We start from the raw sequence: 114,357 nt of genomic DNA, 5'->3' as shown, positions 1-114,357 counted from the left end.
AAGCCGCAGCTATTTCCTCCAACCTGGCCCTTCCCGAGCGGCTCCTGAACCAGCCGCTCAAGACGCTCTCGGGTGGCCAGCGCCGCCGCGTCGAGCTCGCCCGGATTCTCTACTCCGACGCCGAAACCCTGCTCCTGGACGAACCCACCAACCACCTCGATGCCGACTCCATCACGTGGCTCCGCGACTTCCTCAAGGGACACCAGGGCGGGCTGATAGTGATCAGCCACGACGTGGAGCTCCTTGAAGCCACGGTCAACAAGGTCTACCACCTGGACGCCAACCGGGCTCAGATCGACTTCTACAACATGGGTTGGAAGCGCTACCTGCAACAGCGCGAAACGGACGAACGTGCCCGCAAGCGTGAGCGCGCGAATGCCGAGAAGAAGGCCCAGGTCCTCATGGACCAGGCCAACAAAATGCGGGCCAAGGCCACGAAGGCTGTGGCAGCGCAGAACATGGCAAAGCGTGCCGAGCGGCTGCTTGGCGGCCTCGAAGCAGTCCGCGAGCATGACCGCGTGGCAGCACTGCGATTCCCGGATCCCGCACCTTGTGGCAAGACTCCGCTTACAGCGGAAGGCTTGAGCAAGTCGTACGGCTCCCTGGAGATCTTCACGGATGTGGACCTGGCAATCGACCGCGGTTCCAAGGTGGTGATCCTGGGCCTTAACGGTGCAGGCAAGACCACCCTCTTGCGCATGCTTGCTGGAGTGGACAAGCCGGACACCGGCGAAATTGTCCCTGGCCATGGCCTCAAGGTGGGCTACTACGCCCAGGAGCACGAAACCCTTGACCACGATCGCACTGTCTTGGAGAACATGCGTTCATCCGCCCCTGACATGAAGGACGCTGAAGTCCGCGGAATCCTCGGCTCGTTCCTGTTCTCGGGAGATGACGTCGACAAGCCAGCGGGTGTCCTTTCCGGTGGTGAGAAGACGCGACTGGCCCTCGCCACGATCGTGGCCTCGAGCGCGAACGTACTGCTCCTGGACGAGCCCACCAACAACCTTGACCCCGCCAGCCGCGCCGAAATCCTGGGCGCGTTGCGAAACTATTCGGGCGCCGTCGTGCTCGTCAGCCACGATGAAGGCGCCGTGGAGGCGCTCAATCCGGAACGCGTGGTGCTGCTCCCGGACGGCGTCGAGGACCACTGGAACGAAGATTACCTGGACCTCATCACCCTCGCTTAGAGGGCAGCCTTAGGGCATTTCCCACGGCACAGAGGCAAGGGGCCGGCCCAGTTCGATGTAGCTTTTCAGGTTGGAGAGGACGGCCGACCAGCCTCGGCTTGCAATGGCTAGCTGCTCCTCGTCGGCGATGTTCCTGTGGTGGACGGTGAGCCTGGCAATGCCGTCGTGTGACTCGATGGTGAAGGTGACCACGTCGGGCTTCACCACCTCTGGAACGGTAGGATCCTCCCAGGTGTTGACGAGGCGCATCGGCGGCGTTGCTTCCAGGATGGTTCCCACAACGTCGGCCGTCCCGGAGCCATCCGTGCGCTGGTGCTCCCAGCGTGAACCTGCTTTCCAGTCGGAGACATTGGCGTGGCCCCAGTACTCGGCGGTCTGAGCGGCATCCGTCAGCGCCGTCCAAATCCGGTCCGGGGTTCCTTCGATGTACGTGACGTAGGTGTATTCAGCCATGCTCACCAGCCTAGCGCCGGGCGGCGTCGGAACAACCGCTCAGTGGACCCATAGCTCAGGACCTCCGCTCAGTGGACCTGGGGCTCAGCGGACCTGCAAGGGCTGCGCGGCCGTAATCCGTTGCAGTTCGCTGTAGCTGATGGAGAACATCGAGTGATGGTCGCCCGCGCCTGCCCAAAGAAGCGGATGCTCCTGGAGGGATATGTCGAGGATGGTGCGTATGGGCTGTGGGTGGCCAACGGGAGCCACGCCACCCACGGCCTGGCCCGTGTGTTCCAGGACGAAGTCCGGGGTGGCCCGGCGGATCCTGGCGGCGCCCAAAGTCGCTGCCACCAGGGCCGTGTCCACCTTCGCGGCTCCGCTCGCGAGAATCAGCAGGGGTGCGCCGTCGAGCTCGAAGACCAGGCTGTTGGCTATCGCTGCGACGTCGCAGCCCAAGAGGGAAGCTGCGGCGATCGCCGTCGGGACGTCATCGTCAAAAGTGAGCACCGTGTCCAGGGCGCCTGCCGCCGTCAGCGCCGACTTCACGTTCAGGACGGGGGCCGGGACCACCTCAGTAGCCTTGCGCATCCAGGATTGCGTCTTCCTCTTCTTCGGCCGTCGGCCGCTTTGACTTCCGCGGCGCGGGAGCCTTGCGACGAGGCGTCGCACTGATTTCTTCGTCCTCGTCCTCGGCATCAATCCGGGCATTGCGGGCCTGCTGCCTCGCCGCATAGCCGAACCCGACGAACATCAGCACGCCGAAGGCAAACCACTGCAAGGAATAGGACAGGTGGGTGCCTTCGTCCGTGGCGGGCTTGGGGAACGGTGCGGGCATCGGCTGGACAGCAGGCGATTCCGTGGCCAGCTGCCCATAGGCCCCGGTCATGATGGGGTAGCCGAGTTCTACGGCGTAGGAGGGCAGATCGATGGACGCGAGTTGGCCGTCGACGGCGCCGCGGTCCAGTTTCTGTTCCGAGGCCTTCAATCGCGCGACGACGGTGACCTCGCCGGCCGGCGGGGCCGGGATGCTGTCAGGGTGACCGGGAGTCTTGTTTCCGATTGGGAGCCATCCGCGGTCAACCACCACGGCTTCGCCGCTCGTCAAGCGGAAGGGGACCACTACCTCGTATCCGGGCTGGCCGTTGAGGGGGCGGTTACGGACGACGCGTTGGCCGGCCACGTCATAGCTTCCGCGCAGTTCCACCTGTGTCCATTCCCGCTCCGGATCCAACGCCTGGAACTCCGCCTTGGCGGCGGAGAACGGAAGGGGAGTGGCCGAATAGTTACTGACAACACGGTTGATTTCCGCCAGCGTTTCGGCCCGGCGGTCCATTTGCCAGCGGCCCAGGAAAACGCAGCCCGCAGCGAAGATTACGGCCAAGACGAAGTAGCCCAGCCACTTGCTGGAAAAAAGAAAGCGGTACATTCAGCGGACCTCGCCTGGGTCTGTGGTCTTTTCGAAAGGTATTGTCTCTTTCCACAGGCCGCGGGTCTGCAGGTAATCCTCCAGCCATTCCCGGTGCTCCTGGCAGGAAAGCCACACCTTGCGCCGATCGGGGGTATGGATGCGCGGGTTGTTCCACAAGAGCTGCCACGTGGCCTCTGCGCGGCAGGCCTTGCGTGAGCACACTGCTCCGGGTGACTCGCGATGACCGGCTTGCTGCTCATTCTCGAACCCAAGGCCGCTCATTGTGAAGATGTTCATGAAGCTGCCTGTTCTTCCCCGCCATGCGGATATTTGAGCTTGCCGCCGCCGGTGATGTCTTTAGTTTCCGGGCCCGAATCGTCTTGGCGGGCGGCGTCGTCGTCGATGAGTTCGCCCTCCAGGACCGTGACGGGCGCCGCGGGCTCCGAGTCTTCTTCAACCGAAGCTTCCAGCTCGACAGCCGGCACGTAGTCCAACAAGGCATCGCTGTGGACTTCGGCTTTGTCGCTGCCGTTGGCGATCACCACGGCAATCCAGGGCAGGAACACGGCTCCGGCGATGGCGATGATCTTGAACCAACCATCAACCACAAAAATGAGGATGATGCACACCATGCGGATACCCATGGCTACGGCGTACTTGATCATTCTTTCGCGCATGTCGTCCGAATGGGCGGCAGCGGCATCGGTAATGCTGTGCACTACGGGGTCACCTGAAACGGCGTCCGGGTCCCCGGGCGCCTGCTGCAGGGGACTGCTATCTCTTGTCACGGCTGATTCATCACGCTCCAACGGCTTCTCTCAATTCTCTCACCATGGAACGGGCCACCCAAACCGCGCCGGGGACAGCTACCCGCGGCTACAGGCTCCCGGCGGCTAAGATCGATGCAGGAAATCACCAACTTTCAAACGGCACAGTGCTGCCGCGGAACTCTGGAGAGCAGCATGTCTGAAGCAGTATCAACCCCCCGCAGTGTCCTCATCACGGGCGGAAACCGCGGGATCGGCCTGGCTATCGCAGAGTCATTCCTGGCCAACGGCGACAAGGTTGCTGTGACGTACCGCAGTGAAACGCCTCTTCCCGAAGGGATCCTTGGCGTCAAAGCCGATGTGACGGACGAGGCTTCGCTTGACGCGGCATTCAAGGAAGTTGAGGCTGCTCACGGTCCAGTCGAAGTGTTGGTGGCCAACGCTGGGATCACCAAGGACACGCTTCTCTTGCGCATGAGCGAAGACGACTTCACCTCGGTCATCGACACCAACCTGACTGGTGCCTTCCGAGTCATCAAGCGGGCCTCGAAGGGCATGATCCGCTTGCGCAAGGGACGCGTTGTGTTGATCTCCTCCGTCTCGGGTCTCTACGGTGCCCCGGGCCAGATCAACTACTCGGCCTCGAAGGCGGGCATGGTGGGCATCGCCCGTTCCCTGACTCGCGAACTTGGCAGTCGCGGCATCACGGCAAATGTGGTTGCCCCGGGCTTCATCAACACTGACATGACCGCCGAGCTTCCCGAGGATACCCAGAAGGCGTACTTGGCGAGTGTGCCGGCGGGCCGCTTCGCCGAGGCTTCCGAGGTGGCCAACGTGGTCCGGTGGCTTGCTAGTGACGAGGCTGCTTACATTTCCGGTGCTGTCATCCCGGTCGATGGCGGCCTGGGGATGGGCCACTAGGCGCTTCCCTTCGCGGAGCGACGCGCGTGGGCGAAACCGAAAAAATCGCCAATCCGTTCTTTGTGGGGAATCCACAGATGGAACGATGAAGGCCGCTGGCATGATTGACTCAGGACTATGAGAACTTGGATGTTTTGAACAAATTGGACGCTTTGAATAAAGGAGCACGAATGGGACTGCTGGACAACAAGACGGCAATCGTCACCGGTTCTTCACGCGGCATCGGCGCTGAAGTAGCCAAGATCCTGGCCGGCGAGGGCGCTGCCGTCGTCGTCAACTATCGCCAGAAGGCCCCGCGGGCTAACAAGGTAGTGGGCGATATCCAAGCGGCCGGTGGCCGTGCTGTCGCCGTCGGGGCGGACCTGACCACCCAGGAAGGCGTCCAGTCGCTGGCCAGCGCCGCCATGGAGGAATTCGGTTCGCTGAACGTCCTGGTGCTCAACGCCTCCGGTGGCATGGAATCCGGCATGGAAGAGGACTACGCCCTCAAGTTGAACCGCGATGCCCAGGTCAACATGCTCAACGCCGCAATTCCGCTGATGCCGGAAGGTTCCCGCGTGGTCTTCGTCACGAGCCACCAGGCACATTTCGTCGAGACCGTGCCCACTATGCCCGAGTACGAGCCGGTCGCCCGTAGCAAGCGCGCCGGTGAGGACGCGTTGCGCGGACTTCTCCCGAACCTTGCCGAGAAAGGCATCTCCCTCGTGGTGGTTTCCGGCGACATGATCGAGGGCACCGTCACGGCCACTTTACTGGACCGCTCCAACCCGGGCGCCATTGAGGCCCGCCGCGCCGAGGCCGGCAAGCTGTACTCCGTGGCGGAATTCGCCGCCGAGGTTGCCAAGATGGTGACTGCCGACGTCGAGAGCGGCCACACCGAATACGTGGGCGGCGCCGACTACTTCGGCAAGAGCGCCTAACTTTTTCCGCACGAAGAAGCGGCCCGGGACTGGCTGAATTGCTCAGTCCCAGGCCGCTTCAGTGTTGCATGAATTCCAGCTAGACGCCGGCGATATGCCGGACCGCGTCCAGATATGGCATGTTGATGGCGGCATCGGCTACCGCCCGGACGGCAGGCTTGGCGTTGAACGCGACACCGATCCCAGCTGCCTCCAGCATGTCGAGGTCGTTCGCGCCGTCGCCCACGGCGATGGTGTGCTCCAGATCGATCCCCTCGGCAGCTGCCCACTCGCGGAGGTATTTCTCCTTGGCTGCGCGGTCGATGACGTCGCCGAGCACCTTGCCCGTGAGGACGCCATCAACGATTTCGAGTTCATTTGCGATCCAGTAGTCCAGCCCAAGTTCCTCCGCGATCGGCTTCAGGATCTGGTTGAAGCCACCCGACACCACCGCCACCGCGTGGCCCGCGGCCTTGAAAGCAGCAACGAGATCCGCCGCACCCTCGCTCAGGCGCACCTCGGCACGGACGGCGTCGACGACGGCGGCCGGCAGGCCTGCGAGCACCGCCACGCGGGCGTGGAGGCTTTGCGCGAAGTCCAGTTCGCCTCGCATTGCGGCCTCGGTAACGGCCGTCACCTCCTCGCGCTTGCCGGCGTGTGCAGCAAGCAGTTCGATGACTTCCTGCTGGATCAGGGTGGAGTCGACGTCCATGATCAGGAACTTGCGTGAAGCGTCGCGCAAGGCATCGGCGACGATCGCAGTGTCCATGCCGGGAGCCGCGGCGTCGGCGATCCGGCGCCGGAGGCCGGACAAGTCGGCGGCAGTTGCCCCGTCAACGGCCAGGCCGAGGGTGTAGACCCCAAAGCGATCGTCCCCCGAACGTGACTCGGACGTGAAGGAAGCCCCGGAGCCGGACAGCACTTTGCGCAGGTGCTCAAGCTCCGAAGGGGACAAATTCACGCCATAGCTGACCGCGGTCAAGTTCGAACTCATGGCTGCAATCTTAGCCAGCGCAGAACCCCCACCCGAATCCTGTTTCTTCCAATGCGGCGCGCAAACAGTGTGACCGAAGTTTCGGTTATCTATCGCCCCCATTTTTGTCCTAGTGTCTACTCCTATGAGTGATGTTCTTGAATTGGCTTCCGTCAGCGTTGTCCGAGGTACCAAGACCCTGCTGGACAAGGTTGACTGGCAGGTCAATGAAGGCGAACGCTGGGTCATCCTCGGCCCCAACGGTGCCGGCAAGACCACTCTGCTGCAGATAGCCGCCGCGCGGATGCATCCCACCAGCGGAAAAGCGGGGATCCTTGACGAGACGCTGGGCCGGGTGGATGTCTTTGAGCTCCGCCCGCGCATTGGCCTTTCCTCCGCGGCACTCGCCACCCAGATCCCGGAACATGAAAACGTACTCAACGTTGTGGTCACTGCCGCCTATGGGGTGACCGGCCGCTGGCGCGAGGGATACGAGCGCGACGACGAGCGCCGCGCCTTTGGCCTCCTCAACGAATGGGGAATGGGACCGCTCCTGAACCGTCCGTTCGCCTCGCTTTCCGAGGGCGAACGTAAGCGCGTGCAAATCGCCCGGGCCCTCATGACCGATCCTGAGCTTCTCCTGCTCGACGAGCCTGCCGCCGGCCTGGACCTTGGCGGACGCGAAGAGCTCGTCCACAAACTCGGCGAACTCGCCCTCGATGAAGACGCCCCCGCGATGGTTCTCGTGACGCATCACTTGGAAGAGGTTCCTCCGGGATTCACCCACGCCATGCTGCTTCGCGACGGCGGAGTGGTCGCCGCGGGCCCCATCGAAGAAGTCTTGACCGCAGAGCACCTCAGCAACACCTTCGGCCTGCCGCTGGACGTGACCGAGAACTCCGGCCGCTACACGGCCACCGCCCGCCGCTAGGCCCGGGCACCGAGAAACAGTGGAGATCCTTAGTGGCATCCTGATCTTTTTCGCGGGGCTCTGGGCCGGAACCATCAACAGCGTGGTGGGCTCGGGCACGCTGGTGACGTTCCCGGTCCTCATCGCCCTGGGCTACGCACCCGTCACTGCGACCATCAGCAACGCCATGGGGCTTGTGGCGGGCAATGTCACCGGGTCCTGGGGCTACAGGCATGAGCTCAGGGGCAGGGGGCGGCAACTTCTGCGGCTCCTGCCGGCGTCGCTTCTTGGCGGCATCACGGGCGCCTGGTTGCTGCTGCACCTCCCGGAGAAGGTCTTCTACTACGCCGCTCCCATCTTGATCGTCGTCGCGCTGCTCATGGTGCTCTTCCAACCCAAACTCCAGCGGTGGGTCCAGGACCGGGCCGGCAACCCGGAGCATGCCATCCAGGACAAGCGGCACACCGTCTTGCTGGTGGTGCTGGTGTTCCTGGCCGGAATCTACGGAGGCTACTTCGTGGCTGCCCAGGGCATCCTGCTGGTCGGCATTCTGGGTGTTTTCATGACGGGCACTATCCAGAACGCCAACGCGATGAAGAACATCCTGGTGTTGGCCGTCAACGTGGTGGCAGCATGCTCCTACCTCTTGTTTGCCTTTGGCCGGATCGAATGGCCGGTCGTGGCAGTCATTGCGGTCAGTTCCTTGATGGGCGGCCTCGTGGGCTCCAAAGTGGGACGACGCCTGAAGCCCCTCGCGCTGCGCATCGTGATCTTCGCGCTTGGCATCGTGGCACTCGGCTTCATGATCGCCAACCTGCTGAAATAGGAACCCTGTGACTTTCCACTATCTCGAAACCGCTGACGACCCGCGGGTTGCCGACTACACACAACTGACGGACGTTCATCTCCGCAGGCTCCGCGAGCCCGCGGAGGGCATGTACATTGCCGAGTCGTCGCGAGTGCTTCGACGGGCCCTCGCGGCCGGCCATCAGCCCCGCTCCTTCTTCCTGGCGGAGAAGTGGCTGGAAGACCTCGACGACGTATTCCAACAGTTTCCGGAAATCCCGGTCTACATCGGCAAGGCCTCCCTTCTTGAGGAAATCACTGGATTCCACTTGCACCGCGGTGCCATGGCTGCCATGCATCGCCCTGCCCCGGTGCCCCTTGAAGAACTCCTGGCCGGCGCGCACCGTGTGGCTGTCCTCGAAGACGTCGTCGACCACACGAACGTCGGCGCGATCTTCCGTTCCGCGGCCGCGCTCGGAGTGGACGCCGTGCTGGTGTCCCCGCGCTGCGGGGACCCTCTGTATCGCCGCAGCGTCCGGGTGAGCATGGGCACTGTCTTCCAGGTTCCATGGGCGCGGCTTGAATCCTGGCCTGGTGATCTTGAGCGGCTCAAGGAGCAGGGTTTCACCGTGGCCGCGATGGAACTGACAGGCGATGCGGTGGACCTTGACGCCCTTGCCGCCAGCAACCCCGGAAAACTCGCCCTCGTGCTCGGCACCGAAGGCGCGGGCATGAGCGCGGAGACGCTCGCCGCCGTCGACCTCGCGGTAAAGATCCCCATGCGGGCCGGTGTCGACTCGCTCAACGTCGCGGCCGCCTCTGCCGTGGCTTTCTGGGAACTGCGGCCGAGAAGCTGACGCGCCCAACGGGGTGACGCCGCGCACCGGGTGCCCGGTTCGTGGCAAGGTGCGGTTTCCGCTATGATTGATTGTTGGCCCGGCACCGGGAACCTGTTTTCAGTGTGCGGACCGAATCCATTCATACCTGGCAGCTGGCAAAATCCAGCTGCGTGAACAAAAGGTCCCATTATGAAGTCTGATATCCACCCGAAGTACGAAGCTGTTGTTTTCAACGACCTGGCTTCCGGCGTCAAGTTCCTGACCAAGTCCACCGTGTCTTCTTCCAAGACCATCGAGTGGGAAGACGGCAACACCTACCCGGTCATCGACGTCGAAATCTCCTCGGAGTCCCACCCGTTCTACACGGGCAAGCAGCGCATCATGGACTCTGCAGGCCGCGTCGAGCGCTTCAACGCTCGCTTCAAGGGCTTCGGCGGCAAGAAGTAATCAACTTCACCTCCAAGCTTCTGTGAAAGCCCGCACCCGTCGTACCTTCGGCGGCTGCGGGCTTTTGCGTTTTCCGGCAGGATGGACACCATGACTTCCAGCGCGGCATTCCAACACCACGACCCCCTGCTCCATGGCGAGTACAAGGTCCCCGGCGGAAAGCTGGTGGTGGTTGACCTCGACGTGGTGGACGGGCAGTTCGCGCGCGTCTCGCTCAGCGGCGACTTCTTCCTCGAACCGGACGAGGCCCTGCTGGACATCAACCAGGCACTCACTGGCCTCGCGGAGAGCTCGACGCCGGCCGAGATATCCGCTGCCGTCACCGCGGCGTTGCCTTCCGATGCCGTCCTGTTCGGCTTTTCGGCCGACGCCGTTGCCGTTGCGGTCCGCAGGGCACTGTCCAAGGCCACCGGCTGGGCAGACCACCAATGGGAGGTCATCCCGCCATCGGTCCTTCCCACGCACCTGAACGTAGCCTTGGACGAGGTCCTCACAGAGCAGGTCGGGGCCGGGCTCCGCAACCCAACCCTGCGCTTTTGGGACTGGGAGGAGCCGTCAGTGGTGATCGGCAGCTTCCAGTCTTACCGCAACGAGGTAGATCCCGACGGCGTCGCTCGCCACGGCATCACGGTGGTCCGCCGCATCAGCGGTGGGGGAGCCATGTTCATGGAGGCAGGTAACTGCATCACGTATTCGCTCTACGTGCCGCAGAGCCTCGTGGATGGCATCAGCTTTGCGGACTCATATGCCTTCCTGGACGCGTGGGTCATGGCCGCGCTGGAAAAACTGGGCATTACCGCTTTCTACGTCCCGCTCAATGACATCGCCACCGAGCAAGGCAAGATCGGAGGCGCCGCGCAGAAACGCCTCGCCAACGGCGGCATGCTGCACCACGTCACCATGAGCTACGACATCGACGCCGACAAGATGGTAGAAGTCTTGCGCATCGGCAAGGAAAAACTCTCCGACAAGGGCACCCGCAGTGCCAAGAAGCGTGTGGATCCGCTCCGCCGGCAAACCGGCTTGGCGCGGACCGAGATCATCAAGGCCATGCAGGAAGTCTTCGCCGAACGCTACGGAGCCACGGAGTCCCGCATCACCGACGCCGAATTGGCAACGGCCCGGGAGCGGGCGCAGTCAAAGTTCGGTACCGAGGAATGGCTGCACCGCGTTCCCTAACCCGCGGCTTGGGCGGTCAAGGCGCGGAACAAATGGCTCCGCTGCTCAAGGACGATGCGCCGGAGGGCCCGCGGGGCTGCCGGGTGGTTCGCAAGCCAATCGTCGGTACGCCGGAGCACCGGATGTTCCGCCGGAGCCATGCCCGGGGCGAGGTCCTGGGCCGAAGGGAAAAGACCCCGCACAATCCGGCCGGCGATCTCGATGCTCCTGGACTCCCAGACGCTTTCCAAGCAGTCGAAGTACGGCTCCGTGAACCCATCCAGGAGTCCGGACGGCGCTATGGAGAAACCTGCGATCGTCGCGCTCAGAATCTCGTTTGAGAGGGTCGTGTTGTTGACTGCGGCATCCCACGCGGCTGTCTTGACTGCGGCATCGGGGCGGGCAGCAGCGGCCAGTGCATGGCCTTCCTGTCCGGCTGCGGTGCGGTCCTTGGCAAGTTCGGTATCCAGTTCCGGCAGCTCGGCCGCTCCATTGGCTGCGAGGGCTTGCCACAGGCTCCACCGCAGATCCGAGTCCACCGTCAGGCCGTCCACCGTGAGGCTCCCCGAAAGGACGCCCCGGAGGAACTCAACGTAGGAGCCATCATGGCGGGACAACTCGGCGAGAGTCCTGGCCCAGGCAAGTTGCTGGTCCGAACCTGGACCGCACGAACGCAACTGCAAAGCGCTGGTTTCCAGGAGGCTCCCGCGGACCGCATCGCGATCCGTGGCCGGGACGTAGCGTTCGACGGCGGTCACTGCGTTACCCAAAACGTTCAGCAGCACGCCGATTCCCGATTCGGCGGGGGCGAAGCGCTCGCCGGCGGCGACGTACAACGCCGCCGGCGTGACGGCGTCGCGGGCTGAATCCCAGAGGGCTGTCCAGCACAAGGCCCGGGCCATGGGATCACTGAGTCGGTCCAAGGCGGAACGCACTGTTGCCTCAGACGCCGTATCCAGGCGGACCTTCGCATAGCTGAGGTCTTCGTCGTTGACGAGGAGAAGGGCCGGACGCCGCCTGCCCGCCAGTTCCTCCACGGTGGTCTCGGCGCCGTCGACGTCGGTTTCGATGACCTCGGTGCGGAGCAACTCGCCGCTGTCGTCGAAGTCGTAGAGACCGATCCGGAGCCGGTGGGGGCGGTGTTCCTGGCTGCCGGTGATGGGGTCTACGGATTCCTGGCGGAGGCTGACTGCCTCCATGACATCGCTGGCCCCGGTGATCTCAGCTGTCATGGTCGAAATCCCCGAAGTCTGCAACCACTGGCGGGCCCAAGCTCCAAGGTCCCGGCCCGATGCTGCGCCAAGGGCTTCGAGCAGATCGGTCAGGGTGGTGTTGCGGTACTCGTGATCCCTGAAGTAGCGTCGCGAACCGTCAATGAACGCTTCGAAGCCGACGTAGGCAACCAATTGCTTGAGGACGGATGCACCCTTGGCATAGGTGATGCCGTCGAAGTTCTGCTTGGCAGCCTCCAGGTCGGGGATGTCCGCGACAATGGGGTGCGTCGTGGGCAACTGGTCCTGCAGGTATGCCCAGGATTTGCGCTTGTTCGCGAAATTCACCCACGCGCTGTCCCAGTCCGTGGCCCTGTCCACGCCGAGGGTGCCCATGTAGTCGGCGAAGGATTCCTTGAGCCAAAGATCGTCCCACCAGGTCATGGTCACGAGGTCGCCGAACCACATGTGGGCCATCTCGTGCATGAGGGTGTTGGCGCGGGCTTGGTACTGGGCATCCGTCGCCCGCGAGGTGAAGACGTACTTCTCCGTGAATGTGACCAGTCCGGGATTCTCCATGGCACCAAGGTTGTACTCGGGCACGAACGCCTGGTCGTACTTGCCCCAGGGATACGGATAATCGAAGAGCTCGTTGAAGAAGTCCAGGCCGTTTTTCGTCAACCGGAAGAGTTCAGCGGCATCGAAGGACTCTTGCATGGATGCGCGGCAATAAAGCGCCAGTGGCACCTCAAGGCTGCTTCCGTCGTCGAGCGTCTTGCTCCAGTGGTCCGTGGCCTGGAAGTAGGGACCGGCCAACACGGTGGTGATGTAGGTGGACATCCGTTTGGTGGTGGCGAAGTCCCAGCGGCTCGTGGCCGGATCGGTGGTCAGCTGCGTCCGAGCGATCTCGGCGCCGTTGGAGGCCACCTGCCAGCCGGAAGGGGCCATGACATGGAAAGTGAATTCGGCTTTCAGGTCCGGCTGCTCGAAATTCGCGAACACGCGTCGGGCATCCGCCGGTTCGTATTGCGTGTAGAGGTAGCACTCTCCGTCGGCGGGATCGACGAAACGGTGCATGCCCTCTCCGGAACGGCTGTAGAGGGCGGTTCCAGTGACCGTGACCTGGTTTTCGGCCTGGAGATTCTCCAGCCGGATCCTGTCTTCGTCTACTACTTCGGCGACGTCGAGGCCTTTTCCGTTGAGGAAGATGCTGTGGACTCCGCCGTGGATGAAATCCAAGAACGTGGAGGACCCGGGCTCGGCGGAAAAGTTGATGACGCTACGGCTCGTGTACCCCGGCACGCCGGGATCCGCTGCCTCGCGGACGTCGAGGGAGACGTCGTAGCTGTGGGTGCTGATCAGGGCGGAACGGGTAGCGGCCTCGGCGCGCGCCAGATTGTGATTCGACACTCAGCTATCTAATCATGAGCCAGACGGCGCCCAGGCCCAGCAACGCGATGAGGAACCAGGAGCCCAGGGCAACCAGCACGGCGCGGCCCCCGGTGTGCAACAGCGTGCGGACGCGCACCGCTGAGCCTAGCCCGAATAAAGCGGAGGCGAGCAGTATGTCCTGGATTCCTCCCGCGGCTTCCAGGAGTCCGGGACTGAGCCAGCCCAGCGAGCGGGCGGCCACCATGGCAATGAACCCGAGGACGAAGAGGGGAACGATCGGCGGAAACTTGCCGCCGTCGTCGTTCGCCTCACCGCCGTTGCGAGACTTCCGCCGCATCGACCACCGTTGCGTCAGGCCAGCCCCCGCAACGATGGGAGCCAGAAGGATCACCCTGGTGAGTTTAACGACGACGGCGATCGCCAGCGCCGCCGGACCGGCCGTTTGTGCCGTCGCGACTACTTGACCGACGTCGTGGACGGAGGCGCCGGTCCATGCGCCGAATTGTTCCTGGCTCAACCCCAAAGGGTGCATGAGCAGGGGCAGGACGCCGATGGCGAGCGTACCGCACAGCGTCACCAAGGCAACGGGCAAGACCGTGTCCTGGTGCTTGATGCGGCGCACCGCGGACATGGCTCCGATTGCCGAGGCGCCGCAGATAGAGAAGCCCGTTGCAATCAGCAGGGCACCCTCCCGGGGAAGCTTCACCAACCGGGCGAGCCCATACGTGCCGGCGAAACTCAGCAGCACGACGGCGGCAATCAGGACAAGCGCAAACCAGCCAAGGTCAAGAACATCGACAACGCTCACCTTCAAGCCCAACAGGACGATGCCTGCCCGCATGTGGTGCTTGCCGGCGAAGTCCAGGCCCGGACGGGCGCGTCCGGCGGCCCATGCCGCCGTGCCCGGTATATTTGCAGCTAACAAACCCAGCGCTACAGCCGCTGTCATGGCAGGGATAGGGGGAAGCAGGGCATGGACAATGAACGCAAGTCCAGTTGCTGCCACTGCCATGACAATCCCGGCTCCGGATCGGGAGACGGATGCCGGAAAACGCTTGGGGTGCATTCGTCAACCTTGATGCATGCAAGCGGTGAAATGCGAACCGGTGCACGCTTGGTGTCGCAACATGCAGAGCGCGAAATGCGTTCGTAATCGAAAAGGTGATTGTCTGAGTCCCATGTCAGAGCTATTCCGGGATTACTCCGAGGCCGCCGCCCGTTCCGGCGCCTACGACGAAATGTTCGCCCCAGGCACCGTTGCCCGAAAATCCTACGGCCAAGTCGACGGCGCACTCCGCGAGCTTTCGCTTGCCGATGTGAGCGCGCGTGCCGAGTCGATGGCGCGGACCTTCTTGGACCGTGGCGTGACCTTCGATTATGCGGGCGAGGAGAGACCCTTCCCGCTGGATATCGTTCCGAGGGTGATTCCGGCTGACGAGTGGGATGTTCTTGAACGGGGGGTCAAACAGCGCGTGCGTGCGTTGGAAGCTTTCCTGGACGATGTCTACGGGCGGATGGCGGTGGTCGCGGACGGTGTAGTGCCGCGGGCGTTGGTGACCACGAGTGCGCATTTCCACCGGGCAGTGCATGGATTCGAGCCGGCCGGTGGCGTGCGCGTACACGTGTCCGGTATCGACGTGGTCCGTGATGCGGCCGGCACGTTCCGGGTGCTCGAGGACAACGTGCGTGTGCCTTCCGGGGTGTCCTACGTGTTGGAGAACCGGCGGGCGATGGCAAAGGGTTTGCCGGAGGCGTTCGGGCAGCAGCACATCCGTCCGGTCGAGGAATACCCGCGCCGCTTGCTGTCGGCATTGCGCAAGACGGCGCCCTCGGGGGTGGATGACCCCACGGTGGTGGTGTTGACCCCCGGGGTGTTCAACAGCGCCTATTTCGAGCACACCCTGTTGGCCGGGTTGATGGGTGTTGAACTGGTCGAGGGCAGGGACCTGATCTGCCGCGGAAACCGGGTATACATGCGCACCACCGCCGGTGAGCAGCGCGTGGACGTGATTTACAAGCGCATCGACGACGAGTTCCTGGATCCCTTGCAGTTCCGCTCCGATTCCATGCTGGGGTGTCCTGGACTAGTGAACGCGGCCCGGGCAGGCGGGGTGACGATCGCGAACGCCGTAGGGAACGGGGTGGCTGATGACAAGCTGGTCTATTCCTATGTGCCAGACCTGATTCGGTACTACCTCCACGAAGAGCCGGTGATCGCCAATGTGGAGACCTTCCGGCTGGAAGAGAAAGAAGCACGCGAGCAGGTCCTCGACCGGCTCGAGGAACTCGTGGTCAAGCCGGTGGACGGGTCCGGAGGCAAGGGCCTGGTGATCGGCCCGGATGCTTCACGGGACGAGCTGGATGCTTTGCGGAAGCGCGTGTTGGCGGATCCGCGCGGCTGGATCGCCCAGCCTGTGTTGCAGCTTTCTACCGTGCCCACCCTCTCGGGAGACCGCTTCGGCCCCCGGCACGTGGACTTGCGTCCGTTCGCGGTCAACGACGGCGACGACGTCTGGGTGCTGCCCGGCGGGCTGACCCGGGTGGCCTTGAAAGAAGGTTCGCTGATCGTGAACTCTTCCCAAGGCGGTGGCTCCAAGGACACCTGGGTTCTCTCGGACTCCCCGCAGCTGCCCGCCGTCGAGCTGCCCCGGTCCGCCATCACGGTCCGTGAACAGGTCTCGGTCTGGCCCGTCGAAAGCAACTGGCGGGACCGCCAATCGGACCAGCAACAGTGACCCGGCCCGCCATGGTGCACGGACCGGATGACATTCATCGACGCAACGCAGGACCCGAAGGAGGCACAGCCCCATGCTGAGCCGTATTGCTGAATCCCTTTTCTGGATCGGCCGTTATGTGGAGCGGGCCGACGGGACGGCCAGAATCCTGGACGTCCACCTCGAACGCCTGAACCACCTGCCGCTCGAGGAGCAACGCAGCGTGGCGAGGGAACTCCTTGCTGTCATGGGAGCCAGGCCGCAGAGTGAGGAATTCGGCTTGCCGGAGCTGCTTCACGCCCTCGCCTATGACAAGACGAGTGCCACGTCCATTGCCGGTTCCTTGGGGGCTGCGCGTGAGAATGCGCGGCGGGCACGCGAGACGGTGTCATCTTCATTGTGGGAGAGCCTCAACACCACGTACTACGGGCTGAACCAGCACCGTAAAGACGTCGTGGGTACGTACCGTTTCTGCAACTGGGTGCTGGAACGCACCGCCATGGTCAGGGGCCTCGCGGACACTACGGTGAGCCACGACGAAAGTTGGCTCTTCCTCGTCCTGGGCCGTTCGCTCGAACGTGCCGACATGACCGCACGCATGCTGTCCACGCGGGATGTCCTCTCCGCAGGAATGTCCTGGGTGAACATGCTGCGCTGCGCTGGTGCCTACGAGTCATTCCTGCGGACGCGCCGTGCGGCCTTCGGGGACCAGCACGCTGCCGAGTTCCTCCTGTTGGACCGTTTGTTCCCGCGCTCCATCGTCTTTGCCCTGCGCGACGCCGACGAGTGCCTTGCCAAGTTGGATCCCTCCGCGCAGCGGGTGGGCTTCATCAATGACGCCCGCCGGATCGTTGGCCAGGCCCGCACTTTCCTTGAGTTCCACCGCACGGACGACCTCATGTCCGAGCTGCCCGAACACATGGACCGGGTGCAGAAGGCCGTAACGCAGGCCTCTGACGCGATTTCCCGTAAGTACTTCAATCAGGCGGATGAACTTGCCTGGGTGGGAGAAGTTTCATGACCCGGCTGAGCATCGTCCACAAGACGGCTTACAAGTACAACCGCCGCGTGACTCTGTCATACAACGAGGCGCGCATGACGCCGTTGACCGATCCGCAACAGGTGGTCCTTGAATCCTCACTGAAGATCACGCCGTCGCAAGCTGCCGTGAGCACCTACCGTGATTATTGGGGCACCCGCGTGACAGCCTTCGACATGCAAATGCCACACGAGCGCCTCGAAGTCGTGGCCACCGCCACTGTGGAAGTCCATCGGGTGGAGCGAGTGGCCCTGGACGAGGAGATTGTTGGCTGGGATGAGATGGGCTCGGACGAGATCCGGGACCAGTTCAGTGACTGGCTGCCGCAATCGCAGCTCAGCGGACCCGGTGACGAAGTCTTAGGGATCATTCCTACAGTCGTCACCGACAAGAACCCGCACGAGACGGCCATGGCTATCTTCGAATGGATGCGCGGCGAAATGAGCTACGTGAAAGGCACCACGGGCGTCACCACGAATGCCGAAGAGGCCTGGAATCAGCGCCAAGGAGTCTGCCAGGATCTCGCCCATTTGGCCATCGGATCGCTTCGCAGCTGCGGCATTCCCGCGAGGTACGTGTCCGGCTACATCCATCCGCGTCCCACCGCAGAGATCGGCGAAACGGTGGCTGGCCAATCCCATGCTTGGTTGGAATGGTGGGACGGCGAATGGCGTAGCTGGGACCCCACCAACCACAAGCCTGCCGGAGATTTCCACGTCACCGTGGCGCGGGGCCGCGACTACCGGGATGTTCCTCCCCTTAAGGGCATCCTGTCCGGCGGCGGCGGCTCAGGCCTGACCGTGACTGTCGAGATCACGCGACTCACCTAGCCGGCCCGCGGCCCTCCCTCTGGATTTACCAGGGGGAGGGCTTGTAGTCCTTCAGGAAGACTCCGTACTGGTCTTCGCCGTTTTCGCCCATGACGATGGGATCGTAGACACGAGCCGCTCCATCCACCAGATCAAGGGGTGCGTGGAAGCCTTCCTCCATGAGACGGACTTTGGTGTAATGCGGGCGTTCGTCCGTGATCCACCCGGTGTCGACGGCGGTCATCAGGATCCCGTCACTGTCCAGCATCTCCTGTGCGCTAGTTCGGGTCATCATGTTCAACGCAGCCTTCGCCATGTTGGTGTGCGGGTGCCCGGGGCCCTTGTATGCGCGGGAGAACTGCCCCTCCATGGCCGAGACGTTCACGATGTACTTGCGGTGGGCGGTGGAGCGCTTCATCGCCCCGCGGAGCCTGCTGACCAGGAGGAAAGGCGCCGTCACGTTGCAGAGTTGAACCTCGAGCATCTCCAAGGGATCGACTTCGTCTACCACTTGGGTCCAGCTGTTGATGGTCGCAAGGTCGGGAACCAAGCCGCCGGCGTCGATCGCGGTGCCCGTAGCGATTCGCTCCAGCGATGCGGACCCCGTGGACAATGCGAGCGAGGTAATCGCATCACCGGCGAGCACGGGATGTTCGGTGACGCTCTGGGTGATGGCCAGGGGATGCTTGTCGTGCGCGTGGCCAAACGTGACCAGCTCCGGACCGCCATTGGCTGCTTGCAAGGCTTCCGGCAGTGGCTCGTCCTCGGCATCCACCAGCGGCTTGTACGCATTCCCGGACCGCCGGACTGTTTGGGCGGCGTTGTTGATGATGATGTCGAGAGGGCCGGCTTCGTTGAGGGAGTCCGTGAGGGCCATGACCTGCGAAGGGTCCCGGAGGTCGATGCCCACAATCCTGAGCCGGTGCAACCAGTCCGCACTGTCCTCCATGGCGGCAAAGCGGCGCGCCGCGTCCTTGGGGAAGCGAGTGGTAATGGTGGTGTGTGCGCCATCGCGGAGCAGGCGCAGGGCGATGTACATGCCGATCTTGGCGCGCCCACCCGTGAGGAGGGCACGGCGGCCGCTGAGGTCCGTGCGGGCATCGCGCTTACTGTGGCTGAAGGCGGCACATTCCGGGCACAACTGATGGTAGAACGCGTCTACTTGCGTGTAGTGCTGCTTACAGATGTAGCAGGGCCGGGACCGGATGAGGTGGCCGGCGATTTCGCCGGTGGCCGAGGTAGCCAGCTTGTTGCCGCGGGTCTCGTCGTCGATCCTGTCCGGGGCTGCGGTGGCGGTCAGTGCGATGACAGCGCGGTCGGCTTCCGCGATCTCGTCCCGTTTGGTGACCCGGCGATGGCGCTTGACGGCCTTGAACATCTTTCCCGTGGCACGACGGATGGCGACGTAGTCCGGGTGCTCCTCGTCGTAGGCGTGGATGGTATTCAAGACCTTGAGGCAGGCCTGGATCTCTTCAGGCGTCAAATCGGCGGGGCTCATTGGCTCAATTTTACAGGCTCAGGGACAGCAAAGCCTCCCCGGCGACTGAGGCTGGATGCCTGCTGTCGCCCGGGAGGCCGGGGGCTGCTCTGGTTCAGGGTTCCGGTCAGACTTCTACCGAGGAAGCCTGGATTTTCGTAACCTGCTCCGCGGAGTCCCTGATGTCGGGGAACTTCTCCGTGGCAGCTTTGATCGCCTTCGGCACCGACCGGCGGTGCTCGGCGGCCAAGGCGAGCTCGGAAGCGTCAGGCTCCGGTACCACCTGACCCTTGGCGAGTACGGTGATTCCGGATTCGGTGACCTTGAAGCCGCGGGCGCGGTCGAGATCGGCGTCCAAGCCAATGGCCGCCCCGGCAGGTACTTTCACGTTCTTGTCGATGATGGCTCGCTTGACCACGGCGCCTTCACCGATGCGCACCTTGTCCATCAGCACCGAGTCCTGGATCCTGGTGGCCGGTCCAACGTAGACGTCGTTGGAGAGGACGGAGCCCTCCACGATTCCGCCGGAGATCACCGAGCCACTCGCCACGATAGAGTCCAGCGCCGTGCCGACGGTGTTGTTGTCGCCCCGGACAAACTTGGCCGGCGGTGAGATGCTCTGCCTGGTGTAAATGGGCCATTCCGAGTTGTACAGGTTGAAGATCGGCACGGGTGAAATCAGGTCCATGTGGGCGTCGTAGAAGGAATCGATGGTTCCAACGTCGCGCCAGTAGGTGCGGTCGCGGTCGGTGGATCCGGGAATGTCGTTGAGCGTGAAGTCGTAGACGCCGGCCTCACCCTGGGAGACGAAGTAAGGGATGATGTCGCCGCCCATGTCGTGTTTGGTGTCCAGGCGCTCAGCATCGATGCGAAGCGCTTCCACCAAGGCGTCGGCGTCAAAGACATAGTTGCCCATGGAGGCAAGGAACTGCGTGGGGTCGGCGGCAAGGCCCTCTGTTTCCGCAGGCTTTTCCACGAACGCCGAAATCTTCTGGGGATCGTTTTTGTCGACCTCGATCACGCCAAACTGGTTGGCCATGTTCAGCGGCTGGCGGACTGCCGCAACTGTGGCCTTGGCTCCACTGGCCACGTGCTGTTGGACCATTTGCTGGAAGTCCATGCGGTAGACGTGGTCCGCTCCGACCACCACCACGATGTCCGGGTTGGCGTCGTGAATCAGGTTCAGGGACTGGTAAATGGCATTCGCGCTGCCGAGGAACCAGCTCTTGCCCACGCGCTGCTGGGCGGGTACCGAGGCAACGTACCTGCCCAGCTGGGTGGACATCCTCCAGGTCTCGGAAATGTGGCGGTCAAGACTGTGCGACTTGTATTGGGTCAACACCACGATCTGCAGGTACCCGGAATTGACCAGATTCGAGAGAGCGAAATCGATCAAACGATAGCCTCCCGCAAACGGCACGGCAGGTTTGGCCCTGTCTGCCGTCAATGGCATAAGGCGGTTTCCTTCGCCGCCAGCCAACACAATTGACAATACTTTCTTCAACGCCATGGTGTTTGCTCTCCCTGTACGTCTTTGTAGCCCCCGAAAAAAGCCCGGGTTGCCGGACCCTTTCACACTAGAACACATACTCCGGAAGGACTACGTTAGGTAGCGTGCGCGTAGACATTGTGACTAAAGAGTTTCCACCCGAAATCTATGGAGGGGCCGGCGTGCATGTTGCCGAGCTCAGCCGCGTCCTGGCAAAACATGTGGATCTGCAGGTGCGCGCCTTCGGCGCGCCACGTGATGCGGATTTCCACGGTGCAAAGGTGACGTCGTATTCCACGCCGGAGGATCTGGGTACGGCCAATGCCGCCCTGCAGACCCTCGGGGTGGATTTGCGCATCGTGCCGGACATCGCCGGAGCGGACCTGGTCCATTCCCATACCTGGTACGCCAACATGGCCGGCCACCTGGCGTCGCTGTTGCATGGAATACCCCATGTGCTCAGTGCCCACAGCCTGGAGCCGCTGCGGCCGTGGAAAGCGGAGCAGTTGGGCGGGGGCTACGCCCTGTCCTCTTGGGTTGAAAAGACAGCCTACGAGGCCGCAGCAGCCATCATCGCGGTCTCGGACGGCATGCGGCAGGACATCCTGCGCAGCTACCCCGACGTTGACCCCGCCAAGGTCCGTGTGGTCCACAATGGCATCGACGTCGATATGTGGCAGCCCGACGAGGGCGAGGACGCAATTCGTGCCCTTGGCATCGACCCCGACAAGCCCAGTGTGGTCTTTGTTGGGCGCAACACGCGCCAAAAGGGTGTTCCGTACCTCCTGAGGGCCGCTGCCAGCTTGCCGGAGGGTGTGCAACTTGTGTTGTGCTTGGGAGCCGCGGATACGCCCGAACTCGCCGCAGAAACGGCCAGGCTTATCGAGGAGCTGCAGAGCAAGCGAGAGGGTGTGCTGCTGATCGAGCGCATGCTTCCGCGCCACGAGCTCATCCAGGTCCTCAGCCATGCCACGGCATTTGCCTGCCCGTCGATCTACGAGCCTCTCGGCATCGTCAACCTCGAAGCCATGGCGTGCGGTGCGGCCGTGGTTGCTAGTGCCACGGGCGGTATCCCCGAGGTTGTTCAGCACGGCGAAACCGGACTCCTCGTGGAGCTAGAGCAGGTAACGGACGGTACCGGAACCCCGCTCGATCCCGAGAAGTTTGTCGCCGATTTTGCCGCGGCCCTCAATGAGGTCGTGTCCGATCCTGCGCGCGCCAAGGTTATGGGTGCCGCCGGCCGCGTCCGGGCGGAACAGCATTTCTCCTGGGAGTCGATCACCGAAACTACCCTTGAGGTGTACCGTTCGGTCATCGCCCCCTAACCTCTAACTCACGAGCCCAACTGACTCGCAGTAAGTGTCGTTTTGGGCCCCCAGAACGACACCAACTGCGAGTCACTTGGGAAGAACGACGTCGGCGCCACGCTCCCGCTGAGGGGTGCGGCGCCGTCGTCGTTAAGGAGGATTCCTCAAATGTTCACCGGCCGGTCACGGCGGGATGCTAGCCGGACTTCCTTCCCTTCAATGCAAGCAGGGTCTTCTCCTCGGCTGGAGCGTTGCCACTGGCTCGTTGTGCCTGGAAATAGCTACGGGCTTCGTCCTGACGCTCCTTCTCGGCTCCGGACGCGATGGCCGCCCGCAGGTGCTCCGGACCGTAGCCGAAGGAATCAACCAGGTCCAGCGCGTGGGGACGGATCTTGATGAGCAGCCGGTTGATGTAGGCACCCACTGTGCGCCCGCGCTGCATGGAAAGGCGGCCGTTCATGAGGTACCAAGAGAGGTGCTTTTCGATGAGCGAGAGGCCAAAGAGATCGCGAAGCCATGTCAGCACGCGAAGTGTGCCGGTATCGCTGATCTTGCCGAGGGCTTCCGTGAACGCTTCCCATTGCAAGAGTTCGGCGTGTGCCTGCGCGGCGTCGATCAGATCGTCTTGGTGTTGGTTGAAAAGGGCGGCGGCCTGGTGCTGTGGAAGCTTGTTCGCACCCTTGAGCGCCGAACCGACCTCCGCCACCATCGATTGCACCCGGTCGGTCAGCAGCGTGCGCTGGCCTTCTTCGTCACGCAAGGCCAATGCTGCCTTCTGGACGGATCCCGTGTCAGCCACGAACTGTGCCACCTGCCGGAGCCCGGTGCGGTTGATCGCGACGTCCGCTGCCTGGGCTGCTACGAAACGAGCCAGTACGCCGAAGTCCACATTGCGGAACTCCTTGGCGTAGTCGGCCAGCAGGCGCTTCGCGACGAGCTGGAGCAGCACGGTGTTGTCGCCCTCGAAGGTGGCATAGACATCCAGGTCTGCGCGGAGCGAGGCGAAGCGGTTTTCGATGAGGAATCCGGCGCCGCCGCAGGCCTCACGGCATTCCTGGAGGGTGTCGAGAGCGTGCCAGGTGCTCAAGGGTTTAAGCGCTGCTGCGAGGGTCTCCAGGTCTTGGCGGTCCGCGTCGGTGTCGTGCCGGCCGGAGAAGACGTCGTCGAATTTTTCGAGCAACTGTTCGTGCGCGAAACTTGCCGCAAACGTGGTGGCAAGCCGGGTGAACAGTCGGCGCTGGTGGCGCTGGTAGTCCAGCAGGACCTCCTCGTCAGTGGGAGAGGATGCGTTGAACTGACGCCGTTCGGTGGCGTACCGGATGGCGGTCGTCAGGGCCACCTTGCTCGCGGCGACTGCGGCGCCGTCGAGGGATACACGGCCCTGCACCAGCGTGCCGAGCATCGTGAAGAAGCGCCGGCCCGGGCTGGCGATCGGGGACGTGTACTCGCCGTCGGGGGAGACGTTGCCGTAGCGGTTGAGCAGGCTGGTGCGGGGGATGCGTACATCGCTGAAGTGAAGCCGGCCATTGTCGATGCCGTTGAGGCCGCCTTTGACGCCGTCGTCCTCGCCCCCGATTCCGGGAAGGAACTCTTTGGTGTCCGGGTCCCTGAGGGGAACGTAGAACGCGTGGACGCCATGGTTCACATTGCGGGTCACCAGTTGGGCGAACACGACGGCGGCCAGGCCGTCTACGGCCGCGTTGCCGATGTAGTCCTTCCACGCCGCACGGAACGGCGTGTTGATGACGAACTCCTGTGTGGCCTCGTCGTAGGTGGCTGTTGTCGCGATACTGGCGACATCGGAACCATGGCCGGTTTCGGTCATGGCGAAGCAACCGGGGATCTCCAGGCTCATGATGCCCGGCAGCCAGTTGTTGTGGTGTTCCTCGGTGCCGAGGTGCATGACGGCGGAACCAAACAGCCCCCACTGGACGCCGGCCTTGATCTGCAATGAAGGATCGCCGGTGACGAGTTCCTCGAAGCCTGCGATGTTGCCACCGTGATCGTCCGAACCGCCCAAACTGGTGGGGAAAGCCCGGTGCACGGCGTTGTTGTCGACGAGGTACTTCAGCTGCCCGGACACACGCTTGCGGTGCTCGGTATGCGTCAGGCCTTCGATCTTGTGTACCTCAGGGCGACCGGCGAGGTCGCGCGCCGTGCGCCGGATGTGGGCCCACTTGCCCAGCAGCAGTTCGCCGAGCGCCGCTACATCAACTACGGGCGCTCCGGGCTGTGTGGTTGCAGCGGTTCCTGCGGGCTCCCGGGTGCTGGAGGGGGTGCGATCCACTACTTCAGTCATGGTGATTCCTTCTTTGGTTCCGAACAACTGATGTGTCATTGCTTATTTTCTGCGGAGTTGGACTTGAGCTCAGGGGCTATTCCCACGCACAGCCAATCGGTGATCCGGGAGGCCATGGTTTCCTGATTGGGTTTAGCCGAGGAAGCCGGGCTGCCCAGCCACATTTCGCCTGCATTGCGGACAAGTCCGATTGCCGCCGTGGGCCAGTAGTCAATGAGTGCTTCCTTTTCCGCCCCCAGGTGTTCTCGCATGGGCCGGGCAATCATGGCGCTGATCGATTCGAAAAAGTGACCGAGGGCCCCGGAAGCGGCGATGGCGTCCTGAGCCGAGGGCTCGCCGTGCGTGAGCCGGGTGATGAACGCGTAGACGGCGGGGCTGGACTCCGCCATCTGCAAGTACGCGGAGACCATGGCGAACAAGCCTTCGCGTGGAGTCTGCGCGCTTTCCGCCGCTTCCTTCATCCGCCGTTGCATTTGTCCCAGCACTACTTCGCCCATTGCCTGTTGCAAGCCGGCTTTGTCCCCGAAGTACCGGTAGTACACGGACTTGGAGGTGTTGGCGGCGGCGGCGATGTCCTCCATGGACGCATCGCTGCCCAGCGCATGGACAGCTTTGCGCGCGGCTTTGATGAGTTCGCGGCGGCGTTCCTCACGGTGACTTTGCCAGCGGGCGGTGCGGCCGTCGACGGCGGGGCTCCCGCCGCCTGCCGGGGCGGCGGTCCCGGCAGGGGGATCGGCAGAAAGTGCTGGGCTGGGGATGTTCACGATACTCAGCGTATCAGGTACGCTGAGTATCAGTAACCAGATGTGATCAAAAGGAGAAACACATGCCTGCAGCAGCACAGCCCGCGAGCGCACCACAGGAAACCTCCGAAGGCCAGGGCACACTCCGCAAGGCCGTAGTGGTTGGCGGCAACAGGATCCCCTTTGCTCGGACCGGCGGCGCTTACACCAAGTCATCCAACCAAGACATGTTGACGGCGGCCCTGGACGGGTTGATCGCGCGTTTCGGACTCCAGGAGGAGCGGATCGGTGAGGTTGCGGCAGGAGCTGTGCTCAAGCACTCCCGCGACTTCAACCTGACCCGCGAAGCGGTGCTTGGCTCAGCCCTGTCACCAGAGACGCCTGCTTACGATCTCCAGCAGGCGTGCGCCACGGGCCTTGAGACCGTTCTTGGCCTCGCCAACAAGATCAAGCTGGGTCAAATCGATTCGGCCATCGCAGGCGGCGTCGACTCTGCGTCCGATGCCCCCATTGCCGTCAGTGAGGGCCTTCGCGAAATCCTGCTCGACCTCAATCGGGCCAAATCGCTCCCAGAGCGGCTCAAGGTCCTCTCGCGGCTGCGTCCCAAGGACCTCGCCCCGGATGCTCCGAACACTGGGGAACCGAGGACCGGCCTGTCCATGGGTGAGCACCAGGCCCTGACCACGGCCCAGTGGAAGATCGGCCGCGAAGCCCAGGACGAGCTCGCGTTCAACAGCCACCACAACCTCGCCGCCGCCTACGAACGTGGCTTCTTTGATGACCTCGTGACTCCGTACCGCGGGCTCAGCCGCGATTCGAACCTCCGGCCGGATACGTCCATGGAGAAGCTTGCCACCCTCAAGCCTGTCTTCGGCAAGAGCCTTGGAGCCGAGGCGACCATGACGGCCGGCAACTCCACCCCGCTTACGGACGGTGCATCCACAGTGCTGCTGGGTGCAGAGGAATGGGCCGACGCCAGGGGCCTGCCCAAGCTCGCGGTTGTCGTCGACGGCGAGGCGGCCGCCGTCGATTTCGTCCATGGCAAGGATGGCTTGCTCATGGCGCCTGCCTTTGCCGTACCACGGCTTCTCGCCCGCAATGGGTTGTCCTTCGAAGACTTCGACTTCTTCGAGATCCATGAAGCCTTCGCAGGCACGGTCTTGAGTACGCTTGCCGCGTGGGAAGACGAAGAATTCGGCCGCACCCGCCTGGGATTGGACGGGGCCCTCGGCAAGATCGACCGCGCCAAGCTTAACGTCAACGGCTCCTCCCTGGCCGCTGGCCATCCCTTCGCTGCCACTGGTGGAAGGATCGTCGCCTCGCTGGCGAAGATGCTCCAGGAGAACGGCCCGGTGGACGGACGTCCGGCTCGTGGACTCATTTCCATCTGCGCCGCCGGGGGACAGGGCGTCGTCGCGATCCTCGAGGCCTACTCCGCTCCCGAAGGGCGGTAGCCGGCATGACCGACAAATACACGCTGTTTGTCAGCCACGGGTTCGGGAAGGACCTGGCCAAAAAACTCGGACTGCCCCAACCTGCAGTGCTACGGAGGTACAAAGCGGGAGAACCGCTGGTTCCAGGGCCGGTACTTTTGCTGGGGAGCGGGAACGGGAACGCAGCAGGTGCCGATGAACTGGCTGCTGTGCTCCTCGGCTGGGGGCTGGACGTGAGGCGAAATGCCCTGCCCAAGGAAAAGCTAGGAGCGATCATCCTGGTGCTCGACGACGTCGAGCATCCCCAGGACCTTGCCGGCCCCGTTCTCACGGCCGCGCAATCGCTCCGAGATTTGGTCCCGTGCGCAAGAGTCGTCACGATCTCCCGCACCTCGGCATCCGCGGAAACCCCGGCGGTTGCCGCGGGCCGCCAAGGCATCGACGGGCTGTTGCGTTCGCTTGCCAAGGAACTCAGGGCTGGTGCTACCGCCAACGGCATACTTCTCGGAGACGGCGTCGGCACCACCAGCCCCAGCACACTCGGTGCGCTGCGCTTTTTCCTGTCGGGTCGGTCCGCATTCGTGGATGGGCAGTTCCTGACGGTCACCACAGGTGTCGGTCAGCTTCCCACTGACGCTGACAGGCCCTTGGCTGGCAAAGTAGCGGTGGTAACCGGGGCCGCTCGGGGAATTGGTGCGGCGATCGCGCGAACCCTGTACCGCGACGGCGCCCGGCTGGTGGTGGTCGACATCCCTGCCGCGGGGGACCACCTCGCGGCCGTCGCCAACGAAGTGCACGGGACCGCCCTGCAGCTGGACATCACGGCGGAGCACGCCGGCGAGCGGATCATCGCCCACGCCATGGAACGTCACGGCGGCCTCGATATCGTCATCCACAATGCCGGTATTACCCGGGACAAGCTCCTGGCCAACATGGACGAAAGTCGCTGGAACTCGGTCATAGGAGTGAACATCGGCTCGCAGTTGCGAATCAACGAGGCGCTCCTGGCGTCTGGGCGGTTCAGTAAAGCCCCCAGGATTGTCTCGGTGGCTTCCACGAGCGGTATCGCGGGGAATCGTGGGCAGACCAACTACGCGGCTTCCAAGGGCGGAGTGATCGGAATGGTCCGAGCCACTGCACCCCTGCTGGCTGAAAACGGTGGCTCCATCAACGCCGTAGCCCCCGGGTTCATCGAGACCGAGATGACTGCCCGGATCCCCTTTGCCACGCGGGAGGTGGCGCGACGGCTCAATTCCCTCCAGCAGGGCGGCCGCCCGGGCGATGTCGCAGAGGCCATCGCGTTTCTGGCATCGGATGCGGCCGCCGGCATCTCGGGCGAAGTGCTCAGGGTGTGCGGGCAGAACCTGGTGGGTGCATGAGTACAGAACAACCGCTCATCCTGGGCGACGTGCCGTCCCTCTCGAAGTTGTATGTGAACGCAGCTGCTACTGCGGCGCGTCGGAGGATGTTGGGATTCCAGGCTGCCACTGTGCTCCCTCAAGGGAGCCATGAGGTCCGGGGGGTGCAAGCCGACGTCGGGAACCTCACCGCATACCAGCACCTGATCGGAGAGAGCGCCAGCGACGTGCTGCCTGCGGGCTTCATTCACGCCCTCGCGTTCCCGGTGGCCATGAGCGTGCTGAACCGCGACGACTTCCCGCTTCCACTGCTCGGAATGATCCACCTGCAGAACCATGTGGAGCAGTTGCAGGCGGTCCAATTCGGCGAACTGCTCGACATCCGGTCCTGGGCCGAGGACATGCGCGGCCACAGGGCGGGAACCCAGCTGGACGTCGTCGCCGAGGTCCGTTCAAGCGCCGACGGGGCCTTGCTCTGGCGAGGTGTTTCGACGTACCTGGCCAAGGGAGTGTTCTTGCCAGGAGTCGATAAGGCGACGACGGCCGCCGCGCCGGGGGAGTTCACTCCTCCAGCGCTGACGGCCGTCTGGCAGCTCGGCGTGGATACGGGTCGCCTGTACGCCGCGGTGTCCGGGGACTTCAATCCGATCCACCTGAGCCTGCTCTCGGCCAAGGCGCTTGGCTTGCCACGGTCAATCGCGCACGGCATGTACCTTGCCTCCCGTGCCTTGGCGGACGTTGGTTCGGTGAAATCGGAGGCGTTCCGTTGGGACGTGAAGTTCGAGGCACCCGTGTTCCTCCCGGCGCGGGTGGCATTGGAAATCAGCACGCTCCACTTCGCCTCGGGGGCTTGGGAGGCTTCTGACTATGTCGCCTGGAACCCCAGGAGCGGAAGGAGGCACTTCAGCGGATCCGTGACGGCGCTGTAGGGCGTCGGGGAGTCGGCTGCAGCAAGCGGCTACGACGACGGCGGTCACCCACGCGGGTGACCGCCGTCGTCGTCTCTTGGGTCCGGTTCGCCGGCGTGCGGGAATTCGCGGAAATGAAATTCAATAAATGTGATGAATGCCGCATCGATCGCTGAAAACGCAAATTCATATTAAACAAACAAGGCCCGGAATCATTGCGATTCCGGGCCTTGCAATTGTGCGCGGAGGGGGACTTGAACCCCCACCCCCTTTCGAGGACTAGCACCTCAAGCTAGCGCGTCTGCCATTCCGCCACCCGCGCAGGTGGTGTTCGGAGCCTTCGTTCTGCGCCTCTCGGCGCTTCTCTTTCCTCCGAAGCAGCGAGAAAAACTCTAACACGGTTTCTGGGAAATAAAAAAATCGGAGCCGGCCACGGTGCCGGGACCGGCAATTAGTTCCTGTCAGTCCGCGTCAAAACGCCGGAAAACACGCGGCCAAACGGGCAGCCGGTGGGTAGGCTGGGGGAAGCGCGCGGGAGCGTCCGCACCTTGACGCCCGGCCGCCGGAGTACACGAATCCCAGCCAGCGAGGAGAGTTCCATGACTGATATCCGACCCGAGGACGAGGTAGTCCGGATTTGCCAGGAACTCATCCGGATAGACACCTCGAACTTCGGTGACGATTCTGGTCCCGGCGAACGCGCTGCAGCCGAATACACCGCGGCGCTGATTAGCGAAGTGGGATTGGACGCTGAAATCTTTGAATCCGCTCCGGGCCGGGCCAACGTCGTGACGCGCATGGCGGGGGAGGATCCCTCGGCCGGGGCCCTGGTAGTGCACGGCCACCTTGACGTGGTTCCCGCGCTCAAGGACCAGTGGTCCGTGGATCCCTTCAGCGGTGAACTCAAAGACGGCCTCATCTGGGGGCGCGGCGCCGTGGACATGAAGGACATGGATGCCATGATTCTCTCCGTCATGCGCGACTTCGCGCGGACGGGACGCAAGCCCAAACGAGACATCATCTTTGCGTTCTTCGCTGACGAGGAGGCCGGAGGCAACCACGGTGCGCGCTACGCCGTCGAACACCGACGTGAGTTGTTCGACGGCGCTACGGAAGCGATCTCGGAAGTGGGTGGCTTCTCGGCCACCATCGGAGGTCAGCGTACCTACCTGCTCCAGACCGCGGAGAAGGGCCTTTCGTGGCTGCGGCTGGTGGCCCACGGCCGGGCCGGGCACGGCTCGCAAATCAATACGGACAACGCCATTACCCGTCTGGCGGGCGCGGTCACTCGCATCGGTGAATACCGATGGCCGGTCGAGCTGACCCCTACCACCCGACAGTTCCTGGACGGTGTCACCGAACTCACCGGCGTCGAATTCGATCCGGACAATCCCGAGATCCTGCTGAAGGAACTCGGCACTGTTGCACGCTTCGTCGGTGCCACCTTGCAAAATACGTCCAACCCCACGCTGTTGCGCTCGGGCTACAAGCACAACGTGATCCCCGAATCGGCAGAAGCATTGGTGGATTGCCGCACGCTCCCCGGCCAGCAGGACTTGGTCTTCGAAACCGTCAAAGAACTTGCCGGCGACGGCGTGGACGTCAGCTACGTCAACAAGGACGTGTCACTCGAGGTACCGTTTGCCGGCAATCTGGTAGACGCCATGATCGATGCACTCCACTCAGAGGACCCCGGAGCCAAGGTCTTGCCGTACACGCTGTCCGGCGGCACCGACAACAAGTCGCTCAGCAAGATCGGCATCACGGGCTACGGTTTCGCCCCGCTGATGCTCCCGGAGGAACTCGACTTCACGGGTATGTTCCACGGAGTTGACGAACGCGTCCCGGCCGATTCCCTCAAGTTCGGATCCAGGGTGCTCAATACCCTGCTGAGCAACTACTAAAGGAGCATGGGTTGATTCCCGAGGCAATCCTGCCAGACGAGCTGCTGGATCGTATTCGGGGCCGCGCCGCGGGATACGACCAGAACAACTCGTTCTTCCACGAGGACCTTGTAGAGCTTGCCGCGGCGGGGTACCTGAAGATCTTCGTCCCAGAGCGCGACGGCGGACTGGGACTCGGGCTCGAAGCTGCGGCTGCGCTGCAGCGCCGGCTCGCCACGGCCGCCCCGGCCACGGCGTTGGCCGTCAATATGCACCTTGTCTGGACCGGCGTCGCGCATGTCCTGGCGGCCCGCGGGGACAACTCCCTCGAATTTGTCCTCAAGGAGGCCGGCCAAGGCGAGGTCTTTGCCTTCGGGATTTCCGAGGCAGGCAATGACTCCATGCTCTTTGACTCAGGGACCAGGGCCGAACCGCAGCACGACGGCGGGTACAGCTTCACGGGGCGCAAAATCTTCACGAGCCTGTCACCGGCCTGGACCCGCCTCGGGATCTTTGGCAAGGACGGTGCCGCACGGGACGGAGCGGGAGAGCTGGTCTTCGGCTTCATCCAACGTGATGCTCCGGGTCACCAGACGCTGGCTGATTGGGACACCCTGGGCATGCGCGCCAGCCAATCGAACACCACGCTCTTGCAGGATGCCGTGGTTCCACCGAAGCGCATCTTCCGGAAACTGCCGGTGGGGCCAAACCAGGATCCGTTGATCTTCGCGATTTTCGCATGCTTCGAAACGCTGCTCGCCGCGGTGTACACGGGCATCGGGGAGCGGGCATTTATCTTGGCTATCGAGGCCGCCAAGCGCCGGACCTCGGCAAAGTACGGCGGCCGAAGCTTCTCCCAAGACCCGGACATCCGCTGGAGGATCGCCGATGCCGCCATGGCGATGGATTCCATCCAGCCGCAACTGGCGTCCGTTGCCCGTGACGTGGATGCCCTGGTTGACCATGGGGCCCAATGGTTCCCGAAGTTTGTCGGACTTAAGGTGCGGGCAACCGAGAACGCCCGGAGCGTGGTGGACGTGGCAATCCGAGTTTCCGGCGGGTCCAGCTATTTTCGTGGCTCCGAACTTGAGCGGTTGTATCGCGACGTTCTGGCCGGGATATTCCATCCCTCCAACGACGAGTCTGCGCACACCACGGTCGCTAATGCGTGGCTCGGCCCGCTCGAAAGCTGAATTGCTCGAAGGCGGGAGCGCACGAAGGATGGACTGTGGACCCCGGAAACGAGGCCCGCAGCTAGACGGTGCGCTGCACGTTGAGTACCCTGCGGCGCAGCCAAAACCGGCGTCCGCCGCCAATATAGAGGATGCTGCGCTCCAGTTCCCACTTGCCATATTCGGAGTGCTCCACGAGCCGACGCCGCGCCTCGGGCAAGGAATCGTCAGGGCTGACAGTCAGTACGAGATACTCGTACTGCCTTGCGTAGTCCCGCTGACGCTCTACCGAACTGCTCAGAAATTGTTCTCTCATCCCTCTCCATTTTCGTCTTTTTCGGGCTAACGTGAAGTCATGAGCATCGATCCGCGTGTCGCGCTTCAGTCATTGACAGCCGCCTTGGAAGAGCACCTGATTGCCGCTTCCGCCCGCCGGGGCGAAGGAGATCCCACTGTGGAGGCAGCGTTTTTCGCCGTCGCAGATGCCTTTGAGGTATATGAGGACTCACTATACGAGGCCTACTCGGAAGTCACACCCCTTCAGGTGTTTGACGACGATGAGGAAGACGACGACGAGGAGAACAACGAGCTCCTCGACGAGGATGAGCTGGAGATCCTCGACCAGTAATGCCGGATCAGTAATGCCGGGCCAGTATGCCGATCAGTAAAGTCGCGGTTTCAGCCGAGTCAGATCGCGGAAACGTCCTCCAGCGCGCGGGAGATCTCGGTGGGAAGAGGCGCCAGTTGCGCATCGAGCAGTTCCTTGAGCTGGACAGCGTTGCGCGATCCCACAACTGCCGTTGACACGCCCGGGCGGGACAGCAGCCAGCTGAGCGACACGTCCACAGCCGAGCGCCCCAATCCACGCCCGGCCATGGCCACTGCTTCGACGATTCGCGCCCCTCGCGCGTCGAGATATTTTTCGGCGTAGCTGCTCAGGCGACCTTCGGCCGCACGCGAGTCGGAAGGGATCTGTCCCCTGTACTTGCCACTGAGCACGCCGCGGCCGAGCGGCCCCCACGCCATGAGGCCCAGGCCGGCGTCCTCGACGGCGGGCACCAGCTCCTCCTCCGGCTTCCGATGCAGGAGCGAGTATTCAGATTGGTTGGCTACGATGGTGAATCCCGCCACCGCGGCCGCCTTGGCTGTCTGCCAACCGTTGTAGTTGGAAATGCCGACGTACCGCGCGCGCCCGGACCGCAGTGCGAGGTCGAGCGCGGAAAGTGTTTCGTCCAGCGGGACGTTGCCATCAAAGGCATGGGCGAACCAGATGTCGACGTAATCCGTTCCCAAGCGGGCAAGGCTGGCGTCGAGCGCGGACAACATGGAGCCGCGGGAGGCATCGACAGTGCGTCGGCCGTCCGACGTCGAGACGCCTGCCTTCGTCGAAAGAACTACCTCCGAACGCGCCACAACGTCGCCCAGCATGGATCCCAGGAGAGCCTCGGCTTGTCCACCCGCATAAGAGGCTGCGGTGTCAATCATGGTGCCGCCTGCAGCAACGAAAGTGTGGAGCAGTTCCCGTGCATCCTGTTCGTCCGTTTCTTCCGCCCAGGACATGGTGCCCAGGGAAAGGGTGGACACCCGAAACCCGCTGTTGCCGACGTAACGCTGCTGCATAGCTGATAGCTTACGGGGAGTTCTGGTAGTTCATGACGTAGGGTCTATTCACGTGAACTGGATAGAAGCGGCCTTCCTCGGCCTCGTGCAAGGCCTGACAGAATTCCTTCCGATTTCTTCAAGCGCACACCTGCGTATTGTCGGCTCATTCCTGCCCAATGCGGCAGATCCCGGCGCTGCTTTCACGGCCATTACGCAGCTGGGCACGGAGACGGCCGTCATTGTCTTCTTTTGGCGGGACATCGTCAGGATTGTGCGGGCTTGGTTCGGATCGCTGCGCGGCAAAGTGGCAAAGGACGATCCCGACGCCCGGATGGGTTGGCTGGTCATTCTCGGCAGCCTGCCCATCATCGTGCTTGGACTGCTGTTCCAGGACCAGATCGAGTCCGTCCTCCGCAGCCTGTGGATCGTGGCCACCATGCTTATCGTCTTCGGCATGATCCTTGCGGTGGCCGACGCCGTTGGCCGGCAGAAACGGGAGTTGAGCCAACTGACGTACAAGCACGGCATCCTGTACGGGCTGGCCCAGGCCATGGCGCTCATCCCCGGCGTATCCCGTTCGGGCGGAACCATTACAGCCGGCCTGTTGATGGGCTACACCCGTGAAGCCGCCGCGCGGTACTCTTTCCTGTTGGCGATCCCGGCCGTCTTCGGAAGCGGCCTGTACCAGCTGTACAAGGTGGTGTCGAAGGAAGGAATCACCGGACCCTTCGGCCTTCCGGAAACAGCGCTGGCTACGGTCATCGCCTTCGTTGTGGGCTTCGTCATCATCGGCTGGTTCCTCAAGTTCATTTCCACCCACAGCTACCGTGCCTTCGTGTGGTACCGCATCCTCCTTGGCCTCGCCCTCTATGTATTGCTCGGTTTCAATGTCATCAGCGCCTAGCACTATGGTTGAGGCTGTGAAATCGTGGATCTCCCGCCCTGTGCCTGAACTGCCCGGCAGCATGCCCCAACTGCGACTGTTTGATACCGCCCTTAAGGCACTGGTGGACATCGAACCGCGCGGCGATCAATCCATGTACGTCTGCGGCATCACGCCCTACGACGCCACCCACATGGGCCACGCGGCCAGTTACGTCGCCTTCGACCTGCTCAACCGAGCATGGCGGGACAGCGGTCAGCGGGTTGCCTACGTCCAGAACGTCACCGACGTCGACGATCCCCTCCTGGAGCGCGCCACGGCCACCGGCGTTGACTGGCGCGAGCTGGCAGCGAGCCAGATTGAACTTTTCCAGACCGACATGGACGCCCTCAACGTGCTGGCACCCAACCATTACATCGGTGCCGTTGAGGCCATCCCCATGATCGTCCCGGCGATTGAACAACTGATCGCGGACGAACTCGCCTACCGGGTGCATGGCACCGGCGGCGAGCCCGACGGCGACGTCTATTACGACGTCGAGGCCGCGGGCAAACGCTCGGACAGCCCGGATGCCTGGACCCTGGGCGACATCTCAGGTCTCGGTGAAGTGGAAATGCTGGAACTCTTCGCCGAACGCGGGGGAGATCCCGGCCGTTCCGGCAAACGCAATGCGCTCGATCCATTGCTGTGGCGCGTTGCCCGCGACGGTGAGCCAAGTTGGCCCGGTGCAAGCTTGGGCGAAGGGCGGCCCGGTTGGCATATTGAGTGCACGGTCATCGCCCAGAAGTACCTGCCCGCTCCCTTCACCGTGCAGGGCGGCGGCTCGGACCTCGTGTTCCCGCACCACGAAATGGGCGCCGGACACGCATATTCGCTTCGCGGAGTACCCTTGGCGCACCACTATGCCCACGCTGGAATGGTTGGCCTGGACGGCGAAAAGATGAGCAAGTCGAAGGGCAACCTGGTGTTGGTCTCGAAGCTCCGCGCCGCGGGGGAGGAGCCTGCGGCAATCCGCCTGGCGATCCTGGGAAACCACTACCGCTCGGATTGGTCCTGGACCGATGAAGGATTCGCCAAAGCCAAGGAACGCCTTTCAACGTGGCGTGCCGCCCGGGACATTGCTCCCGAAGGGACGGCGTTGGAACTCCTGAAACGGATGCGTGCTGAACTGGCCAATGACCTCAACGCGCCTGGCGCGATCGCTGCCGTCGACGCCTGGGCAGCGGCCGCCCTCAGCGAGCCATCCAATGCAAAGCCCGGCGCGCTGGACGCAGCGCTGGTGAGCGACGCCGTCAACGGATTGCTCGGCGTCGAACTGTAGCTACGCTCCCGAAACAAAAATCGACCCGGGTCCCCGCGGGATAAGCCCCGGGCGGATAAGCCCTGGCGGCACGGCCGTCAGGGCTTATCTTTGCCCCGGCGCTTGAGGTAGCGCTCGAATTCGCGGGCGATGGACTCACCGCTTGCTTCGGGAAGGTCGGCCGTGTCTTTGGCTTCTTCGAGCTGCCGGACGTAGGCGGCGATTTCCGGATCCTCGGTGGCCAACTCGTCCACGCCGCGCTCCCACGCCTCGGCTTCCTCGCTCAATGCATGCGTTTCCAAGGGCACCTGGAGAAGATCCTCGATCTTGTTCAAGATGGCCAGTTGCGCCTTGGGGGAGGGCGCCTGCGCGACGTAGTGCGGCACGGCCGCCCACAGCGATACGGTGGGCAGGCCCGCGAGCAGGGCGAATTCGGCCAGGACGCCGACAATGCCTACCGGCCCCTCATACTGCGAGGCCTCCAGGTTCAAGCGCTGCCTCAGTCCACTGTCGTCCGACGTGGTGCTGACGGGGATCGGGCGGCTGTGTGGGACATCGGCCAAGAGGGCGCCAATCAGCACAACGTAGTCAACCTTGAGCGTTTCGGCGTGAACCAGAAGCTCTGCGGTGTAGGCGCGCCAGCGGTAGGAAGGCTCCGTGCCAAGCACGAACACCACGTCCACATTGCTGTCCGGGACGCTGGCCTTGTAGAGGCGAGTGGAAGGCCATTTCACCTTGCGGGTTCCTGCCGCGGTGCGTCGAACCGTCGGCCTGGTGAACTGGAAGTCGTAGTAGTCGTCGGCATCTACGGATGCCACTTTCTTCCCTTGCCACAACTTGTTCAAGTAGTGCAAGGAATCACTGGCGGCCTCACCGGCGTCGTTCCAGCCTTCGAAAGCCGCCAGCATCACCGTGATGCGCTGGCCCTCGGGTACAGGCTGGAGAAGGCGCTCAGGCTCCGGTGAAGTGGCCTGTCCGTCAGGGGCTCCGTCCAAACTGTTCATCCACTCACCCTACGTCCAAGACCGCCACCCATGCATGGCCTTAAGGGGGTCGGCGTGGCCACACTTCGCCCCCGGCGTAGAACGACAATTGCCTCCCGTCCTTCCACGTAGACTTGACGCATGCATGCCTCAGCCACCCAGCCTCTCCTCAAAGCCGCGCTATGGGATATGGATGGCACCCTGGTGGACACTGAGCCGTACTGGATTGCTGCAGAACGCGCCCTCGTAGAGTCCCACGGCGGCATGTGGAGCCATGAACAAGCCATGCAGCTCGTAGGACAGTCGCTGATGCACTCTGCCGGTATTCTTCAGGCGGCCGGTGTGAACCTGGCAAAGCGGGCGATCGTGGATATCTTGAGCGGCCAAGTCATCGACCGCCTCCGTGTCGAGGTGCCGTGGCGGCCCGGAGCCAAGGAATTGCTTGACGAGCTCTACCAGACGGGCGTCCGCTGCGCGCTCGTGACCATGTCCGAAGGTCCCATGGCGCGGGAAGTCGTGGCGAACCTCCCCAAGCCGTACTTTGAATTCCTCGTTACCGGGGACACTGTCGGCCAAGGAAAACCCCACCCGGAGGCTTATCTCACCGCCGTCGAGCGCCTCCAGGAAACCGACCCCGAGCTGACCGCGGACCATTGTGTCGCACTCGAGGATTCCGTCCCGGGAGTTGCATCCGCGATCGCGTCCGGAGTGGTCGCCGTTGGAATTCCGCACCAGATGCCGCTTCCCGAGGACCCTCGCAGGGCAACTTGGGACACCCTCCAGGGCAAGAAGGTCGCCGACCTTGAAGCACTTGTTGTTGCCCGTGCCTCGGCCAACGTGCTGGATAACGCCCTCCTCGGACAGGCAAACTAGGTGAGCACTCCCCGGAATGGCGGCCACAGCACCCGTGGCGGCAGGAAGGACGGGATACCGCTCGGCCGCATTGCAGGAATCCCGGTCTATCTCGCGTATTCCTGGTTCATCATTGCCGCGTTTACGGTCGTCGTCTATGGACCCGCGTTGCTCGTGAGGAACCACTCCTTGGGAATTGGCGCCTACTTTGTTGCCTTCGCCTACGCGCTCCTTCTTGCGCTCTCCGTGCTCGTGCACGAACTGGCCCACGCGTTGAGCGCCAAGGCTTTCAAATGGCCCACCGAGAAGATCGTGTTGAACCTCTGGGGCGGGCACACGCAATTTGAGGGCTTCATCGCCTCCCCGGGACGCTCGGTTGTGGTTGCCTTGGCAGGACCCGCCGCCAACTTTGTCCTCGCGGGCGCAGCCTGGCTAATGCTGGAGGCCGGTGTCTTCACCGGGGTAGGGGACACTCTGACCAACATTTTCATGTGGGCCAACCTGCTGATCGGGATTTTCAATGTGCTCCCGGGTCTTCCCCTTGACGGGGGTCGCTTGGTGGAGTCCGCGGTATGGAAAGCGACAGGAAGCCAGGAAAAGGGAACAGTGGCGGCCGGATGGGCCGGACGGGTCATCGTGATCGTCCTGGTTCTTTGGTTCATCGCCTTACCCTTGCTGAGTGGCAGCACGCCAGACCTGAGTTTGATGCTCATCACACTCCTGGTCTGCAGCTTTCTTTGGATGGGCGCTTCAGGTGCCATCAGGCACGCAACCCTCCGCGGCCGCCTCCACTTGGTGAGTGCCGCCGCGCTGGCCGAACCCGCCGTCGGGATTCCGAACTCAGCCACCGTCGCGGATGTCCTGCGCGTGGCACCCTACGGTATTCCCGCCGTCGTGATCTGTGGACCGGACGGACGGCCACAAGGACTCGTTGATCCTGCGGCCACTGCAGCCGTGCCGGCCTCGGAGGTATCCACCACCCTGGTCACAGCAGTTTCAACTCCGCTCGCCGAGGGAGCCTACGTGCCCAGGACATCAAGCGGCCAGGAGCTGATCCAGTATTTGGCCCAGCTCAGCGGCGGCGAATATGCCGTGGTGGATGAAATCGGCACCGTCACGGGTCTGCTAAGGCAGCAGGCCGTAGTGACGGCGATTACAGGTAAAGTAGCCCGCCGGAGCGGGCGCCCGTAGGACCTTTCCCGGTAGAGTTACCTGCCGGCCGCGAAAAAACCCGGCCGGCAGTGCGCATCACTAAGCAGTAACTGCGGCAACAATTGACGGCCCAGCCGTACAGGAGCGAGGAAATACCCATGAGCAGCGAAACCGCCGCCAACTACACGGCCACCGCCGCCGCCAACCCTGCCATCCAGCCGACTGGTGCGGCACGGCGCCGCGGGCCGTTCCGAGTGGGTGAGCGGGTCCAGCTCACGGACGAACGTGGCCGGATGAACACCATCACCTTGGAAGAAGGCGGGGCCTTCCACACGCACCGCGGCTTCCTGAACCACGATGAAATCATCGGCCAGGTTGACGGCTCCGTGGTGGCCAACAACATCGGTCAGCAGTACCAGACGCTCCGGCCGCTGCTCTCAGACTTCGTGCTGTCCATGCCCCGCGGCGCTGCAGTGGTGTACCCCAAGGATGCCGGGCAGATCGTCACCATGGCCGACATCTTCCCGGGCGCGCGCGTTGTGGAAGCCGGCGTGGGTTCCGGCGCTCTTTCGATCTCCCTGCTTCGTGCAGTGGGCGACGGCGGTTACCTGCACTCTTTCGAGCGCCGCGAAGAATTCGCCGACATCGCCCGTGGCAACGTTGAAACCATTTTCGGCGGCCCGCACCCGGCCTGGAAGATCTCGCTGGGCGACTTCCAGGAGGAAGTAGTCCGCAGCGAAGAACCAGGATCCGTGGACCGTGTGGTGCTCGACATGCTGGCTCCTTGGGAATGCCTTGATGCGGTAGCGACGGTCCTGGCCCCCGGCGGCGTGTGGATCAACTATGTAGCCACCGTCACCCAGCTCTCCCGTACTGCCGAAGCCATCCGTGCCGACGGCCGGTTCACGGAACCAGACGCCTGGGAGTCCATGGTCCGTGGATGGCACCTCGAGGGCCTCGCCGTCCGTCCTGACCACCGCATGGTGGCCCACACCGGCTTCCTGCTCGTGACGCGTCGCCTCGCGGACGGTGTTACCGGAATTTCCGTCAAGCGCCGTCCGTCCAAGACGGAGTTCAGCGAAGAAGACTTGAATGCCTGGACGCCGGGAGCCGTTGGGGAGCGGGCGGTTTCCGACAAAAAACTTCGCCGTGCGGCACGCGACGCGATTGCCGGGACCAACGTCAAGGACGAGCCCTCGCCCTCGCACTAGCCAAACATCACAAACTGGTCCGCATTCCGGATGTCACAGGTTTCCCGACGCTTTTGAGGGCTAAGGTCTATTTATAGAAAGCGGGAAGGAGCTGATGCTTCGTGGATACGTCGAACAATGACTTCGGGCGGACAACACCTGAGGAGCCATCGAACAAGGCCGTGGCTGAAGGAAAAGTGGGACATGGCGGTGGAGCAATTCAACCGGTGGAGGACGCCGGTGAGCTCACCGTTGCGGAACGCCAGATAAACATCCTTCGCGACAAGCTGCGCCACATCGACCGTCAGTTGGCCGCCGCCACCCAGAACAACACCAAACTCGTGACCATGCTGGAAACGGCCAAGGCCGAAATCCTGCGGCTCAAGGGCGCCCTCGAACAAGACGGCCAACCGCCTTACAGCTTCGGGACCATCCTTCAAATCAACCCCAGGCGGCAGCCAACGGCAGGCAGCACGGGGCAGGCGGCCACCGAGGAATCGGTTGACATCTTTAATGCCGGCCGAAAGATGCGCGTAGGCGTCAGTCCGCTCGTGAACCTGAACCAGCTGGCGGTTGGGCAGGAGGTCCTCCTCAACGAGGCCCTGCTCGTGGTAACCGGCCTAGGCTATGAAAGGGCTGGCGAACTCGTCACGCTCAAGGAAATGCTTGGCACCGACCGCGCCCTGGTGGTTGGCCGGGCAGACGAAGAGCGGGTTGTCAGGCTTTCAGGCGCCCTGCAGAAAGTGCACCTGCGCGTCGGTGACGCACTGTCGCTCGATTCCCGCACCGGCTATGCCCTTGAGAAAGTGCCCCGGGCGGAAGTCGAGAACCTTGTCCTCGAGGAAGTCCCCGATATCACCTACGAGGATATCGGCGGCTTGGGCCCGCAAATCGAACAAATCCGCGACGCCGTCGAACTGCCGTTCCTTCATCCGGACCTGTACCGGGAACACGGACTCAAGGCGCCCAAAGGCATCCTGCTTTACGGCCCTCCGGGTTGTGGCAAGACGCTCATCGCCAAGGCCGTGGCCAACTCCCTAGCCGCGCGCGCGTCCGAACGGGCAGGCAACGTGGACCTGAAGAGCTACTTCCTGAATATCAAGGGTCCTGAACTCCTTGACAAATACGTTGGCGAAACAGAGCGCCACATCCGCCTGATCTTTGCGCGTGCCCGGGAAAAGGCCTCGGATGGCAGCCCCGTGGTGGTGTTTTTCGACGAAATGGACTCACTGTTCCGCACCCGCGGCACAGGTGTCTCCTCCGACGTCGAGACAACCATCGTCCCGCAGCTCCTCAGCGAGATCGACGGCGTCGAGCGGCTGGACAACGTGATCGTCATTGGCGCCTCGAACCGCGAAGACATGATCGACCCCGCCATTCTTCGCCCGGGCCGGTTGGACGTGAAGGTCAAGATCCACCGACCCGACGCAGAGGCGGCTGCTGACATTTTCGCCAAGTACATCACCACGGACCTGCCCTTCCATGCGACGGATCTGGCTGAACACGGCGGCGATGTGCAGGCCACCGTGGATGCCATGATCCAGCGCACCGTTGAAGCCATGTACTCCACCGAGAAATCCAACGAGTACCTCGAAGTCACCTACGCCAATGGCGACACCGAGATGCTCTACTTCAAGGACTTCAATTCCGGAGCCGTTGTCCAGAACGTGGTGGACCGGGCCAAGAAGTACGCCATCAAGGACCTCCTGCTGACCCAGCAGAAAGGCCTGCGGATCGATCACTTCCTGCGCGCCGTCGTCGATGAATTCCGTGAACACGAGGACATGCCCAACACCACCAACCCGGATGACTGGGCACGCATCTCAGGCAAGAAGGGCGAACGCATCACGTATATCCGCACCATCGTCCAGGGCAAGGCCGGCCAGGAGCCCGGGAAGTCGATCGAGACGACTCCCAACACCGGCCAGTACCTGTGACGGCCCGGCCGGAAGGCCTGCCCTCGGAGAAACTTCCCGTGGGCGGGGCCATGCGGGTCATGGGTTCGGAAACCGAATACGGTATCCACGCGCCCACGGCGCCCGGGGCGAACGCCACCATGATGTCCGCGCGAATTATTCAGGCCTACGCGAACCTGACGCGGCAGCGGGCGGCGGGGGGCGCGGAAACCCGGTGGGACTATACGGACGAAGAACCACTGCACGATGCACGCGGCTGGACGCTTGAGCGCAGTGCGGCAGATCCCAGCCAGCTGACTGACAGGCCTCCCGTGCTTGACGCCGAGGCCGTTGCGCTGGCCTATGGGCGGCAGGAGCTCGAAGCCGATGGCAGCGACGAATCGGGTTCACTGCTGATGAACATGGTCCTCGGCAACGGGGCGCGCCTGTACGTGGACCATGCCCATCCGGAATACTCCAGTCCCGAGGTCACGAATCCCCGCGACATCGTTGCTTGGGACGCGGCCGGCGATCTGGTGGCCTTGGCCACGGTTCGGAAGGTCGCAGCCGATCCCGATTTGCCGGCCATCAACCTGTACAAAAACAACACCGACAACAAATCGGTGTCCTACGGTTCCCACGAGAACTACCTCATGCCGCGATCGGTGCCGTTCGGGGAGATCGTCCGTGGCCTGACGCCGTTCTTCGTCACGCGCCAAGTCATCTGCGGGGCAGGGCGACTCGGCAAGGGCCAGGACGGTTCGACTGCCGGATTCCAGATCAGTCAACGTGCGGACTTCTTCGAAGCCGAGGTTGGACTGGAAACCACCATCAGGCGTCCGATCATCAACACCCGCGATGAGCCCCACGCAACGGCGGACAAGTACCGTCGCTTGCACGTCATCATCGGCGACGCCAACCTGAGCCAAGTGTCCAACTACCTGAAGTTTGGCACCACGGCGCTGGTCCTGAGCCTCATCGAAGCCGGCCAAGCCCCGAAGATCGAAGTGCATGAGCCTGTGGCAGGACTGCAGGCAATCAGCCACGACACCTCCCTGACTGCTACGGTCAGGCTTCTTGACGGCCGACGTGTAACAGCGCTGGATATCCAGTGGATGTATTACGAGGCTGCGGCCAAACTTGCCCAGGAGAGCGGTGTCTCCGATTCGTTCAGTGGAGACGGCCATACCCGGGATGTCCTGGACCGCTGGGAGTCGACATTGGGGCTTCTGGGGAGCAACCCCGCTGGTGCCGCGTCTTCTGTCGAGTGGCTCGCCAAGATGTCCCTGTTGGATGGCTATCGGAACCGTGACGGACTGGAATGGAACGACGCCCGCTTGGGGCTGATCGATTTGCAGTGGTCTGACGTGAGGCCGGAGAAAGGCTTGTACTATCGCATGCTTTCCCGTGACCGCATGCAGAAGATCGTCGATGACGCAGCCATCAGCCGCGCCGTCGTCGAACCGCCACCGGACACGAGGGCATATTTTCGCGGGAAATGCGTTTCCAGTTTCGGTAAGGACGTAGTGGGCGCCAGTTGGGATTCGGTCATTTTCGACGTTCCCGGCATTGGCAAACTCCAACGGGTGCCTACGCGGGAACCCCTCCGCGGCACGGAAGCACTCACTGGCCAGCTCTTTCAAAAGCACGCCACCGCGGGTGCCTTCCTCCGTGAATTGCTCGGACTGGACCCGGCCCCGCCCGCCTGAACCGGCAGGGGATGAAAGGCCGTCAAACGGGCTCTTAAAACCGCAGCGTCGCGGCCCGCCCCGTGGCAGTATGGCATTACAGGAAGTCCCCGTTGCCGGGGATGGACAGAATGGAGAAGGAAATGGCAGCTCAGGAGCAGCAGCAACCGCAGTCCCGCGACGTCGAGACAGAAGCTGACGTCCCGGAGGCACCGCCCGCAGCACCAGAAGCGCAGGCTTCGGTCGCCACCCAGGGCGTGGACGATCTCCTGGACGAAATTGACGGTGTCCTTGAATCGAACGCCGAAGAGTTCGTACGGGCGTTCGTGCAAAAGGGCGGCCAGTAAGAAGCCGCCAGCTAATCTCAGGGCCCGGCCGGCGCGAGGCCGCCGGGCATCGGATGTCAGAGTCGAAGGAGCGCAGCAATGCAGGATCCAGCAGCCGGCCATCTGGCCACCCAAGCAACGTCTTCGTTCACAGAGCATCTGCAACGCTCCAGGCCTGAACTCCTTCCCTTCAATCAAGCGCTTCCCGTGGGACAGATCCCGCCGGTGCCCCATGCCACAACAATCGTTGCCCTGAGTTATCCGGGTGGCGTCCTGATGGCGGGGGATCGACGCGCCACCATGGGCAACGTCATCGCCAGCAGGCACATTGAGAAAGTCTTCCCGGCCGACGATTACTCTGTCCTGGGCATTGCCGGCACTGCCGGGCTCGCCATCGACATCACGCGGTTGTTCCAGGTGGAATTGGAACACTACGAAAAGATCGAAGGCACGCTGCTGAGCCTGGATGGCAAGGCTAACCGGCTCGGGGCCATGATTAGGGGCAACCTGCCGATGGCCATGCAGGGTCTAGCAGTGATCCCGCTCTTCGCGGGCTTCGATCAGGCAGCGGGGGTGGGACGGCTCTTTTCCTACGATGTGACCGGCGGAAGATACGAGGAATTAGAGCACCATTCCGTGGGGTCCGGTTCCGTGTTCGCCCGTGGTGCCCTGAAGAAACTGTGGCGGCCGAACCTCACCGAAGAGGAGGCAGTCGCCGTCGCCGTCGAAGCCCTGTATGACGCCGCCGACGACGACTCCGCCACGGGCGGTCCGGATCCAGTCCGCCAACTCTGGCCGGTGGTGTACACGGTCAATCGCGCAGGTGCCCGTCGGGTTTCCGAACGGGAGTTGGCGACGATCGCCGGATCCATTATTGAAGCGCGCGCAGTTGCCGGACGGGAGGCCTGAGATGACCCAGCAGTTTTATGTTTCGCCCGAGCAGCTAATGAAGGACCGCGCGGATTTCGCGCGGAAGGGCATCGCCCGGGGCCGTTCCGTCGTCGTGATCAGTTGCGCGGACGGCATCGCCCTGGTGGCGGAAAACCCGTCCCCGTCCCTGCATAAGATCGGTGAGATCTACGACAAGATCGCCTTCGCCGCCGTGGGCAAGTACAACGAGTTTGAGAGCCTCCGGCAGGCTGGCGTGCGCTACGCCGACGTCCGCGGCTATTCGTATGATCGCGAGGACGTTACTGCCCGCGGGCTGGCGAGCGTCTATGCGCAAAGCCTCGGCGCCGTCTTCACCGCGGAACAGAAGCCGTTCGAAGTGGAGCTTGCGGTGGCAGAGGTCGGGCACACCGAGGCCGAGGATCATCTGTATCGGCTGACCTTTGACGGTTCCATTGCCGACGAGAACGGCTTTGTGGTCATGGGCGGCTTGGCCGAGCAAGTAGCGGAAGTCGTGGCTGCTGGCTGGCAGGCCGAGCTTAGCCTGGCCGGCGCCCTGCGCCTGGCGGTCAAGGCACTGGCCACGGACAAAGAGGTGGACGCCCTGCCCGGGACCGCTGTCGAAGCCGCAGTGCTGGACCGAAGTCCGGAAAGCGGGCGCGGGTCCCGTCGAGCTTTCCGCCGGCTCCGGGCAGAAGAAATCACGCAGCTGCTGGCAGGGGAGGCCTGAGATGGACAAGAGAATATTCGGGATAGAAACCGAGTTCGGGATTTCGTATTCGAGCCCGGATTCTAGGCCCTTGGCCCCCGAGGAAGTCGCCAGGTACCTTTTCCGCAAGGTGGTGAGCTGGGGACGCTCCTCCAACGTCTTCCTGACCAATGGCTCGCGCCTCTACCTCGACGTCGGCTCACACCCGGAATACGCCACGGCGGAATGTGACGACCTCGCGCAGCTGATCGCCCACGACCGGGCAGGTGAACTCATTCTCGATGACCTCGTAGACGAAGCGCAGGCCCGCCTCGCGGCCGAGGGATTCAATGGCACGGTCTACCTGTTCAAGAACAACACCGATTCCGCCGGAAACTCCTACGGCAGCCACGAGAACTATTTGATTCCCCGGCGGGGTGAGTTCTCGCGACTCGCCGAGATCCTCATTCCCTTCCTCGTCACACGGCAATTGATCGCAGGTGCGGGCAAGGTCCTGAAAACGCCACATGGTGCCACCTTCGCGTTCTCTCAACGGGCAGACCACATTTGGGAAGGCGTGTCTTCGGCAACCACAAGGTCCCGCCCCATCATCAACACGCGCGATGAGCCGCACGCCGACGCCGAGTTCTTCCGTCGCCTGCACGTGATCGTTGGGGATTCCAACATGTCAGAGACGAGCGCGCTGTTGAAGGTGGGAACGGTGGATCTGCTCCTCCGGATGATTGAGGCCGGAGTCATCATGCGGGACATGCGCATGGAGAACCCCATCCGCAGCATCCGCGAAATCTCGCACGATCTGAGCGGTAAAGCCTTGGTGCGCCTGGCCAACGGGAGGCAACTGACGGCCCTGGATATCCAGCGTGAATACCTCGCGAAGGTCAGCGCCTTCGTGTCTTCGAACGGAGCCCACAACCCCCACGTGCCGCTCATCCTGGACCTCTGGGAGCGCACGCTCAACGCCATCGAAAGCGGCGACACCAGTGGGATCGACACCGAAGTGGATTGGGCCATCAAGAAGAAGCTGATGGATGGCTATATGCGTCGCCATGGAATCGGCCTGGATTCCCCGCGGATTGCGCAACTGGATCTTACCTATCACGACATTTCACGCAGGCGCGGGCTCTTCTTCCTTCTCCAGTCACGTGGTGCTGCCCGGCGCCTGGTGGCAGACACAGACATCAAGGACGCCGTGGACGCGCCGCCGCAAACCACGCGGGCGAAACTCCGCGGCGACTTCGTCCGGCGGGCCCAGGAACTTGGCCGTGACTACACGGTGGACTGGGTCCATTTGAAGTTGAATGATCGCGCCCACCAGACGATTTTGTGCAAGGATCCCTTCCGCAGCGTCGACGAGCGGGTGGATGCCCTGTTGGACTCAATGAGCTGACTCCCAGCTTCACCGGTTATTCTGGAGGTTGGCCTTTGACGGGCCTCTACGCGCATGGCCGAGCCTGGCCCGGCCGTGCTCTCCTTTTGCCCCGACGAAAGTTCATTTGTGCGACGTCTACTAGCAATTCTTATCCCCGGCCTCTTGCTGCTCACCGCCTGCGGCGGAAGTCCGGCAACAACAGCAACTCCGGAGCCCACCAGTCAGTCCGCCGGCGAAGTCGCCAAACTGGATTCCCTCAAGGTCTCCGACAATGGAGACAAGAAGGCTCCCGGCCTGGAGTTCACCAAGCCGTTGGATGTAACGCAGCCAACCATCAAACTGGTCAGCGACGGCACCGGCGACAAAGTGAAGGCCGGCCAGATCGCTGAGATCGCCTACATCGCCGTCGACGGCAAAGATGGCAAGACCCTTGAAGACACGTTCACTACGGGCCCCATGCCGGTCGAATTGAACGACCAGCTCAAGACCGGCAGCGCTGTCCTCTACAACGCGTTGGTCGGCGCGAAAGTGGGTGCCGACATCGCTTTCGCCGTCCCCGGAACTGCGGCGAGCGGAACAACAGCGGCAACGTCGTCGCAGCTGGTGGTCTTCAAGATCACTTCCGTCAAGGACGCCACCAAGGCCTTGGATAAGCCCGAGGGCGATACCGTGACGCCTCCCGCGGGACTCCCGACGGTGAAGGTCGATGACAAGGGGATCCCGCAGATCTCAGTCGACGGAGCGACGGCACCGCAGAGCCTTGTTGCCCAGGACCTGATCAAGGGCAAGGGCGCAGTCGTCAAGGAAACGGACACCCTGACGGTCAACTACGTCGGGGTCAACCTGGTGGGCGGCAAGAAGTTCGACTCCAGCTACGACCGTGGAAAGACTGCAAGCTTTGCCCTGAACGGCGTCATCAAGGGATGGACCCAAGGCCTTGCCGGCAAGACAGTCGGGTCCCGGGTCCTTCTGGTGATCCCCAAGGACCTCGCTTATGGCGACGCCGGTCAAGGCGACGCGAAGGGCGATCTCGTCTTCGTCGTGGACATCCTCGGCGCCAACTAGCTTCGGCAAATATTCACACCGCATTGTCCCTATCAAATTGAGGAGTACCCATGTCATTTGGTCAGCGTGATTACGACCGCACTAAGCCGGAAATCGACTTCCCGGAGGGCGACGTCCCCACCGAACTCGTCATCAAGGACCTCATCGTCGGTGACGGCGCCGAGGCTCAGGCCGGCGACACCGTGTCCACTCACTACGTTGGCGTTGCGTGGTCCACTGGCGAGGAATTCGACGCATCGTGGGGCCGCGGCGCGCCGCTGGACTTCCGGGTCGGCGTCGGCCAGGTCATCCAAGGCTGGGACCAGGGCCTTCTTGGCATGAAGGTGGGCGGCCGTCGCCGTCTTGAAATCCCCTCGGAGCTCGCCTATGGCTCCCGCGGCGCGGGCGGGGCCATCAAGCCCAACGAAGCCCTGATCTTCGTCGTGGACCTCGTGGCAGTTCGCTAGCTTCCACAGCGTGAGAAGGCGCGTTTGCAGCCGGAGGAATCCGGCCGCAGACGCGCCTTCCGCCTTTGCCGCGGGAATTTAGTAACGTTGCAATCGTGTCCGCATCACGTACCGAACGACTCCTGAACCTGCTGATCGCCCTTCTGAACACGAAGTACGGGCTGTCCCGGGCTGTTCTGAGGGACAAGGTCTACCACGACGCCGGCGAGAGCGACGTCGCGTTCGGACGCATGTTTGAACGGGACAAGGTAGACCTGAAGCAGTTTGGCTTCGACATCGAGACGCTCCTAGACCATGGTTTCGGCTCGGACGATCCCGCTTCCACGCGCTACCGCATCGGCAAGGAATCCAACCGCCTGCCGGATGTTCATCTGACCCCCGCGGAGGGAACCGTACTGCTTTTGGCCGCGCAGTTATGGGAACGCGCAGCCCTGGGCTCAGCAGCAGCCAGTGCGCTGCGGAAGCTGCAGGCCTCAGGCGACCTTGCCGACGTCGAACTTCCGGCAGGGGTCCAGCCGCGCATCAAACCTGCGGGCCAGGCCTTTGACGACATCATCGCCGCCATGAACGGTCAGCATCCCGTCAGTTTCCGCTACCGCGCCGCGAGCACCGGAAAAGAGGAGGACCGGCTGGTAGAGCCTTGGGGCCTCGGGAGTCGCTTCGGCCAGTGGTACCTGGTGGGCTTCGACCGGGGGCGGGACGCGAAACGCTTCTTCCGCTTGTCCCGGATGACGAGCGAGGTCCGCATCGAGGCACGGGACCACTGCGAGATTCCTCCGGGCTTTGACACCCGCGCCGAACTGGACAGCCTCAGTGAACTTCCCTTGCAGGAAGCCCTCCTCGACGTCGCCGAAGGCCGTTTGCTAGGGCTTCGCAAACGGGGGGTGAGCAAACGGGCAGCTGGCGCCAGCGGCCCCCAGAATGGCAGGGAGCGCCTCTGCGTGCCGTTCCGGGACAGCGAGCTCCTCGCCGAAGAACTGGCCTCCTACGGTCCGCATGCAAGTGTGGTAGGCCCGCCTGAGCTGCGTGACGCCGTGGTCCGTCGGCTTGAAGCCGCCGCTGCCTTCGCCGCGCGCCCCGCCGTCGAGGTCCGTTTTCCCGAGGCTGGTCCCGCGCCCCGGGCACGCAAGCGAACCTCGGAGGACCAACTCAACCGCATGCTGCAATTGGTGCCTTTCCTCGTCCATAACCAGGGCTTGCCCATCCAGGAGGTGGCGGACCGCTTCGGTATCACTCGCAAGGAACTGCTCGAGGACTTGAAGATACTCATCTGCTCCGGCCGTCCCGAGGGCTATCCGGATGACTTGTTCGATATCGATTGGGAAAACGAGCACGTCTACATCCGGGAGCACCTCGAACTCAACCGGCCCATCCGCTTCAGCGTTGACGAAGCCTGCGCGCTGCTGACGGGCCTCGCCACCCTAGGCGGACTTCCCGCCCAGGCGGGAATGTCGGAAGACGAACAGAGCGGCGCCCTGGAGTCCGTGACCCTGAAGCTCACAGGCGCGGCGGGGGAGGCCGGCCGTTTGGCGGCGGCCGTCGCCGGCCCTCCCGTGACTCCGGCCGACGCCGGAGCTTTCGGCACCATCACCCGGGCGATCCAAGCGGGCAGCCAGTTGCGTCTTCGCTACTTGTCACAGCAGCGCGATTCAGTCTCCGAGCGGGACGTCGACCCCCTCCGGCTCTACTCGCTGGACAACACCTGGTACTTCGAGGCGTACTGCCACAGCAAAGCAGGGTTGCGGAACTTCCGGCTGGACCGCGTGGAGGAGCTCGCACCGAACGGCAGGGTTGTTTCCGGGGCTGCCAGCGCCGAGGGCGGCGTTCCGGTGAAGCTCTACACTCCCAACGACGACGACGTCGTGGTTGTCCTCCAGCTGACTCGACAAGGCTCCGGGCTTGCTGATGACTACTACGCGGAGCGGACAGCAGTGCTTCCCGACGGCGGCCTTCTTGCTGAGATCCGATTCGGGAATACGGATTGGTTGCCGATGTTCGTTGCCCAGCATGGCGGTGCGGTCCGGATCCTCCAGCCTGCCGAACTGGCGGATGCCTCGGCAGAGTGGCTAGCCGCGGCCCTGGCACAGTACAAGCAACCGGGCCCAATACAAGCAGTGAAGGCTGGATAGACTACTCAAATGCCTTGGTGGTCCTGGATCCTTCTGTGGGTCGCTCTGATTTCGGTGTCCCTGCTTTGCTACGTCCTTTTGGGCATCAGGCTTTTCCGGAAGTTCATGGCGACGGTGCATGAGCTGAGCGCGGCGGGGGAGCGGCTGGGGCATCGCACGTACCTTCCCGAACACTCTGACGACGACGGCGGAGCGTCGCCAAAAGTGTTCGGCGCGGCCGTTTTTGCCTCACCGGAACAGATGCGTCATGATTACGTGACGGCCAAGGCCTCCCGCCAGGAAGTGCGTCGCCAAAAGCGCGTTAAGCGCAAAGCAGAACGGGGCCAACCCCAGTCTCTGCACGACATCGAATTCAGTTAGACGTAGGATGTATTCCAACGAAAGGACTTCCCGTGGGAAAACTGTTTGAAAGCCCTTGGCCGATTCTCATCATCATCATCGTGGCCCTGCTGCTGTTTGCGGCACCCAAGCTGCCTGCCATGGCCCGCAGCCTCGGCCAGTCGATGCGCATCATCAAATCCGAAGTCAAGGAAATGAAGAACGACGGGAAGCCGGCGGCCAAGGACGACTCGGACCCCGTTGAAGGCAAAGTGGTCAACCACCCCGAAGCCAACTCCAAGAGCGGTAACGACACTGACGTTCCGCCAGCAACCCGTAGCTAAGCAGTAGTGGCAACGAAGACGGGCCGCAAAGCCAACCCCGAAGGGCGGATGGCGCTCCTAGACCACCTAAGGGAGCTTAAGAACCGGCTGATCAAGTCTGCCATCGGCGTGTTCCTAGGCGCCGTGGCAGGATGGTTTCTGTATGAGCCTGTAGTCAACAGCTTGTCGGATCCCTTGGTCAAGATCGCCCAGGAGACCAAGCGGACAGCCGTCCTGAATTTCGCGAGCGTGGCGGATCCGTTCGACTTCAAGCTCCGTATTGCCATCCAGATCGGCCTAGTGATCTCCAGCCCGATCTGGATCTACCAAGTCTGGGCATTCATCACTCCAGGTCTGACCAAGAAGGAGCGCCGCTACACCCTCGGGTACATGGCGGCGGCGGTGCCTTTGTTCCTGGTAGGCGTGTATGTCGCATGGTTGGTGATTCCGAACGTCGTGCGGGCATTGCTGCAGTTCACGCCACAAAACGGTGCCAACAACATTGACGCATCGCAGTATCTGACCTTCGCCACGCACATGCTTCTCTTCCTCGGCATCGCCTTCCTGGTCCCCGTGGTGTTGGTGGGCGTCAATATGGCAGGCGTTTTGAGCGGCAGGACCATCCTCAAGGCGTGGCGCATCACCGTCTTCCTCGTGTTCGTCCTGGCCGCCGTGGCGGCGCCCGGTGCGGACGCTCTGTCGATGTTCATGCTCGCCGGCCCCCTCCTTGCGCTGTTCTTCGCCGCAATCGGGCTGTGCATGCTCAACGACAAACGGCGGGCCCGCCGTCAGGCCAAGGTCACCGCTGAGACGGAAGCCACGGCCGACGTCGCAACACCTGCTTCCGATCTGGAGAATCTGTAGTCTTCCGGCCACTAGGCTTGAAGCATGTCCTCCAATTCAGGGGCCCTTTCGCCCTCAGAAGCCTTTCAAGCTGCAGCGCAACGGAGTGCTGAGTCGAAAACCTATCTCGGCACCTTCGCCCAATCCTTGGAGTTCGAACTCGACGATTTTCAGCGTGACGCGTGCCGTTCGCTCCAGGAAGGCAAGGGCGTGCTCGTTGCGGCGCCCACGGGGGCCGGGAAGACCATCGTCGGAGAATTCGCGATCTACCTTGCCCTCGAGCGAGGGCTCAAGGCCTTTTACACGACGCCCATCAAGGCACTGAGCAACCAGAAGTTCTCTGAACTCTCGGCGAAGTACGGCGCATCAAGCGTGGGACTGCTGACCGGTGACACCACGATCAACGGCGAGGCTCCCATCGTCGTCATGACCACTGAGGTCCTGCGGAACATGTTGTACGCGGACTCGGACACCCTGGGCGACCTTGGCTATGTGGTGATGGATGAAGTGCACTACCTTGCAGACCGCTTCCGCGGCGCCGTCTGGGAGGAAGTGATCATCCACCTACCCAGCGAGGTACAGGTGGTTTCCCTCAGCGCCACGGTGTCCAACGCTGAAGAATTCGGTGCGTGGCTGGATACCGTGCGCGGACACACCGATGTGATTGTCTCCGAGCACCGTCCCGTTCCCTTGTGGCAGCATGTCATGGTGGGCCGCGAGATCGTCGATCTCTTTGCTGGGGACACCAGTTTTGATCAGATCGCTCCGGGAGCAAGCGATGGTGGGACACCCCTGCCAGCGGCAGTCCAGGAGGCGGACCGGATTTCCAGGCAGAAGGAATTCGAGGTCAATCCCGAGCTGTTGTCCATGGCCAGGGCCGAGAGCCAGATGAACTTCCGGGGCCGATTCGGCCACGGTGGACGCAGCCGCCGCAGGCAGGACCGCCAGCGTGACAACAGTGCCGCGGAGCAGCGAAGCCCTGTGCGCAAAGCCAGCCGCCCACAAATCATTGCGAGTCTGGACCGCCAAGGACTCCTGCCGGCCATTACCTTTATTTTCTCCCGTGCCGGCTGTGACGGGGCTGTGGCACAGTGTGCCGCAGCCGGGCTGTGGCTGACCACGGAGCGGGAACAGCAGATCATCGCGGCCCGGGTAGATGAGGCAAGCCGCGAGATTCCCGCGGACGACCTCGATGTGCTGGGTTTTTGGAGCTGGCGTGATGGCCTGCTCCGAGGGCTCGCTGCGCACCACGCCGGTTTGCTGCCTACTTTCAAGGAAGTCGTCGAGACCTTGTTCGCCGACGGCCTGGTGAAAGCCGTGTTCGCCACGGAGACCTTGGCGCTGGGTGTCAACATGCCGGCCCGCTGCGTGGTCCTCGAGAAGCTCGACAAGTTCAACGGCGAAGCCCACGTTAACATCACCGCGGGGGAGTACACCCAGCTGACCGGCCGTGCGGGAAGACGGGGAATCGACGTTGAAGGTCACGCTGTGGTCCTTTGGCAGCCGGGAACGGATCCTGCGGCCGTCGCCGGCCTTGCCTCGCGGCGCACCTATCCTCTCAACTCGAGTTTCCGGCCCACCTACAACATGAGCATCAACCTGATCGCCCAGTTCGGGCGTCCCCGGGCGCGGCAGATCCTCGAATCATCGTTTGCGCAGTTCCAGGCCGACCGTTCCGTCGTAGGGCTGGCCCGGCAGGTTCGGAGCCGTGAAGAGTCACTGGCCGGCTATGCGGAGTCGATGAAGTGTCACCTTGGCGACTTTACCGAGTACGCCAAGCTCCGGAGGGATCTCAGCGAAGCGGAACAGTATGCATCACGCAGCACCTCCAGGGCCCGCAAATCCCTCACGGCAGACTCCCTCACCCGCCTCATGCCTGGAGATATCGTCAAGGTTCCGGGTGGACGTTCGCCAGGTTACGCCGTCGTGCTCGATGCCGATCCCAATGCGCGTGAACCGCGGCCCGCGGTCCTCACGGAAGACAATCAATTGCATAGGATCGGCGCCCACGAGGTCGAAGGTCCGGTCGCACCCGTGTCCTGGATCCGCATTCCGAAATCGTTCAACGCGAAGCTGCCCAAATCCCGCCGTGATCTGGCATCAGCCATGCGGAACGCAGTGCGTGAGGGGCGACCGCCTGCCCGGGGGACCAGCAGGAACGAGGACTTTGGCCGCGCCCGCTACTTGCCGGACCAGGAAAAGAAGATCGCGGAGCTGCGAAGGGCGTTGCGCGCCCATCCTTGCCACGGCTGCAGCGAACGTGAAGACCATGCCCGTTGGGCCGAGCGTTGGTGGAAACTGCGCCATGAGACCGACGGGCTCGTCCGGCAGATCCAAGGCCGTACCAACACGATCGCCAAGACTTTTGACCGCGTGTGCGATGTCCTCGCCGCTTATGGCTACCTCCAGACATCCGACGCCGGCCATGTCACCATCAGCGCGGATGGACAACGCCTTCGCCGTATCTACGGCGAAAAGGACCTGCTGATCTCCCAGTCCATTCGGCAAGGCGCCATTAAGGACCTCGACGCCGCAGAACTGGCTGCGCTGGCCAGCACGATGGTTTACCAAGCCAAGCGTGACGATCGCGGTCTCCGGCCCAAGATGCCGTCCATCTCCCTCGAAACATCCGTGGACATCGTGGTGCATGAATGGTCCGCGCTGGAGGACGTCGAGGACAAAAACAGGCTCCCGTTGACCGCCGAGCCGGAACTTGGACTCGTATGGCCCATTTTCAAGTGGGCCAAGGGTCGCCATCTTCAGGAGGTGCTCAGTGGCACCGACCTCGCCGCAGGTGACTTCGTGCGCTGGGCGAAGCAGGTGATCGATCTGCTGGACCAGCTGGCCAAGATCCCAGGGCTTGAGCGGCGCCAGGCCAAGACATGCCGCGAAGCGATCGATCTGGTCCGCCGCGGTGTCGTGGCCTACTCCAACGTCTCCTGACCCACCACAGATTCCCAGCAAGGAGCATTTCCATGACCCATCCAGGCATGCCCACCGAAACCAAGCCCCGCAAGGTCACGATGTACCGGAACGGTTCCGTCTATACCGCGGCAGACCCTTTTGCGACGGCAATGCTGGTCGACGGAGACACCGTTGCCTGGGTCGGTTCAGAGCAAGCCGCGACGTCCATTGCCGATTCCTCGATGGAAATGATCAATTTGCGGGGTGCCTTGTTGGCTCCCGGTTTCGTAGATTCACACATGCATCTCACCGAGACTGGAATTGCATCCGATGCACCCCAACTGGCCGGGGTCCGCTCGGCCCGGGAACTGCTCGACGTCGTCGCGCGCGCCGCGAAGTCCCTTGGCGCCGCCGGCACCGTACTGGGCCATGGCTGGGATGAATCGACCTGGCAGGACAGTACACTGCCCACTTTGGAACAACTCGAACGCGCCGCCGGTGGACGCAAGGTGTATCTAGCGCGAGTGGACGCGCACTCAGGCCTCGCGTCATCGTCCTTGGTTTCAGATGCCGGCCTCGACGGCCTTGACGGCTACGACGGGTCGGCGCACGTTCTGCGGGCAGCCCATACTGCCTCGCGGTTGGTCGCCCGGCAGTTCCCCGAAGCCGAGCGCCGCCGGTACCAAGAACTGGCCCTCCGCGAGGCTGCGGCTAACGGCTACGTGGCTCTGGCAGAGATGGCGGCGCCACACCTATGCAGTGTCGAGGACCTGCGGATGTCCTCGTCGTGGAACGAAAGCAGGGAGGGTGTCGCCGAGATCCTGCCCTATTGGGGCGAGCTTGCCGCCTCTGCCGAGCATGCCGCTTCCATCCTGGCAGGCTTGGACGTGCCTGTTCTTGGCTTGGCCGGCGATTTGAACATCGACGGTTCCATCGGGTCCCGTACGGCAGCCCTTCGCTCCGACTACTCTGACGCGCCGGGGCACCGTGGAAGCCTGTATCTCTCTGTGGACGAGGCCGCCCGCCATCTGGCCGCTTGTTCAGCCTTGGGTATCCAGGCAGGTTTCCATGTCATCGGCGACGCCGGCCTGAAGACTGCGCTGGATGCCTTGGACCTTGCCGCTGCAGAAGTGGGGGAGCAGCGGGTCCGTGCAGCGGCGCATCGCCTTGAGCACGTGGAAATGGCGGATGCTTCTGATCTCGCCCGTCTTGCCAAGTACTCGATCACCGTGAGCGCCCAGCCTGCGTTCGATGCCGCCTGGGGCGGAGCAGGAAAACTCTATGAACAGCGACTGGGCGCCCGGAGTGCAGCGATGAACCCCTTCGCCTCCTACTACTCCACCGGGGTGCCTGTGTGCTTTGGAAGCGACAGCCCGGTCACCCCGTTGCGCCCATGGTCCAGCGTCAGGGCATGCTTGGAGCACAGCAATCCGGATCAGCGTATTTCGGCACGGGCCGCTTTTCTGGGACACACCCGGGCGGGTTGGCGGGCCAGCAAGCAGCGCAATCCGCTCATGGGGCAATTGGTTCCCGGGGCGCCTGCAAGCTTTGCGGTATGGGAAGTTGAAGAACTGATGGTTCAGGTGGCAGATGACCGTGTCCAATCCTGGTCCACGGATCCACGCGCCCGCACGCCCCTTCTGCCCGCGCTGGACAGCGGAAACGACCCCGCCTGCCTGCAGACCGTGCGCGAAGGTCGGGAGCTCTTCTCAAGTGATTCATTACGGTCATAGTTGCAAATATCCTGCCGATCCTGAAGGCCCCCTGACCTGCGTCTATGAGTGAAACCGCAGGTCAGGAGGCGCTTGACAGGATTTGTGAAGCCCGTAGCATTTAGGGTCAACAGGCTGCCACAGGGAACACCTGGCGGTCTGGCCACGGTGGGGTCCGTGTCAAAACAGCGGGCCTGCTTTCCAGACCGTGGCACTCGTAGTGGGCAGGTCCACTGTGCAGCAGAAAACGGTTCGGCCTCGAGTTGAAAACACGGGCCGGCACTGGACCTGGGCCTGTGGACCTGCCCGCGGCCAAGCGCGCTCAGCGTGTCGAGGGCCACACTTGGCCCTGAGTACGCCGGGTTGTCGTCCTATAATGGAGAGTTGCGCCGGAATCCCAGCCATGCTGTTGCTCTGGCCGACTGACCGCTCCATCAAGGAAAGGCCTCTTCTTGCGTGTCCTGACGATCATCCCAACGTATAACGAGCTGGAATCGCTACCCAAGACCCTCGGACGGCTACGTGCCGCTGTCCCCGCTTCTGACGTCTTGGTTGTCGACGACAACAGCCCTGACGGCACGGGACAGCTCGCCGACAGCATCGCGGCCGAGGACAGCCAGGTTCATGTACTCCACCGCAAAGGCAAAGAAGGCCTCGGGGCCGCCTATATCGCCGGATTCAAGTGGGGTATGGCGGCTGGCTATGACGTCCTCGTAGAGATGGACGCTGATGGTTCTCACCAGCCCGAGCAACTGCCGTTGTTGCTGGATGCCATCAACGACGGCGCAGACCTCGCCATGGGCTCACGTTGGGTTCCCGGCGGAGGAACTGTGAACTGGCCGCTGTACCGCCAGGCGATCTCACGCACGGGCAGCACGTACGCCCGCATCATGCTTGGCCTGAAGATCAAGGACATTACCGGGGGGTACCGCGCCTTCCGCCGCAGCACCCTTGAGGCGCTCAAGCTGGACCAGGTCGAATCGGTCGGCTACGGCTTCCAGGTGGACCTTGCGTGGCGGGTCGCCAAACTCGGACTGAAAATCGTAGAACGCCCCATCACCTTTGTGGAGCGCGAACTAGGGGCGTCGAAGATGAGCGGCAACATCGTTGTTGAAGCCATGATCAACGTGACCAAGTGGGGGTTGGCCGCCCGCTGGGCATCGTTGACCGGGAAAAAGGCTCCGGCTTCAAAGTAGGGCAGGACAAACGAAGGCCGGGTCCGCGCTCTGCGAAGAGTGCGGACCCGGCCTTCGTCTTGGGCCGGCGCGTTATGCCGAGCGGCGCTCCCCGCGACGCTCGCGCAGGATGTTCAGCCGGTCTTCGAGGATCTGCTCGAGTTCGGGAAGGCTACGGCGTTCCAGCAGCATGTCCCAGTGGGTGCGGACGGCCTTCTCGTTGGTGTCAACAGGGCGTTCGCCATCAACCAGGAGCGCTTCCTTGCCCGTCTTGGAAACCCAAACAGGGGGAATTTCCGCTTCGGACGAGAAGGTCACGAAGACCTGTTCCCCGTCCGCGCAACGGTATTCAACCCTCTGGCGCGGTGCCGGCTCGACACCGGATTCGGTTTCCATGCTCTGGGCGCCAAGACGCATGCCCCGCAGGCTGCGATCGCTCATGATTACTCCCTCTGTCTGTTCACGGAACCAGGCTCCGCGCTAGCCGGACGCCGAATCGACGCCGCCCGGGCTACTGTATGCACACGTTGCATCACTAGATGAAACGCCTGACCAAGCGTTAATGTTCCGTTCGGACTGAACCGGCCGGACAAATACACCATTATACTCGGATCGATGCAGGCAGGACAAAGCGAGGGGGACCGGCCAAAGAATTTGGCCAGTCCCCCTGCAAGCTGTCCGCGGTTACGGCGACGGTTCCTGTGTAGCTGGCGTCGATTCAGCGTGTCCGGAACTCACTGCAGTGGTGGCAGCCGGAGCGGAAACCTCGGCCGGGGGTTTCCCGGAATCGCTGAACAGGTCTGCAACGCCGGAACCTCCGTTGACGCCTCCCAGTGCGCCGCCGATACCCTTGAGCGCTTCACCGACCTCGCTGGGGATGATCCACAGTTTGTTGGATGATCCTTCCGCGATCTTCGGCAAGGTCTGAAGGTATTGATAGGCCAGCAGCTTTTGATCCGGATTGCCCTTGTGGATGGCATCGAAGACCTTCTGGATGGCTTGGGCTTCACCGTCGGCGCGCAGGATAGCCGCCTTTGCGTCACCCTCGGCGGCAAGGATTGCAGCCTGCCGCTGGCCTTCGGCCGTCAGGATCTGTGACTGCTTGGTACCTTCGGCGGTCAGAATTGCGGCACGCCGGTCGCGCTCGGCCCGCATCTGTTTTTCCATCGAGTCCTGGATGGAGTGGGGTGGGTCGATTGCCTTGAGCTCCACGCGTGAAACGCGGATTCCCCAGCGTCCCGTGGCTTCGTCCAAGACCCCGCGGAGCTGGCCGTTGATCTGATCACGCGAGGTGAGCGCTTCTTCGAGATTCAGGCCGCCCACCACATTACGGAGCGTTGTGGTGGTCAGCTGTTCAACAGCCTGGATGTAGTTGGCGATCTCGTAGGTCGCGGCCCGAGGATCCGTCACCTGGAAGTAGACCACCGTGTCGATGGAAACAACCAGGTTGTCTTCGGTAATCACCGGCTGAGGCGGGAAGGAAACCACTTGTTCGCGAAGATCCAACAGCGGCAGCAGGCGGTCGACGAAGGGGATCAGGATGGTGAGCCCGGGGTTGAGCGTGCGCTGGTATTTACCGAGGCGTTCGACGACGCCAGCGCGCGCTTGCGGGATGATCCTGATCGAGCGAACCAACACGATGATCACAAATATGACGAGAACGAGCAGCACGATCGCGGCTGCAGTTCCTCCCAAGCTATCCATACATCTCCTTCATTCCCCAGTTACGTATTTGATGCGGTCTTGTGTACGGCAAGGCGCCGATTGTTGTCCTGCCATGGGACGCCGCTCAGTGCGGGCTGTTTTCCGCCGGTGAGGCGACTACCGCCGTCGCGCCGTCAATCCTGGTGACTTGCACTGTCCGGCCGGCGTCAATGATTCCCGCGGCGCTGCGGGCGGTCCACACGTCGCCACCGATCTTCACCAATCCTGCCGTCGCGGAGACGGGCTCCATGACGAGCGCCGATTGGCCGATCAGGCGGTCCACGTTGGTACGCTGTTCGGCGGGGCCCTTGTGCAGATGCCTCAGGGCGATCGGGCGGACGAAGGCGATCATGAGCAAGGACACGACGCAAAAGACGACGGTTTGAAGCCAGAGATCAGCTCCGGCGAAGTCCGCGACCAGTGCAGCCAACGCACCACCGCCGAGCATGATGAAGAAGAAGTTGAGTGTCAGCATTTCCACTACGGCAAACGCGAGGAAAACCGTGAGCCAGAGAGCCCACCAGTTGCTGCCAAGCCATTCAAACATCGTTCCCCCTGTTTCCGGACTTGCGGCGGCAGCCGGCCTGATCCGGACTGCAGCGTCGGCAAAATCACAGTCGCTGTTTTTCCATCCTAGTCCGGTGCGAAGCTTCGCGTTAGGAGCGTCCCTCCGGGGCAGTGAAAACACTGAGGGTGAACTTTGCGATGGCACGCACTGATGATTCTGCGGCGGTCGACGTCAACAAGACGGAGCGCTCAAGGTGGTGGCCCGCCGGGCCCATGAAGGCGACATCGGCAATATCGCGCCCATTGAGTGTGAGCGGCACATCGAGTTGGACGGAATCCGCAGCAGTGAAGAATTCCTGCATGGACTCGGCCAGGCGCTCGTCTTTGCCAGGCTCGATACTGAGCATCCCGGTGCGGTCCGCAATCTCCTTGAGATGACCGTTCCGTGGAGTCACCACGACCACTCGGCCTCCAGGGCGCAATACGCGTGCGAACTCCGGAGGATTCCGCGGCGCAAAGACCACGATGATGGCATCGACCGCATGGTCGGCGAGCGGTAAGGGACGCCAGATGTCCCACACAAGATTAATGGCGCCGGGATTCATCCGTGCTGCCCGGCGGAGGGCGAACTTCGAGATATCGATGCCAATAGCGGCCGCGGGAGTGCGCTCCAGCACTGTATGTAGATAGTGGCCGGTGCCCGTGCCGGCGTCCAGGACGAGGGATCCCGGCTCTGATAGGACGGGAGCCGCCAGCCTCGCGATCGCATCGGCGAGCGGGGCGTAATGGCCGCCGCCCAGGAACTCGTTGCGGGCCGCGACCATCTCTGCCGTGTCCGCCTCGAAGACCGTGCCCTTGCCGGTGAGCAGGTTGAAGTAGCCCTGTTTCGCGGCATCGAAATTGTGGCCGGCGACGCACTTCAGCGAAAAGGGGGCCGCACCCCTGAGCCCGAAAGGCCCCTGGCAGACCGGGCAGCGCAGGGAAGGGACGGCGTCGGAAAGCATACGGACAATCCTACGGTGGCCGGAGTGGCGCATACCGTCGCGGCGGGTCGGCCGCTAGGCTCACCAGCGTGAAAGCCGAACAACTCCCGCTGCTGAAGTCCGTCTCTTCCCCTGCCGCCCACCCTGACGGCACCCGCGCAGTCGTGGCCGTCACCCGGCCGGATTTCGACGCCGATGCGTACGTAGGGCAACTCTGGAGTGTTGCTTTCGACCCCGCTGTGCCGCCCCGCCGGATCACCCGGGGATTCAGGGATACCGCCCCGGCATTTTCGCCGGACGGCAGGGTGCTGGCATTTCTTCGGGCGACGCCGGACGGCAAGCCGCAGCTGCACGTCGTGGAAGCCGACGGCGGAGAGCCCCAAGCCATCACGGAACAAAAATTGGGAGTCTCGGAGTTTTCCTGGTCGCCTGATTCGCGCCGGATTGTGTTCTCGACGCGGGTTCCGGAACAAGGCCGCTATGGGACCGTTGACGGCGTGGGACCGGGAAGCGAAGACCCCCGGCTGATCACGGACAACCAGTACCGGCTCAACGGGCTTGGCTACACGGCGGACAAGCCAGCCCAACTGTTCGTGGTCGACGTCCCGGAGCCTGGAGCGGAACCCCCTGTGGCTCCCGTGGGTCGGGCGGCGAAAGACAACGGAGCTGATCCGCCGAGTTTGCTGCCGACGGCGGTCCAGTTGACGTTCGACGACGCCGATCACACGTCACCGTCCTTCAGCCGCAATGGCGAGAGCGTCTACTTTGTTGCATCACTCCATAAAGGGCACGACGCCGATATCGCTTCCGGGATCTATCGCGTCCCGGGCGGAGGCGGCGAGCCAGAGGCCGTGCGGCCGGACGCTGCGCCGCAGTCTGTCCACGAAGCCTGCGAATCGATCGACGGCGAATGGCTGTTCTTTACGGCGCAAGACCTCGGCGACGACGGTCTGGACTTCGTCGCCAGGAACACAGCCCTGTATGTGATGCCTGCTCGCGGGGGCGAAGCCACCATGCTGAGCGATATGGAGAACCAGGACATTTCCGGCCCCCTCGAACCTTTCGGGGCAGATGGCGTGCTTGGTCTCAACGCCCGGCGGGGGAGCGTTGAGCTGGTCAAATGGACGGCCGACGGCGGGAGTGCGGTCCTGCTCGAAGGGGCTCGGGTGGCCGGGGGTGCTTCCGCCGTGGGTGGCGTGGTGTCGGTCAGCTTCAGCGACGCGTCAAGCAATGGCGAACTCGGTGTTCTGGACCAGGGCGGGCTGCGCGTGCTGACGGACTTCGCCAAGGCACTCCGAGCCGAAGCAACGATTCTTGAACCGCAGGAATTCACTGCGACTGGCAAGGATGGCTACCCGGTCCATGGCTGGGCGGTTCTGCCGGAGGGGCAAGGTCCACATCCGGTGCTGCTGACCATTCATGGCGGGCCGTTCGCACAATACACAGCTGCGTTCTTCGATGAGGCCCAGGTGTATGCCGAGGCGGGATATGCCGTGCTGATGTGCAACCCCCGTGGTTCTGCCGGATACGGTCAGGCACACGGCGGCGCCATCAAGGAGAAAGTGGGCACGGTGGACATGGCGGATGTGCTTGCCTTCCTGGACGGCGCCTTGGACGCCTTCCCACTGATGGACAGGGAAGCGATCGGCATCATGGGTGGGTCCTATGGCGGATATCTGACGGCCTGGGTCATCGGACATGAACACCGCTTCAAGGCGGCCATTGTGGAGCGGGGTTTCCTTGACCCCGTCAGTTTCGAAGGCTCCTCGGATATCGGGTGGTTCTTCGGCGGCCAATATACGGGTGGATTGCCCGAGCAGATGGCGGCTCAAAGTCCCATGGCCGTCGTGAATGGCGTCCAGACGCCTACGCTCGTTATCCACAGCGAAAACGATCTCCGTTGCCCGGTTGAACAGGGCCAGCGCTACTTTGCCGCCCTGAAGGCGCAGGGCGTGGAGACTGCGCTGCTACTCTTCCCCGGCGAGGACCACGAACTTTCGCGTTCGGGAACGCCACATCACCGCCGCCGGCGCTTCGAACAAATCCTCGCATGGTGGGCAAAGTACCTGCCTTCCGCGGCAAACCCATCGCGCGAATCCGGCACGGCTAAGAGTTAAGGAATCCCAGCCCGCGGCGCGCCTCGTCGATTCCGGGGTACGCCCAATGGGCGCTGTATTGCTGATCATCGGCAAGGGACCGTAGCTCGGCCCTGTCCAAATAGAGTCCGCCGCGCAGGTGGTCGGTCTCGTGTTGGACTATCCGTGCCTGCCATCCGGAGAATCCTTCCGAGGCCGTACTTCCATCAGGACGTTGGTAGTGCAGGTGAACATCCCGATGCCGCGTCACCACGGCCTGGAATCCACGCATCGACAGGCAGCCTTCATAGAACGATGCCGTAGACGTCCCTTCGGGCTCGTACCGGGGGTTCAGGATCGCGAAGAAACCCAGTGGTGTCCTCCCGCGGATCTCGGAAGCGACCGGGTCAACGTCGAAATGGTCTTCAAGCACGGCCAACTGCAAAGGGATGCCGAGCTGGGGTGCTGCGAGGCCGACTCCGGGCGCGGCGTGCATGACATCCCGCATCCGCTCGATCAATTGTGCCAGCTCGGTGTCCTCGAGCTGGCCATCGTAAGGTGCGGCGAGTTGCCGCAGCACGGGGTGGCCGACCTGGACGATGGGCGGGAGGCCGTCGAGCGCCAGTAGATCCTGAACCGCGGCGCGGATTTGGGAGGCGGTGAACGTTGTCTCCGGGCCGGCAGACAGGGGTCGAGTCTCAAAGTCCATGGATCGAGCTTAGTGTGCTGACCCCTCAACCGTCCCCGCAGCTCTTCGTGACGAAATCGTAGATGCTCCCGCGCAGCGCATTACCTGCGGCGACTTTGACAGTCCCGGCGACTCCGTTGACGGTCACGTGAAGCGGTATGAGCGTGCCCACCTTGTCCTCCGCGACGGCATGCGGGTCGCAACGCGCGGGGCGGATGCGCAGGCTGAGGGTCGAGTCCTTGTCGATGCCATGAATCACGACGCCATGGGGCCACGGGCTGCCCGGATCCGCGGCGAGGAGGGTGGTTTCGCCGATTGACTCGATTGTCATGGATCCTGTTCCGCCGCGGGGTTTGACCGTGATGGTGACTGTTGCTAGCCCTTTCTGGGGTCCCGGGTCCAACGTCGGCAGGAGCTCCAGGCCCGCTATGTCCGAGGCGCTGCGTTCCAGGCATAGTTCGCTGTTGTTCCGGGCCAGCACGCCGAAGGGGTCCGTCACGGACTCGTTGAACACGTGATCCGAGCCCGCCAGGACAAAGTCAACCGTCGGTTCCAAGGGGCCAGGGGGACAGGTGGCAGACGTAAGCTGCGCCGGAAGGCTCTTGGTCTGTCCAGGTGGAATGGCTGTGCCATCAGTGCTCGAAACCCATCCGATGGTTCCGTCAAAGCTCCCCGTCCGAAGGGCCGCGCGTACTACTGTGATGGTGTCCGGGCCGGGGTTGCTGAGCTGGATCTCGATGACATGCGTGCTGTAGTTGTCCCGGAACTGGTTCAGTTGGACAGTCAATACACCGGGTGGAGGGGTGGGCTGCGGTCCGGCCGCCGCCGAACATCCCGCGACAACAGCTGCCGTGATGCCCAACAGGCCGATGCGTACGACGGCGGCCGCTCGCCGTCGTCGCGCGCTCACTTTTCGCCCCTGGCGGTCATGGATGCAGTCTAAGACGCAATCATGTACCGGTCATGGTGCTGCGGGTTGCACTGGAATAAGGTGTACTACGCTCGGTGGATGAGCGATTCGACCCCCTTGGAATGTGTGCTCGGATTGATCCGCGCGGTGGAGAGTGGAGGTGGCTCGGAGAGTGTCCGGCCTTACCTCGCGGACGATTTCAAGCTCACGGAATGGCCGCACGTTCTGTCCCCAACCGGCGCCATCCGGGATTTTCGGGAAACTCTCTCCGGCGCCGAACAGAGCAGGACCGTGGTGCGGGACCAGCATTTCGACATTGTCCGAAGCACGAGCGAAGGTGGCCGGGTGGTGCTGGAAATGAACTGGTCCGCAACCTTGCTGTTGGATCTTCCGCATTGGAATGCCGGAGAAACCATCCGCGCCAGAAGCACCGCCGTGTTTGAGGTGGTCGATGGAAAGATCCGGAGCCAGGACAGTTACGACTGCTACTTCACCGAGCCCGGGCAAGAAGCAGTCCCCGCCGGCGGCAGTGTGCAAGACGGCGCCTAGTGCATGGTGAATCGGCGGGCCACGAGTTCCGAGAACATCGGCAAAGTGATCGCCCGGCCGATCAAGGCGTTCCGCGCGCTCAGGACTTTTGGGGGCAGCGGGCGGCCCAGCGCCATGTTCACACTCGCCTGCCAGATGGCTTTCTTCGCTGCGCGCTGCCGGTTGCGCTCAAATTCCGCGAGTTCCTTGCTGGCAGGCCTTCTTCCAGACGTTCGCAACGCCTCGCTGATAATGGGCGCCAGCGCGGCCGCATCCAGCCAGCCCAAATTCATCCCTTGACCGCCGATCGGGCTGATCTCGTGTGCGGCGTCGCCGAGCAAGGCAACCCGTCCGTGAACCATTCGGGAGACAAGGCGCGAGGTTACACCAAACGCACTGATCATCGTATTGCTTGCTGAGTCCACCGCCGTTCCGGTCCGCTTTCGGATCAGAGCGGCCAGTACGCGGGGAGTGGGTTCCTGACACGGGGCGTCAAGCCGGACCACCCACCTTCGGATACCGCCGGGCAGCGGAAAAGACTCGACGATCCCTCCCGGTTCAAGGAAGAGGACTGCGCTGCTGCCATACGTCGATTCATCGTGGAAATCGCCCATGACGTAGTAGTCGGGGTAAGTTCGCAATCGCGGCTCCATGCCCAGGCCCCCACGAACCGCCGAATGGACACCATCGGCTGCAACCACGAAGCGACCCAAGAACTCAACCGCCGCCCTTCCTTCCTGTCCGCGCAACCGCAGGTACCCGCCGTCGTCGACGACTTCCTCGATGTGCACGCCGCGGAGAAGGGCGCCTGGATCGAGTTCGATCACCCTGGACTCAAGGGCTTGGGTGGTGAGATATTGCGGCACGGAAAGGATGAAGGGGTATTCAGCTGACGGGCGGGCAAAGTTCATGTCGGCGACTTTGCGGCCGCCGCTGTATGCGGTCCCGTGGGTGATCCGGACACCCGAAGAGACCAGGGGGCGGGCAGCACCTACGGCGTCGAGTGCCGCGAGCGCTGGAGGATGGATTCCGATGGCGCGGGTTTGGCGGCCCGGCGTCGCGCGCCTTTCCAGGATGGCGACGCGGTGCCCGTGTTGTAAGAGTAATGCGGCCATGTAGAGCCCTACCGGACCCGCTCCGACCACTACGACGTCAAACATGCGGAGCCTCAACGGGACTGTAAATCAGGAGGTTGTGCCACAGGCCGCTGCCTTCTACGGTCCAGGCCGGGGGAGCGGCAGCACGGAGTTCGGCTGCTGTGTAGCTGCGCCTGATGGACGTGAGCCCGTCGCCGTGGATGTAGGAGCCAATGCCGAGTGGCCAGGCACCGGCCCAGAAGAGGGAGTAGGCGAGGCGGCTGCGCTTGAGGTCGTTATGGAGGGCAATCCGCTGGCAGAGCTGTTCAGAGTCGCTGAGGAAGGAGGCGAGTTCCGGGGTGGTCAAGTGGTGCAGGACGTGGTTGGAGATGACGACGTCGAAGTGGAGCCGTTCGGATACGAGCTCCGAGCTGAAAGCCTTCCGATAGCTCACGCCCTCGACTTTCGGCGCGGAGTTGGCGAAATGGAAGGCGCGCTCGTCCGGATCGATTCCGGTGACGTCGAGCAGGTATCCGTCCGCGGCGGCCCAGAGAGCGAGGCTCCGGGCGACATCGCCACCACCGCAGCCGATGTCAAGGACTGTGGTGGGTGCCGCCGTCGTGAGCAATGGCTTGATCCGGGTCCGGTACGTATCGCGCCAGCCAGATACCACCGCGTTGACGAGCCGAAACCGCGCGTAACTCCGGTTGAGCCGGTCGAGATCGCAGTCGGGGCGGTCCATGTCTTCCACTGCGGTCACGTCCCGTGCGCCGAGAAAGCCGCCAGGGCGGGGGAGGGCAGGCATCACAACACAGGGGAAATCCGGGTGAACAGCCCCGTCTCCACGGTGAGACCTGGCCCGAACGCCATGGAACAGATACGTTCCTCTCGCTGCGCCGCAGTTTGTCCGAGGATGTGCTTCAAGACGAAAAGCACGGTGGCGCTGCTCATGTTGCCGTAGTTTCGAAGGACTTCGCGGGCGGGAATCATTTGTTCTTCGGTGAGTTCAAGCTTCGATTCGACTTTGTCGAGAATGCTGCGGCCGCCAGGATGGATGGCCCAATGCGTGATGTCCCGGTAGGGGAGTCCGGCCAGGGAGGGGTCCCGTGCAAGCAGGGGTTCGAGCGCCCCGGCGATGTGTTCCTCGATGATGTGGGGCACGTACGTTCCGAGGACCATTTCAAATCCCTCGTCGCCGATATTCCAGGCCATGGCCTCTTCCCCGACAGGCGTCAGGACGGTCTCGAAATGATCCAGCCTGATCACCGGGTCAGGTCCCTCAGGTTCACGGGAAGTCACGACGGCGGCGGCCGCACCGTCCGCAAAGATCGCCGATCCCATGATGGTGTCCGGATCATTCGAGGTCCGGACGTGTAGTGAACAAAGCTCCACACAGATCACCAGGACCACAGCGGAGGGATCGGCCTGACAAAACTGCCGGGCTGCCCGGAGGGCCGGGAATGCGGCGTAGCAACCCATGAAGCCGAGGTGATAGCGCTGCACGGCCGGGCTAAGACCGAGGGCCCGGACTACCTTGTAGTCGGGTCCGGGGTTGAAGAAACCGGTGCAGGAGACAGTGATGACATGAGTTATGTCAAGTAAATCAATATCGGGACACTTCCCGACGGCGGCTTTGGCTGCCTCAATAAACAATTTGGTGGCCTCGACGGCAAAGATCTCGTTGCGGACCTTGGTACTAGGGCTCAGGACCCGGCCCGAATCAGGATCGAAGAATGACGGGTTCTCGGTGTGGTTATCAAGGGTTAGTTCGGCAACAGCGGTAAACCGGGTGTCAATGGCAGCTGAATCGAAGCACGTCCGCACGAGCCGGGATCCGAGCCGCGTCAGGCCGGGTTGGGATGCAAAAACGTCGCGTGCCTGTGGTTGCACAAGCACTGTGGGCGGTACGGCAGTTTCCAGGGACCTCACGTAGACCGGCATGCTTCATTGTTGGCGACGAAGATGCCGTTGACAATGGCAGAGGACGGAAAAGTGGATGATTTGAGGGTTCAATTTCGCTCTGTGTGGCGGGTGCCGCTGAGGTGTTCAATATCGCCGATAATCTACATTATGTAAAGTAGAACCGTGAGGGACCGAATGGTCGGTGCGTCGATGCTGTCGAATCTCAGAAGGCCGCGACCACGTCGGCTGGCCGCTCGGCGGCTCGGATTAGAGGAGGGCTGGCAAGGAGCGAGTCGATGGAAGCCCGGTAGTGGGAGATATCAGGGGGTTCATCCCGTACCTTGTAACGGTACATCGACATGCCTGCGAGCAGGTCCAGGATCAGGTTGCAGTCCGTCTCCGGCGGGAGCTGACCACGGCCTATCCCCCGCTCCAGTATCTCAAGGCCGAGCTGCCTCCGCTTGCCTAGGGGGCCCTGCCAAAGGATTTTGACGACATCGCGTTCGCCAAGCGCGGCCCATCCGATCCCGGCCCCCGTCGTCGGGACAGTCCGGTACCGCCGGCTGGATTGGAGGACGTGCTGGAGGAGGTCCTCCCCTACTTCTCCTGTGTCAGATGCTGCCGCATCCGTTTCCGAGAGGATCTCGGATGAAACGGCAGCAGCGACGAGCTCGGCCTTGTTGGGCCAGCGCCGGTAGATCGCCGCCTTGCCACACCCGACGGCGGCCGCGATCCGCTCGATGCGCATCGCGCTGAAACCGTCTGCGCCCAAGCTCCGGCGCGCTTCCTCGAGGATGCGCTCCGTCATCCCCGCATCGAAGGGCCGGCCCCCGGTGGGTTCACCTGTATCCATGATCCATTCTTAGCATCCTCACGAGGGAAACGCTACGATACGTAACGTTCCGTAATATACGGAACGGACTGTTCCGTATTTCCCTCGATGCGTGCTTCACTCCTGTTGTCGGCTTTATGAGGCGGGTCACAACGTGGTCGACCCGAGTGCTTCCAGCCGGCGCATCCCAACCCATCCCAGGAGAATCGATGACGATCCATCACCTTCATCAGCCGTTTCGACGCGCAGGCAAAACGCGATGCTGCCAGGATCGACCAGGCCCGGAAGGCCGGGGAGGACCTTGGCCCACTGGCCGGCGTGCCACTGGGCATCAAGGACTTGGCACGAGCTCAGCCCGACGGTTGACGGCCGTGCAGTACCCGCTCCTGTCCCCGACCTCGACCCCCCTTATTGGACCGGCGCCGACCCAGCAGACGTATGCGCCCAGCTGTCGGAGCTGCCCCGGGGGATCACGGATTCGGACCTTCTGGCGATCGCGGGTCTCCACGCCAACCTCAAGGCGGCCGCGGCTGCCGTCAGTTCGGATAACTAGCGAACGGATAGATGGGAAGCGTCCAGAGGACTCCCCCACGGTCAACTTGCCTCCATTCACAGCGCCACCTAGACACGTCTTCGGGGTCGGTGACGTTGCGTATTCCGGGCGCCCTACGGGCCCATAAGCCTGGATGGTGATGCCCCGGAATGTGGTCTGCGAGCCGCGGCGATCCTCTTCGGGTCCGCCCAACCCCTGCATCTCGTCCTTGCCACGAGTCACTGCGCCTCTTAGCCTTTCCTCATAGGTGAGGACATCACATCGGAGATTCGGTTGATGGAAGCAAAGTTGCATGGTCGGGATGTCCAGCTTGAGGCGATCGAGGCTTTCCTTATGGAACCCGGAAGGGACTCTCTCCTCGTCGTCAGCGGAGATGCCGGGGTCGGGAAGTCGGCCCTGCTCGAATTCATCGGAGACCGAGCCGCAAGCGCCGGTGCCCAGGTGCAGCTCGCGAGAGCCCTTGAATTTGAAGCGGACCTTCCGTACAGCACAATCAATCAGCTGTTGCTCCCGCTGGTCGACGCTCTCCCCGGGCTCGTGCCGGAACACCAGGAGGCAATCGCCGTCGTTTGCGGGCTGCGGATCGGCGCCATGCCCAGCCTTCTTGTTGCGGGCGCCGCGGCGCTTGCATTGCTCCAACTGACTGCTGCGAAGTCAAGCTCGGTGCTCTTGATTGTGGATGACTCTCCTTGGATGGATCTGCTTTCTGCTATGACGTTGACTTATGTTGGCCGGCGTCTACACGACGTGCCGGCCAAGATCCTGGTAGCGGCCCGAACGGATGAGGAAACAGTCTTCGTCCGCAGCGGATTTCCGTCCCTGCTTATCCCTCCGCTGTCCGACGACGCCGCCGACGCTCTGCTCGTCGAACGCTTTCCGGCTCTGGGACCAAAAGTTCGACGTCGGATCCGTGGCGAAGCGCTTGGCAATCCTCTCGGTCTCCTTGAGTTGCCTGCAGCCCTTGAATCCCCGAATACCCACCCGTTACCCAGCATCTTGCCCCTTACGAAACGGCTGAAGTCGCTCTACGAACACCGTTTGTCGGCGCTTCCCCAACCGACACGGGAGATGCTGCTCTTCGTGCTTCTCGCTGGGGCCGAAAGCAGTGTGACCATCGAGAAATGTATTCCGTCTGGCGCTGGACGCAAAGACTTGGATGCCGCAGAACGCGCTGGCGTGGTGCGTTTCGACTCCCGTTCACGGCGGTGGGAATTTCGTCATCCGCTGATCCGTGCTGCTGTGTTTGAGCTGTCGACAGATGGCGAACGTAGGCGGGTGCACGCAATCCTCGCCAAGGCGTTCGCGGACGAGCCCGAGCGGCGGGCCTGGCACCTCGGACAAGCTGCGACCGGACCCGATGAGGAAGTCGCAGAGCTCCTTGAAACCGTGTCTCAGCGGCTCATTGAGACCGGTGATGGCACCCGAGCAACGGCCGCCATGCTGAAGGCGGCGGAGCTAACTCCCTCTGTCAGCGACCGCGAGCGGCGAGTGGCGCGCGCGGCGTATCTTGGCTCGTTGATTGCCGGAGCAATCACTGAAAGCCCTGTCCTGCTCACCGAGGCGCTTCGAAACCCATCTCAATCACCACAGCTGGCGACTGTCATTGCGGTGACTTACAACCTGCTCAACAGTGAAGGCGACGTTGCAACCGCTAGACGGCTCTTGCTTGCCGCGCTCACGGCGGGAACTTCTGGCCTGGGTACGGGCAACGATGAGTATGTAGAAGCCCTCTATACGCTCGTTTTGGTTGGGTTCTTCGGTGGTACGGGCGAATTTTGGCAGCCGCTTTTGGCGCAAACGTCAGCCGCGGGCGACCTGCCCAACGTACTGCAGTTTCAGATAAATCTCTTCATTGATGTGGCTCGGGCGGAAGGACCTGCCATAGAACGCTTTCATCGTGAAACAGATCGTCTTCGATTCGTTTCAGATCCGTTGTACATCGTGCGTTTCGCAATCGCCGGGGCCTACATTGACTCTCTTGGAGGTATGCGCGACGCACTCTGGCGGGTTGTTGATGCTGGGCGGAAAGGCGAAGCCATCACCCCTGCGATTCAAGCCCTCTTCCTGCTCGCCAATGACGACTATTTCACCGGCCGTTGGCATGAGCTTGAAGCAGTGGTTCATGAAGGTTTGGATCTCTCACTCGAACACGGCTATGCACTGACCACGGCGCCAGCCAGGTTCCTGATGGCACTTGTTCATGCGGCCCGTGGAGAGGAATCACTCGCCCACGGCATAGCCGAAGAGTTGCTTATATGGGCCGCGCCGCGACGCCTTTTCGCTCTTGCCAACTACTCGTCGCACATCCGCTGCATGACGGCGTTGCCGGCCGGCCGCTTCGACGAAGCGTTCACCCACGCCGCGACTATCAGCCCGCCCGGTATCCTCCCGCCCTACATTTCGCACGCCATTTGGTCGGCTTTCGACCTCATCGAAGCGGCCGCCCGATCGGGCCGCAAGGTACAAGGAGAAATGCACCTAAAGGTGTTCGAATGCGCCGAAGTCGCGAGCCACTCTTCACGGTTGCGGGCTCTCGTCCTGGCTGCACACGGTTTGCTGGACGACGGCCCGGGGTGGAAGGGAAAATTCGAGGACGCGCTTTCAACCCAGGAGGGTGAGCGCTGGCATTTCGACCGAGCACGGATCCGGCTGCTGTTCGGAGAGCAGCTTCGACGTCGGCGCGAACGCGCCGCCGCCAAGATTCAACTCCGCGAAGCGAAGAAGATGTTTCTTCAGCTGGGTGCCAATGCGTGGGCCCTCCGCGCAGATCGGGAACTTCGCGCACTTGGCGCACCTGAGGTGCGCTCCACCTCACTGACCCCGCAAGAATCTGCAGTTGCTGACCTTGCAGCGACGGGGCTTTCAAACAAGCAAATCGCCGAATCCCTCTTCCTGTCGTCGAGAACTGTTTCCACTCATCTTTCGCGTGTTTTCTCAAAACTCGGGATCTCGACGCGCGCCGGCCTGCGTGACGCCCTCTCGGCCGAGCCGAACAACCTGCGCCCGTGAATGTACGTCATTTGACGGATTACCACGTGCAACCGGAGGTCTAGCGTTGCTCCTGTCCAACACTATTAGGAGCAAAGCATGAAACCAACAATCGTTCTGGTTCACGGCGGATTCGTCGACGGATCAGGCTGGAGGGGCGTATACGACGACCTAGCCGCAGATGGCTTCCATGTTCGAGTTGTGCAGAACCCCACGAAGTCGCTGGCCGATGACACCACAGCCACGCGGCAGGTCCTTGACGAGGTGAACGGGCCAGTTGTGCTCGTGGGTCATTCGTACGGAGGAGCCGTCATCACCGAGGCAGGCAATCACGAAAAAGTATCGGCGCTCGTGTATATCACGGCGTTCGCGCCGGACCAGGGTGAGTCCGTGAACTCCTTGCTCGAAACATTCCCAGGCGACGGCCCGCAGCCACCCATCTTGCCTCCCGTTGAGGGATACCTCTTCCTTGACCGCGATAAGTTCCATGAGTCCTTCGCCGGAGACGTCACACCTGAGGAGGCTGCGTTCCTGGCCGACTCCCAGGTCCCTTGGGGACTGGAAGCGCTCGGCGGAGTCGTTTCTTCAGCCGCCTGGCGGGTGAAGCCGAGCTGGTATCTACACGTTACCGACGACAATATGATCCCGCCCGTGGCCCAGGCCAGCATGGCAGAGCGGATAGGCGCAACGGTCAGCGAGACTCCAGGAAGCCACGCCGTCTACGTGTCGCGGCCGAAGGTGGTAGCCGACGTGATTAGGAAGGCTGCCGCCTCATTCAGCTAGCTGAACCGCCTCCAGCACGAGCGTTGCGAGTTCTTCAGGGGTGTTTTGGTCTCCCCGGAGGACAAGGGTGTCACTCGTCAGTTGGAAGCGCGCTGCGAGGCATCGTCCCACATTGCTTCGACGGAAATCCCGAGCAATGGCATCGGCTTCTGCGTCTTCGTGGATGACTTGTTCCTCAATTCGTCGGTACAGCTCGGCGGCGGGGACATCGAGGAAAGCATGCTGGATTGTGATCCCGACTTTGAAATGAGCTCGAAGATTTCATCCCGGTAGCGTGCGTTCACCAAGGTCATGGGGACGATGACGGTCTGACCGTAGTCCTGCGCGAGCCCTATTGCGAACCCGGCGACGAGCTTGCGCCAAAGTGGGATGTCCTGGGCCGAACGGCGCCGGCAAGTCTACGACAATCCGGGTTTTGCTCGGCCTGGCGCGGGCCAGCGGCGGCAGCGCTACAGTCTTCGGCCTGGACCCCTGGAATGATGCGGTGGCGCTGCACAAGCGCATCGCGTATGTCCCCGGCGATGTCAGCCTGTGGCCTAATCTCTCTGGCGGCAAGACGGTGGAGTCGGGCACTCTTGCTGAGCTACGCCACCTGACGCGAACGGAGGTGTCCTTCGCGCGGAACGGGCTTACAGATGCCGATATTGCCCGCATCCCTGCCATCCACGATATTGCGTTGGTCAACGGTCGCGCCCGCTTCACCGTCGACAGTGACAAGATTTCGTCGGTGCTGCCCGTCCTACGGACCTCGACGTCAAAGGCCTGAGGATCGCACCGCCGTCGCTCGAGGGACTGTTCCTCCGGCACTACGGGGACGAGATCAATCCGCCTGAAGTGTCAGTGGCTCAGCATGCGGCACGAAAGGCCCGACGTCGGGAAGCAGGAAAGGCGGCGAGCGTGCGATGAACACGTTGCTCCTGCAACGGATAAGGCGCGATCGGCTACAGTCGCTGATCTGGATTGTGGGCATCGCGCTTCTCGCTCTGGCGCAGCGGCGTCGAGCCTGAGCGCGATAGCAGTCGGCGATACGTCGGCACGCATCGGAGACTCCCTCGCGGCCGCCGGGACCGCTACGAAGTCCCGCCCAACGCATGGCTGGCGGCCTTCGCCCACGAACGCCCGGTATATCGCGCGCTCGCCGACCTCGCCGACGTCGCCAACGCCGCGATTGGCGACCACACTTCCACAGCCGCTGGCAGGCTGGACGAAATGGCGAGCTTTTACAGGTTCCTGGATGACCGCCTTCCCGAGCACATGGCCGAGTGGGAGCACCACCGCAAGGAAAGGACTCACAGTGCTGGTCTGCGCAACGTGTGCCGTCGAATACGAGGAACCGACCCCCGCGGTTTGTCCGATTTGTGATGATGAGCGCCAGTATGTACCCGCCAGCGGACAGCGCTGGCTCACCCTGGACGAACTGGCGCGGGACCACCACATCAAATGGAAGGAGAACGAACCGGGACTGATCGGGATCGGCCAGACCGCACAGCTAGTGGCCACACCCGCCGGTTCACTCCTGTGGGATCCGGTGGGTTACGTCGATGACAAAGCTGTGGACGTCGTACTCGGCCGGGGTCCCGTCCTCGCGATTGCGGCGAGCCATCCGCACATGTTCGGCGTGCAGCTCGAATGGTCTCACCGCTTAGGCGGGGTCCCGGTGCTGGTGGCCGACACCGATCGCGGCTGGCTAGGGCGAACCGCAGCGGCCGTCGAATTCTGGTCCGGCAGCCGAACAGTCGCCGAAGGGCTCACACTGCACCAAACGGGGGGCCACTTCCCTGGCAGCGCAGTGGCTCACTGGGACGGCGGGGCAAACGGAAAGGGAGTGCTGCTGACCGGTGACAGCGTGTTTCCGAACCCCAACCGCCGCTCGATCGCCTTCATGCGCAGCTACCCGAATCTTATTCCGCTCTCCGGCGCGGTGGCGCTGCGGATCGCCGAGCAACTCGGCGTGCTCGAATTCGATCGGATTTACGGCAACTTCAACAACGTGATCGCTTCGGAGGCCAAGACCGTGTTACGCGATTCCGCTCAACGGCATGCGGCGTGGGCGCGTGGAGACTTCGACCATTTGACCTGAATCGCGAGTGTCCACCTTTAGCTACTTGCCGAAACCGCAGTCCCCAAGCCCAGCGCCGTCAGTATCGCAGCCGAGGTCCGTTCCAAAGCCTTGGTGACCGCCGGCCTTTTCAGCCAAAGAACGGCCCTGGTGGCCACGAAAGACAGGGTTCCGAGGTAGATCATCGAAATTGCAAAGTCGATGATTCCGAGCATCATCGTCAAGCCGAATGATGCGTCGCCGGGTGGCAGGAACTGGGGTACAACGGCGAGAAAGAACAGTCCTACCTTGGGATTGAGCAGGCACGAAACAAGTCCGGCGAAAAAGCTTGAGCGCAATTGACCGCTCACCCCCGGGCCGTCACCTTCCCGCGGTGGTGTTTGGGGACGGCGGCTGAGGACGAAGGCGCTGACCCCCAAGTAAATCAGGTACAGGCCACCGATGATTTTCACCACTCTGTAGGCTTCGGCCGACTGCTCCAGGAGGGCCGCCAGTCCGATGCCCACAAGACCTGCCCAGAAGATGCTGCCGAGCGAGGAACCGAACGCCGCTGAGAGTCCGGCTTTGACGTTTGACAGGCTGTACCTGAGGACGAGGAAGGAGTCTGGGCCCGGCGTAAGGGCCAAAATTGCGCACAGTCCGACGAACGCCGCCAGTGAACTCACAGTCATCGTCCCATTCAACCATTGCCGGAGATTAGTGCTGGGCGTCGCGGGGCCACGGGCATCTTCCCAGAGGTCCCCGCTACAATGGGGGCCGTCCGTTATTCCCCCGGAGAGGTAGTCCCCCTTTTGGTAACTCGCCACGATGCACCCAACCCGGAAACGGGTCAGCCCGCACCTGTCGCCTATCCGGGGCAGGGCAAATTGGCTACCCGCAGCCGTCGTTTCAGCTATCGCCGGGCACCGCGCTGGTTCAAAATCACGAGCGCCGCAGTGGCTGTCTTGCTGCTCGCCGTCGTCGCGTTTGGAGGGTATTGGGTATGGCGCCTTCAGTCGAATATCTCATCATCCGCCCTTGGCGCCGGAGGCCTCAGGACGGAAGGGCCAGTGGACGACAGCAAGGACCGGCTTCAAATCCTCGTTCTGGGTACCGATACGAGGAGCGGGAAGAACGGGCAGTTCGGCACCACCGACCAATCCTCGGGCTACGGCCAATCGGACGTCATGATGTTGCTGGATATTTCCGCGGACAACAACCATGTCAACGTCATTAGTTTTCCCCGGGACTTGTTGGTCGACGTTCCGGCTTGTACGGACAACAAAACCGGCAAGCAGTACCCTGAACGGCAAAATGCGATGATCAACAGTGCGATGGCCGAGGCCGGCATCGGCTGCGCTGTTGATACCGTCAACAAGCTCACGGGTTTGGAGGTTGACCACTTCATGATGGCCGACTTCAACGCCGTGACCGAACTATCCAAGGCCGTCGGCGGCGTCGACGTCTGTGTGAGCACTGCCGTCAACGACCCCGATTCCGGATTGCATTTGCCCAAGGGCACCTCGCAGGTTGAAGGCGACCAGGCCCTGGCCTTCCTGCGCACCCGCCATGCATTTTCCGACGGCGGGGACCTTGGACGGATCAAGGCGCAGCAATCGTTCCTCGGTTCCCTCGTGCGGAAGCTCAAGGCTGACGGAACGCTCGGAAACCCCCAGAAGATGCTGGGCATCGCCGATACAGTCACGAAGAACCTCACCGTCGACAACGGTCTCGCCTCGGTTCCGTCCCTGCTGACCATTGCTGGCAGGCTCAAGAACATCGACCCGGCAAAGGTCAATTTCATCACGGTACCGAACGTGCCAGCGGCGTCGGATCCCAACCGGCTCGACCTCGATCAGCCAGCGGCGAACAACTTCTTTGCTGCCCTGACAAAGAGCGCCGACCTCAGCCAGCCCGCACCAAGCGCCGCGGCGTCCCCTGCTCCATCCACGGAAGCCCCGAAAGCCGCGTACAACAAGGCGCTTCAACCGGTCACCGTCGCCAATGGAACGGGAGTGACCGGCAGAAGCCAGGAGATCGCAGCGCTGCTCTCCTCCGGCGGTTTCACGAAGGTGGCCCGGATCCAAGCCGTTGCCAGGCCACAGACCATGGTCTACTACGGTGCCGGATTTGCCGACGTTGCCGCGGACGTCGCTGCGATGTTCGGGTTGCCAGCGACGAGCGTGGAGCAGGTCGCCAGCGTCCAGGGAGTCCAACTCTACGCGGGGCAAGACTTCGCCACAGGCAACAAGCCGACACTTCCGGCCCCCAAGCCCAACGATGTGGTTGCCCAGACCGCCCAGGACCAGACCTGCCAGGCAACCAACCCTGCGGGATAGCCGGAACACCATGCGCCCTCCGTCCCGCGTTGCGGGGCGCACGGCCTCCTTCGTAGTCGCTTGTGTCTAACAAAGTCTCCACTAACCAACGTGAACCCACGGGCGACGGGTGACCTCCGGTTCAGCCTGACGCAATACCTCGCGCGTCACCGGCGCTATTTCACCTTCTCCCAGGAAGAGGAACTTCAGGAGATTGATCACGGGGTTCCCTTCCGTCCTGCGGAAGTAGATATGCGGCATCAGACCGGTGACATCACGGATATGCAACAGAACCGAAGCGATCGTATTGGGGACCACCGGGCCGTGAACCTCCAACACCGAATAGCCGTGCCGGTAGAGACCATGTACTTCCAACGCAGTTTCAAAGTCCGAAGAATCGTCTACCGTGACCTCGAGGAAAACAGCAGGATAGTCATTGGGAAGGTGGCTGACTGCCATGGCGGAATCGAGTTTGTTCCTGTAGTCGGCAGCGGTCATCCGGAGAGGCTCGTGAGCGATGATACCGATCGGCCCGGTGTCGTTGGCGGTAATGAACTCAAGTTCGTTCGCGTCGAGCCGGACATGGGTTGCGTGCAGTTCGAAAGAACGCATGATCCGGGAGAGCAATGGGATCAGCACAATGCCGGCGATGAAAAACGCCGCGAAGCCTTTGGAATCCTGGAGACCCCAGAAGTAGCCATGTCCTGAGAGCTTCCTTGGTCCCTGGAGGGGGCGCGGACGGATCCGCAGGCGGTCTGCTCATGCTGGTCATTCGTGCCCTTTCGCCAGATGCGAAGCGCTGCCCCATTAAGGCCGACGTTAGCACCGCGGGCATATCGGGAAGCGCGATCCCGGGTGATCTTGACGGAATCTTTGCGGTGGTTCCGGGCTTTGTCTGGTGCGGCGGCTGAACGAGGGTCAGTATGAGACCATGAGCGATTCCAGCCAGGTGCATACCGAACCTGGCCGCCCCGCGACTGCGCGCCAGGGCCTGCACCCGTGGAATCGATACGTGGCAATCGGAGACTCCTTCACGGAAGGAGTAGGCGATCCTGAACCGCGCAATCCAGGCGGCCTCCGAGGTTGGGCAGACCGCGTTGCGGAAGAACTCAGCGTAGGCCATCCGGGTTTCACGTATGCCAACCTTGCGGTCCGTGGTCTCTTGTTACGCCAGATACTGGACCACCAGCTGGGAGCGGCGATGGCATTGCGGCCTGACCTGGTAACACTTTCGGCAGGGGGAAATGACTTGGTCTTCCGCGGAAGCGATCCCGACAGGTTGGCGAATGAATTAGACCCCGCCGTCGGAGAGTTGGCGTCCTCTGGGGCCACCATTGTGCTTTTCGCTGGTCCGGATTGGGGTTCGACCCCCGTTTTGAGGCATAACCGCCGCAAAGTCGCCATCTTCAACGAAAACCTCCGGACCATTGCCAGCCGCTACGACGGAGTGGTTGCAGATCTTTGGGCGCTGCAACAGTTGGCAAATCCTGCAATGTGGGATCCGGATCGATTGCATTTCTCGCCACTAGGACACCACACAGTGGCGCTGATGGTTTTGGATTCCCTCAATGTCGAGAACTCGCTCCGGCCTTTTGAACCCAAGACATTGCCCCCAAGCAGTTGGAGAGAGGCCAGGACCGACGACATCATCTGGGCGAGGGAGTATTTGGCTCCGTGGGTGCTGCGCAGGATCACCCACCGGGCGCCGGTCCAGCCTCTGGTGGCAAAGCGACCGGAGGCCGGACCTGTTTATACAGCTGGGTGGGAGGGCAGCGCTGCTGTACCAAACCAGCCGCTACCTTAAAGCTTGCATTACTGGGGCTGCTCCCCCGAGACGTTGACGAGCCACGCAATGCCGAACTTATCCGTCACCATTCCGAAAATGTCGCCCCATGGCGCCTTTTCCATCGGTACAGTGACCGTTCCCCCGTCGGCCAGTCCGTCCCAATAGCCGCGAAGCTCGGCTTCGTCGTCTCCGCTGAGGGACACCGAAATGTTGTTGCCGGGGCTGTAGTCCATGCTGTTGGGAGTGTCTGCAGCCATGAGCAGCAGTCCATTGTCCGTCTTGAGTGCCGAGTGCATTATTTTTTCGCTTTCGGCGGGATCTTCACTGGCGTGGAACTCCGCGAAGGTGCTCTGGGTCAACTCGCCGCCGAAGACCGACTTGTAGAAGGCCATGGCCTCCTTGGCATTGTCCCGAAAGCTGATGTAGGGGTTGAGGTTCGTGGTCATTACGTGGCTCCTCAGTGTTCGTGGCAGCGCGATCAGCTACCTTTTCGTCATGCTAACAGCGCCGGCCGACAGCATCCACAGTCAATTTGCCCGACGCCGGCTGGCTACCATAGAGCATGACCATCCCCACGGCTTTGGCTTCCTTCGCCGTCGTCGCCGCGCTGCTGACGATCATTCCAGGAATGGACACGGTCCTTGTGCTGCGCACTGCAATCAGCCAAGGCCGGGTTCCGGCCTTCGCTGCAGCCGGAGGAATTTGCACGGGCACGATGGTCTGGGGCGTTGCTGCCGCGGTCGGCGCCTCTGCTTTGCTCGCCGCTTCGCAGGAGGCGTTTCTGGTCCTCAAATTGGCAGGCGCCGCATATATGGCGTGGCTGGGCCTGTCCATGCTGATCAAGAGTTTCCGGCGCGTGCCACGGGCCTCAGCTCCGGATGTTGCTCCAGCCATGGCTGAGGCAACGGGGCAACCCCGGCCGCCAATCGGACGTTCTTCATGGCTCACCGGCATCACGTGCAGCCTTCTGAATCCCAAAGTAGGAGTGTTCTACATGGCGATGATCCCGCAGTTCTTGCCGCCAGATGCTCCGCCGTTGTTGATGGGCATACTTCTGCCTACCGTCCACAGCGTTGAAGGCATCCTGTGGTTCGCGGGCATCATCGCGGCAACCCATTTTGCCCGGAGATGGCTCCAATCGCCTGCGGTGAGCAAGGTCACCGACCGCATCGCCGGCGTCGTACTCATCGGGTTCGCGGCCAAAATCGCCACAGACCGGAATTGACCCTTCGCTAACTCGCCCTTGGCTCGCGGCCGACGAGTCCCACCGTGTTGCCTTCGCTGTCCTCGATGAACGCCATCCATTCATCGGTTCCAGCAGGTCCAAGGCTCGCGTCAACGTGGCTGTAGATGAGCTGCGGTTCCTGCACGACCTTGGCTCCTGAAGCACGGATCTCTTCAATCGCGGACCTGACATCCGCCACGTCCAGATAAATCAGCGAGGTCGGAGCGCCCTTATCCAGCAGGAGCCGAACCCCGTCGAGATCGAAGAACAAGAGGCCGGGCGGATCGAATTTTCCCGTCGGCTCGCTGCCCAAGAGCCGCGAGTAGAACGCAGATGCCCGGCCGAGGTCAACCGCCCGCTGGGCAACCTGGATCAACCTCATTCCTTACCTCCAGGGACTGGCTTCGCTTTACGTTTGGTAGCCACATCTTCCGCGCCGCAGGGCTCAGGTTCAAGGCTTTTGGTCCGGCGTTGGTTCCAAAACCGGAAGACTTCGGTTCGAGTTCGGCTTCCGTGCGGGATATGGTCGTTTCCATGCCTGCTGCAAAACCCGCCCTCCTCGGGACTGCCTTCATCGCCGCTCTCGCCGATGCCGTTCTCATTCTGGTATTCGCTGCCATTGGCCGGGACGCACACCAGCGCGCCGATGTTCTTTCCGGGGTCTTTTCCACGGCCTGGCCGTTTCTTGCCGGTGCCGCGATAGCGTGGGCCTCCGCGAGGATCTGGCGGGCGCCTTTCGCAACCTGGCCGTCCGGCGTCGCTGTGTGGATCGGAACCGTGACCGGGGGCATGCTTTTGCGCGCAATCACCGGCCAGACTGTGGTGCTTGCTTTCATCATTGTTGCTTTGATCAGCTTGGCAATCCTGCTGCTTGGCTACCGCGCCGTGATCGCCCTCGTGACCCGTGCACGTCGACGGAACCGTCAGCTCTGAGCCTTCAGGCCTGAGACCAGGGCCTATGCACTAGGCTTGCATCGTCCACTGCTGCACTTCGGAAAGGCCGCCCCCAGTGATCACCGCTTTCGTCCTGATCAAGACCGACGCTTCACGTATCCCGGAGACGGCCGAGGAGATTTCAGCCATCCAGGGCATCAGCGAGGTCTACTCCGTCACAGGAGAATGGGACCTTATTGCCGTGGCACGTGTCGCTAAGCATGAGGAGCTGGCGGACGTCATCGCAGACAAGCTTTCCAAGGTTCCTGCAGTGGTTCATACCACCACGCACATCGCTTTCCGGGCCTACTCCCAGCATGATCTGGACGCAGCTTTTTCCTTGGGCTTCGAGCAGTAAAGGCCGATACCCTGGCGCGTTGCCAGCTCAGTCTTGAGTGAGTCCGACCCACGTGTCCAGCACGCGGGCAGCTGCTCCAGAGTCAACGGACTCGGCGGCCCGCAGCCAGGCCGCCTTCATGCGGTCCAGGAACGGCCCGTCGGCGGAAGTATCGAAGGCCACCAGGCCGGCAGCGGCATTGAGCAACACGGCATCGCGGACCGGGCCCGGCTTCCCATCCAGTACTTCACGCACGACGGCGGCATTCGCCACGGCGTTGCCGCCCCGGAGATCTGCGACGGTTGCCTTGGCGATCCCAAGGTCAGCCGGCGAGAACAGCTGTTCTGAGACTGTCCCACTCCTGATTTCCCACACGGTGGATGGACCCGTGGTGGTCAGTTCATCCAGGCCGTCTTCTCCGCGGAACACCAGTCCGCGGCTCCCCCGGCGTGCCAAGACCCCCGCGATCAGTGGCGCCATGGCGGCGTTGGCCACCCCAACGGCGGAAGCCTGGACATGGGCCGGGTTGGTCATCGGTCCCAGGAAATTGAAAGCTGTGGGGATGCCGAGTTCCGCCCGGACAACTCCGGTATGCCGGAATGACGGATGGAATACCTGCGCGAAACAGAAAGTGATTCCAGCGTCTTCAGCGTTGCGGGCAACGCGCTCGATCGGCAAGTCGAGCCTGACGCCAAGGGCTTCCAGGACATCCGCGGAGCCTGACGACGACGACGCCGCCCGGTTCCCGTGCTTCACGACGCGCGCGCCCGCGCCCGCGGCCACAAGTGCAGCCATAGTGGAGATATTGACGGTGTTGAGCTGATCGCCGCCGGTGCCCACGATGTCCAGCTTTTCGCCGGGGATACTCACGGGGTTGGCGTTGGAAAGCATCGCCTCGACCAATCCGGTGACTTCCTCCACAGTTTCCCCCTTGGCGCGCAGGGCAACCAGGAAGCCTGCAATCTGGGAAGGAGCGGCTTCCCCGGACATGATGGTGTTCATGGCCCATGCGGTGTTCTCGACCGAGAGGTCATGCCCCTTGATCAATGCGGAGATGAGTCCGGGCCACGAGTTGCTTGCCTGCTGTGCAGATGCCTGTGAAGTCACCACTCGATGCTAGCGATCGACCCTGCTCCATGACCAATGTGAACCACCCCGGGAACTTTTCCGCGCGAATTCGCGTGTTTGTAGAAAAAGTCCCCCCAAAAGGCGGTTCGCATTGGGAAGTCCGGACTTTTACAGACATAATGTCCTTGTGACATCTGCGACCCATGCCCCCAGTACCCCGGCGCACCCGACGCTGAATCGCCCCAATCTGGTTTCCGTTGGAACCGTTGTGTGGCTTTCCAGTGAGTTGATGTTCTTCGCCGGTCTCTTTGCCATGTACTTCACCCTGCGCTCTACGTCAGGTGCGTTGTGGGCTGAAGAAACCGGCAAGCTCAACTTCCCGTTTGCGCTTGTCAACACGATCGTCCTTGTGGCCAGTTCCTTTACTTGCCAGATGGGCGTCTTCGCTGCCGAGCGACTTGAGCCTCGCCGTCGAGGCGGCCTGCTGCAGCTCACCCGCTGGGGTATGAACGAGTGGTTCATCCTGACGTTCCTCATGGGCTCCTTCTTCGTTGCCGGGCAGACCACCGAATACGCCATGCTCGTCTCTGAGCACGTCACTCTTTCGGCCAACGCCTACGGTTCCTCGTTCTACATCACAACCGGCTTCCATGGTCTCCACGTCATCGGCGGCCTCATCGCCTTCCTGTTCATCATCGGCCGTGCGTACGCGGCCAAGAAGTTCGGACACTTTGAAGCGACCTCGGCAATCGTCACCTCGTACTACTGGCACTTCGTGGATGTTGTGTGGATCGGCCTCTTCCTGGTCATCTACGTCCTGAAGTAGCCCGGCACTGACTCTTGTTCCACAAGAGGATGAATTTTCAAGAAGCGGCTCACGGAGCCGACGCAGGATCGAATAAAGGAACCACCACGTGAAGGCACTCTCGCAGAAGCGACGTCATCCACTGGCAGCCATTGCGCTGCTGCTGATGGGACTCCTCGTCACTGGTGGGCTTTACGCCGTTGCCACAACGGTCAACCAGGCGAAGGCAGACACCACTACCTTCAGCGCAAGCGACGCCCAGGAGGGTGGCAAGCTCTTTGCCGCCAACTGCGCCACCTGCCACGGCATGGGCGCTAGCGGAACCAAAGACGGTCCCTCGCTGGTCGGCGTGGGTGCAGCTGCGGTTGACTTCCAGGTTGGCACCGGCCGTATGCCCATGCAGATGAACGGACCCCAGGCCCAAGAAAAGCCAAGGCAGTTCAACGACCAGCAGACGCAGCAGCTGGCGGCTTACGTCGCTTCGCTCGGCGCCGGCCCGGCTATTCCCGATGCAGCACTGCTTGACGAAAAGGGAGATGCCGCCAAAGGTGGCGAACTCTTCCGCGTGAACTGCGCAATGTGCCACAACGCCGCGGCTGCCGGGGGTGCGTTGACCCGCGGAAAGTTTGCTCCGGCGCTGGCCGGAGTCTCGGGCCAGCATATCTATGAAGCCATGGCTACCGGTCCGCAGAACATGCCCGTCTTCAACGACGCCAACATTTCTCCTGAGGGCAAGCGCGACATCATCACCTTCCTGAAGAAGATCGAAGCCAACGGTTCGCCGGGTGGCGCCGACCTCGGTTCGCTGGGTCCGGTTTCCGAAGGCCTCTTCGTCTGGGTTGCAGGCCTCGGCGTCATCATCGCCTTCACCATCTGGCTGACGTCGCGTACGTCTTAGTCCAGACGCACCAAAAGCTTCTGCTGTCCCCACAGCAGTTTTGAATTGAACATTAACCCGGTTACGGCCGGGACAACGAGAGAAGGATGAGGCGAATTATGGGCAACCATAGTGACGGCAGTCCGAACCACTCGGGCACCGTAGCTACGGCTGGTCAGAATGTTGTGGAGAAGTTCCAGGATCCTGGACTTCCTCCGCACCGTTTGCGCCTGGCTGACACGGACCCGAGAGCCGCTAAGCGAGCCGAGCGACAGGTAGCCATTCTGTTTGGCATCTCCGTGGTCGGCACAGTGATCTTCCTGGTGTCGTACTTTGCCATCGATCTTGGGCAAGACTCCACGATCGCAACGATCCGCACCCAAAACCTGCTGCTTGGCCTTGGCACCGCATTCGCGATGCTCGGCATCGGCACCGGCATCGTGCACTGGGCCAAGGCCCTCATGCCGGACCACGAGGTATCGGAAGAGCGCCACGCCATCCGTACCGAGGAAGACCGGCAGGCCGCCGTGCGGATCGTCGAGGACATCGTCGAGGAAACCGGCATCAAGCGTCGCCCACTGATCCGCAACACCCTTTTGGGTGCTGTGGCGCTGGCACCCCTCCCGGCCTTGGCCGTTTTCGGTGACCTTGGCCCCCGCCCGGACGACAAGCTTGCGCACACCATGTGGGCACCTCAGGACGGCAAGCTCAAGCGCCTCACCCGCGATCCCGACGGAACTCCGATCAAGGCATCGGATGTAACCATCGGGTCTGCGTTCCACGTGATCCCCGAAGGCCTTAACGAGCTCCAGGAAGGCAAGCTGAGCGCGAAGGCCAAGGCCGTCGTCCTGCTCATGCGCCTCAATCCTGACGACTTGACGATCTCCAAGGGCCGTGAAAACTGGAGCTACAACGGAATTGTTGCCTACTCCAAGATCTGCACCCACGTTGGTTGCCCGGTTGCTTTGTACGAGCAGCAGACGCACCACCTGCTGTGCCCGTGCCACCAGTCGACCTTCGACCTCACCAAGGAATGCAAGGTTGTCTTCGGACCCGCCAGCCGTCCGCTCCCCCAGCTGCCCATCGCGGTCGACGCTGAGGGCTACCTCGTAGCCACGAGCGACTTCAAAGAACCTGTAGGACCGAGTTACTGGGAGCGTGACGAGCATGAGCGCCTCATCAACAGCTGAAGTCCCCTTCGCACCGAAGACCAAAGTTGGCCGGATTACGGACTTTGTTGACGAGCGCGTCGGCGGGTCCGGAATCCTGCGTGAATTCGGCCGGAAGGTCTTCCCCGACCACTGGTCCTTCATGTTCGGTGAGGTGGCGCTGTATTCCTTTGTCATCCTCCTCATGTCGGGTACCTTCCTGACGTTCTTCTTTGACCCGTCCATGGCTGAGACCCATTACTCGGGTTCGTACACTCCGCTGACCAATGTCGAAATGTCCGTGGCGTACAGCTCCTCGCTGAACATTTCCTTCGACATTCGCGGTGGCTTGTTCTTCCGCCAGGTGCACCACTGGGCGGCTCTGCTGTTCGTGGCCTCGCTTGGTGTGCATATGCTGCGCGTGTTCTTCACGGGTGCCTTCCGCAAGCCGCGTGAAATGAACTGGGTTGTGGGTGGTGTCCTGTTGATCCTGGCCATGGCTGAAGGCTTCACGGGATACTCCCTCCCCGACGACCTGCTCTCAGGTAACGGCCTGCGCATCATCGACGGCGTCATCAAGTCCATCCCGGTGATCGGAACGTACATCTCGTTCTTCCTCTTCGGGGGCGAGTTCCCGGGAACGGCCATCATCGGCCGCCTGTACGTGCTTCACATTCTGCTGGTGCCGGCCATGATTCTTCTGATGATCGTCATCCACCTCTTCATGGTGGTTGTCCACAAGCACACGCAGTACCCTGGCCCGGGCCGCAACGACGGAAACGTCGTTGGCTACCCGCTGGGTCCGGTCTACGCCGCAAAGGCCGGTGGCTTCTTCTTCATCGTGTTCGGCGTGGTCGCGCTTATGGCTGCGATGTTCACTATCAACCCGATCTGGAACTACGGGCCGTACGACCCCTCTCCTGTGTCTGCCGGTACGCAGCCTGACTGGTACATCGGATTTGTCGATGGTGCCCTGCGTCTCATGCCAGGCGTCGTCAACGACTTCCACTTCGAGTACATCATCTTCGGCCACGTACTGACGCTGAATGTCCTTCTCCCAGCCTTGGTTCCTGCTGGCATCATTTTCACGGTTCTCTTCATGTACCCGTGGATTGAACGGTGGATCACCAAGGACAACCGCGAGCACCACGTCCTCGACCGGCCCCGTAATGCCCCAACCCGCACTGCAATTGGTGTCGCAGGGTTCACTTGGTACTGCGTCATGTGGGCTGCTGCAGGCTCGGACCTCATCGCGACGCACTTCCACGTTGCCCTGAACGACGTCACGTACTGGCTGCGCACGCTCTTCTTCCTTGGCCCGATCATTGCATTCATGGTTGCCAAGCGCGTGGCTCTTGCGCTGCAGCGCAAGGACCGCGAGATCGCCCTGCACGGCCGCGAGACGGGTCGCATCGTGCGCTTGCCGCACGGCGAGTTCATCGAGGTGCATGCACCTTTGGACGATTACAAGCACTACAAGCTCGTAGGCTTCGAGTCACCCGTCCCGCTGCCAGCTGAGCCGAACGAGCACGGCGTGGTTACCCCGAAGGAAAAGCGCCGCGCCGCTCTTTCCAAGTGGTTCTTCGAAGACCGTGTTGCTCCGGCAACGCCAGCTGAGCTTGAAGCCGCACATGGGCATGGCCACCATGAGGCCATCGAGTCCGGCGAAGAGCACAAGAGCCTGAGCCACTAGCTCTCGGCGATAGTAATGAGGGAGGGCCCCGTCCGCGTGCGGACGGGGCCCTCCCTCATTGTGTGTATGGGCTGGTGGAGCACAGCACGACACTTTGCGGCTAGTGGTTGCGGTACCCCGTGGATTGGCTTCGGGTGGACCGAACGCCTGGGCGCTGCAACGGGACCCACAACTTGTACCGGTCAGCCCTGTAGTAGGACACGGAGTAGTCCACCATGGCGCGTGCGACGAAAGCGTGACGCTGAATCTTGAGCAGCGGAGTGCCGACATCCACGTTCAAGAGCCGGGCAGTAGATGGCGAAGCTGCCGTTGCTTCGATCATGTCCTCGCCCCATTCCATAACGAGCCCGTACTTTTCGCTCAACACGTTGTAGAGCGAGGTGGGGGGCGCTTCGTCCAAAAGGCCGGGAACGCGGTGGGCAGGGATGAAGTTCTCATCGACGCTCATAGGCTCATTGTCGGCGAGCAGGAGTCGCCTGAAGCGAACCAACGGAGTGCCCTCCTCTAGTTGGAGTTCCCGCGCCAGGAAGGCACTCGCGGCAATCTGCTCAAAGCTCAAAACCTTCGCCGCCGGAACCATGCCGCGGCGTTGCATTTCCTCACTGTACGACGTGAGCTTTACTTGGAGATCCAGCTTCGGTTTGCGGACGAAAGTTCCCAGGCCAACCACACGCTCAATGACCTCCTCGCCGACGAGGGCATCAATGGCCTGCCGCACCGTCATCCTGGCAAGTCCGAAACGTTCGGAGAGGTCCCGTTCCGACGGCAACGCAGCACCGGGCTTGCAGGACTCCGAGATGTGGCTGCGGAGGATTTCGCGCAGTTGTACGTAGATGGGAGTGCCGTTCTTGCGGTCAATCTCCCCCGCGATACGTGTCGCTTCAGCAGGCATGACGGTCTCCGGCCAAGAAATCTTCCATGAAACAAGCGTAGGCCAATCTCCCTGCAGGTCTAGACCAGCTGGACATCGCGAACGGTGGCTTCCTGTGGCGGCGCTACGCTTGTAGGGATCAAAATCGCAGTCGGCATCTTGGCCGTCCGAGTCAAAAGGAGCCGGTTTGCCCGAGCACAAAGCCATCGTCGCCGCAGAGATAGGTCTCCATGCGCGGGCAGCCGCCGTGTTTGTCCGTGCAGTGACGGCCACAGGCCTTCCGGTGACCATCCGGAAGCCCGGCCAGCAGGCGGTCGATGCCAGGTCCCTGCTTGAGGTCATGACCGAGGACTTCGGCCATGGCTGCGAGGTGGTTCTCTCCGTCCCTGGAGAAGCGCTGCCAGCTGGTCGAACCCTTGAAGAGGTGAACGATGCCCTGGTGGCCCTTTCGGCCGTCCTGGAGGCCGTAGAAGGGCGCTGAAGCCACCAAGCGGGGATACTCGGTTCGGACGGTGTAGCCGGCGAGCCTATCCGGACACTACAACGACGGCGGGCCCCACCAAGGTGGGGCCCGCCGTCGTTGTTTCAGGTACTACTAGTGTGCGTGATCTCCGCGGCTGTATTCAAAGACCCAGCCAACCAGGGCTACGAGAGCCAGGCCAGCGGCGACGAACGTAATCCAGAATCCAACTGCGAGACCAAGGAAGCCACCAGCACAAGCCAAGCCAAGGACCAGCGGCCACCAGCTCCAAGGGCTGAAGTGTCCCTGCTCACCGGCGCCTTCGTGGATCTCGGCGTCAGGGCGGTCTTCCGGACGCATGCCGACGCGCTTGCCGGTGAAACCGAGGTAAGCGCCGATCATGCCGGCCAGGCCACCAACTAGGAGGATACCCAGGGTGCCAACCCACTCAGACCAGTGGGTCAGGAAACCGTAGGCCAGCGCAACCGGGACGAAGAAGAAGCTCCCGGCTCCAAAAATCCATGATTCGATCTTCACTTGGCGTCCTTCTGATCAGCATTGCCGAGCAGTGTTGCTGCCGGCTCAGGCGTCTGTGCTGTGTGGTGCTGTGCGAGCTCCGGGTGGTGCAGATCCAGGGCCGGACGCTCGGAACGGATACGGGGAAGCGAAGTGAAGTTGTGCCGCGGCGGCGGGCAAGACGTAGCCCACTCAAGCGAGGCGCCGAAGCCCCAGGGATCGTCAACTTCAACCTTCTTGTTGCTGCGCCACGTGATGTAGACGTTCCAGAAGAAGGGCAGGAGCGACGCACCAAGGACGAAGGAGGAAATCGTGGAGAACTGGTTCATCCAGGTGAAGTTGTCCTGCGGCATGTAGTCCGCGTAACGGCGGGGCATGCCCTCGACGCCGAGCCAGTGCTGGATGAGGAAGGTGCCGTGGAAACCCAGGAACAGAAGCCAGAAGTGGATCTTGCCCAGGCGTTCGTTGAGCATCTTGCCGGTCCACTTGGGCCACCAGAAGTAGAAGCCCGCAAACATGGCGAACACCACCGTCCCGAAGACCACGTAGTGGAAGTGCGCCACCACGAAGTACGAGTCCGAAACGTGGAAGTCAAGCGGCGGAGACGCCAGGATGATGCCGGTCAGACCACCGAAGAGGAAGGTGACCAGGAAGCCGATGCTCCAGAGCATGGGCGTTTCAAAGGTAATCGAGCCTTGCCACAGTGTTCCGATCCAGTTGAAGAACTTCACGCCGGTGGGTACCGCGATCAGCATCGTCATGAAGGAGAAGAACGGAAGCAGGACGGATCCCGTGACATACATGTGGTGGGCCCACACGGTCACCGACAAAGCAGCAATGGCAATGGTCGCGTAGACCAGACCCTTGTAGCCGAAGATCGGTTTGCGGCTGAATACCGGGAAGATCTCGGAAACAATGCCGAAGAACGGCAAGGCAATAATGTACACCTCGGGGTGGCCGAAGAACCAGAACAGGTGCTGCCAGAGGACAGCTCCGCCGTTCTCCGGATCGAAGATGTGGGCGCCGAAACGGCGGTCGGCACCAAGTGCGAAGAGCGCAGCGGCGAGCGGCGGGAAGGCCATGAGGACCAAGATGGCAGTGACCAGCGTGTTCCAAGTGAAGATCGGCATGCGCCACATCGTCATGCCCGGAGCGCGCATGCAGATGATCGTGGTGATGAAGTTGACGGCACCCAGGATGGTTCCGAAGCCGGACAGTGCGAGGCCGAAGACCCAGAGATCGCCGCCGACCCCCGGCGTAAATGTCGTGTTCGACAACGGCGCATAGGCGAACCAGCCGAATGATGCCGCACCCTGCGGGGTGATGAAGCCGGACACGGCGATGGTGGAGCCGAAGAGGAAGAACCAGAAGGCCAGCGCGTTCAGTCGGGGGAAGGCAACGTCAGGGGCGCCGATCTGGAGCGGCATGATGACGTTGGCGAAGCCGGCGAACAACGGGGTCGCAAACATCAGGAGCATGACGGTGCCGTGCATCGTGAAGAGCTGATTGTACTGTTCCTTGGTCTGCAGGATCTGCATGCCGGGCTCGAACAGCTCTGCACGGATGAGCAGCGCCATGACGCCGCCCAGGCAGAAGAACACAAAGGACGCGATCAGGTACATGTACCCGATGGTCTTGTGGTCCGTGGAGGTGATCCAGTTGACGACAATGCGTCCCTTGGATTTCGGAACGACCGGGGACTCAAGGACTCCGGCGGATTGAGTGTAAGTAGCCACGTCGCTTCCCTTAATTCTTCTCGTTCAGGTTCGGGTTGCGGTCGTACTTCGAATCGAGAAGACCGGTGTTGCCGCTCTGGCGAAGCTGATCCATGTGAGCCTGGAACTCAGCCTCGGAAACGACCTTCACGCGGAACAGCATCTCTGAGTGGTATTCACCGCAAAGTTCGGCGCACTTGCCGTCATAGGTTCCCTCTTTGGTGGGGGTCAACCTGATGTAGTTGGTCTTGCCGGGAATCATGTCGCGCTTCTGCAGGAAGGCGGGGACCCAGAAAGAGTGAATGACGTCACGGGAGTTCAGCTCCAGGTCAACCGACTTGTTGACCGGAAGGTACAACGTGGGGAGCTTGTCCTTGTCCACATTGTTGCCTGTGAGGTGCGCCTGGACGCCTGCTTCGTGAAGGTCCTCGCTGACGACCGAGCCTTTGACGTAGTTGAAGTCCCAGGCCCACTGCTTGCCACGGACGTCAACGACGACGTCGGCCGGCTGGGAGCGGTCATCAATTGCACGCTGGTCCTGGTCGGTGAAGTAGAAGAACACCAAGACCATGAACAGCGGAATGGTCAAATAAAAGACCTCCAGAGGGAGGTTGTAGCTAAGCTGTTTCGGGAAACCCGTGGTCCCCTTGCGGCGGCGGTAGGCGATGATGCACCAGACCAGCAGGCCCCAAGTAATAATGCCGACGGCCAGGGCGGCGATCCATGAGTTGACCCAGAGGTCCATGATCCGATCGGTGTGGTTGGTGGTGCCACGTTCAGTGGGCAACCAGCCCTTCTCTACCTCTGGTGAACATCCAGTCAAAACCAACGCGCCGGCTAGTGCCAAGCCAGTGATCGAGGTGATCTTTATGCGTCGGCTGCCGGTTCGGTTCTGCGAACTCACAGACGGCCCTTCCTCTTGTTGCTGCAGCCCGGCAGGCCAAAGGCCCACCGGGCACACTAAAGTTTTACTACCCGATGTAGAGCTTACCGCTACCGAGCGGTTTTCGCCGACATGCTGGCCCAGTGCGTCGGGGCGGATTGAAACCCGTTCCTGAACTGGGCCAACAGTCTGCGAATGCCCGGGTTAGTGGAACGAATCGCCGCAGGCACAGGACCCGCCGGCGTTGGGGTTGTCGATGGTAAAGCCCTGCTTCGAGATAGTGTCCTCGAAGTCGATGCTGGCACCGCTCAGGTATGGCACGCTCATCTTGTCGACAACTACTTCAACGCCGTCGTAGTCGCGGACGGCATCGCCGTCGAGCAGGCGCTCGTCGAAGTAGAGCTGGTAGATCAGGCCCGAGCAGCCGCCCGGCTGAACAGCGACGCGGAGCCGCAGGTCTGTGCGACCTTCTTGTTCAAGAAGGCTCCGGACCTTGCCGGCGGCGACATCGGTCAACTTGACCTCGTGCTCGGGAAGCTCGCCGCCCGCGAGCTGCGCTCCGGTGCTGTTTTCGTTGGTTGCAGTGCTCATTGGCCTACCTTCTTATGAAGCTCTTGGCGGCTGCGCCTTCGCGCTGCCTGCCCTTACCCAAATACGTGCGGGTTATAGCTACATGCTACGTCGAGCCGGCGCATAGCTATAACTTCTAACGTAACCGGCCGGACCCTTACCTTGTTCCCGACCGTGGATCTTGTTCCCTGGTCGTCCATAGGGACACCTGAGGGATGTGGAGCGTCAGAGGCCTTCCGTGTTCAGGCGGGCCAGCATCAGTGCCTCGGCCAGGACTGCGTTGCGGAAGTCACCTATGTGAAGTGATTCGTTGGCGCTGTGGGCCCGGGAATCCGGGTCCTCGACCCCCGTCACCAGGATCTGGACATCGGGGTAGGTTTCCGTCAGATCCGCGATGAACGGTATGGAACCACCGATCCCCATCTCAACGGCGGGCACCCCCCAGGATTCACCCAGCGCCCACATCGCGATCCGCGCAGCAGCCGAGCCGGTGTCGGTAGAGAAGGCGTTGCCCCGCTCCCCCGGCACGAACGTCACTTTCGCTCCAAACGGCGCGTGGGCCGCAAGGTGCCTTCCCATTGCGTCCATGGCGGCATCCGGATCTTGTCCGGGCGCCAAGCGCAGGCTGAACTTCGCCCGCGCGGAGGGGAGGAGCGTATTGGACGCGACGTCGACGGCGGGCGCATCGATACCGATGATGGACAAGGCAGGCTTAGTCCATAGGCGTGAGGCGATGCTCCCGCTGCCGGCAAGCCGCACTCCATCAAGCACAGAGGCATCCGCACGGTATTGTTCCTCGTCAACGTCCTCTACGACGTCGTCCTTGGCAACCAAGCCCTCGATGGCCACGTTGCCGTCGTCGTCGTGCAAGGTCGCGATCAGGCGGGACAAGAGAGTCGGCGCATCCAATACTGGACCACCGAACATGCCGGAGTGCACGGCGTGGTCGAGGACCCGCACCTCGAAGGTGCCGTCCACCAAGCCACGGAGACTGGTTGTCAGGGCTGGGACGCCGACCTTCCAATTGCTGGAGTCAGCCACGACGATGACGTTCGCTTCGAGGAGATCGCGATGTGTTTCGAGGAAAGTGCGGAAGGTTGGCGAACCCGCTTCTTCCTCGCCCTCGAAGAACAGCGTGACGCCGAGACCGAAATCATCTCGCAGCACCTGGGTTACGGCGGCGTACGCTCCCAAGTGGGCCATGATTCCCGCTTTGTCGTCGGCTGCGCCACGGCCATAAAGGCGGCCATCACGTTCCTGGGCCACGAACGGCTCGGTGTCCCAAAGGCTTACGTCGCCCGGCGGCTGCACATCGTGGTGTGCGTACAACAGGATCGTCGCTTTGCCCGGAGCGGCAACGCGCCGCGCCACAATCGCAGGTCCGCCCGGGGTGCCGTCGGTCTTGTCGCAGCGCAGAATCTGGACGTCGGCGAAACCTGACTCGCGGACCAGTGCCGCAACGGCCTCCGCGCTCCTGTCAAGCTCCGCCGGGTCAAAACTAGGCCAGGCAATCCCCGGAATGGCGACGAGCGCTTTCAGACGCGCCATGGTCTCGTCAAAAGAAGACTCGACGGCGGTCCTAAGCGCGTCGACATTGATCGTGCCGGAGCCGCCGGAAAGGGCCTGCGGGATCTCCGCATTCATTGAAGTCATGGCGAAAACACTACCGGTGGGAGTGATGCTGGGGAACAGGTGTGGACGGTGTGGCGGGTTCATTCACGCGGCCGCACGTGACGTCGACTTCGGGAGGGGTCCTGCGGGGTATTCTGTAGGGGTGTTTGGACGTAAAAAGGATGAGCCGAGCGCTCAAGACTCAGTAGACCAGCTTGCCGCCGATGCCGCCGCGAAAGGTGCAGGTGCTGGTAAGGGCGCACCCACACCCAAGCGCAAGGAACAGGAAGCGGCACGGAAGCGCCCCCTGGTGCCAACAGACCGTAAGGCCTCCAAGGAGGCCGAGCGCATCGCCGTGCAGGACCAGCGCCAAAAAATGCGCCAGGCACTGGACACCGGTGATGAAAAATACCTCCCGCTGCGCGACAAGGGACCCCAAAAGCGCTTCGCCCGCGACTACGTCGATGCCCGTTTCAGCTTGGGTGAGTACTTGATGTTCGGTGCCCTGCTGTTCGTGGTCATCTCCTTCATCATTCCTTCAGGAAGCGACGCCCTCAGCTATATCCTGATCGGATTCTGGGTGATGTTCCTGGCGGTCTTCGCGGACGTATTCATCCTGTCCCGCAAGCTGCGCAAGGGCCTGACGCAGAAGTTCGGCGACGTCGAGCGAGGCACCGTCTGGTACGGCAGCATGCGATCCCTGCAGTTCCGCCGTCTGCGACTTCCAAAGCCGCAGGTCGAGCGTGGCCAGTACCCCTCCTAGGGCCGCAAACCACCAAGGACAGTCCGACTAAGCAGAAAGACCCTGGAACAGCTGTTCCAGGGTCGTTCTGCTCTTCCGCACTCGGTCAGCGACGTGCCTGGCTAGCGGCGTTGCTTGGCAAGCGCCTTGTTGATACCGGCGGCCCAGAACGGACCTTCGTAGAGGAATGCCGTGTAGCCCTGCACGAGGGTTGCTCCGGCGTCGAGCCTTTCCTGGACGTCGGCCGCCGACTGCACCCCGCCGACGGCGACGAGCACCAGACCCTCTCCTACCGCGGCCTTCAGCCGCCGCAGCACTTCGAGCGAGCGCTCCTTGAGGGGCGCGCCGGAGAGCCCACCGGCGCCGCAGGCCTCCACCTTGCCCGGCTCGGACACCAGGCCTTCCCGGCCGATGGTGGTGTTTGTCGCAATGATCCCGTCGAGCTTGAGGTCCAAGGCGAGGCGGGCGACGTCGTCAATGTCGTCGTCGCTGAGGTCCGGCGCGATCTTGACCAACAGCGGTACATGGCGGCCGGCGGATTCGTCTGCGGCATCTCCGACGGTGCGCAGGAGGGGGCGAAGCGTTTCGACGTTCTGGAGCAGGCGCAGTCCCGGGGTGTTGGGCGAGCTGACATTGACTACCAGGTAGTCGGCTGCGGGTGCCAGGCTGCGGGCGCTGACCAAATAGTCCTCAACCGCGTCGTCGAGCTCAACAACCTTGGTCTTGCCGATGTTGACTCCGATCACGGGACGAACGCCCGAATGCGTCCGCTGCAGTGCCGCCCGCGCAGCCTTGAGCCGCGGGGCGACGGCAGCTGCGCCGTCGTTGTTGAAGCCCATGCGGTTGATCACGGCCTTGTCCTCGATCAGGCGGAAAAGCCGTGGCTTCTCATTGCCGGGCTGAGCCTGGCCCGTGATGGTGCCTACTTCCACATGCCCGAAGCCCAATTCGGCGAGGGCTTCGATTCCGTGGCCTTCCTTGTCGAAGCCGGCGGCGAGGCCGAACGGCGAGGGGAAGGTCAGGCCGAAGGCTTCCGTGCGCAGCGAGGGGTGTGGTGCCGTCATTTTGGCCAGAACGCGCCCCGCTCCCGAGCGGTGTGCAAAACGGATCGCCTGGAAGCCGATCTTGTGGGCTTTTTCGGCATCCATCCAGGAGAAGGCCAGCTTGAAGAATGTGGGGTAAACGCGCATGTTCCTAGTTTTCCGGTTTACGGGTCGCGCACCAAACCCGAGCGGTTACCGGACGGTAGCATGTACGAATGCCAAGCAATCCAGGTGATGGAGTTCACTCCAAGGCGATTATTGAGGCCGAGGTCGTCGTTATTGGCGCGGGACTGTCAGGACTGGTGGCGGCGGCCCAGGCCTACGCCCAGGGCAAGCGGGTTGCCGTGCTGGACCAAGAGCCCGAGGCCTCCGTGGGTGGCCAGGCGCATTGGTCTTTCGGTGGACTGTTCCTGGTCAACTCTCCTGAACAGCGAAGGCTGGGCGTCAGGGACAGCCCCGAACTCGCCTTGAGTGACTGGTTGGCGTCCGCAGCCTTTGACCGGCCGCAGGACTCCTGGGCCCGGCTTTGGGCGGAAGCCTACGTGGATTTTGCCGCCGGTGAGAAGCGCCGGTGGCTGAAGTCCCTTGGCGTGCGGCTCTTTCCGCTGGTGCAGTGGGCCGAACGGGGCGGCTACGGCCCCCAAGGCCATGGCAACACGGTCCCGCGGTTCCACGTCACCTGGGGCACCGGCCCCGGCCTCGTGCAACCGTTCCTGGCAGAGGTCAACGAAGGCGCGGCGCACGGAAGGATATCCCTCCACTTCCGGCATCGCGCCACCGAACTAACGACGACGGCGGGCCGCGTCACCGGGGCCCGCGGCGAGATTCTTGAGGCGTCCGACGCCGGACGCGGTGAAGCGTCGTCGCGCACCGTCGTCGGGCACTTTGCGGCGACGGCCGGAGCGGTCATCGTCACCACCGGCGGAATCGGTGGGAACCATGCGACGGTGCGGAGGCAATGGCCCGAGGGTATTGCGCCAGAACGGATGCTGAGCGGAGTACCTGCATCGGTCGACGGTGATTTCCTCCAGGCCGCCGCTGCCGCTGGCGGAGGGCTCATCAATGGCGACCGTATGTGGCACTACCCCGAAGGCATCCACAACCACTCCCCCGTCTGGCCCATGCATGGCATCCGCATTCTGCCCGGTCCGTCGTCGTTGTGGATTGACGCCAAGGGGCGCCAACTGCCTGCCCCACTGTTTCCAGGATTCGATTCCTTGGGCGCCCTCAGGCATATCCTGGCGAGCGGACACGAACATTCGTGGTTCGTCTGCAATCGCACGATCGCGCTGAAGGAATTCGCCCTGTCAGGCTCGGAACAGAACCCGGATCTCACGGGCAAAGACATCCGGCTCCTCGCCTCCCGGCTCAATCCTGGCAGTGATTCCCCACTGCGGGCCTTCCTGGACCGTGGCGTGGATTTCCTGCAGGCGGAAACAGCCGCCGGGCTCGCGGCGAAAATGAATGCTCTGACGGGTTCAGCGCTGATAGATCCCGTGCAGCTCAATTCACTCATCCACGCTCGGGACCTGCAAGTGGCGAGCGGGCTGGGCAAGGATCCGCAGCTGGCCGCTATCCGGGCGGCCCGGCGTTTCGCCACCGACAACATCATGCGTGTGGTCCCTCCGCATCGGCTCACCGACCTGAAGCACGGACCACTTCTGGCCGTCCGGCTCTCCGTGCTGACGCGGAAGAGCCTTGGAGGACTTCAGACGGACCTTCGTTCACGAGTCCTTGACGGTTCCGGAGCGCCAGTCCCGGGCCTGTACGCCGCGGGAGAGGCTGCTGGCTTCGGCGGCGGCGGAATCCACGGCTACCGCGCATTGGAAGGAACCTTCCTTGGCGGCTGCCTGTTCTCCGGGCGTGCAGCAGGACGCGATGCCGCAGCGAGTGTCTAAGCTGTTCCCATGGAGTGGCAAACCGACATCCTCGGCGCGGACTTCGAAAGTTGCGCATTCGAGGCGGCAGGCCCTGATGGGGTGGTCCGCCGTGCAACACTGGTCCGCCACGTCCCTCAACAGGGCGCGGAGAGGACTGGCAATCCCCCACCGGCCGCCAACGGTTCCGTCCTTTTCCTGCACGGTTGGAGCGACTACTTTTTCAACGTCGCCCTAGCGGAGTTTTGGACCGGACAAGGCTTCCGCTTCTTTGCACTTGACATGCACAACCACGGCCGCAGCCTGCAGGCGGACACCCCGGGTGGATACGTGGAGCATCTAGACGACTACGACGCCGAGATCGGCAAAGCCATCGACATGATCCGGTCCGGGGAGCCCCTCGAGGAGGTGCCCCGTGCGTTGACTCTCATGGGACATTCCACGGGAGGCCTCGTGGCCGCCTTGTGGGTCAGCCGCCACCCGGGCTCGGTTCAATTTTTGGTACTCAACAGCCCGTGGCTTGAAATGCATGGAAGCTCGATCGTCCGCCGCGCGGCCCAGACCATGGTGAAACCGCTCGCGCGGTTCCGGCCCAAGACAATCCTTCGCCTGCCTGAACGCGGCTTCTATTACCGCAGCATCAGCAGCTCAGCCGAGGGCGAATGGCTCCTCGACGACAAATACCGCCCACCTTTGGCCTTCCCCATGCGGGCAGGGTGGCTGAGCGCGGTCCTCAGCGGACACACGAAGGTGGCCCGCGGGCTGAGAATAGACATTCCCATCCTCGTTCTGATCTCCGGAGCGAGCGCGAACGGCATGATCTGGCAGGAGTCCATGAGGCGTTCGGACGCAGTCCTGGACGTCAACACCATGGCTGTCCGCGCAATGACTCTTGGCCGCACCGTCACGTTGGAACGGGTGGACGGCGGCCTGCACGATGTGTTCCTTTCAGCCGGCCCGGTGCGCGCCGATGCCTACGCCCGGCTTGCGCGCTGGATTCACGGATACATTTCCAGTGGGCCGGGCCCGGACTACTCGGCAAACCACAAGCTTGGAGACCCAGGGGGAATGCCATGACCACGGAGCTGGGGTTGCCCGTATGGCAACAAGACTATTTGGGCCCCGGTTTCGAAGCCTTGGAACTGGAACTTCCACCAGACGAAGAAGGGCCTGTTTGGGCCACCCTGGTCCGGCACGTCCGTCCAGCGGCCGCCCAGTCGGTGCCCCACGGCCTTCTTGACGCCTTGACGGCCTTCACCAGACGCCGACGCCGGCGGGAAGTTCCCGCCACGGAGGGCCCGCCAAGGGTGGTGCTGTATATCCACGGCTGGGCCGACTACTTCATGCAGACCGAACTGGCAGATTTCCTGGGTGCCTCGGGATTTCATTTCTATGCCCTTGACCTGCGCAAGTTCGGGCGGAGCCTGCGGCCGGGCCAGACTCCCGGCTACACCACCGACCTGTCGGTCTATGACGAAGACCTCGACGCCGCATTGCATGCAATACACCGGGACGTTGCTGAGCGGACCGGTAATTCGGAGGTGCCCACCCTTCACCTAGTGGCACACTCCCTGGGCGGCCTGATTGCGTCCCTGTGGGCTGATCGCAACCCCGGCCGCATTGCCACGCTGACGCTGAACTCCCCCTGGCTGGAACTTCAGGGCAGCAGCTTGATCCGCAGCATCGCGATGCACGTCGTGGAACCGTTTGCGCGTACCGACCCCAAGCGGCCTTTCCGTTTCCCGGAGATGCCGGCCTACTGGGAGAGCGTCAGCAATCTGGCCCACGGGGAATGGACCCTCGACCCCGAGTGGCGACCTCGAGCTTCTTTCCCAATACGCGCAGGGTGGACCAAAGCGGTCCTGGCGGGCCACGCCGCCGTCGAACGCAGACTCAATATCGACGCTCCGGTGCTTGTGCTGCTTTCCGGGCGCACCCGGATCCAGGCCGAATGGAGCGCGGAACTCATGCGTGTCGACGCCGTGATCGATGTTGAGCAGACTGCCCGCCGGGCCTTGGGACTTGGACGGCGGACAGCGGTGTTCCGCTATCCTGGCGCCCTCCATGACGTGTTCCTCTCACGGCGTACGGTCCGGCAACAGGCTTACAGGGACGTCGCTATCTGGTTGGCTTCCTATCCGGACTGACCGGGATTTGCCAGTGCACGTGATTTAGCGCATATGTGTTAACCCGAGTGCCGGGTCAACGAGGTGCGGCAGCGTCCACCGCGCCGCCGTAGCGGCGGTCCCGTTTGGCATAGATCTCGACGGCGTCCCACAAGGTCCTGCGGTCGACGTCGGGCCACAGCGTGTCCATGAAGACGAACTCCGCGTAGGCCGATTGCCACAAAAGGAAGTTGGACAGCCGCTGCTCACCGGAACTGCGCAGGAACAGGTCGACGTCCGGGAGATCCGGTTCGTCCAGGTACTTTTGGATGGTCTTCTCGGTGACCGAGCCTGGTTTTAGGCGACCATCGGCAACATCCTGGGCAATCGCCGCGACGGCGTCGGCGATTTCGGCGCGGCCGCCGTAGTTAACACACATAGTTAGCGTGCACGTGTCGTTGCTGCGAGTGTATTCCTCGGCTTCCTCAAGTTCCTTGATCACGGAACCCCATAGCCTAGGCCGTCGGCCGGCCCAGCGAATCCGCACACCCCACTCGTCGAGCTGGTTGCGCTGCCGGCGTAGCACATCCTTGTTAAATCCCATGAGAAAACGTACTTCTTCAGGAGAACGGCGCCAGTTTTCGGTGGAGAAGGCGTAGACACTCACGTACTTGATGCCAAGTTCGATCGCGCCGGCCATCACATCCAGCAGTGCCGGTTCCCCGGCCTTGTGGCCCTCGATGCGCGGCAGGCCGCGTTGGTTTGCCCAGCGGCCGTTGCCATCCATCACGATGGCCACGTGCTGGGGCACCAGTTCTGACGGTATGGCGGGCGGCCTGGCCCCCGAAGGATGGTGGTACGGGGCCTTCACTGGAGTCTTCCGCGCAGTTGATGTCTTCTTTTTTCCCAGTGCCACTGTCAGCTTCGCTCCACATGTTTGAGGGATTTCAATGCTCGTTCAAGATGCCATTGGAGGTAGCTCGCCACCAAGCCGGCTGCCTCGCGGCGATGCAAGCTCTCGGACACGTCCGCGGTGGCCCAGTCCCCCGTCAGCAGTGCGCCCAACAGGACCACGGTCTCGGGTGCGGGCGCCGGTGAACCAGGAGGGCGGCAGTCATTGCAGATCATTCCGCCCAAGGGAGCCGAGAAAGCAGTGTGCGGACCGGCCGCCCCGCAACGGGCACAGTCCGTGAAACTCGGCGCCCAACCGCCGGTGGCCAAAGCGCGAAGGAGGTACGAGTCAAGAATGAGTTCCGGCGGGTGGTCGGAACGGCTCAATGAGGCAAGAGCCCCCACCAGGAGGTTGTACTGCGAGGTTCCCGAATCGGCGTCGGCGTCTGTCAGCTTTTCTGCCGTTTCCGTCATGGCCGCTGCGACGGTGTACCGCGTGTAGTCGGCAGCGATCGAGCTCCCGTAGGCTCCCTTCGCGACAGCCTGGGTGACAATGTCCAGGGTGCGGCCGGAGACAAGTTGGAGGTCAGCCACCATGAAGGGTTCCAGCCGTGCCCCGAACCGGCTAGTGGTCCTCCGGACCCCCTTTGCCACCGCGCGAACCTGGCCGTGGTGCTTCGTCAGCAAAGTGATGATGCGGTCGGCTTCGCCCAGCTTGTGGGTGCGCAACACCACCGCGTCGTCCCGATAGGACCGCGCTGCGAACGAGGAAGGATTGGCCACAGTTAATCTTCGCACCACACCGGGCGTTCTCGAGTGCGGCGCAGCCGTGCGGCGCCGTGTTGACGGCACCGCACGGCAAAATGGCTATGCCCGCACGGCCCTGATGGCGCGGTTGACGGCGGAGATGACTGCCTTGAGTGCTGCGGTGCTTGTGTTGGGATCGATACCGACACCCCAGAGGACCCGTTCGCCGACGGCGCATTCGACATATGCTGCCGCACTGGCGCTGCCGCCCTCGGACAACGCATGTTCCGAATAGTCCAGGACGCGGACGTCTACGCCGTCTTCACGCAGGATGTCCAGCAGCGCGGCGATAGGGCCGTTGCCCTTGCCGGTCCGCTGAACCACGGTGCCGTCCACGCGAAGGGCTGCGTGCAGGGTCAGCTCGCCGGATTCATCGGTCTCGGTGCGGATGGAGCCCAGAGAGTAGCGTCCCCACTGGCCATCGGCGGTGGTAGCCGGAAGGTATTCGTCCTGGAACATCGCCCACAGCTGGGCCCCGCTGACCTCGCCGCCCACGGTGTCGGTGCGGTGCTGGATGACGCCGGAGAATTCGATCTGTGCCCGGCGCGGCAGGTCCAGGCTGTGCTCGTTCTTGAGCAAGTACGCCACACCGCCCTTGCCGGACTGGGAATTGACGCGGATGACGGCCTCGTAGCTGCGGCCCAGGTCCTTGGGATCAATCGGCAGGTACGGAACCTGCCAGGTGAAGTCGTCCACGGCCTTCCCAGCTGCGGCGGCTTCTTTTTCGAGGGCTTCGAACCCCTTTTTGATGGCGTCCTGGTGTGAACCGGAGAATGCCGTGAACACGAGATCGCCACCGTACGGGGAGCGTTCGGGGACGGGCAGCTGGTTGCAGTACTCCACCGTCCGACGGACCTCGTCGATGTCCGAGAAGTCGATCATCGGATCGACGCCTTGGACGAACATGTTCAGGCCCAGGGTGACAAGGTCCACGTTGCCGGTACGCTCGCCGTTGCCGAACAAGCAGCCTTCGATGCGATCGGCGCCTGCCAGGTAGCCCAGCTCGGCTGCGGCGACACCCGTGCCGCGATCGTTGTGCGGGTGGAGGGAGATGATGATGCCGTCACGGGGATGCAGGTTCCGGTGCATCCATTCAATGGAATCGGCGTAAACATTGGGTGTGGCCATTTCCACGGTGGCAGGCAGGTTGATGATGACTTGCTTGTCCGCGGACGCTTCGAAAACGTCAGCAATAGCGTTGCAAACCCGCGCTGCGTACTCGAGCTCGGTTCCGGTGAAGGACTCCGGCGAATACTCGTAGGTGATATGGGTGTCCGTGAGGGTTTCCTCGTACTTCTTGCACAACCGCGCACCCTGGAGGGCAATATCCAGGATCCCGTCTTCGTCCTGGTTGAACACGACGCGGCGCTGGAGAACCGACGTGGAGTTGTACAGGTGGACGATGGCCTGCTTGGCGCCCACGAGGGACTCGTACGTACGCTCGATGAGGTGTTCGCGCGCCTGGGTCAGGACCTGGATGGAAACGTCATCCGGAATGTGGCCACCTTCGATGAGCTGCCGCACGAAGTCGAAGTCGGTCTGCGAAGCAGACGGGAACCCGACTTCGATTTCCTTGTAGCCCATCTTCACCAACAGCTGGAACATTTTCAGCTTGCGTGCCGGGCTCATGGGGTCGATCAGGGCCTGGTTTCCGTCCCGCAGGTCCACGGCGCACCAGCGCGGGGCTTTGGTGATGACCTTGTCCGGCCAGGTGCGGTCCGGCAACTCCACGTTGATCTGGTCCTGGAAGGGCAGGTACCGGTGAATGGGCATTCCGGAGGGCTTTTGTGCGTTGCGCATGATTCGGGGCCTTTTCTCTTAATCTTGAAGGAAGATTGGCCGGGCACAGCTAACTCCGCAGCGAGGGTTGGCCTAGCGAAAATTCGCTTTCGAGGCCCCGCCGCGGCAGCTAAGGAGAAGCATTCCTGCACGCACCATTTCACAGTAACACGGGTGCGTATGATGGCAATGCAATACCTGAAGCAACGTCCACTATGCAGACGCGGTTACGGTGGTGAGCCGGATCCGCTCGTCGTCCGAAGGAGTTCTTGTGCCACAGTCGGGGATCACACTGTCCAACATCGATGAAGGCGTTCGGCCGCAGGACGACCTCTACCAGCACGTCAATGGCGCGTGGCTGAAGTCGACCGTCATTCCGGACGACCGTGCGCTGGAGGGAACCTTCACTGCACTGCGCGATGGCGCTGAGTTGGCAGTCAAAGCGATCATCGAAGAGGCGGCCGCAAAGGGCGAGGACGCGAGTGGAATCGAGCGCAAAGTCGGTGAGCTCTACAACAGCTTCATGGACGAGGATGCCACAGAGGCCAAAGGCATGGAACCCATCCGCGCCCGGATCGATGAGGTCTTTGCCACCGCTTCGCCCGCAGAGGTTGTTGCCCTGACAGGGCGGCTGTTCCGCTCCGATGTTTCCGGCCTTTTCTCCATCTACCCTGCGCCCGACGCCGGGAACCCGGACCGGATCGTGTTGTACATCGGCCAGGGCGGCCTGGGGCTTCCCGACGAATCCTACTACCGGGACGAGAAGTTCGAGCCGATCGTCAGTGCTTATGGCAAGTACGTCGCCAAACTCTTCCGCCTGGCAGGCATTCCCGACGCCGACGCAGCGGCGGCGCGCATCGTCGCCTTCGAGAAGGCCCTGGCCTCGCACCACTGGGACAACGTGACCCTCCGGGACCCTCAGAAGACCTACAACCTCAAGACTGCGGATGAAGGGCGGGAACTGTTCCCCCTCTTGGACGCATGGTTCGACGCCGCACGGATTGAGGGCGACAAATTCACCGAGCTGGTGGTGAGCACGCCCGATTTCTTCACCGGTGCGGCCGCCCTTGTCGAGTCCGAGCCTCTTGCCACCTGGCAGGAATGGTTGGCTTTGCGGGTGCTCAATGCTGCCGCCCCCTATCTGTCGTCAGCCTTCGTTGATGCAAACTTCGATTTCTATGGCACCACCCTCAGCGGCACTCCGCAGAACAAGGACCGCTGGAAGCGTGGAGTCGCCGTCGTCGAAGCCGGCCTCGGAGAGGCGGTAGGACAGATCTATGTGGAGCGCCACTTCCCCGAGGGTTACAAGGCGAGGATGCAGACGCTGGTTGCCAAACTGATCGGGGCGTACCGCCAGAGCATCACTGACCTCGATTGGATGGGCGAAGACACCAAGGTGGAAGCCCTGAAGAAGCTCGAGGCCTTCCGGCCCAAGATTGGGTTCCCGGATAAGTGGATCGACTACTCCGCGGTCGACATTGACCCGACTGATCTGCTGGGGAACGTCGAGCGGGCGCATGACGCCGACGTCGACCGCCATCTTGATGAGATCGGTAAGCCGGTTGATTTGAACAAGTGGCTCATGACCCCGCAGACTGTCAACGCCTACTACCACCCGATGCTGAACGAGATTGTTTTCCCCGCTGCCATCCTGCAGCCGCCCTTCTTCACGGCGGAGGCTGACGACGCCGTCAACTACGGCGGAATCGGTGCCATCATCGGACATGAGATCGGCCATGGTTTCGACGATCAGGGCTCCAAGTTTGATGGGACCGGCGCGCTGCGGAACTGGTGGAGCGAGGAAGACCGCACGGCCTTCGAAAGACTGGCGGCCAAGCTCGTGGCCCAATTCGACGCCCTTGCGCCGTATGCGGCTCCCGAGCATAAGGTCAACGGGAAGCTCACGCTGGGCGAAAACATCGGCGACCTGGGAGGCCTGACCATCGCATACAAGGCATACCTTCTGAGCCTTGACGGTGCGGAACCACCCGTCTTGGAGGGCCTCAGCGGCCAGCAGCGCTTCTTCATGTCTTGGGCTGCGGGCTGGCGCCAAGTCATCCGGCCCGAGGAAGCCATCCGGCGCGTCGCTACGGACCCGCACTCCCCCAACGAGTTCCGCACGAACGCCATCGCCAAAAACCTGGACTCATTCCACGAGGCGTTCGCCGTCGAAGCCGGGGACGGGATGTGGTTGTCACCGGAGGACCGCGTCAGTATTTGGTAACTAGCGACACAAACGAAGGGAGCGGGAACCACAGGCTGTGGTCCCCGCTCCCTTCGCTTTCGTGCTTGGCTACTGGGTGATGAGGTAGGGATTGACGGTCTGGCACTTTACGTCGCCTGCGGTCTGCTTGACGACGTCGGCCGGAACGGAAACCATTCCAAATTTTGTTCCCGTCGTGAAGTCGGTGCCCACGTATACCTGGACTCCGACGATGCCCGGAGACGGCTCGATTTGTGCTGCGGGAATGCCCAGCAGGTTGGCAACGTCCGGCGCAACGTCGGCATATCCGGTCCCGTAGTAGACGACCGTCTTGGATGCAGACGCGGCCAAGAAATGGCCGGCTTTGGTGAAACCGCCGCCAATGAGCGCGGCAGTGAGTTCCTGGCCTCGCGACGCGACGCCCGAACCGTCGGCTACAGTCACTGCTTGGAGCGCCTTGTTGTAGGCGGGGGCGGCAGGAGAACTGGGAGCCGGCGCTGCAGCCCCGGACGAGGGTGCCGTCGTCGGAGCAGGCGAAGCGCTCGGAGACGGAGCTGCCGTCGCGCCCGGGTTGGTCAGGTCCAGGTTCGCTCGCATGGCAGAAAACAACTGCGTGGCCTGCGGTTGGACCAGTTCGAGCCGGTTGATGTCGACGGCGGCGGGCTGGGTGGGGACCGAAACGAAGGCCACCTTGGACAAGTCAATGTCTTTGAGTCGGGTCCCGATCGTCAGGAGCGACTGGACGGAGGCCAAGCCGTCATCCACGGTGAGGTTCTTCGTGACGACGTCGGCGATCGAAAGCAGGCTCTGCGGATTGCTGAGCGTGCCATCAGCCTTGACTTTGCGGGTCAGCGAGGAAAGGAACCCCTGCTGTGCCTGGATGCGCCCGAGGTCGCTTCCATCACCAAAACCGTGGCGGGTCCGCAAGAAGGCCAAGGCCTGCTCGCCTTCGACTTTCGAGGTCCCCTTGGGGAGCCGAAGCCCGGAATCGGGGTCGAAGACAGCATCGCTCACGCATACGTCGACTCCGCCCACAGCCTTGGACAGTTCCTTGACGGCATTGAAGTCAGCCATCATGAAATGGTCAATCTCCAACCCGGTGAGCTTGTTCACGGTGTCCACCGCGCAACCGATGCCGGCCTCAGCCATGGCTGAGTTGATCATGACGTTGTTGTGGGCCTCGTAAACGGTGTTGGTTTTGGGGTCAGTGCACTTCGGGACATTTACCAAGAGATCACGGGGAAAGCTGGTGAGGCTCACCCTCTTGTTGTCCGCAGAAATGTCCAGAAGCATCATCACATCTGACTGGCCGTAGCCTGCGGAGTCCTGAGCGGAACCATATTGCGAGTTTTTCCCGTCCCGGGTGTCGGAACCAAGAATGAGGATCTGCAAGCGGTCCGTGGCATCGTTGGCCGCGGCCTCGGTTCTCGTGGCTCCTGCCGTCAAAGGTGCCTTGCTAATGTTCGACTGCAACCGGATGACCCAATAAGCGGCGAACGCGATGCCCGCAACGAGCAGCACAGACACCGACACTGAGGTGATCTTGAGCCAGAGCGGGAGTCCCTTGGGAGCATTCATGTGGCGGGGGGTGCTGCGGGCTTCCCCGTGGCGTGCAGCGCCGTGCGCACCAAGGGTGCCGGGCTCCTGTACGCGTGCATCGCGACGTCGCACTATGCGCTAAACCTTTCCTCGAAAAATGGGATTCGGGCCATTTTACGGGCCCAAACTGGGAAATCCCCAGCGGCTAGAATCCCAGCTTTACGAGTTGCTTCGGATCGCGCTGCCAATCCTTGGCCACCTTGACGTGCAGGTCGAGGTAGATCTTGGTTCCCAGAAGGGCTTCGATCCCCTTACGGGCGTTGGTTCCAACCTCCCGCAAGCGGCTTCCGGCCTTACCGATGATGATGGCTTTTTGGGACGGGCGCTCAACGTAGAGATTGACCCGCACATCAAGGAGTGGATTGTCTTCGGACCGGCCTTCGCGGGGCAGGATTTCCTCCACGACCACAGCCAGGGAGTGTGGAAGCTCGTCCCGGACACCTTCCAATGCGGCTTCGCGAATGAGTTCGGCAACCATGACAGCCTCAGGTTCATCCGTGAGTTCACCGTCCGGGTAGAGAGGCGGCGAAGAGGGCATGTGGCCAATGAGGACGTCGGCAACGGTATTGACCTGAAAGCCGTCGGTTGCGGAGACGGGAACGATGTCCGCCCAGCCTTGCTCGCCGAGCACCTCGCGGCCCAGTGCCGCGACTGCAAGGAGCTGTTCGGTCAGGGCCTGACGGTCCACGAGGTCGGTCTTGGTGACAATCGCGATGACGGGCTTGCGTCCGACGGCAGCTAACTGCGCAGCGATGTATTTGTCGCCCGGGCCGATTTTCTCGTTGGCCGGCAAACAAAAACCAATGGCATCCACTTCGGAAAGGGTGTCCGCCACGAGATCGTTGAGCCGCTTGCCAAGCAGGGTGCGCGGGCGGTGTAAACCCGGTGTGTCCACGAGGACGAGCTGGGCGTCTTCACGATGGACAATGCCGCGGATCGTGTGCCGTGTGGTCTGCGGCTTTGCCGAGGTGATGGCCACTTTTTGACCAACCAAAGCGTTCGTGAGGGTCGACTTGCCGGCATTCGGACGGCCCACAAGAACCGAGAAACCCGCGTGGAAGCCGCCGAAGTCCTGATCGGCGTCGAACTTCTTATTGTGCTTGCTCACGTGGAACTCCCTGTTGCGTTGTGTCGGCCTCGTCGAGAAGGTCTTCAAGGTCAGTGTCTTCTTTTGGAATGGCTGCCGCAATGACATGGCTGACCCGGTTTCGCCGGCCTTCCAGCCTATCGGCTTTGAGGGAGATCCCGTCCACCGCTACTGCGCTGCCTACAATAGGCACTTTGCCCAAGGTCTTGGCCAGGAGCCCGCCCACGGTGTCCACCTCGTCGTCGTCGAGGTCAATGTCGAAAAGCTCGCCGAGGTCGTCGATGCTCATCCGTGAACTGACACGGAAGGTACCATCACCCAGGTCGGTGACCTCCGCATCAGTGGAGTCGTACTCGTCCACGATCTCGCCCACGATTTCCTCAATGAGGTCCTCCAGCGTCACCAGTCCCGCCGTGCCACCGTATTCGTCAATGACCACAGCCACGTGCGTGGATTCTTGCTGAAGCTCGCTGAGGAGGTCGCTGACAGGCTTCGATTCCGGAACGAAACGGGCCTCCCGGGCTATCGCGTCCACATCGGGGCGTACGGAAGGTTGTTCCGGACGGTGCATTGCGGCGGCGACGTCCTTCAGGTAGAGAATGCCGCGGATCTGATCTGCGTTCTCACCGATAACGGGGATCCTTGAATAGCCGGAGCGCAGGAAAAGGGCCATGGCCTGCTCCAGGCTGGATCCCGACTCGATGCTCACAATGTCGGTTCGAGGGACCATCACCGAGCGGACCAAGGTGTCGCCGAAGTCGAAGACCGACTGAATGAGTTCGGCCTCGCTGTCCTCAATCATGTCCGATTCCGTTGCCCTGTCGACGAGCTCACGGAATTCTTCCTCGCTGAAGAACGCTTCATCGCCGCTCGGAGCACCAGGGGCTACCGTGCTTCCGATCGCTACGAGCCAGCCCGGAATGGGCCCCAGGACCCAGCACAGGAACCTGATGAGCGGGGCTGAGAAGCGGACCACGCCGCCTGAGTGGGCGCGCCCAAGTTGACGAGGCGAGACGCCCACCAACACGAAACCGATGACGGCCATGATGCCCGTCGCTGCCAGTCCGGCAAGCCAAACGTTGTCGAGGAGACTGTGCATGACCACAGCGACAGCCACTGCTGCCGCCATCTCGAACCAGACCCGCCAGAAGCGCAGAGCGCGTATGTGGGCGATAGGTTGGGCGAGGATACTACGAAGCGAATTCCCTCGGCTCTTGACGATGGCTTGTTCTGCCCCATGCCGCGGCAGGAAGGTAAAGGCAGCCTCCGCCGCAGTCAGCAAGGCGACGAAGCTGAGGAACACCAACGCCATGCCGACCAGGATGAGTGAGGTCACTGCATGGTCTCCATGGGGGCGTCCTTGCCGAGGAACGCGGACAGCAGCTCACGCTGGAGGCCGAACATTTCCGCCTTCTCTTCCGGCTCAGCGTGATCGAAACCGAGGAGGTGGAGGATTCCGTGCGTACACAGCAGGAGCATTTCATCCTGGGTTGAATGACCGGCGTTGCGCGCTTGGGCCTCGGCCACTTGCGGGCAGATGGCAATGTCGCCCAGCATGCCCTGCGGCGTCGGCTTACCCGGTGTTCCCGGCGTCAGCTCATCCATGGGAACCGAGAGGACATCGGTTGCCCCCGGCTCGTCCATGAGCTCGATGTGGAGCTTTTCCATGGCAGGTTCGTCCACCAGGAGGATGGAAAGTTCAGCCTGGGGGTGGATGTAGAGCCGTTCAAAGACGAAACGCGAAAGCGTCACCAATTGTGCCTCGTCCACCTGGACTCCGGACTCGTTGTTGACCTCGATGCTCATCTGCGTTCTCCCCGCTTGTCGTGCGCGGCCGCGTGCTGTGCACGCACCCGGTGCTTTTCGTCCCAAATGCTGTAAGCGGACACAATATCCGCGACCAGCCGGTGCCTGACGACGTCGGAAGCGTCCAACATCGTAAAGTTCACGCCGTCGATCCCAGTGAGGATTTCCTGGACGATACGCAGGCCCGACGTGGCGCCGAAGGGCAAGTCCACCTGGGTGATGTCCCCCGTGACGACCATCTTGGAACCAAAACCAAGCCGCGTGAGGAACATCTTCATCTGTTCCGCAGTGGTGTTCTGGGCCTCATCGAGGATGATGAATGCATCGTTGAGCGTGCGGCCGCGCATGTAGGCAAGCGGCGCCACCTCAATTGTTCCGGCAGCCATGAGGCGCGGGATCGACTCGGGGTCCATCATGTCGTGCAAGGCGTCGTACAAAGGACGCAAATATGGATCGATCTTGTCGCTCAGCGTTCCCGGCAAAAAGCCGAGGCGCTCCCCCGCCTCGACGGCGGGCCGGGTGAGGATGATGCGGCTGACTTCCTTGAGCTGGAGTGCCTGCACTGCCTTGGCCATTGCCAGGTACGTCTTACCGGTGCCCGCCGGGCCGATCCCGAAGATCACCGTGTTGTCGTCTATGGCGTCAACGTAGCTCTTCTGGTTCAGCGTTTTGGGGCGAATGGTGCGTCCGCGACTGGAAAGAATGTTGTGGGTCAGCACTTCCACGGGATTCTGAAGGGACTGGCTGCGCAACAAGGAAACGAGCTGCTGGAGCACGTCCGGGGTGATAACGGTCCCCTTGCCGACCAAGCCGCGGACTTCTTCCAGGAGTCGCATGATCCGGGGAACATCGCCGGACGGACCGCTGAAGGAAAGTTCGTTGCCACGCACATGAAAGTCGACGCCGGGGAACTGGGCTTCGATGTAGCGCAGTGCCTCGTCATGGCTGCCAAGGGTCTGAACCATCTGATCAGAGTTGTCGAAGACAACAACTTCCGTGCGGGCGCCTGGGACTGAGTGCGGAAACTCGGCCGGACCTGTGTCAACACTGCCGGCCCTGGGCCGCCCGTTCAATGATTCTGTCATAGTGCTGGCCTTGTGGCCTGTGCTCCTCCGGCTTGGTGATGTCCATCGATTTACTCCGATGTCCGTTCGCTGGATGGGCGCAGGATCGCGGGCCTCGGATTGCTTTCAATCCTACGCTAGCCATTGTCCGGCATGGTTCCAGACAATCCCGCGGCAGGGCCGCAGGCCGCCAATTCCAACGTCTTTTGTATCAACTCCGCATCGACCTCGTATCAATAGCATTGCAGTTGCCCGCCCGGGTATCGAAACGCCAGTCAGCGCGGCAGGGACTATGACAAGCTGATTTATGGGCAAAAATGCCCTGCGTCCGGTCCGCGGGCGCATGACTCCCCGCCTGACAGCGGGCCGAACACGAGCAGGATTCCAACTATTACCAGGCCAGCCGGCATTCCACAGGACACACGCATGCGGAGACGTTCCGCCATGCTTGTGACCGCGCTGACGGCTGCCTTGTTTCTTTCGGGTTGTGTTGCCGACCGTTCGGAACAGGCATCGACGACGCCGCTCCCCAACCCGACCGCCGCCCTGCAGGCGGCACCCGCTACCAATGCGCCGCTTGAGACAACTCAGGCGTCAAACAAGATTCCGGTGTACTGGATCGGACGAAGCGACACGGATATCTTCCTGTACCGCGAATTCCGTGACAACCCAGGTAACGAGAACCCCATCACCACCGCGCTGCGAATCATGATGTCCCAGAAGCCGTTGGATCACGATTTCTTCACGCCATGGCAAAATCCGAGCAACCTTGCGACCTCGATTTCCGGAAAGAACGTGGTCACGGTCGACATCTCCCGCGACGCGTTCAATTCCAACCTCGACGCCGGAATGGCGCAGCGAGCGGTCCAGCAACTCGTTTACACCGCCACTGCCGCTGCGGCGAGTTCAGGCTTGATCGACTCCGGACAGCTGATCAAGGTGACCATCCTGGTAGACGGGCACACGGACTACATGGCGTTCGGTCAGGTCAAGCTGGGTGATCCGATGGTCCGGGACGCGACTATGGTGGCACCTGTCTGGATCATTGACCCGCAGGAGGATCTGACTCTGCCTGCCGGTCCAGTCAAGTTCAATGGGCGCAGCACGGACCCCTCGAAGAAACTGCATTGGCAGATCCTCCGCGAGAACTCAAGCGGCGAGAAGACATCGTACCTGTCGGGTCAGACCACCGCGTTGACCGTGCCGGGACAAGGCGGTGCTTTCACCTTTACTGTGGGCCTCGGAGCGGGACGCTACGAATTGCGCGTTTCCATAGTGGGTCCCAACGACAACGACCTCTCCACGGATACCCGTTCCTTCAACGTCCGCTGACCGGGTACGTGCGCCTCGTGTTACGCGACGGGCTCGGCGACGCGGGCAATTGCGCCGCGCCAGCAGCTTTCCTACCAGCGGCCCAATATGTCACTGGCCAGTACGACGGCGGCCGGGCCCGCCGTCGATGAGCGAAGGACGTGGTGCCCCAAGAGAGCGGTGACAGCACCGGCGTCGCTCAGCTTGGTCACTTCGCGCGGCGAAATGCCGCCCTCCGGCCCCACGATGAGCAGGACCTCGCGCGTAGCTCCGGAATCCCCGTCGGAAAGCTGATCCTGCCACCACTCCAGGACCTCCCGCAGCGGGCGTTTTGCGTCCTCGTGCAGGATGATCGCCAGATCAGCAGCGGCAACGGCCGCCGCCAAACCGGAGCCGTCGACGGCGGCACGCACCTCGGGAATCCACGCGCGCCGCGCCTGTTTGGCGGCTGCGGTGGCCACCGATTGCCACTTCGCATGGGCTTTGGCGGCCCGCTCCCCCTTCCAACGGACAATGGAACGTTCCGCCTGCCATGGGACCACCGCGTCGATTCCGAGTTCCGTAGCCGTCTCGACGGCGAGCTCATCGCGGTCGCCCTTGGCCAGGGCCTGGACCAAAACGAGACGAACCATCGGCTGGCGCTCCTCCAAGACATCGGAGGCAACAACTTCAAGGTTTCCCTGGCTGGACGCGGCCACTGTTCCGGTAAGCCGCTTTCCGGCGCCGTCGGCTATGTCGACCGCCTCACCGACTTCTAAACGCTTGACAGTGATAGCGTGCCTTGCCTCAGCGCCATCGAGCACGAAGATGTCGCCCGGCCCGAGCCCGTCAAGCGTTCCGGCGGCCGTGAAAAATACGGGGTTGCTCACCGCTACAGGTTACCGAGCTTGTCCCGCAGCTTCGCAAACATACCGCCGCTGGCTACGAGCTTGCCCTCGGTGAACTGCTCGCCGCGCAATTTGGCCAGTTGGCGCAGCAACTCTTCCTGCGCGGCGTCGAGCTTGCCGGGCGTCTCAACGTGCAGGTGCACCTTGAGGTCTCCTCGGCCATAACCGCGGAGATGAGTGACGCCCAGTCCGCGCAAGGTGATGACCTCGCCGGACTGGGTCCCGGCCTTGACGTCGATCTCCTGGGCGCCGTCGAAAGTATCGAGCTGAAGCTCGGTACCCAGGGCCGCGGCCGTCATGGGAACGCTCAAGGTTGCGTGCAGGTCGTCGCCCTCACGAATGTAGGTGGAATCAGTGTTGACCCGAATCTCCACGTAGAGATCACCGGAAGGACCGCCGGCAGGACCCGCTTCGCCTTGCGACGACAACTGGATGCGCGTTCCGGTCGCCACACCACCAGGCACTTTGACGGTCAGCGAACGGCGGCTGCGGATGCGGCCCTGGCCGCTGCACTCGTTGCACGGATCCTTGATGATCGATCCGAAACCTTCACAGGAACCACACGGTGCGGACGTCATGACCTGGCCCAGGATGGAGCGGACTGCACGCTGGACCTGACCCGAACCGCCGCAGATGTCGCAGCGCTCCGGGTGGGTGCCGGCGCGGCAACATGAGCCTTCGCACGTGGGACAGACCACCGCAGTATCCACTTCAAGCTTCTTGTTGACTCCGAAGACGGCCTCACGCAAATCGATGCGGACGCTGATCAGGGCGTCTTGGCCACGGCGCATACGTGATGCCGGTCCTTGCATGCCGCCACCACCTCCGCCGAAGAAAGTGTCGAAGATGTCTTGGAACGCGAATCCCTGGCCCGCATAGCCTCCACCGAAGCCGTTGTCGGTACCGTTCTCGTTACCCGTGGCGTCATACACGCGGCGCTTCTGGGGATCGGAGAGGACCTCGTAGGCGTGGGTCACGGCTTTGAATTCCTCGGCGGCGCCTTCCCCCGGGTTCACGTCGGGATGCAGCTTGCGGGCGAGCTTGCGGTAGGCCT

Annotated in this window: 107 protein-coding genes, 1 tRNA gene and 3 pseudogenes (2 of these 111 only partly in view); 61 read left to right on the top strand and 50 right to left on the bottom strand. The window is 62.5% G+C overall.

The window, feature by feature from the left end; genetic code table 11:
• Window positions 1-1,190, top strand: the 3' portion of a protein-coding gene (locus HNP00_RS01910; protein WP_184735294.1) for an ABC-F family ATP-binding cassette domain-containing protein. Its footprint begins 409 nt before the window's first position; 1,190 of the gene's 1,599 nt are visible here — the last part of the coding sequence; its start codon lies beyond the left edge, outside the window; the stop codon is at window positions 1,188-1,190.
• Between the two features lie 9 nt (window positions 1,191-1,199).
• On the opposite strand, the gene HNP00_RS01905 is transcribed toward HNP00_RS01910, so the two are convergent.
• The 5 genes from HNP00_RS01905 to HNP00_RS01885 form a co-directional block, all read right to left on the bottom strand.
• Complete coding sequence (locus tag HNP00_RS01905) at window positions 1,200-1,643, bottom strand: SRPBCC domain-containing protein (RefSeq protein ID WP_184735292.1); 444 nt, start codon at window positions 1,641-1,643, stop codon at window positions 1,200-1,202.
• Window positions 1,644-1,727: 84 nt separating this feature from the next.
• Window positions 1,728-2,213 (bottom strand): YbaK/EbsC family protein, encoded by a 486-nt coding sequence (locus tag HNP00_RS01900; RefSeq protein ID WP_184735290.1) that lies wholly within the window; start codon window positions 2,211-2,213, stop codon window positions 1,728-1,730.
• Complete coding sequence (locus tag HNP00_RS01895; RefSeq protein WP_184735288.1) at window positions 2,197-3,051, bottom strand: SURF1 family protein; 855 nt, start codon at window positions 3,049-3,051, stop codon at window positions 2,197-2,199. Before HNP00_RS01895 ends, HNP00_RS01900 begins: the two co-directional genes overlap by 17 nt.
• Complete coding sequence (locus tag HNP00_RS01890) at window positions 3,052-3,330, bottom strand: hypothetical protein (protein WP_184735286.1); 279 nt, start codon at window positions 3,328-3,330, stop codon at window positions 3,052-3,054.
• Window positions 3,327-3,842 carry a DUF3099 domain-containing protein gene (locus HNP00_RS01885; protein ID WP_184735284.1) on the bottom strand — a complete coding sequence of 172 codons (516 nt, stop codon included), beginning with the start codon at window positions 3,840-3,842 and terminating at the stop codon, window positions 3,327-3,329. Before HNP00_RS01885 ends, HNP00_RS01890 begins: the two co-directional genes overlap by 4 nt.
• A gap of 153 nt (window positions 3,843-3,995) precedes the next feature.
• Between HNP00_RS01885 and HNP00_RS01880 the strand changes: the two genes are divergently transcribed.
• Together HNP00_RS01880 and HNP00_RS01875 are read left to right on the top strand one after the other, a co-directional pair.
• A complete protein-coding gene (locus tag HNP00_RS01880; RefSeq protein ID WP_184735282.1) occupies window positions 3,996-4,721 on the top strand; it encodes a beta-ketoacyl-ACP reductase in 726 nt (241 codons plus the stop codon).
• Between the two features lie 170 nt (window positions 4,722-4,891).
• Window positions 4,892-5,641 (top strand): SDR family oxidoreductase, encoded by a 750-nt coding sequence (locus HNP00_RS01875; protein ID WP_184735280.1) that lies wholly within the window; start codon window positions 4,892-4,894, stop codon window positions 5,639-5,641.
• 79 nt (window positions 5,642-5,720) lie between these two features.
• On the opposite strand, the gene serB is transcribed toward HNP00_RS01875, so the two are convergent.
• Entirely contained in the window at window positions 5,721-6,614 is an 894-nt protein-coding gene (gene serB / locus HNP00_RS01870) for a phosphoserine phosphatase SerB (protein ID WP_184735278.1), read from the bottom strand.
• Between the two features lie 124 nt (window positions 6,615-6,738).
• On the opposite strand from serB, the gene HNP00_RS01865 reads away from it, so the two are divergent.
• The 5 genes from HNP00_RS01865 (at window position 6,739) to HNP00_RS01845 (ending at window position 10,754) form a co-directional block, all read left to right on the top strand.
• Complete coding sequence (locus HNP00_RS01865; RefSeq protein ID WP_184735276.1) at window positions 6,739-7,524, top strand: ABC transporter ATP-binding protein; 786 nt, start codon at window positions 6,739-6,741, stop codon at window positions 7,522-7,524.
• Window positions 7,525-7,543: 19 nt separating this feature from the next.
• Window positions 7,544-8,329, top strand: a complete 786-nt coding sequence (locus HNP00_RS01860; RefSeq protein ID WP_184735274.1) for a sulfite exporter TauE/SafE family protein — start codon at window positions 7,544-7,546, stop codon at window positions 8,327-8,329.
• A gap of 7 nt (window positions 8,330-8,336) precedes the next feature.
• Window positions 8,337-9,146 (top strand): RNA methyltransferase, encoded by an 810-nt coding sequence (locus HNP00_RS01855; RefSeq protein WP_184735271.1) that lies wholly within the window; start codon window positions 8,337-8,339, stop codon window positions 9,144-9,146.
• Window positions 9,147-9,317: 171 nt separating this feature from the next.
• Window positions 9,318-9,575, top strand: a complete 258-nt coding sequence (locus HNP00_RS01850) for a type B 50S ribosomal protein L31 (RefSeq protein ID WP_009358283.1) — start codon at window positions 9,318-9,320, stop codon at window positions 9,573-9,575.
• An 81-nt stretch (window positions 9,576-9,656) separates the two neighbouring features.
• A complete protein-coding gene (locus tag HNP00_RS01845; RefSeq protein WP_395893767.1) occupies window positions 9,657-10,754 on the top strand; it encodes a biotin/lipoate A/B protein ligase family protein in 1,098 nt (365 codons plus the stop codon).
• Here HNP00_RS01845 and pepN read toward each other — a convergent pair.
• Window positions 10,751-13,354: an aminopeptidase N gene (gene pepN, locus HNP00_RS01840; protein ID WP_184735267.1), complete on the bottom strand. Its 2,604-nt coding sequence runs from the start codon at window positions 13,352-13,354 to the stop codon at window positions 10,751-10,753. The genes HNP00_RS01845 and pepN overlap by 4 nt on opposite strands.
• Before the next feature lie 4 nt (window positions 13,355-13,358).
• Window positions 13,359-14,402 carry a YeiH family protein gene (locus HNP00_RS01835; RefSeq protein ID WP_184735265.1) on the bottom strand — a complete coding sequence of 348 codons (1,044 nt, stop codon included), beginning with the start codon at window positions 14,400-14,402 and terminating at the stop codon, window positions 13,359-13,361.
• A gap of 112 nt (window positions 14,403-14,514) precedes the next feature.
• Here HNP00_RS01835 and HNP00_RS01830 point away from each other — a divergent pair, with 112 nt between their 5' ends.
• The 3 genes from HNP00_RS01830 (at window position 14,515) to HNP00_RS01820 (ending at window position 17,919) form a co-directional block, all read left to right on the top strand.
• On the top strand, window positions 14,515-16,071 hold the full coding sequence (locus tag HNP00_RS01830; protein ID WP_184735263.1) for a circularly permuted type 2 ATP-grasp protein: 1,557 nt from the start codon (window positions 14,515-14,517) through the stop codon (window positions 16,069-16,071).
• Window positions 16,072-16,144: 73 nt separating this feature from the next.
• Window positions 16,145-17,071: an alpha-E domain-containing protein gene (locus HNP00_RS01825; protein ID WP_078108851.1), complete on the top strand. Its 927-nt coding sequence runs from the start codon at window positions 16,145-16,147 to the stop codon at window positions 17,069-17,071.
• A complete protein-coding gene (locus tag HNP00_RS01820) occupies window positions 17,068-17,919 on the top strand; it encodes a transglutaminase family protein (RefSeq protein ID WP_184735261.1) in 852 nt (283 codons plus the stop codon). Before HNP00_RS01825 ends, HNP00_RS01820 begins: the two co-directional genes overlap by 4 nt.
• A gap of 25 nt (window positions 17,920-17,944) precedes the next feature.
• Here HNP00_RS01820 and HNP00_RS01815 read toward each other — a convergent pair whose 3' ends face one another.
• Together HNP00_RS01815 and glgC are read right to left on the bottom strand one after the other, a co-directional pair.
• The gene (locus tag HNP00_RS01815; protein WP_184735259.1) at window positions 17,945-19,396 is read right to left on the bottom strand and encodes an SDR family oxidoreductase; all 1,452 of its coding nucleotides are present in this window, start codon (window positions 19,394-19,396) and stop codon (window positions 17,945-17,947) included.
• A gap of 106 nt (window positions 19,397-19,502) precedes the next feature.
• On the bottom strand, window positions 19,503-20,885 hold the full coding sequence (gene glgC / locus HNP00_RS01810) for a glucose-1-phosphate adenylyltransferase (protein ID WP_184735257.1): 1,383 nt from the start codon (window positions 20,883-20,885) through the stop codon (window positions 19,503-19,505).
• A 104-nt stretch (window positions 20,886-20,989) separates the two neighbouring features.
• On the opposite strand from glgC, the gene glgA reads away from it, so the two are divergent.
• Window positions 20,990-22,189: a glycogen synthase gene (gene glgA / locus HNP00_RS01805; RefSeq protein WP_311770465.1), complete on the top strand. Its 1,200-nt coding sequence runs from the start codon at window positions 20,990-20,992 to the stop codon at window positions 22,187-22,189.
• 178 nt (window positions 22,190-22,367) lie between these two features.
• Here glgA and HNP00_RS01800 read toward each other — a convergent pair whose 3' ends face one another.
• Both HNP00_RS01800 and HNP00_RS01795 read right to left on the bottom strand, forming a co-directional pair.
• A complete protein-coding gene (locus HNP00_RS01800) occupies window positions 22,368-24,470 on the bottom strand; it encodes an acyl-CoA dehydrogenase (protein WP_184735255.1) in 2,103 nt (700 codons plus the stop codon).
• 35 nt (window positions 24,471-24,505) lie between these two features.
• A complete protein-coding gene (locus tag HNP00_RS01795; RefSeq protein WP_395893771.1) occupies window positions 24,506-25,228 on the bottom strand; it encodes a TetR/AcrR family transcriptional regulator in 723 nt (240 codons plus the stop codon).
• 68 nt (window positions 25,229-25,296) lie between these two features.
• Between HNP00_RS01795 and HNP00_RS01790 the strand changes: the two genes are divergently transcribed.
• From HNP00_RS01790 to HNP00_RS01780, 3 genes are read left to right on the top strand one after another with little or no spacing between them, the layout of a single operon-like run.
• Window positions 25,297-26,667: an acetyl-CoA C-acetyltransferase gene (locus HNP00_RS01790; RefSeq protein WP_184735253.1), complete on the top strand. Its 1,371-nt coding sequence runs from the start codon at window positions 25,297-25,299 to the stop codon at window positions 26,665-26,667.
• A gap of 5 nt (window positions 26,668-26,672) precedes the next feature.
• Window positions 26,673-28,025 (top strand): 3-oxoacyl-ACP reductase, encoded by a 1,353-nt coding sequence (locus HNP00_RS01785; protein ID WP_184735251.1) that lies wholly within the window; start codon window positions 26,673-26,675, stop codon window positions 28,023-28,025.
• Complete coding sequence (locus HNP00_RS01780; protein WP_184735249.1) at window positions 28,022-28,933, top strand: MaoC/PaaZ C-terminal domain-containing protein; 912 nt, start codon at window positions 28,022-28,024, stop codon at window positions 28,931-28,933. The genes HNP00_RS01785 and HNP00_RS01780 overlap by 4 nt, the downstream gene beginning before the upstream one ends.
• A 218-nt stretch (window positions 28,934-29,151) precedes the next feature.
• Here the strand turns inward: HNP00_RS01780 and HNP00_RS01775 are convergent.
• Window positions 29,152-29,234 (bottom strand) — tRNA-Leu (locus tag HNP00_RS01775).
• Between the two features lie 277 nt (window positions 29,235-29,511).
• Between HNP00_RS01775 and HNP00_RS01770 the strand changes: the two genes are divergently transcribed.
• Both HNP00_RS01770 and HNP00_RS01765 read left to right on the top strand, forming a co-directional pair.
• On the top strand, window positions 29,512-30,816 hold the full coding sequence (locus tag HNP00_RS01770; RefSeq protein WP_184735247.1) for a M20/M25/M40 family metallo-hydrolase: 1,305 nt from the start codon (window positions 29,512-29,514) through the stop codon (window positions 30,814-30,816).
• An 11-nt stretch (window positions 30,817-30,827) separates the two neighbouring features.
• Window positions 30,828-31,988 (top strand): acyl-CoA dehydrogenase family protein, encoded by a 1,161-nt coding sequence (locus HNP00_RS01765; RefSeq protein WP_184735245.1) that lies wholly within the window; start codon window positions 30,828-30,830, stop codon window positions 31,986-31,988.
• Between the two features lie 61 nt (window positions 31,989-32,049).
• Here the strand turns inward: HNP00_RS01765 and HNP00_RS01760 are convergent, their stop codons facing one another.
• Entirely contained in the window at window positions 32,050-32,283 is a 234-nt protein-coding gene (locus HNP00_RS01760) for a DUF5703 family protein (protein WP_059389241.1), read from the bottom strand.
• Between the two features lie 39 nt (window positions 32,284-32,322).
• Here HNP00_RS01760 and HNP00_RS01755 point away from each other — a divergent pair, with 39 nt between their 5' ends.
• Window positions 32,323-32,595 carry a hypothetical protein gene (locus tag HNP00_RS01755; RefSeq protein ID WP_078108892.1) on the top strand — a complete coding sequence of 91 codons (273 nt, stop codon included), beginning with the start codon at window positions 32,323-32,325 and terminating at the stop codon, window positions 32,593-32,595.
• Between the two features lie 59 nt (window positions 32,596-32,654).
• Here the strand turns inward: HNP00_RS01755 and HNP00_RS01750 are convergent, their stop codons facing one another.
• A complete protein-coding gene (locus HNP00_RS01750; protein ID WP_184735243.1) occupies window positions 32,655-33,587 on the bottom strand; it encodes an aldo/keto reductase in 933 nt (310 codons plus the stop codon).
• 52 nt (window positions 33,588-33,639) lie between these two features.
• On the opposite strand from HNP00_RS01750, the gene HNP00_RS01745 reads away from it, so the two are divergent.
• On the top strand, window positions 33,640-34,473 hold the full coding sequence (locus tag HNP00_RS01745) for an undecaprenyl-diphosphate phosphatase (protein WP_184735241.1): 834 nt from the start codon (window positions 33,640-33,642) through the stop codon (window positions 34,471-34,473).
• 16 nt (window positions 34,474-34,489) lie between these two features.
• A complete protein-coding gene (mshC, locus tag HNP00_RS01740) occupies window positions 34,490-35,773 on the top strand; it encodes a cysteine--1-D-myo-inosityl 2-amino-2-deoxy-alpha-D-glucopyranoside ligase (RefSeq protein WP_184735239.1) in 1,284 nt (427 codons plus the stop codon).
• 77 nt (window positions 35,774-35,850) lie between these two features.
• Here mshC and HNP00_RS01735 read toward each other — a convergent pair whose 3' ends face one another.
• Window positions 35,851-36,756 (bottom strand): PAC2 family protein, encoded by a 906-nt coding sequence (locus HNP00_RS01735; protein WP_184735237.1) that lies wholly within the window; start codon window positions 36,754-36,756, stop codon window positions 35,851-35,853.
• A gap of 120 nt (window positions 36,757-36,876) precedes the next feature.
• Here HNP00_RS01735 and HNP00_RS01730 point away from each other — a divergent pair, with 120 nt between their 5' ends.
• The 18 genes from HNP00_RS01730 to HNP00_RS01645 all read left to right on the top strand — a co-directional run bounded on the left by HNP00_RS01730 (window position 36,877) and on the right by HNP00_RS01645 (window position 57,740).
• The gene (locus tag HNP00_RS01730) at window positions 36,877-37,608 is read left to right on the top strand and encodes an HAD family phosphatase (protein WP_184735235.1); all 732 of its coding nucleotides are present in this window, start codon (window positions 36,877-36,879) and stop codon (window positions 37,606-37,608) included.
• Entirely contained in the window at window positions 37,609-38,778 is a 1,170-nt protein-coding gene (locus tag HNP00_RS01725; protein WP_184735233.1) for a site-2 protease family protein, read from the top strand.
• Between the two features lie 119 nt (window positions 38,779-38,897).
• Window positions 38,898-39,950 (top strand): tRNA (adenine-N1)-methyltransferase, encoded by a 1,053-nt coding sequence (locus HNP00_RS01720; RefSeq protein WP_184735231.1) that lies wholly within the window; start codon window positions 38,898-38,900, stop codon window positions 39,948-39,950.
• Window positions 39,951-40,051: 101 nt separating this feature from the next.
• A complete protein-coding gene (gene arc, locus HNP00_RS01715; RefSeq protein WP_184735229.1) occupies window positions 40,052-41,866 on the top strand; it encodes a proteasome ATPase in 1,815 nt (604 codons plus the stop codon).
• Window positions 41,867-41,916: 50 nt separating this feature from the next.
• Window positions 41,917-43,533 carry a depupylase/deamidase Dop gene (gene dop / locus HNP00_RS01710; RefSeq protein ID WP_184735640.1) on the top strand — a complete coding sequence of 539 codons (1,617 nt, stop codon included), beginning with the start codon at window positions 41,917-41,919 and terminating at the stop codon, window positions 43,531-43,533.
• Window positions 43,534-43,655: 122 nt separating this feature from the next.
• A complete protein-coding gene (locus tag HNP00_RS01705; protein ID WP_184735227.1) occupies window positions 43,656-43,859 on the top strand; it encodes a ubiquitin-like protein Pup in 204 nt (67 codons plus the stop codon).
• 78 nt (window positions 43,860-43,937) lie between these two features.
• Window positions 43,938-44,747 (top strand): proteasome subunit beta, encoded by an 810-nt coding sequence (prcB, locus tag HNP00_RS01700; protein ID WP_184735226.1) that lies wholly within the window; start codon window positions 43,938-43,940, stop codon window positions 44,745-44,747.
• 1 nt (window position 44,748) lies between these two features.
• On the top strand, window positions 44,749-45,456 hold the full coding sequence (gene prcA / locus HNP00_RS01695) for a proteasome subunit alpha (RefSeq protein WP_184735224.1): 708 nt from the start codon (window positions 44,749-44,751) through the stop codon (window positions 45,454-45,456).
• 1 nt (window position 45,457) lies between these two features.
• Window positions 45,458-46,822: a Pup--protein ligase gene (gene pafA / locus HNP00_RS01690; RefSeq protein ID WP_184735222.1), complete on the top strand. Its 1,365-nt coding sequence runs from the start codon at window positions 45,458-45,460 to the stop codon at window positions 46,820-46,822.
• Between the two features lie 108 nt (window positions 46,823-46,930).
• The gene (locus tag HNP00_RS01685; protein WP_184735220.1) at window positions 46,931-47,869 is read left to right on the top strand and encodes an FKBP-type peptidyl-prolyl cis-trans isomerase; all 939 of its coding nucleotides are present in this window, start codon (window positions 46,931-46,933) and stop codon (window positions 47,867-47,869) included.
• Between the two features lie 50 nt (window positions 47,870-47,919).
• A complete protein-coding gene (locus tag HNP00_RS01680; protein ID WP_184735218.1) occupies window positions 47,920-48,315 on the top strand; it encodes an FKBP-type peptidyl-prolyl cis-trans isomerase in 396 nt (131 codons plus the stop codon).
• 95 nt (window positions 48,316-48,410) lie between these two features.
• Window positions 48,411-50,444 (top strand): YafY family protein, encoded by a 2,034-nt coding sequence (locus tag HNP00_RS01675; RefSeq protein WP_184735216.1) that lies wholly within the window; start codon window positions 48,411-48,413, stop codon window positions 50,442-50,444.
• Window positions 50,445-50,453: 9 nt separating this feature from the next.
• On the top strand, window positions 50,454-50,804 hold the full coding sequence (locus tag HNP00_RS01670; protein ID WP_184735214.1) for a hypothetical protein: 351 nt from the start codon (window positions 50,454-50,456) through the stop codon (window positions 50,802-50,804).
• A 32-nt stretch (window positions 50,805-50,836) separates the two neighbouring features.
• On the top strand, window positions 50,837-51,106 hold the full coding sequence (gene tatA / locus HNP00_RS01665) for a Sec-independent protein translocase subunit TatA (RefSeq protein WP_184735211.1): 270 nt from the start codon (window positions 50,837-50,839) through the stop codon (window positions 51,104-51,106).
• Window positions 51,107-51,154: 48 nt separating this feature from the next.
• Entirely contained in the window at window positions 51,155-51,949 is a 795-nt protein-coding gene (gene tatC / locus HNP00_RS01660; RefSeq protein WP_184735638.1) for a twin-arginine translocase subunit TatC, read from the top strand.
• Window positions 51,950-51,973: 24 nt separating this feature from the next.
• Window positions 51,974-54,871: an RNA helicase gene (locus HNP00_RS01655; protein WP_184735209.1), complete on the top strand. Its 2,898-nt coding sequence runs from the start codon at window positions 51,974-51,976 to the stop codon at window positions 54,869-54,871.
• A 32-nt stretch (window positions 54,872-54,903) separates the two neighbouring features.
• Window positions 54,904-56,565 (top strand): amidohydrolase, encoded by a 1,662-nt coding sequence (locus HNP00_RS01650; protein WP_184735207.1) that lies wholly within the window; start codon window positions 54,904-54,906, stop codon window positions 56,563-56,565.
• 431 nt (window positions 56,566-56,996) lie between these two features.
• Entirely contained in the window at window positions 56,997-57,740 is a 744-nt protein-coding gene (locus HNP00_RS01645; RefSeq protein ID WP_184735205.1) for a polyprenol monophosphomannose synthase, read from the top strand.
• 72 nt (window positions 57,741-57,812) lie between these two features.
• Here the strand turns inward: HNP00_RS01645 and HNP00_RS01640 are convergent, their stop codons facing one another.
• From HNP00_RS01640 to HNP00_RS01625, 4 genes are all read right to left on the bottom strand, one after another.
• A complete protein-coding gene (locus tag HNP00_RS01640) occupies window positions 57,813-58,160 on the bottom strand; it encodes an RNA polymerase-binding protein RbpA (protein ID WP_059389983.1) in 348 nt (115 codons plus the stop codon).
• A gap of 243 nt (window positions 58,161-58,403) precedes the next feature.
• Window positions 58,404-59,423 (bottom strand): SPFH domain-containing protein, encoded by a 1,020-nt coding sequence (locus HNP00_RS01635; RefSeq protein WP_260404710.1) that lies wholly within the window; start codon window positions 59,421-59,423, stop codon window positions 58,404-58,406.
• Between the two features lie 85 nt (window positions 59,424-59,508).
• The gene (locus HNP00_RS01630; RefSeq protein WP_184735203.1) at window positions 59,509-59,970 is read right to left on the bottom strand and encodes an NfeD family protein; all 462 of its coding nucleotides are present in this window, start codon (window positions 59,968-59,970) and stop codon (window positions 59,509-59,511) included.
• A 109-nt stretch (window positions 59,971-60,079) separates the two neighbouring features.
• The gene (locus tag HNP00_RS01625) at window positions 60,080-60,934 is read right to left on the bottom strand and encodes a methyltransferase domain-containing protein (protein ID WP_184735201.1); all 855 of its coding nucleotides are present in this window, start codon (window positions 60,932-60,934) and stop codon (window positions 60,080-60,082) included.
• 68 nt (window positions 60,935-61,002) lie between these two features.
• On the opposite strand from HNP00_RS01625, the gene HNP00_RS01620 reads away from it, so the two are divergent.
• Window positions 61,003-63,030 carry a S9 family peptidase gene (locus HNP00_RS01620; RefSeq protein WP_184735199.1) on the top strand — a complete coding sequence of 676 codons (2,028 nt, stop codon included), beginning with the start codon at window positions 61,003-61,005 and terminating at the stop codon, window positions 63,028-63,030.
• Here the strand turns inward: HNP00_RS01620 and HNP00_RS01615 are convergent.
• Window positions 63,020-63,697, bottom strand: a complete 678-nt coding sequence (locus HNP00_RS01615) for a peptide deformylase (RefSeq protein WP_184735197.1) — start codon at window positions 63,695-63,697, stop codon at window positions 63,020-63,022. The two genes, HNP00_RS01620 and HNP00_RS01615, sit on opposite strands and share 11 nt — an antisense overlap.
• A gap of 25 nt (window positions 63,698-63,722) precedes the next feature.
• A complete protein-coding gene (locus tag HNP00_RS01610) occupies window positions 63,723-64,586 on the bottom strand; it encodes a hypothetical protein (RefSeq protein ID WP_184735195.1) in 864 nt (287 codons plus the stop codon).
• A gap of 99 nt (window positions 64,587-64,685) precedes the next feature.
• Here HNP00_RS01610 and HNP00_RS01605 point away from each other — a divergent pair, with 99 nt between their 5' ends.
• On the top strand, window positions 64,686-65,135 hold the full coding sequence (locus tag HNP00_RS01605; protein ID WP_184735193.1) for a nuclear transport factor 2 family protein: 450 nt from the start codon (window positions 64,686-64,688) through the stop codon (window positions 65,133-65,135).
• Here HNP00_RS01605 and HNP00_RS01600 read toward each other — a convergent pair.
• The 4 genes from HNP00_RS01600 to HNP00_RS01585 form a co-directional block, all read right to left on the bottom strand.
• Window positions 65,132-66,274 (bottom strand): NAD(P)/FAD-dependent oxidoreductase, encoded by a 1,143-nt coding sequence (locus tag HNP00_RS01600; RefSeq protein ID WP_184735191.1) that lies wholly within the window; start codon window positions 66,272-66,274, stop codon window positions 65,132-65,134. The two genes, HNP00_RS01605 and HNP00_RS01600, sit on opposite strands and share 4 nt — an antisense overlap.
• Entirely contained in the window at window positions 66,267-66,995 is a 729-nt protein-coding gene (locus HNP00_RS01595; protein ID WP_184735189.1) for a class I SAM-dependent methyltransferase, read from the bottom strand. Before HNP00_RS01595 ends, HNP00_RS01600 begins: the two co-directional genes overlap by 8 nt.
• Window positions 66,995-68,131: a type III polyketide synthase gene (locus tag HNP00_RS01590; RefSeq protein WP_184735187.1), complete on the bottom strand. Its 1,137-nt coding sequence runs from the start codon at window positions 68,129-68,131 to the stop codon at window positions 66,995-66,997. Before HNP00_RS01590 ends, HNP00_RS01595 begins: the two co-directional genes overlap by 1 nt.
• Window positions 68,132-68,315: 184 nt before the next feature.
• On the bottom strand, window positions 68,316-68,945 hold the full coding sequence (locus tag HNP00_RS01585) for a TetR/AcrR family transcriptional regulator (protein WP_184735185.1): 630 nt from the start codon (window positions 68,943-68,945) through the stop codon (window positions 68,316-68,318).
• Between the two features lie 808 nt (window positions 68,946-69,753).
• Between HNP00_RS01585 and HNP00_RS23735 the strand changes: the two are divergent.
• Window positions 69,754-70,206 (top strand): annotated as a pseudogene (locus HNP00_RS23735) (AAA family ATPase); the annotation flags it as partial.
• Window positions 70,207-70,215: 9 nt separating this feature from the next.
• On the opposite strand, the gene HNP00_RS23090 reads toward HNP00_RS23735, so the two are convergent.
• A complete protein-coding gene (locus HNP00_RS23090) occupies window positions 70,216-70,458 on the bottom strand; it encodes a hypothetical protein (protein ID WP_260404709.1) in 243 nt (80 codons plus the stop codon).
• 87 nt (window positions 70,459-70,545) lie between these two features.
• On the opposite strand from HNP00_RS23090, the gene HNP00_RS01575 reads away from it, so the two are divergent.
• On the top strand, window positions 70,546-72,486 hold the full coding sequence (locus tag HNP00_RS01575) for a LuxR family transcriptional regulator (RefSeq protein ID WP_260404708.1): 1,941 nt from the start codon (window positions 70,546-70,548) through the stop codon (window positions 72,484-72,486).
• A 78-nt stretch (window positions 72,487-72,564) separates the two neighbouring features.
• The gene (locus tag HNP00_RS01570; protein ID WP_184735180.1) at window positions 72,565-73,248 is read left to right on the top strand and encodes an alpha/beta fold hydrolase; all 684 of its coding nucleotides are present in this window, start codon (window positions 72,565-72,567) and stop codon (window positions 73,246-73,248) included.
• A gap of 77 nt (window positions 73,249-73,325) precedes the next feature.
• Here the strand turns inward: HNP00_RS01570 and HNP00_RS01565 are convergent, their stop codons facing one another.
• The gene (locus HNP00_RS01565; RefSeq protein ID WP_184735178.1) at window positions 73,326-73,541 is read right to left on the bottom strand and encodes a hypothetical protein; all 216 of its coding nucleotides are present in this window, start codon (window positions 73,539-73,541) and stop codon (window positions 73,326-73,328) included.
• Between the two features lie 41 nt (window positions 73,542-73,582).
• Between HNP00_RS01565 and HNP00_RS01560 the strand changes: the two are divergent.
• Window positions 73,583-74,154, top strand: a pseudogene (locus HNP00_RS01560) (ATP-binding cassette domain-containing protein).
• A 388-nt stretch (window positions 74,155-74,542) separates the two neighbouring features.
• Window positions 74,543-75,328, top strand: coding sequence for a hydrolase (locus HNP00_RS01555; RefSeq protein ID WP_311770481.1), 786 nt, complete (start codon window positions 74,543-74,545; stop codon window positions 75,326-75,328).
• A gap of 17 nt (window positions 75,329-75,345) precedes the next feature.
• Here HNP00_RS01555 and HNP00_RS01550 read toward each other — a convergent pair whose 3' ends face one another.
• Window positions 75,346-75,978, bottom strand: a complete 633-nt coding sequence (locus HNP00_RS01550; protein ID WP_184735174.1) for a LysE family translocator — start codon at window positions 75,976-75,978, stop codon at window positions 75,346-75,348.
• Window positions 75,979-76,056: 78 nt separating this feature from the next.
• Here HNP00_RS01550 and HNP00_RS01545 point away from each other — a divergent pair, with 78 nt between their 5' ends.
• Window positions 76,057-77,625, top strand: coding sequence for an LCP family protein (locus tag HNP00_RS01545; RefSeq protein WP_184735171.1), 1,569 nt, complete (start codon window positions 76,057-76,059; stop codon window positions 77,623-77,625).
• An 81-nt stretch (window positions 77,626-77,706) separates the two neighbouring features.
• Here the strand turns inward: HNP00_RS01545 and HNP00_RS01540 are convergent.
• Window positions 77,707-78,267 (bottom strand): annotated as a pseudogene (locus tag HNP00_RS01540) (amino acid transporter); the annotation flags it as partial.
• A gap of 268 nt (window positions 78,268-78,535) precedes the next feature.
• Between HNP00_RS01540 and HNP00_RS01535 the strand changes: the two are divergent.
• On the top strand, window positions 78,536-79,408 hold the full coding sequence (locus tag HNP00_RS01535) for an SGNH/GDSL hydrolase family protein (RefSeq protein ID WP_184735169.1): 873 nt from the start codon (window positions 78,536-78,538) through the stop codon (window positions 79,406-79,408).
• A gap of 8 nt (window positions 79,409-79,416) precedes the next feature.
• Here HNP00_RS01535 and HNP00_RS01530 read toward each other — a convergent pair whose 3' ends face one another.
• Window positions 79,417-79,836 carry a VOC family protein gene (locus HNP00_RS01530; RefSeq protein WP_184735167.1) on the bottom strand — a complete coding sequence of 140 codons (420 nt, stop codon included), beginning with the start codon at window positions 79,834-79,836 and terminating at the stop codon, window positions 79,417-79,419.
• 116 nt (window positions 79,837-79,952) lie between these two features.
• Here HNP00_RS01530 and HNP00_RS01525 point away from each other — a divergent pair, with 116 nt between their 5' ends.
• On the top strand, window positions 79,953-80,615 hold the full coding sequence (locus HNP00_RS01525) for a LysE family translocator (RefSeq protein ID WP_184735165.1): 663 nt from the start codon (window positions 79,953-79,955) through the stop codon (window positions 80,613-80,615).
• A 7-nt stretch (window positions 80,616-80,622) separates the two neighbouring features.
• Here HNP00_RS01525 and HNP00_RS01520 read toward each other — a convergent pair whose 3' ends face one another.
• Complete coding sequence (locus HNP00_RS01520; RefSeq protein ID WP_184735163.1) at window positions 80,623-80,997, bottom strand: VOC family protein; 375 nt, start codon at window positions 80,995-80,997, stop codon at window positions 80,623-80,625.
• A gap of 152 nt (window positions 80,998-81,149) precedes the next feature.
• Between HNP00_RS01520 and HNP00_RS01515 the strand changes: the two genes are divergently transcribed.
• Complete coding sequence (locus HNP00_RS01515) at window positions 81,150-81,548, top strand: DUF3054 domain-containing protein (RefSeq protein WP_260404707.1); 399 nt, start codon at window positions 81,150-81,152, stop codon at window positions 81,546-81,548.
• 76 nt (window positions 81,549-81,624) lie between these two features.
• Entirely contained in the window at window positions 81,625-81,906 is a 282-nt protein-coding gene (locus tag HNP00_RS01510; RefSeq protein ID WP_078108932.1) for an Lrp/AsnC family transcriptional regulator, read from the top strand.
• 27 nt (window positions 81,907-81,933) lie between these two features.
• Here the strand turns inward: HNP00_RS01510 and trpD are convergent, their stop codons facing one another.
• A complete protein-coding gene (gene trpD / locus HNP00_RS01505) occupies window positions 81,934-82,992 on the bottom strand; it encodes an anthranilate phosphoribosyltransferase (protein ID WP_184735157.1) in 1,059 nt (352 codons plus the stop codon).
• Window positions 82,993-83,140: 148 nt separating this feature from the next.
• On the opposite strand from trpD, the gene HNP00_RS01500 reads away from it, so the two are divergent.
• The 4 genes from HNP00_RS01500 (at window position 83,141) to HNP00_RS01485 (ending at window position 87,476) form a co-directional block, all read left to right on the top strand.
• Window positions 83,141-83,779 (top strand): heme-copper oxidase subunit III, encoded by a 639-nt coding sequence (locus tag HNP00_RS01500; protein WP_311770463.1) that lies wholly within the window; start codon window positions 83,141-83,143, stop codon window positions 83,777-83,779.
• Window positions 83,780-83,867: 88 nt separating this feature from the next.
• Window positions 83,868-84,656: a c-type cytochrome gene (locus HNP00_RS01495; RefSeq protein ID WP_184735153.1), complete on the top strand. Its 789-nt coding sequence runs from the start codon at window positions 83,868-83,870 to the stop codon at window positions 84,654-84,656.
• Between the two features lie 98 nt (window positions 84,657-84,754).
• The gene (locus HNP00_RS01490) at window positions 84,755-85,825 is read left to right on the top strand and encodes a ubiquinol-cytochrome c reductase iron-sulfur subunit (protein ID WP_184735151.1); all 1,071 of its coding nucleotides are present in this window, start codon (window positions 84,755-84,757) and stop codon (window positions 85,823-85,825) included.
• The gene (locus tag HNP00_RS01485; protein ID WP_184735149.1) at window positions 85,803-87,476 is read left to right on the top strand and encodes a cytochrome bc complex cytochrome b subunit; all 1,674 of its coding nucleotides are present in this window, start codon (window positions 85,803-85,805) and stop codon (window positions 87,474-87,476) included. The genes HNP00_RS01490 and HNP00_RS01485 overlap by 23 nt, the downstream gene beginning before the upstream one ends.
• Window positions 87,477-87,576: 100 nt before the next feature.
• Here HNP00_RS01485 and HNP00_RS01480 read toward each other — a convergent pair whose 3' ends face one another.
• On the bottom strand, window positions 87,577-88,368 hold the full coding sequence (locus tag HNP00_RS01480) for a GntR family transcriptional regulator (RefSeq protein ID WP_184735147.1): 792 nt from the start codon (window positions 88,366-88,368) through the stop codon (window positions 87,577-87,579).
• A gap of 166 nt (window positions 88,369-88,534) precedes the next feature.
• On the opposite strand from HNP00_RS01480, the gene HNP00_RS01475 reads away from it, so the two are divergent.
• The gene (locus HNP00_RS01475; protein WP_184735146.1) at window positions 88,535-88,828 is read left to right on the top strand and encodes an HPr family phosphocarrier protein; all 294 of its coding nucleotides are present in this window, start codon (window positions 88,535-88,537) and stop codon (window positions 88,826-88,828) included.
• Between the two features lie 114 nt (window positions 88,829-88,942).
• On the opposite strand, the gene HNP00_RS01470 is transcribed toward HNP00_RS01475, so the two are convergent.
• The 5 genes from HNP00_RS01470 to HNP00_RS01450 form a co-directional block, all read right to left on the bottom strand.
• Window positions 88,943-89,344, bottom strand: a complete 402-nt coding sequence (locus tag HNP00_RS01470) for a cytochrome c oxidase subunit 4 (protein ID WP_184735144.1) — start codon at window positions 89,342-89,344, stop codon at window positions 88,943-88,945.
• The gene (ctaD, locus tag HNP00_RS01465; protein ID WP_184735142.1) at window positions 89,341-91,059 is read right to left on the bottom strand and encodes a cytochrome c oxidase subunit I; all 1,719 of its coding nucleotides are present in this window, start codon (window positions 91,057-91,059) and stop codon (window positions 89,341-89,343) included. The genes HNP00_RS01470 and ctaD overlap by 4 nt, the downstream gene beginning before the upstream one ends.
• A 10-nt stretch (window positions 91,060-91,069) precedes the next feature.
• Entirely contained in the window at window positions 91,070-91,942 is an 873-nt protein-coding gene (coxB, locus tag HNP00_RS01460; RefSeq protein ID WP_184735139.1) for a cytochrome c oxidase subunit II, read from the bottom strand.
• 183 nt (window positions 91,943-92,125) lie between these two features.
• The gene (locus HNP00_RS01455; protein ID WP_059390004.1) at window positions 92,126-92,512 is read right to left on the bottom strand and encodes an iron-sulfur cluster assembly accessory protein; all 387 of its coding nucleotides are present in this window, start codon (window positions 92,510-92,512) and stop codon (window positions 92,126-92,128) included.
• Between the two features lie 204 nt (window positions 92,513-92,716).
• A complete protein-coding gene (locus HNP00_RS01450; protein ID WP_184735137.1) occupies window positions 92,717-94,144 on the bottom strand; it encodes a dipeptidase in 1,428 nt (475 codons plus the stop codon).
• Between the two features lie 121 nt (window positions 94,145-94,265).
• On the opposite strand from HNP00_RS01450, the gene HNP00_RS01445 reads away from it, so the two are divergent.
• Window positions 94,266-94,865 carry a DUF3043 domain-containing protein gene (locus tag HNP00_RS01445; RefSeq protein ID WP_184735135.1) on the top strand — a complete coding sequence of 200 codons (600 nt, stop codon included), beginning with the start codon at window positions 94,266-94,268 and terminating at the stop codon, window positions 94,863-94,865.
• Window positions 94,866-94,966: 101 nt separating this feature from the next.
• On the opposite strand, the gene HNP00_RS01440 is transcribed toward HNP00_RS01445, so the two are convergent.
• Window positions 94,967-96,034, bottom strand: coding sequence for a quinone-dependent dihydroorotate dehydrogenase (locus HNP00_RS01440; protein WP_184735133.1), 1,068 nt, complete (start codon window positions 96,032-96,034; stop codon window positions 94,967-94,969).
• 68 nt (window positions 96,035-96,102) lie between these two features.
• On the opposite strand from HNP00_RS01440, the gene HNP00_RS01435 reads away from it, so the two are divergent.
• The 3 genes from HNP00_RS01435 to HNP00_RS01425 are packed head-to-tail and all read left to right on the top strand — an operon-like array spanning window position 96,103 to window position 99,911.
• A complete protein-coding gene (locus tag HNP00_RS01435) occupies window positions 96,103-97,785 on the top strand; it encodes an FAD-binding dehydrogenase (RefSeq protein WP_184735131.1) in 1,683 nt (560 codons plus the stop codon).
• 9 nt (window positions 97,786-97,794) lie between these two features.
• On the top strand, window positions 97,795-98,841 hold the full coding sequence (locus HNP00_RS01430) for an alpha/beta hydrolase (protein WP_184735129.1): 1,047 nt from the start codon (window positions 97,795-97,797) through the stop codon (window positions 98,839-98,841).
• Complete coding sequence (locus HNP00_RS01425) at window positions 98,838-99,911, top strand: alpha/beta hydrolase (RefSeq protein WP_184735127.1); 1,074 nt, start codon at window positions 98,838-98,840, stop codon at window positions 99,909-99,911. Before HNP00_RS01430 ends, HNP00_RS01425 begins: the two co-directional genes overlap by 4 nt.
• Window positions 99,912-99,966: 55 nt before the next feature.
• Here HNP00_RS01425 and HNP00_RS01420 read toward each other — a convergent pair whose 3' ends face one another.
• From HNP00_RS01420 to leuA, 3 genes are all read right to left on the bottom strand, one after another.
• Window positions 99,967-100,785 carry an isoprenyl transferase gene (locus tag HNP00_RS01420; protein ID WP_184735125.1) on the bottom strand — a complete coding sequence of 273 codons (819 nt, stop codon included), beginning with the start codon at window positions 100,783-100,785 and terminating at the stop codon, window positions 99,967-99,969.
• A 2-nt stretch (window positions 100,786-100,787) separates the two neighbouring features.
• The gene (recO, locus tag HNP00_RS01415; protein ID WP_184735123.1) at window positions 100,788-101,543 is read right to left on the bottom strand and encodes a DNA repair protein RecO; all 756 of its coding nucleotides are present in this window, start codon (window positions 101,541-101,543) and stop codon (window positions 100,788-100,790) included.
• Between the two features lie 84 nt (window positions 101,544-101,627).
• Window positions 101,628-103,367 (bottom strand): 2-isopropylmalate synthase, encoded by a 1,740-nt coding sequence (gene leuA / locus HNP00_RS01410; protein WP_184735121.1) that lies wholly within the window; start codon window positions 103,365-103,367, stop codon window positions 101,628-101,630.
• A 250-nt stretch (window positions 103,368-103,617) separates the two neighbouring features.
• Here leuA and HNP00_RS01405 point away from each other — a divergent pair, with 250 nt between their 5' ends.
• Window positions 103,618-105,570, top strand: a complete 1,953-nt coding sequence (locus tag HNP00_RS01405) for a M13-type metalloendopeptidase (RefSeq protein WP_184735119.1) — start codon at window positions 103,618-103,620, stop codon at window positions 105,568-105,570.
• A gap of 69 nt (window positions 105,571-105,639) precedes the next feature.
• On the opposite strand, the gene HNP00_RS01400 is transcribed toward HNP00_RS01405, so the two are convergent.
• The 5 genes from HNP00_RS01400 to HNP00_RS01380 form a co-directional block, all read right to left on the bottom strand.
• The gene (locus tag HNP00_RS01400; protein ID WP_184735117.1) at window positions 105,640-107,220 is read right to left on the bottom strand and encodes an LCP family protein; all 1,581 of its coding nucleotides are present in this window, start codon (window positions 107,218-107,220) and stop codon (window positions 105,640-105,642) included.
• A gap of 73 nt (window positions 107,221-107,293) precedes the next feature.
• Window positions 107,294-108,256, bottom strand: a complete 963-nt coding sequence (gene era / locus HNP00_RS01395; protein WP_184735115.1) for a GTPase Era — start codon at window positions 108,254-108,256, stop codon at window positions 107,294-107,296.
• Entirely contained in the window at window positions 108,240-109,571 is a 1,332-nt protein-coding gene (locus HNP00_RS01390; protein ID WP_184735113.1) for a hemolysin family protein, read from the bottom strand. The genes era and HNP00_RS01390 overlap by 17 nt, the downstream gene beginning before the upstream one ends.
• Window positions 109,568-110,041, bottom strand: coding sequence for an rRNA maturation RNase YbeY (gene ybeY / locus HNP00_RS01385; RefSeq protein WP_184735111.1), 474 nt, complete (start codon window positions 110,039-110,041; stop codon window positions 109,568-109,570). Before ybeY ends, HNP00_RS01390 begins: the two co-directional genes overlap by 4 nt.
• Window positions 110,038-111,126: a PhoH family protein gene (locus HNP00_RS01380; protein ID WP_184735109.1), complete on the bottom strand. Its 1,089-nt coding sequence runs from the start codon at window positions 111,124-111,126 to the stop codon at window positions 110,038-110,040. The genes ybeY and HNP00_RS01380 overlap by 4 nt, the downstream gene beginning before the upstream one ends.
• A 405-nt stretch (window positions 111,127-111,531) precedes the next feature.
• On the opposite strand from HNP00_RS01380, the gene HNP00_RS01375 reads away from it, so the two are divergent.
• Window positions 111,532-112,437: a GerMN domain-containing protein gene (locus HNP00_RS01375; RefSeq protein WP_184735107.1), complete on the top strand. Its 906-nt coding sequence runs from the start codon at window positions 111,532-111,534 to the stop codon at window positions 112,435-112,437.
• Between the two features lie 71 nt (window positions 112,438-112,508).
• Here HNP00_RS01375 and HNP00_RS01370 read toward each other — a convergent pair whose 3' ends face one another.
• Both HNP00_RS01370 and dnaJ read right to left on the bottom strand, forming a co-directional pair.
• Window positions 112,509-113,285: a 16S rRNA (uracil(1498)-N(3))-methyltransferase gene (locus HNP00_RS01370; RefSeq protein WP_184735105.1), complete on the bottom strand. Its 777-nt coding sequence runs from the start codon at window positions 113,283-113,285 to the stop codon at window positions 112,509-112,511.
• Between the two features lie 2 nt (window positions 113,286-113,287).
• On the bottom strand, window positions 113,288-114,357 hold the 3' portion of the coding sequence (gene dnaJ / locus HNP00_RS01365) for a molecular chaperone DnaJ (RefSeq protein ID WP_184735103.1). It continues 61 nt past the right edge of the window; the window shows 1,070 of its 1,131 coding nt (coding positions 62-1,131); its start codon lies off the right edge, out of view; the stop codon is at window positions 113,288-113,290.

It is taken from the genome of Arthrobacter sp. AZCC_0090, from assembly GCF_014207375.1.
Classification (GTDB): Bacteria; Actinomycetota; Actinomycetes; order Actinomycetales; family Micrococcaceae; genus Arthrobacter.
The sequence above is the reverse complement of the archived record's forward strand: the minus strand, read 5'-3'. Positions and strand labels throughout refer to the sequence as shown.

Excerpts from the sequence above, each read along its gene's own strand:
- HNP00_RS01905 (WP_184735292.1), bottom strand. The coding sequence starts at position 1,643 with ATGGCTGAATACACCTACGTCACGTACATCGAAGGAACCCCGGACCGG.
- HNP00_RS01900 (WP_184735290.1), bottom strand. The coding sequence starts at position 2,213 with ATGCGCAAGGCTACTGAGGTGGTCCCGGCCCCCGTCCTGAACGTGAAG.
- HNP00_RS01895 (WP_184735288.1), bottom strand. The coding sequence starts at position 3,051 with ATGTACCGCTTTCTTTTTTCCAGCAAGTGGCTGGGCTACTTCGTCTTG.
- HNP00_RS01890 (WP_184735286.1), bottom strand. The coding sequence starts at position 3,330 with ATGAACATCTTCACAATGAGCGGCCTTGGGTTCGAGAATGAGCAGCAA.
- HNP00_RS01880 (WP_184735282.1), top strand. The coding sequence starts at position 3,996 with ATGTCTGAAGCAGTATCAACCCCCCGCAGTGTCCTCATCACGGGCGGA.
- HNP00_RS01875 (WP_184735280.1), top strand. The coding sequence starts at position 4,892 with ATGGGACTGCTGGACAACAAGACGGCAATCGTCACCGGTTCTTCACGC.
- serB (WP_184735278.1), bottom strand. The coding sequence starts at position 6,614 with ATGAGTTCGAACTTGACCGCGGTCAGCTATGGCGTGAATTTGTCCCCT.
- HNP00_RS01865 (WP_184735276.1), top strand. The coding sequence starts at position 6,739 with ATGAGTGATGTTCTTGAATTGGCTTCCGTCAGCGTTGTCCGAGGTACC.
- HNP00_RS01850 (WP_009358283.1), top strand. The coding sequence starts at position 9,318 with ATGAAGTCTGATATCCACCCGAAGTACGAAGCTGTTGTTTTCAACGAC.
- HNP00_RS01845 (WP_395893767.1), top strand. The coding sequence starts at position 9,657 with ATGGACACCATGACTTCCAGCGCGGCATTCCAACACCACGACCCCCTG.
- HNP00_RS01835 (WP_184735265.1), bottom strand. The coding sequence starts at position 14,402 with ATGCACCCCAAGCGTTTTCCGGCATCCGTCTCCCGATCCGGAGCCGGG.
- HNP00_RS01830 (WP_184735263.1), top strand. The coding sequence starts at position 14,515 with ATGTCAGAGCTATTCCGGGATTACTCCGAGGCCGCCGCCCGTTCCGGC.
- HNP00_RS01825 (WP_078108851.1), top strand. The coding sequence starts at position 16,145 with ATGCTGAGCCGTATTGCTGAATCCCTTTTCTGGATCGGCCGTTATGTG.
- HNP00_RS01820 (WP_184735261.1), top strand. The coding sequence starts at position 17,068 with ATGACCCGGCTGAGCATCGTCCACAAGACGGCTTACAAGTACAACCGC.
- HNP00_RS01815 (WP_184735259.1), bottom strand. The coding sequence starts at position 19,396 with ATGAGCCCCGCCGATTTGACGCCTGAAGAGATCCAGGCCTGCCTCAAG.
- glgC (WP_184735257.1), bottom strand. The coding sequence starts at position 20,885 with ATGGCGTTGAAGAAAGTATTGTCAATTGTGTTGGCTGGCGGCGAAGGA.
- HNP00_RS01800 (WP_184735255.1), bottom strand. The coding sequence starts at position 24,470 with ATGACTGAAGTAGTGGATCGCACCCCCTCCAGCACCCGGGAGCCCGCA.
- HNP00_RS01790 (WP_184735253.1), top strand. The coding sequence starts at position 25,297 with ATGCCTGCAGCAGCACAGCCCGCGAGCGCACCACAGGAAACCTCCGAA.
- HNP00_RS01785 (WP_184735251.1), top strand. The coding sequence starts at position 26,673 with ATGACCGACAAATACACGCTGTTTGTCAGCCACGGGTTCGGGAAGGAC.
- HNP00_RS01780 (WP_184735249.1), top strand. The coding sequence starts at position 28,022 with ATGAGTACAGAACAACCGCTCATCCTGGGCGACGTGCCGTCCCTCTCG.
- HNP00_RS01770 (WP_184735247.1), top strand. The coding sequence starts at position 29,512 with ATGACTGATATCCGACCCGAGGACGAGGTAGTCCGGATTTGCCAGGAA.
- HNP00_RS01760 (WP_059389241.1), bottom strand. The coding sequence starts at position 32,283 with ATGAGAGAACAATTTCTGAGCAGTTCGGTAGAGCGTCAGCGGGACTAC.
- HNP00_RS01755 (WP_078108892.1), top strand. The coding sequence starts at position 32,323 with ATGAGCATCGATCCGCGTGTCGCGCTTCAGTCATTGACAGCCGCCTTG.
- HNP00_RS01750 (WP_184735243.1), bottom strand. The coding sequence starts at position 33,587 with ATGCAGCAGCGTTACGTCGGCAACAGCGGGTTTCGGGTGTCCACCCTT.
- HNP00_RS01735 (WP_184735237.1), bottom strand. The coding sequence starts at position 36,756 with ATGAACAGTTTGGACGGAGCCCCTGACGGACAGGCCACTTCACCGGAG.
- HNP00_RS01730 (WP_184735235.1), top strand. The coding sequence starts at position 36,877 with ATGCATGCCTCAGCCACCCAGCCTCTCCTCAAAGCCGCGCTATGGGAT.
- HNP00_RS01720 (WP_184735231.1), top strand. The coding sequence starts at position 38,898 with ATGAGCAGCGAAACCGCCGCCAACTACACGGCCACCGCCGCCGCCAAC.
- dop (WP_184735640.1), top strand. The coding sequence starts at position 41,917 with ATGCGGGTCATGGGTTCGGAAACCGAATACGGTATCCACGCGCCCACG.
- HNP00_RS01705 (WP_184735227.1), top strand. The coding sequence starts at position 43,656 with ATGGCAGCTCAGGAGCAGCAGCAACCGCAGTCCCGCGACGTCGAGACA.
- prcB (WP_184735226.1), top strand. The coding sequence starts at position 43,938 with ATGCAGGATCCAGCAGCCGGCCATCTGGCCACCCAAGCAACGTCTTCG.
- prcA (WP_184735224.1), top strand. The coding sequence starts at position 44,749 with ATGACCCAGCAGTTTTATGTTTCGCCCGAGCAGCTAATGAAGGACCGC.
- pafA (WP_184735222.1), top strand. The coding sequence starts at position 45,458 with ATGGACAAGAGAATATTCGGGATAGAAACCGAGTTCGGGATTTCGTAT.
- HNP00_RS01680 (WP_184735218.1), top strand. The coding sequence starts at position 47,920 with ATGTCATTTGGTCAGCGTGATTACGACCGCACTAAGCCGGAAATCGAC.
- HNP00_RS01670 (WP_184735214.1), top strand. The coding sequence starts at position 50,454 with ATGCCTTGGTGGTCCTGGATCCTTCTGTGGGTCGCTCTGATTTCGGTG.
- tatC (WP_184735638.1), top strand. The coding sequence starts at position 51,155 with ATGGCGCTCCTAGACCACCTAAGGGAGCTTAAGAACCGGCTGATCAAG.
- HNP00_RS01655 (WP_184735209.1), top strand. The coding sequence starts at position 51,974 with ATGTCCTCCAATTCAGGGGCCCTTTCGCCCTCAGAAGCCTTTCAAGCT.
- HNP00_RS01650 (WP_184735207.1), top strand. The coding sequence starts at position 54,904 with ATGACCCATCCAGGCATGCCCACCGAAACCAAGCCCCGCAAGGTCACG.
- HNP00_RS01640 (WP_059389983.1), bottom strand. The coding sequence starts at position 58,160 with ATGAGCGATCGCAGCCTGCGGGGCATGCGTCTTGGCGCCCAGAGCATG.
- HNP00_RS01635 (WP_260404710.1), bottom strand. The coding sequence starts at position 59,423 with ATGGATAGCTTGGGAGGAACTGCAGCCGCGATCGTGCTGCTCGTTCTC.
- HNP00_RS01630 (WP_184735203.1), bottom strand. The coding sequence starts at position 59,970 with ATGTTTGAATGGCTTGGCAGCAACTGGTGGGCTCTCTGGCTCACGGTT.
- HNP00_RS01625 (WP_184735201.1), bottom strand. The coding sequence starts at position 60,934 with ATGCTTTCCGACGCCGTCCCTTCCCTGCGCTGCCCGGTCTGCCAGGGG.
- HNP00_RS01615 (WP_184735197.1), bottom strand. The coding sequence starts at position 63,697 with ATGGACTTTGAGACTCGACCCCTGTCTGCCGGCCCGGAGACAACGTTC.
- HNP00_RS01605 (WP_184735193.1), top strand. The coding sequence starts at position 64,686 with ATGAGCGATTCGACCCCCTTGGAATGTGTGCTCGGATTGATCCGCGCG.
- HNP00_RS01600 (WP_184735191.1), bottom strand. The coding sequence starts at position 66,274 with ATGTTTGACGTCGTAGTGGTCGGAGCGGGTCCGGTAGGGCTCTACATG.
- HNP00_RS01595 (WP_184735189.1), bottom strand. The coding sequence starts at position 66,995 with ATGCCTGCCCTCCCCCGCCCTGGCGGCTTTCTCGGCGCACGGGACGTG.
- HNP00_RS01590 (WP_184735187.1), bottom strand. The coding sequence starts at position 68,131 with ATGCCGGTCTACGTGAGGTCCCTGGAAACTGCCGTACCGCCCACAGTG.
- HNP00_RS01585 (WP_184735185.1), bottom strand. The coding sequence starts at position 68,945 with ATGGATACAGGTGAACCCACCGGGGGCCGGCCCTTCGATGCGGGGATG.
- HNP00_RS01575 (WP_260404708.1), top strand. The coding sequence starts at position 70,546 with ATGCTGCTCTTCGTGCTTCTCGCTGGGGCCGAAAGCAGTGTGACCATC.
- HNP00_RS01570 (WP_184735180.1), top strand. The coding sequence starts at position 72,565 with ATGAAACCAACAATCGTTCTGGTTCACGGCGGATTCGTCGACGGATCA.
- HNP00_RS01565 (WP_184735178.1), bottom strand. The coding sequence starts at position 73,541 with ATGACCTTGGTGAACGCACGCTACCGGGATGAAATCTTCGAGCTCATT.
- HNP00_RS01550 (WP_184735174.1), bottom strand. The coding sequence starts at position 75,978 with ATGACTGTGAGTTCACTGGCGGCGTTCGTCGGACTGTGCGCAATTTTG.
- HNP00_RS01545 (WP_184735171.1), top strand. The coding sequence starts at position 76,057 with ATGGGGGCCGTCCGTTATTCCCCCGGAGAGGTAGTCCCCCTTTTGGTA.
- HNP00_RS01535 (WP_184735169.1), top strand. The coding sequence starts at position 78,536 with ATGAGCGATTCCAGCCAGGTGCATACCGAACCTGGCCGCCCCGCGACT.
- HNP00_RS01530 (WP_184735167.1), bottom strand. The coding sequence starts at position 79,836 with ATGACCACGAACCTCAACCCCTACATCAGCTTTCGGGACAATGCCAAG.
- HNP00_RS01525 (WP_184735165.1), top strand. The coding sequence starts at position 79,953 with ATGACCATCCCCACGGCTTTGGCTTCCTTCGCCGTCGTCGCCGCGCTG.
- HNP00_RS01520 (WP_184735163.1), bottom strand. The coding sequence starts at position 80,997 with ATGAGGTTGATCCAGGTTGCCCAGCGGGCGGTTGACCTCGGCCGGGCA.
- HNP00_RS01515 (WP_260404707.1), top strand. The coding sequence starts at position 81,150 with ATGCCTGCTGCAAAACCCGCCCTCCTCGGGACTGCCTTCATCGCCGCT.
- HNP00_RS01490 (WP_184735151.1), top strand. The coding sequence starts at position 84,755 with ATGGGCAACCATAGTGACGGCAGTCCGAACCACTCGGGCACCGTAGCT.
- HNP00_RS01485 (WP_184735149.1), top strand. The coding sequence starts at position 85,803 with ATGAGCGCCTCATCAACAGCTGAAGTCCCCTTCGCACCGAAGACCAAA.
- HNP00_RS01480 (WP_184735147.1), bottom strand. The coding sequence starts at position 88,368 with ATGCCTGCTGAAGCGACACGTATCGCGGGGGAGATTGACCGCAAGAAC.
- HNP00_RS01455 (WP_059390004.1), bottom strand. The coding sequence starts at position 92,512 with ATGAGCACTGCAACCAACGAAAACAGCACCGGAGCGCAGCTCGCGGGC.
- HNP00_RS01450 (WP_184735137.1), bottom strand. The coding sequence starts at position 94,144 with ATGACTTCAATGAATGCGGAGATCCCGCAGGCCCTTTCCGGCGGCTCC.
- HNP00_RS01440 (WP_184735133.1), bottom strand. The coding sequence starts at position 96,034 with ATGCGCGTTTACCCCACATTCTTCAAGCTGGCCTTCTCCTGGATGGAT.
- HNP00_RS01435 (WP_184735131.1), top strand. The coding sequence starts at position 96,103 with ATGCCAAGCAATCCAGGTGATGGAGTTCACTCCAAGGCGATTATTGAG.
- HNP00_RS01430 (WP_184735129.1), top strand. The coding sequence starts at position 97,795 with ATGGAGTGGCAAACCGACATCCTCGGCGCGGACTTCGAAAGTTGCGCA.
- HNP00_RS01425 (WP_184735127.1), top strand. The coding sequence starts at position 98,838 with ATGACCACGGAGCTGGGGTTGCCCGTATGGCAACAAGACTATTTGGGC.
- leuA (WP_184735121.1), bottom strand. The coding sequence starts at position 103,367 with ATGCGCAACGCACAAAAGCCCTCCGGAATGCCCATTCACCGGTACCTG.
- ybeY (WP_184735111.1), bottom strand. The coding sequence starts at position 110,041 with ATGAGCATCGAGGTCAACAACGAGTCCGGAGTCCAGGTGGACGAGGCA.
- HNP00_RS01380 (WP_184735109.1), bottom strand. The coding sequence starts at position 111,126 with ATGACAGAATCATTGAACGGGCGGCCCAGGGCCGGCAGTGTTGACACA.
- HNP00_RS01375 (WP_184735107.1), top strand. The coding sequence starts at position 111,532 with ATGCGGAGACGTTCCGCCATGCTTGTGACCGCGCTGACGGCTGCCTTG.